The organism is Streptomyces sp. NPDC087844 (assembly GCF_044742785.1).
In the GTDB taxonomy this organism is placed as follows: Bacteria; Actinomycetota; Actinomycetes; order Streptomycetales; family Streptomycetaceae; genus Streptomyces.
Map to the genome: position 1 here is coordinate 1 of NZ_JBIUVD010000024.1, position 114,566 is coordinate 114,566.

Consider the following 114,566-nt stretch of genomic DNA (forward strand, 5'->3'; position numbering starts at 1 on the left):
ATGATCGAGATCCGCAAACAGAACCCCGCCTTCGGCCTCGGCTCCTACACCGAACTCCCCTCCACCAACCCCGCCGTCATCGCCTTCCTGCGGGAGTACAAGGACGACCTCGTCCTGTGCGTCCACAACTTCTCCCGCTTCGCCCAGCCCACCGAACTCGACCTCCAGGCCTTCGACGGACGCCACCCCGTCGAACTCATCGGCGGCGTCCGCTTCCCCGCCATCGGCGAACTCCCCTACCTCCTCACCCTCGCCGGCCACGGCTTCTACTGGTTCCGCCTCCGCAGGGACGCCATCTAGAACCCGTCCCGGACGGGCACGCACAAGGGACGGCGGGGCGGTTTCCCCCGCCCCGCCCTGGGCACGCAGTAGTAACACCCCGACTCCGGGGAAAGGACGCGACGCCATGTCCGAAGCCGTCACCCACTCAGTGCACTCCGCTTCGACAAGCCCCGGCCTTCTCGCGTCCCTCGATCCACTGCTTCGCGAGTGGCTTCCACGGCAGCGGTGGTTCGCGGGAAAAGGCCGTCCCGTCACCGGGTTCTCCCTGGTCTCGGCGACCGAGGTGCTGCCACTGAACTCCAGGCTGGGCCTGCTCCACCTGCTCGTACGGGCCCATCAGCCGCTCGTGCCCACGCAGAGCGCGCCCGCGCATCCGGCCGACTGCTACCAGCTGCTGCTCGGCGTGCGCGAGACACTGCCGCCACGGCTGGCGCCCGCGCTGATCGGCCGTCCCGCACAGGGACCGCTGGCCGGACTGACCGTGTACGAGGCCCTGCACGACCCGCGGCCCGCCGATGTCCTCCTGGAGGCCCTGCGGGCACGGGCGCACATCGGTGAGCTGCGCTTCGAGCGGGACATGGCGCGGGAGATCCGGGGCGATCTGGTGCCGCGCCTGGTCACCGCCGAGCAGTCCAACTCTTCTCTCGTCTACGGAGATACGTTCATCCTGAAGCTCCTGCGCAGGATCGTGCCCGGGATCAACCCCGATCTGGAGCTGCCGCTGGCGCTGGCCCGCGAGGGCTGCTCAAGGGTTCCGGCGCCCGTCGGCTGGATGCTCGCGGAGCTGGCCGACGACCCCGCGGTCCTGGGCGATCCCGGCGCACCGTACGTCCTGGGTGTCCTGCAGCCCTATCTCCAGGGCGCCTCGGACGGCTGGGACCTGGCACTGCGCGAGCTCGCCAAGGGTGAGGACTTCAGCGGTGCGGCGCGGGCGCTCGGCCGGGCCACGGCCGAGGTGCACACCGCGCTGGCCCGTGCGCTGCCCGAGGTGACCATGGGACGTGCGCAGATGGAGCTGCTGGTGGAGGGCATGACCGAGCGGCTGACGGCGGCCGTCCAGACAGTGCCGTCGCTGCTGCCGTACGCGCCCGCTCTGCGGTCCGCGTTCGACGCGCTCGCCGAGCTGGCGAGCGAGGGGCAGACGTGGACGGCCCAGCGCATTCACGGGGACCTGCATCTGGGCCAGTGTCTGCGGTCGCCGTCCGGAAGCTGGTCCCTGATCGACTTCGAGGGCGAGCCCTCCAAGCCGCTCGCCGAGCGGCGCCTGCCCCAGCCGACCGCGCGGGACGTGGCCGGCATGCTCCGCTCCTTCGACTACGCCGCGCACTCGCTCCGGGCGGAGGGAACCCACGTGCCCGGCTGGGCCGACGCGTGCCGGGCCGCGTACTGCTCCGGTTACGCCGAGGCCGGCGGGCGCGATCCGCGTACGGACCCGGTGCTGCTGCGCGCGTACGAGACCGACAAGGCGATCTACGAAGTCGTGTACGAGGCACGGCACCGGCCCGACTGGCTGCCCGTGCCGATGTCGGCAGTCCGCCGACTGGCCCTTCCCGAACCGTCATGACCGCCCTGAACCGCCCCACCCCACCTCTCACCGTGCCGAGGAGGCTCCGCCCGTGACGCCCCGCCCGAACCCGCCCGCCAAGAAGCCGAAGAGCTCGAAGGCCAAGGCCAAAGCCGCAGACAAGGCCGCAGACAAGGCCAAGGTCACCGGTGAGGCCGCCGGTAAGGCCGCAGACGAGGTGCAGGCCGAGCCGGCGAGGGACGACGTACGGGCCGACGTACGGGCCGACGTACAAGCCGAGGTCACGGAGCCCGTGTCCGTACCGGTTCCGGAGCCCGTCCAGGAGGTGCGGTCGTCGGCCGTGCTGGACCGGACCGACCGGGAACGGCTGCTCGGGGGCTCCCACCATGATCCGCACGCCGTGCTCGGGGCCCACACCGTGCCGGACGGTGTGGTCTTCCGGGCCCTGCGGCCGTACGCGCTCGCCGTGACCGTCGTCGCCGAAGGACTGCGGGCCGAACTGCGGGATGACGGGGACGGGTTCTTCTCCGCCGTGCTGCCGCTGCGGGAGGTGCCGGAGTACCGGCTGGTGGTGGAGTACGAGGGGGCGGTGCAGGAGGTCGAGGACGCGTACAGCTTCCTGCCCACGCTCGGCGACTTCGATCTGCACCTGTTCGGGGAGGGGCGCCACGAGCAGCTGTGGACGATCCTCGGCGCGGAGCCCATGGAGCACCAGGGCGTGCTGGGCACCCGCTTCTCGGTGTGGGCACCGAACGCCCGCGGTGTGCGGATCTCGGGGTCCTTCAACTTCTGGGACGGGACCGCGTTCCCGATGCGCTCGCTGGGCTCCTCCGGTGTGTGGGAGCTGTTCGCCCCCGGTGTGCGGGAGGGTGAGCTCTACAAGTTCGAGATCACCCGCCCCGACGGGACGAAGACGATGCGCGCCGACCCGATGGCGCGGCGCACGGAGCTGCCGCCCGCCACGTCGTCCGTGATCCACGCCTCGCGTCACGAGTGGCAGGACGAGGAGTGGATGGCGCGCCGGGCCGACCGCCCCGCGCACCAGGCCCCCTTCTCGGTCTACGAACTGCACCTGGCGTCCTGGCGACCGGGCCTGACGTACCGTCAACTGGCCGAGCAGCTGCCCGTCTACATCTCCGACCTCGGCTTCACGCACGTCGAGCTGATGCCGGTCGCCGAGCATCCCTTCGGCGGCTCCTGGGGCTACCAGGTCACCGGCTTCTACGCCCCCACCGCCCGGCTCGGCACCCCCGACGACTTCAAGTACCTGGTCGACGCGCTGCACCGGGCCGGCATCGGCGTGATCATGGACTGGGTGCCCGCGCACTTCCCGCGGGACGAGTGGGCGCTGGCCGAGTTCGACGGACGGCCGCTGTACGAGCACGAGGACCCGCTGCGGGCCGCGCACCCCGACTGGGGAACCCTCGAATTCGACTACGGGCGCCGCGAGGTGCGCAACTTCCTGGTCGCCAACGCCGTTTACTGGTGCGAGGAGTTCCACATCGACGGCCTGCGGGTCGACGCCGTCGCCTCCATGCTCTACCTCGACTACTCGCGCGAGGCCGGCCAGTGGACGCCCAACGTCCACGGCGGCCGGGAGAACCTCGACGCCGTCGCGTTCCTCCAGGAGATGAACGCCACCGTCTACCGGCGCGAGCCCGGGGTCGTCACGATCGCCGAGGAGTCGACCGCGTGGGACGGCGTCACCCGGGCCACCCACCACATCGGGCCCGGTGGCTTCGGCGGTCTCGGCTTCGGCCTGAAGTGGAACATGGGCTGGATGCACGACTCGCTGGACTACGTCTCGCACGAGCCGGTCCACCGCAGGTACCACCACCACGAGATGACGTTCTCGATGGTGTACGCGTACAGCGAGAACTACGTCCTGCCGATCTCGCACGACGAGGTCGTCCACGGCAAGCGGTCGTTGGTCTCGAAACTGCCGGGCGACTGGTGGCAGCAGCGTGCCACCCACCGCGCCTATCTGGGCTTCATGTGGGCCCACCCCGGCAAGCAGCTCCTCTTCATGGGCCAGGAGTTCGCGCAGGGCGCCGAGTGGTCCGAGGCGCACGGCCCCGACTGGTGGCTCCTCGACCCGTCGTACGGGGCGGAGGCCGACCACCGGGGTGTACGCGATCTCGTCCGCGACCTCAACTCCGTGTACCGGCATGTGCCGGCGCTCTGGGAGCTGGACACCGATCCCGCCGGGTTCGGTTGGGTCGCCGGGGACGCCGCCGAGGACAACGTCTTCGCTTTCCTGCGGTACGGCGCCGACGGGGCTCCGCTGCTCGCGGTCTCCAACTTCTCACCGGTGGTGCGGCAGGAGTACCGGCTCGGGGTACCGGATGACGTGACCGCGTGGCACGAGGTGCTCAACACCGATGCCGGGCGGTACGGCGGGGGTGACGTGCGGAACGCCGACCCCGTGAAGCCGGACGATCTGGCCTGGCACGGCCGCCCCGCCAGCATCCGCCTGACCCTGCCGCCTCTCTCGACGGTGTGGCTCCGCCCGGCGTAGGTCGCCTCGCCCCCGAACCCCCGGTCCTCAAACGCCGGACGGGCTGAATGATTCAGCCCGTCCGGCGTTTGAGGACGAGCGCGCAAGCGCGACAGGGGGGGTCTGGGGGCGCAGCCCCCAGGGACGGGACGGGAAGGGGCGGCGGGGGCGGAAAACCCCTAGGCCGTCCCCGGCAAGGCTGCTGCCAAAGGCTTCGGCAGGGGCTCCGCGTGCACGATGCCCAGCGACTGCGTGGCCCGCGTCAGGGCCACATACAGGTCGCTCGTCCCGAAACGCCCCGGCTCGGCGACCACCACCGCGTCGAACTCCAGCCCCTTCGCCTGACGCGGGTCCAGCAGCACGACCGCCCGGGTCAGATCCGGCTCCTCCCCCGCCACCGCGCCGTCGAGCCGTTCGGCCAGCGCACCGTGCAGGTCCCGCGGCGCGATCACCGCGAGCCGCCCCTCGGCGGGAGCCAGCTCCGCGACGGCCTTCTCCACGGCGCCGGGCAGGTCCGGGCTCTCCCGCACCAGCGGGCGTACGCCCGTCGACCGCACCGAACTCGGCGGCTCGAAGTCCGCGTGCTCGGCACGGAGAACCGCCGCGGCGACCTCCATGATCTCGGACGGCGTACGGTAGTTGACCGCGAGGCGGGTGTGCTCCCAGCGGTCCTCGACATAGGGGTGGAGGATGTCCGACCAGGAGCCGACGCCCGCCGCCTCGGCCGTCTGGGCCGGGTCCCCGACCAGCGTCATCGACCGCGTCGGAGTGCGCCGCATCAGCAGCCGCCAGGCCATCGGCGACAACTCCTGCGCCTCGTCGACGATGATGTGCCCGAACGCCCAGGTCCGGTCGGCGGCGGCCCGTTCCGCGGCACTGCGGTGATCGTCCTCCTCGTGGCGCTCGGCCATCCGTTCGGCGTCGATGATGTCGTGCGCCGACAAGACCTCCGCGTCCTCGACGTCCATGTCCTCGAATTCGTACGTCCTGGACGCGTAGGAGACGTCCAGGACTCCCTGCGCGTAGGCGACCTGCCGGTCCCGTTCCTGCTCGGCGGCGGCGCGCGTCATCCGGTCGTCCTCGCCGAGGAGTTCGGCGGCCTCGTCGAGGAGGGGGACGTCGGAGGTCGTCCAGGCCCGGGTCACCGGACGGCGGACGGCCGCCGCGTCCGCCGCGGTGAGGTACGCGTCGGGCTCGGCGAGGAAGTCCGCGACGAGGCGCCGCGGGGTGACGCGCGGCCACAACTGGTCGATGGCGGCCCAGACCTCGGGGTTCTCGGCGAGATCGTCGCGGATCTGGGTGATGTCACTGGGGTCGAGCAGGTTCGTGCCGTCGAAGGGGTCCGTACCGATCCGCTCGGCGAGCATGTCGGTGAGGGTGTTGAAGATGTGGCCCTCGAAGTGTTCGCGGGCCACGTTGTGCGGCAGCCGCGCCTCACGGGTGCGGTCGCGGGCGACGCCCACGAGGCCGGCGTCGAGCATCAGGATGTCCCGGTCGTGCTCGATGGCGATCACCGGGTCGGGCAGCGCCTGACGGTCGCGTACGACGGCGGCGAGGACGTCGGCCATGTCGGCGCGGCCCTTCACGGCGGCGGCCTCGGGGGTGTCGGAGGCGGTCGCCCGTACGCCGGGGAACAGCTCACCGACGGTCGCCAGCAGGACGCCCGTCTCGCCGAGCGAGGGCAGCACCTCTCCGATGTAGCCGAGGAAGGCGGGGTTCGGGCCGACGATCAGAACGGCCCGCTTGGCGAGCAGCTCCCGGTGTTCGTAGAGGAGGTACGCCGCCCGGTGCAGCGCGACGGCCGTCTTGCCGGTGCCGGGGCCGCCCTCCACCACCAGGATGCCGCGGTGCGGGGCGCGGATGATGCGGTCCTGCTCGGCCTGGATGGTCTGCACGATGTCGCTCATGCGGCCGGTGCGCGCGGAGTTGAGCGCGGAGAGCAGCACGGCGTCACCGGTCGGGTCCTCGTGGCCCGTGCGCAGCCGGTCCCCCAGGTCGAGGATCTCGTCGTGCAGAGCGGTGACGGTACGGCCTTCGGTGGTGATGTGCCGACGGCGGCGCAGGCCCATGGGGGTGTGGCCGGTGGCGAGGTAGAAGGGGCGGGCGACCGGGGCCCGCCAGTCGACCAGGATCGGGGTGTGCTCGGCGTCGTCGGCACGGATGCCGATACGGCCGATGTGGTGGGTGAGGCCGGAGGGGTCGGCGAGGTCGATTCGGCCGAAGCAGAGTGAGCCGTCCACCGCGTTCAGCGCGGCGAGCAGGCCGGAGCGTTCGGCGACCAGAACGTCCCTTTCGAGACGGGCCTGCATGGGGGTGCTGCCCTGCGCGAGGGCGTCGGTCACCGAGGCCTCGGTGCCGCCGCGCAACGCGTCGACGCGCGCATACAGGCCGTTGATGAATTCCTGCTCGCGGCGCAATTCATCGTCCGGCAATCCATTGGACGAGTTTGTGCCTGTGCCTGTCTCTGTTCCTGTCTCTGTCTCTGCGTCTGTGTTCGAGGCCCTGTTTGACAATTCCGCTCCCGGCCGGATATACTGTGCACAGTGAACTTCTCCGTGACTTGCTTTAGCCAAGTCGCGAACCATTCAATATACGCAAAGAAATCCCCCGCAAGCAATTGCTTGCGGGGGATTTCTTTATTCCGTCCGTAAGAGTCCGCCCGTGACCCTTAGAGCACGTCCGCCAGCTCCTCCAGGAGCCGCCGCTTGGGGCGGGCGCCCACCATCGACTTCACCGGCTGCCCGTCGCGGAACACGATGAGCGTGGGCATCGACAGCACCCCGTACGCGTTCGTGGTCTCCGGGTTCGTGTCCACGTCCAGCTGCACCACCTTGAGCCGGTCGCCCTCCTCGGCGGCGACGGCGCTCAGCACCGGCGCGATCTGCCGGCACGGCGGGCACCAGTCCGCGGTGAACTCCACCAGCACGGGCAGCTCCGCCCCGAGCACCTCCGCCTCGAAACTGCCGTCCGTCACCTCGGCCACACCCACTGCCTTGATCATCCCGTCCGCCCTCCCAGTTCGCATACGGGTTCCGGGCCGCCCGGAACCACCGCCTCGGACGCCAGCTCGTCCATCGCCCGCTCGGCGCGCGCCAACTGCCCGCCGACCTGGTCGCGTACCGACCGCAGCTCGTCGATCAGCGCGTCGAGCTCGCCCAGCTTGCGCCGGTACACGGCGAGCGAGGCCGGGCAGGCGTCGCCCTGCGGGTGGCCGGCCCGCAGACACTCCACGAAGGGCCGCGTCTCCTCCAGGTCGAACCCGAAGTCCTGCAGCGTTCTGATCTGCCGCAGCAGCTTCAGATCGTCCTCGTCGTACGTCCGGTACCCGTTGCTCCCGCGTCGCGCGGGCAGCAGCCCCCGCGACTCGTAGTACCTGAGCGTGCGCGTGGTGGTCTTGGCCCGCTCCGCCAGCTCGCCGATTCGCATGCCGTGACGGTAATGCTTGACGCCGACGTCAAGGCAAGAAGCCCAGGTCGGGGCGTGGGTCCGATGGGTACTTGTCACGCCGTTCCCCGCGCCCCTGAAAACAAAGGATTGCGCCGTTCCCCGCGCCCCTGAAAAGCGGGGCTGCGCCCCGTCGGGGCCCTCAGGGGCGCGGGGAACGGCGCGAGCAACCCCCACCGGGCGCACGATGCACACGGCCCGTAAAAACCGCCGGCGGCCGACCAGGCGGGTGAACCTGGTCGGCCGCCGGCGGCCGGGGGAGGAAATGGCTCGTTACGGAACGTGCGGCTACGCCTTCGCCAGCGCCTTGTCGCCGGACCCCGGCTGCTCCGGCACATCGGCCGACCCGGGCGACCCGGGCGACTCGTCACCGTCGGCACGACCTCCGTGGCCGTCGTCCAGCAACGTCGTCTCGTCGAAGGGGATCCGCCCCGCGAGCACCTCGTCGACCCGAGGCCGGTCGATCTCCTTGGTCCACGTACCGATCAGGACCGTCGCCACCGCGTTGCCCGCGAAGTTCGTCAGGGCGCGCGCCTCGCTCATGAAGCGGTCGATGCCGACGATCAGGCCGATGCCGTCCACCAGCGCCGGCTTGTGTGACGCGAGACCGCCCGCCAGGGTGGCCAGCCCCGCCCCGGTGACCCCCGCCGCGCCCTTGGAGGCGACGAGCAGGAAGAGGAGCAGCGGGATCTGCTCACCGATCGACATCGGCGTACCCATGGCGTCGGCGATGAACAGCGAGGCCATGGTCATGTAGATCATGGTGCCGTCGAGGTTGAAGGAGTAGCCGGTCGGGACGGTGATGCCGACCACCGGCTTGCTGACACCCAGGTGCTCCATCTTCGCGATGAGCCGCGGCAGCGCGGACTCGGAGGAAGAGGTGGAGAGGATGAGCAGGAACTCGCGGCCCAGATACTTGAACAGCGAGAAGATGTTCAGGCCCGCCACGATCCGCAGCATCGCGCCGAGCACGATGAAGACGAAGAGGAAACAGGTGACGTAGAAACCGAGCATCAGGACGGCGAGGCTCTTGAGCGCGTCCACACCCGCCGAGCCGGTGACCGCCGCCATCGCGCCGAACGCACCGATGGGCGCCGCCCACATCACCATGGCGAGGATGCGGAAGACGAGACGCTGGATGTGCTCGATGCCCCGCAGGACCGGCGTACCGGCAGAGCCCATGGCCTGCAGCGCGAACCCGGCGAGCAGCGCGACCAGCAGGGTCTGCAGGACCTCGCCGCCGGTGAACGCGGAGACGATCGTGGTGGGAATGATCCCGAGCAGGAACTCCTCGGTGTTCTTGGCCTCGACGACCTGCCCCTGGCCGGCGTCCTTGATGGCGTCGGTCACCGCGAGGCCCGTACCGGGCTCCAGGATGTTGCCGACGACCAGGCCGATGGCCAGCGCGACGAACGACATGACCACGAAGTAGCCGAGCGCGATGCCACCCACCGCGCCGACCTTGGCGGCCTTGCGTACCGAGCCGATGCCCAGGACGATCGTGCAGAAGATGATCGGCGAGATCATCATCTTGATCAGGTTCACGAAGCCGGTACCGATCGGCTTCAGCTCGACGGCGAAGTCGGGGGCGATCAGACCCACGGCGATACCGGCGGCCACCGCGGCGATCACCGCGATGTAGAGATAGTGCGTGCGGTCCCGCTTGGCTGCGGGAGCGGCAGGTGCCGTATCGGGTGTGCTGGTCACGGCTGCCCTCCTTGACGACGTCGTCGGCATCATCCGGCGTGCGGCTCACGTCCGGGGGTTGTCGGTGACTATCTCGTAGCGTGTGAGGGCGGTCACCCTTCCGTTCATTACGTTCACGCATTTCCGGCCAGGCAGACTGTTTCCATGCGCCTCCCCCGAGCCCCACGTCCTCGCAGCCTGGCCGGCCAGCTCTTCGCCATGCAGGCCGTGCTCGTCGCCGTCGTGGTCGCGGGCTGCGCGCTCTTCACGTACATCAGCGACCGCAGCCAGGCCGAGGACGCGGCGGGCCGCCAGGCCATGGGGGTGGCGCGCTCGGTCGCGGACTCTCCTTCCGTACGGGAGGCCATCCGCACGGCGAACCCGACGAGAACGCTCCAGCCGTACGCGCTGGCGGTGCAGCGCGGCGCACAGGTCGACTTCGTCACGATCATGAACCCCGAGGGCATCCGCTGGACCCACCCCAACGAGGAGCTCATCGGCAAGCACTTCCTGGGGCACACGGACCGTGCGCTGCTGGGCCAGTCCTTCACCGAGACGTACACCGGGACGCTCGGCGAGTCCGTGCGGGCGGTCACTCCGATCCATGACGGTGGCCGGATCGTCGGTCTTGTCAGTGCGGGGATAAAGGTCGACGAGATCAGTCAGCGGGTCGAGGGGCAGGTCAAGGCGCTGTTCGGGGTGGCCGCCGCCGCTCTGGCCCTGGGCGCGGTCGGTACGTACGTGATAAACGCCCGGCTGCGCCGCTCCACCCACGGGATGAACGCGGCCGAGCTGAGCCGCATGCACGACTACCACGAGGCCGCGCTGCACGCGGTGCGCGAGGGACTGCTGATGCTGGACGGGCAGTACCGGGTGGCGCTGATCAACGACGGCGGGCGCGAGCTGCTGGGGGTGGGCGGTGACGTCGTGGGTCATTCGGTGGCGGAGCTGGAACTGCCGGCTCCGCTGACGGGGGCGCTGCTGTCGGGTGAGCCCCGGGTGGACGAGGTGTATCTCACCGAGTCGCGGGTGCTCGTCATGAACACCTCGCCGGTGTCGGGCGGCGAACGCCGGGGCACGGTCGTGACCCTGCGCGATGTCACCGAGCTGCAGTCCCTGATGGGTGAGCTGGACTCCGAGCGGGGCTTCACGACGGCGTTGCGCTCACAGGCCCACGAGGCCGCGAACCGGCTCCACACGGTCGTCTCGCTGATCGAGCTGGGGCGGGCCGAGGAGGCGGTCGGCTTCGCCACGTCCGAGCTGGAACTGGCGCAGGCCCTGACCGACCAGGTCGTGGCGGCGGTCAGCGAGCCGGTCCTGGCCGCGCTGCTGCTGGGCAAGACGGCGCAGGCGAACGAGCGCGGTGTCGAGCTGGTGGTCTCCGAGGACAGCAGCATCGACGACGGCCTGCTCCCGGCCTCCCTCACCGCCCGTGACCTGGTGACGGTCCTGGGCAATCTGATCGACAACGCCGTGGACGCGGCGCAGGGCTCGGTGGGCGCCCGGGTCACCGTCACCGCGCTCGCGGACACGGAGGGCCTTGTCCTGCGGGTCACCGACACCGGGGCGGGGGTGGACCCGGCCCACACGGAGGAGGTCTTCCAGCGCGGCTGGTCCACGAAGCCGTCGGGTCCCGGTGGACGCGGGCTCGGCCTCGCCCTCGTACGGCAGGCGGTGACCCGGCACGACGGCACCCTGACCGTGACGGCGGCCCACGGAGGGGGAGCGTCCTTCGAGGTACGGCTGCCGCTGCCGCCCGCGATGCCGGAGATGGCTCCGAAAGGGACTAAGGTCCACGCCGAACCCGCACCCGACACCGAGCCGCCCCCGAGGGACACGGGGAACGGCACACTCCCTCGCCCCCCAGAAGCGCAAGGAACCGCGCGACCAACCCCCACCAACCCGCTACCGGAACCCGAACCCGAGCCATCCAGGGACGCGGGGAACGGCGCACTCCTCCGCCCCCCAGAGGCGCGAGGAACGACACACCCAACCCCCACCAACCCGCACCCGGAACCCGGACCCGAGCCCTCCAGGGGCGCGGGGAACGGCGCAGTCCTTCGCCCTTCAGGGGCGCGAGGAACCGCGCGACCAGCCCCCACCAACCCGCACCCCGAACCCGAGGCCGGGACCGGGACCGAGGCCGCACCCGAGCCCGGGACTGACCCCGTGTCAGGGGCAAGGATCCACCCCGCGCCGACGTCGCACGGAGGCACCGTATGAGCACGCCTTCCCCCGGGCAGGACATCCGCGTCCTGGTCGTCGAGGACGACCCCGTCGCGGCGGACGCGCATGTCCTGTACGTGGGGCGGGTGCCCGGATTCACCGCGGTCGGCAAGGCGCACACGGGTGCGGAGGCCAGACGCGCGCTGGACCGCACGCCCGTGGACCTCCTCCTCCTCGACCTCCACCTCCCGGACGTCCACGGTCTGCAGCTGGCCCGTTCGCTGCGGGCCGCCGGCTACCACGCGGACGTGATCGCGGTGACGTCCGCGCGCGACCTCACGGTCGTACGGGAGGGCGTGTCGCTCGGGGTCGTGCAGTACGTGCTCAAACCCTTCACCTTCGCCACCCTGCGGGACCGGCTCATCCGTTACGCCGAGTTCCACGCCGCGGCCGGCGAGGCCAGCGGCCAGGACGAGGTCGACCGGGCCCTCGCCACTCTCAGGGCGCCCGGACCGGCCGCCCTGCCGAAAGGCCTGAGCGCGCCCACCCTGGAGAAGGTCACCCGGGCGCTGCGCGACCGCGCCGAGGGACTGACCGCGACCGGCGTGGCGGAGGCGGTCGGCATCTCGCGGATCACGGCCCGGCGGTATCTGGAGCATCTGGTGGACGCGGGACGCGCCGGGCGGAGCCCTCAGTACGGACAGGTGGGCCGGCCGGAGCTGCAGTACCGGTGGGTGAAGGGGTAGGCGGCGGACCCGTACCCGCACCCGTACCCGCGGCCACGGCCGAACAATCAGGCCATATGCGGGACTACACGGCGCTACGGGACCACGACGGGCCGCGACAGGGCACGATGAGACACGACCGTAACGGAGCAGTCGCGCAAGGTCATTGACCTGGCATGACCACTGCTCTTACGTTCGGGCCATCGAACAACGGCCACAAAGACGTCGGCCGGCAGGAGGTCGTACCCGTGCGTCCCACCCCCACTCCGCTCCTTCTCGCGACCCTGCTCACCGCCACCGCGCTCACCGCCTGCGGCAGCGGTTCCGGCAGCGATCCGGACACCGTGGAGATCTCCTACAAACAGTCGACGGACAGCTCGGTCCGCGTCATGGACGAGTACCTCGCGGACATCAAGACGCAGTTCGAGAAGGCCAACCCGGGCAAGACGGTCAAGCTGGTCCCGATCAAGGCCCCGGACTCGGAGTACTACACCAAGCTCCAGCAGATGCTCCGCTCCCCCAAGACCGCGCCTGACCTGGTCTACGAGGACACGTTCCTCATCAACTCCGACATCACGAGCGGCTACCTCGAACCCCTGGACACGTACCTCGACCAGTGGGACGACTGGGGCCAGTTCATGGACACGGCGAAGTCGGCGGCGCAGGCGGAGGACGGGAAGACGTACGGCGTCCCGGACGGCACCGACACCCGGGGCCTCTGGTTCGACAAGGGCATCTTCGCGGAGGCCGGTCTGCCCGCCGACTGGCAGCCGAGGAACTGGGACGACATCCTCGACGCGGCCCGCACGATCAAGGAGAAGGTCCCCGACGTCACGCCCATGAACGTGTACACGGGCAAGCCCGCGGGCGAGGCGGCCACCATGCAGGGCTTCGAGATGCTCCTGTACGGGACGGCCACCGGCGCCACCGAGAGTCCGCTGTACGACACGGCGTCCAAGAAGTGGATCACGGGCAGTCAGGGGTTCAAGGACTCGCTTGAGTTCGTCGAGACGGTCTTCAAGGAGAAGCTCGGCCCGGACGTCTCGGACGCCCTCGACCCCAACTTCGCGACCAGCGTCCGCGGTGAGCTCCTCCCCGAAGGCAAGCTCGGCATCAACCTCGACGGCTCCTGGCTCCCGCAGGACTGGCTGAAGGGCAGCGGCCACGAGTGGCCCGAGTGGTCGAAGAAGCTGGGGCTCGCCTACATGCCCACGCAGGAAGGACAGTCACCCGGGAAGGTGAGCATGTCGGGCGGCTGGACCTGGGCCGTCCCGAGCAAGGCGGCCAACCCCGACCTGGCCTTCGAGTTCATCAAGACGATGCAGACGAAGGCGAACGCCCAGAAGTGGTACATCGCCAACTCCGGTATCGCGGTGCGCACGGACGTGGCCGAGGACCCGGCGTACGCGAAGGCGCAGCCCGGCATCGAGTTCTTCACCGGTCTGGTGGCGAACACGCACTACCGCCCGGCCTACCCCGCGTATCCGAAGGTCTCCACGGCCATCCAGGAGGCCATGGAGGGCGTGACGACGGGCGACAGCTCGGTCGCGGAGGCGGCCAGTGGGTACGACGAGGAACTGAAGTCGGTCACGGACAACCAGGTCATCAAGAAGTGAGCAGTGCGGACCGAACACCGCAGAACAAGACGCCGCAGAACAAGACACCGCAGAACAAGACGCCGCAAGACAAGAAGTGAGCACAGTGTGGTCGTAAGTCAGCGGGGAGCCGGTCCCGGTGAGCGCGCGGTGGTCCTGAAGGAGAGCGGGAACAACCGCGCTCCGCGCCTGCGCACCCTCACCCGGGCCCTCCCCGTCACCCCCGCCCTCGTCATCCTCGTCCTGTTCCTGGCCGGGCCGATCGCGTACTGCGCCTACATCGCCTTCACCGATCTGCAGCTCACCGGCCAGGCCGAGTCGTCCTTCACCGGTTTCGACAACTTCCGTACGGCCTTCAAGGACGACGCATTCCTCAACGCCGTATGGCTGACGCTCGTCTTCACGTTCCTCAGCTCGATCGTCGGCCAGAACACGCTGGGCCTGGCCCTGGCCGCGCTGATGCAGCGCGCGTCGAAGCCGGTCCGTACGGTCACCGGCGGGATCGTCGTCACGGCCTGGGTGCTCCCCGAGGTCGTGGCCGGCTTCCTCCTGTACGCCTTCTTCCGCCGCGAGGGCACGCTGAACGCGATCCTCGACTGGCTGCGTCTGCCGTCCCAGAACTGGCTGTTCACGCTGCCGATCCTGGCGGTGTCGTTCGCGAACATGTGGCGCGGCACGGCCTTCTCGATGCTGGTCTACTCGGCCGCCCTGAACGAGATCCCGAAGGAGATCACCGAGGCCGCGGAGGTGGACGGCGCGGGCGGCTGGCGCCGGATGTGGCACATCACGCTGCCGATGATCCGCCGGTCCATCGGCACGAATCTGATGCTCAACACCCTCCAGACCCTGTCGGTGTTCGGTCTGATCTGGGTGATGACGCGAGGCGGCCCGGGAAACCGCAGCCAGACCCTCCCGCTCTTCATGTACGAGCAGGCCTTCCAGAAGAGCATGATCGGCTACGGGACCGCCGTCGCCCTCCTCCTGCTGGTGGTCGGCTCCCTCTTCTCCCTGGTCTATCTGCGACTGCTGCGGACGGAGGTCTGAGATGGCCGCGCGTACGACCCTCAACACCCGCCGTGCCAACCGGCGTTACGCCGCCGACGCGAGCCTTCTGTTCGTCGCGGCCGCTTTCGTCCTGCCGCTGGCCTGGGTGATCCTGTCCTCCCTCGATGCGCACGCCGGGCTGAAGGTGAAACTGCCCGACGGGCTCACGCTCGACAACTTCGACGCGGTCCTGAAGCCTGACATCACGTTCACCCCGCTGCTCAACAGCCTGATCCTGTGCGGTGGCGCGACCCTGCTGACGGTGGTCTGCGCGGCGCTGGCCGCGTATCCGCTCTCGCGTTTCCGGTCCCGGCTGAACCGCCCGTTCCTCCTCACGATCATCTTCGCGACGAGCCTGCCGATCACGGCGATCATGGTTCCGGTGTACGCGCTGTTCGTCCAGGTGAACCTGATCGACACCATGCAGGGCACGATCTTCTTCTTCACCGCGTCCCAACTGCCGTTCGCCATCTGGCTGATGAAGAACTTCATGGACGGCGTACCGAAGGAGCTGGAGGAGGCGGCCTGGACGGACGGGGCGTCGTCGTTCCAGTCGCTGCTGCGCGTCGTGCTGCCGCTGATGGGTCCGGGGATCGCGGTGGTGACCGTCTTCTCGTTCGTGGCGATGTGGGGGAACTTCTTCGTCCCGTTCATGCTGCTGCTCTCGCCGGAGCAGATGCCGGCGTCGGTGAGCATCAACGACTTCTTCGGCAACCGCGGGACGGTGGTGTACGGACAGCTGGCCGCGTTCTCGATCATCTACTCGACACCGGTGATCCTGCTGTACGTGCTGGTGGCGCGGCGCCTGGGCGGCGGGTTCGCGCTGGGCGGGGCGGTCAAGGGCTGACCGCCCCGCCCAGACCCTGACCCGGGGGGGGTCAGCTGGTCGTCACGGCTGTGTCGTCGATGACGAAGCTGGTCTGCAGTGAGGTGTCCTCCACGCCGCTGAACTTCAGGGCGACGGTGGAGCCTGCGTACGAGGACAGGTCGAAGGTCTTCTGGACGTACCCCGTGGCCTTGTTGAGGTTGGAGTAGGTGGCCAGGGTGGTGGAGCCCGCGGTGACGGTGAGCTTGTCGTAGGCGGTGCTGGTGCTCGTCTCCGCGGTGTCGATGTGCAGCCAGAAGGTGAAGCTGGCCTTGCAGCCGCTGGGCACGGTCACCGACTGGGACAGCGTGTCGGTGTGCGTGGAGCCGTACCCGTCGAGCCAGGCCTTGTACGAGCCGCCGTGGGCCGCCTGGTCGGTGTCGTCGGTGATGACACCGCTGGTCGCGGTCCAGGTGGTGCTGCCGGACTCGAAGCCGGCGTTGCCGAGCAGTTGCGCCGAGGTGCAGGTACCGCCGCCGGTGGAACTGACGGTCCAGGTGAAGGACGCCGTGCCACTCGCGCCGGTGCTGTCGGTGACGGTGACCGTGGTGCTGTAGGTCCCGGCGGCGGTGGGTGTGCCGGTGATCGCTCCGGTGGAGCCGCTGATCGACAGGCCGGTGGGCAGCCCGGTGGCGGCGTAGGACAGTGAGCCGCTGTTGGTGCTGCCGGCCGAGATCTGGAGGCTGACCGCTGTGCCCACGGTGGAGGACTGGCTGCCCGGGTTGGTGACGGTGACGCCGCCGGTCGGCGGGGTGACGTGGCTGCCCACGTTGATCCCGGCGAAGGCGTTCGCGACGCCCGCGTACTGGGTCGAGCCGGCGCCGTACAGAGACGTCGCCGCGCTCAGGGCGGCGGTACGGGCGCCCGCGTAGTTCGTCGTCGACGTCATGTACGTCGTCAGCGCCTTGTACCAGATCTGCAGGGCGGCGGCGCGGCCGATGCCCGCGACGGCGACGCCGTCGGAGGTCGGGCTGTTGTAGCTGACGCCGTTGATGACCTTGCTGCCGCTGCCCTCGGAGAGCAGGTAGAACATGTGGTTCGCGGGGCCCGAGGAGTAGTGCACGTCGAGGTTGCCGATGCCGGAGTACCAGCTGTCGGAGGAGCCGCCGTCCTTGTCGGGCTCGTCCATGTAGCGCAGCGGGGTGCCGTCGCCGTTGATGTCGATCTCTTCGCCGATGAGGTAGTCGCCGACGTCGTTGGAGTTGGCGGCGTAGAACTCGACGCCGGTGCCGAAGACGTCGGAGGTCGCCTCGTTCAACCCGCCCGACTCGCCTGTGTAGTTGAGGTTCGCGGTGTTGGAGGTGACACCGTGGCTCATCTCATGGCCGGCCACGTCGAGCGAGGTCAGCGCGTGGGTGCCGCTGGTGCCGTCGCCGTACGTCATGCAGAAGCAGTCGTCGTCCCAGAAGGCGTTGACGTACGCCGAGCTGTAGTGGACCCGGGAGTAGGCGGCGACGCCGTCGTTCTTGATGCCGCTGCGCCCGAACGTGTTCTTGTAGAAGTCCCAGGTCGTCTGGGCGCCGTAGGCGGCGTCCACGCCGGCGGTCTGGGTGTTGGAGCCGGACCCGGTGCCCCACACGTCGTCGGCGTCGGTCATCAGGGTGCCGGTGCCGGAGGTGCCGTTGTTGAGCGAGTACGTCTTGTGGCCGCCGCGGGTGGTGTCGTACAGCTGGTACGTCGATCCGGACAGCGTGGTGCTCAGTGCGACCGTGCCGCTGTACTGGCTGTTGCCGGTGCCGGTCTTGACGTCCTGGAACTCGTGGAGCTTCGCCCCCGTGCCCGCGTCGGTGATGACGTGCAGTCTGCTGGGCGTGCCGTCGTCCTGGAGACCGCCGACGACCGTCTCCCAGGCGAGCTTGGGGGTGCCGTCGCCGGCCCAGATCACCTTGCGGGCGCTGTCGGCGGTGGGGTCCTGGGCGTCGAGCGCCTTGGCTGCCTTGAGGGCCTTGGTCTCGGCGGCCGACTTGGTGTAGGTCGCGGTGACGGAGGAGACCTTGAGGGTCCGCTTCCCGGCGAAGGTGGTGCTCACCGTTCCGGTGGCCACGGAGGCGGGCGGGGTGTGCACGACCAGGTCGCCGCCGAGGACCGGGAGCCCGGCCCAGGTGCGCTCGTAGCGGGTGTGGAGCGTGCCGTCGTTGTCCTTGACGACGTCCTTGACGAGCAGCTTCTCCTTGGCACCGAGGCCCAGGGAGTCGGCGGTCGCGCCGGTCTTCTTCGCCGCGCTCCTGATCAGCGCGGTGCGCTGGGCCGGGGTCAGCTCGGCCGTGAGGCCCCCGGCGCGTACGGGGCTCGGGTGGGGGGCGGTGGGCTCGGCGGACGCGGGGACTGTCTGTATACCGACGGCCAGGAGGGCGGCGGTGGCCACCAGGGCTCCGGCCGTGGCCGCCTGGCGGGGGATTCGTCTCACTCGTACTCCTACTGCGACGGCCGCGGATCGGCGGCCGGTGACAGCCCGGACAGACGGGATGTGCTGTCCGGGACGAGCTGAGCAGGGGGTGCGGGACCGTGACCGCGGGCAGGCTGTGGGGGAAAGCCGGGGGTCGCGGCTGGGGAAGAATGGCACCGTTGACCTATACATGTCAGTACTCGCCGGATGATCCGAGGGTTATCCCTCTGGGACCCTCAGCGGGCCTGTGCGGCCCCTGTGCTGACACTGTGCGGCCGGCGGCCGTCACCGTCCGCGGACACTCCCCTGTACCGAATGGTTCACGCCGCGCGTTTCCGGGGCCCCGTGCCGCCGCCGCCCACGCCAGGGCGTGCACGAGGGGGCGGGGCCCGCCATCACCCGCTTTCGACCCGCCCACCGGAAGCCCGCGCTCCGCCGTCGGCGCGCCCTTGTCGCATATGCCCGTCGACGCTGCTCATGGCGCATGCCGGAGCCACCCGGCGCCCACGCCCCACGAGCGCCCGCCCGCGCGCGCACCGCGGTCCGAGCACGTCGGTCCACGCCTGCGTTCCCTGGACAACTGTCCGAAACAGTAGGTTCGCACAATCCGTGAGCCTGGCCGAACAGACCGTAGTCACCGCAGCCCCGCGCCCATACGTTGTGCCCGTGCACCAACAGTCGGCCCCGCAGCCCACCCCGCCCTTCGACGCCCCGGCCGCCCGAGAACTGCGTATCGCCCTCGGCATGGGTCCCGAGCATGTCGCGTACGGGATACGGACCTCGTTCGGGCTGCCCCATGTGACGCCCGACCTGGTCGACGCCTGGGAACGGGACCTGATCACCCCCGGCAACAGTGAACTCATAGCCCTCGCGGGCGTGTTGTGGTGCTCACCCAGCGAACTCATCGGCGCGCCCCGGACGTTGCGCGAGCACCGGATCGCACGCGGTCTGCCGGCCGAGGACGTCGCGCGTGCCGTGGGGCTCGAACTCCTCGCGTACGTACGGATGGAGGAGGCGGACGAGTGGCGCGGCAGCGAGCGGCAGTCGACGGCGCTCGCCCGGGTGCTCGACCTCTCGCCGGCGGACCATGTCACGGTCACCGGACGCGAGCCGAAGCTGGCGATGATGCTGCGCGGCGCGGTGACGACACGCTGGCAGGCGTACGTCCGCCCGGTGGGCAAGCTGCTGACGCTGGAGCGGCGGATCGTGGGGCACGCGCTGCGGGCGATGCACACCGAGTACCAGGGGCGGATGGTGCCGACCCTGAGCTGGGGCGGCGGCACGGCGGCGGCCGAGGCCGACGACGCGGGCCGCGACTTCCTGGACCGGATCGTCGACCGCTTCTGGACGACGATCCGGCGCGACGCCGAAAGGTACAGCGACGGCTGAGGGCTCCCGGCGGCGGGCGGCCCTGGAAGGCGGCGGGCGGTCCTAGAAAACCGACTCCGCCTCGTCCATCCGGTCCTTCGGGACCGTCTTCAGCTCGGTGACCGCCTCGGCCAGCGGGACCATCACGACGTCCGTGCCGCGCAGCGCCGTCATCCGGCCGAACTCACCGCGGTGCGCCGCCTCCACCGCGTGCCAGCCGAAACGCGTCGCGAGCACCCGGTCGTACGCGGTCGGCGTGCCGCCGCGCTGGATGTGGCCGAGAATGACCGGCTTGGCCTCCTTGCCGAGGCGGCGCTCCAGCTCGTACGCCAGCGCCGTCCCGATGCCCTGGAAGCGCTCGTGGCCGAACTGGTCGATCTCGCCGTGGCCGTAGTCCATGCTGCCCTCGACGGGGTGCGCGCCCTCGGCCACACAGATGACCGCGAACTTCTTCCCGCGGGCGAAGCGCTCCTCGACCATCTTGATCAGGTCGGCCGGGTCGAACGGGCGCTCGGGCAGGCAGATGCCGTGGGCGCCGGCGGCCATGCCGGATTCCAGCGCGATCCAGCCGGCGTGGCGGCCCATGACCTCGACGACCATCACCCGCTGATGGGACTCGGCGGTCGTCTTGAGGCGGTCCATCGCCTCCGTGGCGACCCCGACGGCGGTGTCGAACCCGAAGGTGCGGTCCGTCGACGAGATGTCGTTGTCGATCGTCTTGGGGACCCCGACCACGGGCAGGCCCGCGTCCGACAGCATCCGCGCCGCCGTAAGGGTGCCCTCGCCGCCGATCGGGATCAGTACGTCGATACCGAACTCGCGCGCTGTGTCCTGAGCGTTCTCGCAGGCCTCGCGGAGGCGGTCGCGCTGGAGCCGGGAGGAGCCGAGGATGGTGCCGCCACGGGCGAGGATGCCGCTGACGGCGTCCAGGTCGAGGCTTCGGTAGCGCCCTTCCAGCAGTCCCGCGTAGCCGTCCTCGAACCCGACGACCTCGGCGTCGTAGTTGGTGACGGCCCGGTGCACGACCGACCGGATGACGGCGTTCAGTCCCGGACAGTCGCCGCCTGCGGTAAGAACTCCGATACGCATCGTGCTGTGTCTCCTGCTCGCTGTGGGGCCGTGTCTCCTGTGGTACCTGAGAGCCAGTCCGATTGTTTCACGGGCCACAGGGGGCCGCTGTCCGCACCCTTCGCGCCCCGGCGACCGCTGACGCGCCCCCCTCAAGCCCTCGCCAAGCCCTCAAGCCCCCGCCGAGCCCCCCGAGCCCTTCCTTCCGCCCCTCCGGAGCGCCCGTCCGCCCCAGGCCTGACGGGCGCCTTAGCCATGCCCGGAGGTATTGTCAAGAGGGCTCAGCCGACGACGTCGGCTGCGTTTGTACCGACATCGGAGGAAACGGAGAGCACGCGTGACGCGCAGCGTGTACGTGACCGGGATCGACCGAGGTGACGGCCGCCAGGTCATCGAGCTGGGAGTCATGGAGCTCCTGACCCGCCAGGTGGACCGGGTGGGGGTGTTCCGCCCCCTCGTCCACGACGGACCCGACCGGCTCTTCGAGCTGCTGCGCGCCCGCTACCGCCTCGCCCAGGACCCGGCGACGGTCTACGGCATGGACTACCACGAGGCCTCCGCGCTCCAGGCCGACCAGGGCACCGACGAACTGGTCTCGCAGCTCGTCGACCGCTTCCACCTGGTGGCCCGCGACTACGACGTCGTCCTCGTCCTCGGTACGGACTACGCCGACACCCAGTTCCCGGACGAGCTGGCGCTCAACGCCCGCCTGGCGAACGAGTTCGGCGCGTCCGTGATCCCCGTGGTGGGCGGCCGCAAGCAGACCGTGGAGTCGGTGCTCGCGGAGACCCGCAACGCGTTCCGCGCCTACGACGGCCTGGGCTGCGACGTCCTCGCGATGGTGGCGAACCGGGTCGCCCCCGCCGACCGCGGGGACATCCACGAGCTGCTCGACAACCGCCTCCCCGTGCCGTGTTACGTACTGCCGGACGAGCCCGCGCTCTCCGCGCCGACGGTCGCGCAGATCACCCACGCGCTCGGCGGCAAGGTGCTCCTCGGCGACGACGCGGGGCTCGCGCGCGACGCGCTGAACTTCGTCTTCGGCGGCGCGATGCTGCCGAACTTCCTGGGCGCGCTGACCCCGGGCTGTCTGGTCGTCACGCCCGGCGACCGCGCCGACCTCGTGGTGGGCGCCCTCGCCGCGCACAGCGCCGGCACCCCGCCGATAGCGGGCGTGGTGCTCACCCTGAACGAGCGCCCCAGCGACCTCGTCCTCACCCTGGCCGCCCGCCTCGCCCCCGGCACCCCGGTGGTCGCGGTCGAGACCGGGTCCTTCCTCACGGCGTCCGAACTCTTCGCCATGGAGGGCAAGTTGAATGCGGCCACGCCCCGCAAGGCGGAGACGGCGCTGGGCCTCTTCGAGCGGTACGTGGACACCGGCGGCCTCCTCAAGCGCGTCTCGGCGACCAGCAGCGGCCGCGTCACGCCGATGATGTTCGAGCACACGCTCCTGGAGCAGGCCCGCTCCAGCAAGCGGCGCGTCGTGCTGCCCGAGGGCACCGAGCCGCGCGTCCTGCACGCCGCCGAGGTGCTGCTGCGCCGCGGTGTCTGCGACCTCACCCTGCTGGGCCCCGTCGACCAGATCCGCAAGAAGGCCGCCGACCTCGGCATCGACCTCGGCGCCGCCCAGCTGATCGACCCGCAGACCTCCGAGCTGCGCGACCGGTTCGCCGAGCGGTACGCCCAGCTCCGGGCCCACAAGGGCGTCTCCGTCGAGCTGGCGTACGACGTCGTCTCGGACGTGAACTACTTCGGCACGCTGATGGTCCAGGAGGGCCTCGCCGACGGCATGGTCTCGGGGTCGGTGCACTCCACGGCGGCCACCATCCGGCCGGCCTTCGAGATCATCAAGACCAAGCCGGAGGCGTCCATCGTCTCCTCGGTCTTCTTCATGTGCCTCGCCGACAAGGTGCTCGTGTACGGCGACTGCGCGGTCAACCCCGACCCGAACGCCGAGCAGTTGGCCGACATCGCCATCCAGGCCGCCGCCACCGCCGAGCAGTTCGGGGTCGAGCCGCGGATCGCGATGCTCTCGTACTCGACCGGCACGTCCGGCTCGGGCGCGGACGTCGACAAGGTGCGCACGGCCACCGAGCTGGTCCGCTCGCGGCGCGCCGATCTGAGCGTCGAGGGGCCGATCCAGTACGACGCGGCCGTCGAGCCGTCCGTCGCGGCGACCAAGCTGCCGGGGTCGAAGGTCGCCGGGCAGGCGTCCGTGCTGATCTTCCCGGACCTCAACACCGGCAACAACACGTACAAGGCCGTGCAGCGGTCGGCCGGCGCGATCGCCGTCGGACCGGTCCTCCAGGGCCTGCGCAAGCCGGTCAACGACCTGTCCCGGGGCGCGCTCGTCGGGGACATCGTGAACACGGTCGCCATCACCGCGATCCAGGCCCAGGCACAGCCCCCGGCCGGCGCGGTGCACGGAGACCCCTCCCCCGACGCCACCCAGACCGCGACCTCGACCCCGACCCCGATCCCGAAGGCTTCCGCCCAGTGAGTGCCAACCGTGTCCGTGTCCTCGTCCTCAACTCCGGCTCCTCCTCGCTGAAGTACCAGCTGCTCGACATGAGCGACGGCAGCCGGCTGGCCGCGGGCCTCGTCGAGCGCATCGGCGAGGAGACCTCCAGGCTCAAGCACTCCCCGCTGGCCGCGGGCGGTGAGGCCCGCGAGAGCGACGGACGGATCGCCGACCACGAGGCCGCGCTGAAGGCCGTCGCCGAGGAGCTGTCCCGCGACGGGCTCGGTCTCGACTCCCCCGAACTGGCCGCGATCGGCCACCGGGTCGTGCACGGCGGCCGGAAGTTCACCCGGCCGACCGTCGTCGACGACGCGGCCCTCGCCGAGATCGAGCGCCTCATCCCGGTGGCACCGCTGCACAACCCGGCCAACCTCACCGGCATCCGTACCGCGCGGGCACTGCGCCCGGACCTCCCCCAGGTCGCCGTCTTCGACACGGCGTTCCACACGACGATGCCGGAGTCCGCGGCCCGCTACGCCATCGACGTGAAGACCGCCGACGAACACCGCATCCGCCGGTACGGCTTTCACGGCACCTCGCACGCGTACGTGTCCCGCGAGACGGCCCGGCTGCTGGGCCGGGCCCCGGAGGACGTGAACGTCATCGTGCTGCACCTGGGCAACGGCGCCTCGGCCTCCGCGGTCGAGAAGGGCCGGTGCGTGGACACCTCCATGGGGCTCACGCCCTTGGAGGGGCTCGTGATGGGTACGCGCTCCGGAGACGTGGATCCGGCGGTCATCTTCCATTTGACGCGTGTTGGCGAAATGTCCACGGACGAGATCGACACTCTGCTCAACAAGAAGAGCGGTCTGCTCGGACTGTGCGGTGACAACGACATGCGCGAGATCCGCCGCCGTATCGACGAGGGCGGCGAGGACGCCGCACCGGCACAGCTCGCCTTCGACATCTACATACACCGCCTCAAGAAGTACATCGGCGCCTATTACGCGGTACTGGGCCAAGTCGACGCGGTCGTCTTCACCGCCGGCGTCGGCGAGAACGCGGCCCCGGTGCGCGAGGCCGCGATCGCGGGCCTGGACTCGCTGGGCCTGGCCGTCGACGGCGACCTGAACTCCGTACGGTCCGACGCGGCGCGGCTGATCTCGCCCGAGGGCGCGCGGGTCGCGGTGGCCGTCGTGCCGACCGACGAGGAACTGGAGATCGCGAACCAGACGTACGCGCTCGTGGGGGACGGGCACGCCGGGGCCGCCTGAGAGAGCCTCTGAAACATTGGAAAGTCAGCCGGAAGAACAAGAGAACAACCGGAAGAACAACGGGAAAACAGCCACTCAGATTCACGCCTGAGCGCGCACCCGCCCATTTGTATCTTCCACCAGACGGAATATTCCGAAGCGAAACAAACCGATAGGATCGCCCTCATGCGCCGTTCCAAAATCGTCTGCACACTCGGTCCCGCCGTCGACTCCCACGAACAGCTCGTCTCGCTGATCGAGGCCGGCATGAACGTGGCCCGTTTCAACTTCAGCCACGGCTCCCACGCCGAGCACCAGGGCCGCTACGAGCGGGTCCGCTCCGCCGCTCGGGAGACCGGGCGCGCCATCGGCGTCCTGGCCGACCTCCAGGGCCCGAAGATCCGGCTGGAGACCTTCGCCGAGGGTCCCGTCGAGCTGGAGCGCGGTGACGAGTTCACCATCACGACCGAGGACGTCCCGGGCGACAAGTCGATCTGCGGCACCACCTACAAGGGTCTGCCGGGCGATGTCTCCAAGGGCGACCAGGTCCTGATCAACGACGGCAACGTCGAGCTGCGGGTCGTCGAGATCGACGGCCCGAACGTGAAGACGATCGTCATCGAGGGCGGCGTCATCTCGGACCACAAGGGCATCAACCTGCCCGGTACGGCCGTGAACGTGCCGGCGCTGTCCGAGAAGGACGTCGACGACCTGCGCTTCGCCCTGCAGATGGGCTGCGACCTGGTCGCCCTGTCCTTCGTGCGCGACGCCCACGACGTGAACGACGTCCACAAGATCATGGACGAGGAGGGCCGCCGGGTCCCCGTCATCGCCAAGGTGGAGAAGCCCCAGGCGGTGGAGAACATGGAGGCCGTCGTGGCGGCCTTCGACGGCGTCATGGTGGCCCGTGGCGACCTGGCCGTCGAGTACCCGCTGGAGCGGGTCCCGATGGTGCAGAAGCGCCTCGTGGAGCTGTGTCGGCGCAACGCCAAGCCGGTGATCGTCGCGACCCAGATGATGGAGTCGATGATCACCAACTCCCGCCCGACGCGCGCCGAGGCGTCCGACGTGGCCAACGCGATCCTGGACGGGGCGGACGCGGTCATGCTGTCGGCCGAGTCCAGCGTCGGCGCGTACCCGATCGAGACCGTGAAGACGATGTCGAAGATCGTCGTCGCGGCCGAGGAGGAACTGCTCTCCAAGGGCCTGCAGCCGCTCGTGCCGGGCAAGAAGCCGCGTACGCAGGGTGGCTCCGTCGCCCGTGCCGCGTGCGAGATCGCGGACTTCCTGGGCGGCAAGGGCCTGGTGGCCTTCACCAAGTCCGGGGACACCGCGCGCCGCCTCTCCCGCTATCGCGCCGCCCAGCCGATCCAGGCGTTCACCACGGACGAGGGCACCCGCAACCAGCTCGCGCTGAGCTGGGGCGTCGAGTCGCACGTCGTGCCGTTCGTGCACAGCACCGACGAGATGATCGAACTGGTCGACAGCGAGCTGCGCAAGCTCAACCGCTTCAGCGACGGCGACATCGTCGTGATGACCGCCGGCTCGCCTCCCGGCGTCACCGGCACCACGAACATGGTCCGCGTACACCACCTGGGCGGCTGACCGCCTCCCGTACGCAGCTGAGGGCGCTCCCTGCCGCGCAGGGGGCGCCCTCAGCCGTTCCTTGTGCCGAACACCGTCCTAGCCGAGCGGGGTGTTGTACTGCCTCATCCCGGGGATCGTCAGGTCTCCGCCGAACTGGGCGGCCTGGACGACCTTCACCTTCGTGAAGTAGATCAGCGGGATGTTCAGCGGCGGAGGGTTCTCCGGGTCGAACGTGATCGGGATCAGACCGAGCAGGTTGCCGGAGATGCTCTCCGTGTACATGACCGTCTTGCCGTTCTTGATGGTGGACGTCGTGCCGCTGCCCGCCTGGACGTGGTAGCGCACCCCGGCGTCCTTGTCGTCGACCGTCTGGTGCAGGTCGCCGATGTCGGTGCCGTTGGAGATCACGTACTTCAGGACCTTCTTGACCGAGCCGTTGGCGGTCTTCACCTTGACGATGCCCTGGTAGTCGGCGCCCTTGAGGGTCAGGGAACTGGCCTCCAGCATCCACGGGTCGTCGGCAAGGGCGGGGATGCCCTGCTCGACACCGCTCTCGTCGTCCGTGGCGGCCGGGCAGTCGTCCGGGTCCGTGGTGGAACTCGCGGACGGGCTGGGCGTCGGGGAGGCGGTGGCCTCGCCGGCCGCGTCCTCGGCCTTCTCCGTGGCGTCCTTCGCGGCCTCGGACGCCGTGCCGGTCACGTCCTCGACCGTGTCCTCGGCCTTGCCGGCCGTGTCCTTGACGGTGTCCTCGACATCGCCGACCGGGTCGGAGCCGCTCTTCGTGGCCGAGGGACTCGGCGTGGCGGACGGCTCCGCGGTGGGGGTCGCGGACTCCTTCCCGCCGGGCGTGAGGATGTCCTCAAGCGCGTCGCCGATCTCGTCCAGGACGTTGCCGCTGCTCTGCGAGGGGCTGGGCGTCGGCGTGGACGCCGCGCCCCCCGACTCGGCCGGCTTGCTCGTCGAGGCGGACGGCGTGGGGTCGGGCTTGTCCTCGGAACCTGAATCCGAGGAAGAGCCACCACCCGTCGAGCCGTCGCCCGCGGAGTCGTCGTCCGAGGCGGGAGCGCTCGCCGAGGCCGAGGCGGAGGCGGAGGGCGACGGGGTCGCCGTCGCGTCCTGCTCCTCGTCGTCCTTGGCGTCCTTGTCGTCCTTGGCGCTGTCGTCCAGCGCCTCGACGCAGTCCTTGTACTCGTCGATCGTGAGGTTCTTCGCCGACGGCTTGTCGTCGGCCTGGGCGAGGGTCGGTGTGAACCCCATGCCCATGAGGATCGCGGTCGGCATCGACGCTATGGCTATCGCCTTGCCCGCGGGCACGTGCAGCCTGGTGAACAGAGGTTTCCTGGGGGCTGCGTGCCGCGGCCCGGTTCTCTCACGGGACTCGCCCGCGGAGTCCGCGTATTGGACCTCGTCAGCCGGCACTGTGCCTCCCGTTCGCCCCGTTGGTGGGGCTCGTTCCTGACAGATCGTTCGGCTCGCTCGTCCCGTCGGCCGGCGCGGCCTGCGGAACGCCTCCCTTGTCCGTACGGTCCGTCCCGGTCCGGCGTGCGGCCGACTCGTCCCCCGGCACCCACGCGACCGCCATCCCGCCGCCGATCAGGGCCAGCAGGAAGCCGATCAGGAAGCCACCGAGGTTCGACACGGGGATGGAGACAAGCCCCAGCAGGATCGCCGCGACACCGGCGAAGACCCGCACGTGCTTCTGGTACCAGAGGCTGATTCCGAGAACACCCAGGAGCACTCCGATGATGAGCGAACCGGCACCCGCGGTCGTCGCCATGGCCAGCGTGAGATGCCCGATCTGAAGGTTCGCATACGGGAAGTAGGCGATCGGGAATCCCGCGAGCAGGATGAACAGGCCGGCCCAGAACGGACGGCCACCACGCCAGACACGGAACCGCAGCCGCCAGTAGGTGATTTGACCGCGCGCGGCAGGATTCCCTGCAGGAGTCTCGGCGCTCATGGAAAACAGCTCCCTGGAACGGCGTTGCTGTGAGAGGTTCACGTACTGCTCAGTAGGACCGAGCAGGGGGACGGGTGGGCGAGGCAGCACAGGCTCCCTCACCCACCCAGGGAGTGCTTAGTAGCACTCCTTGACACCCTTGGACAGCGACATCTTCAGACCGCTGAGCTTGAAGGTGCCGGCGGTGGTCGCCCACGCCGTCTGCTTCACGTCGGTCAGCACGGCCTTGTCGGCCTGCTGCGCGAAACCGTAGGGGTTCGCCTGGTCACCCTTGGCGATTCCCGGACCCTTGCTGGCGTCCTTGGCCGCAACACCGATGTCGATGTTGGTGAAGACCGCGTCGGCCTCAAGGTCCTCGACGTCGATGTAGAGCTTCTTGGCCTCGACCGGGTCGTGACCCTTGCCGCCCGCATTCAGCGTCAGGGACACGGACCCGAGGAACGGGACATCCGGGGTGACCACGGACTGGCACATGTTCGTGATCGTGGCGGACTCGAACGCCGACACCGCGACCGGGTGCGCCGTCTTGTCGCCCTTGAGCGTGTACCCCTGGTCGATGGCTCCGTACTGCGAGAAGCCGGTACCGACCAGCTTGTCCGCCGTCACCTTGAACGACTGACCCGACACGCTGAACGACGCGGCGAGAGCGCCTTGTGCAAGGGCGATGCCTATGCACGCCGTGGCGGCCACGCTGGGCACCATGACAACGGCGAACCGCTTCCATCTGGTCCCGCCACGCACCTGGGACTCCATATTTCCTCCTTCTCGGACGTACATCTCCGGCCCTGGCCGCCGCCAGACAGCGGCTCAGCCGGGCAGGGATGGGAGAAGTGCTACGTCCTCGGGAAGGAGAGCGCCCGAACCCGGAGGCGCGCAACGCACCCGGATCACCGGCGATCACCCCCGAGCGACAACCACTGGTCGCGCCTGAACACTTCACGCACAACCTGCCGGACAGGCTCCGCCAGAACGGCGAAGACCCCCCTGTCCAAGGACCGGCGCCACTGCCGCCGCCCCTACTCGGTGGGGACCCAAGAAAACCCGCTGACCCGAGTGGTTGTCGGGGGAGGGCAATGGACCGAGCGTCGCCGATCGTGGTGCATTCTGGCCGCCCGCACAAGGGGGTTCGTTACTGGCTAGTAACGGCCGGATAACCGAACAACGACCTGCCGGTATCGACCGAACACCGAGGGTGGTCCCGAAGGAGGTCACAAAATGATCGAAGATTGGACGGAATCCGACAGATCACCGCCGTGGACTTACTCCCAGTAACAGTGGCCGCGTTTACCAAGTTTTGGTAAAGCGCGGCCACTAAGTGACTGTGTCGGCAAATCCTTCACCCGGGTATCACCGGGTGCGGCGTTTAGCGACTGGTCAGAACAGAGCGCGCGCCAGCGCCCTGCGCGCGGCCGTCACACGGGGATCGTCGCCGCCCACGACCTCGAAGAGCTCCAGCAGCCGTACGCGCGCCGCCTCGCGGTCGTCGCCCGCCGTACGCGCCACGGTGTCGACGAGCCGCCCCAGGGCGTTCTCCACATGACCGCCCACCAGGTCCAGGTCGGCGGCGGCGATCTGCGCGGGCACGTCACCGGGCCGGTCCGCGGCCTCCTTGCGTACCTGCTGGGGGTCGACGCCCTGCACCCGCTGGAGCAACTCGGCCTGGGCGAGGCCCAGCTTGGCCTCCGTGTTCCCCGGGTCGTCGCTCAGCACGTTCTTGTACGCCTGGACCGCACCGCCCAGGTCACCCGCGTCCAGCGCCTGCACGGCGGCTTCGAGCAGCGCGTCGTACGGGCCGACCGGAACCTCGGGGGCCGTGGCGGCCTCGTCCCGCCCGGCGTCCTGCGCACTCTGGTCCACGGTCACGCCGGTGAGCCCGAACCGCTCCTCGGCGACCTGGACGAGCTGGTCCAGGGTGCCCCGGATCTGCGCCTCGGGAGCGGCGCCCTGGAAGAGCGGCAGGGCCTGGCCGGCCACCACCGCGAAGACGGCCGGGATCCCCTGGACCCCGAACTGCTGCATCAGCATCTGATTGGCGTCGACGTCGATCTTGGCGAGCACGAACCGGCCGTTGTACTCGGCGGTCAGCCGCTCCAGGAGCGGGCTGAGCTGCTTGCACGGCTCGCACCACTCGGCCCAGAAGTCGATGACGACCGGCACCTCGGTGGAGCGCTGCAGGACGTCCCGCTCAAAACCCGCCTCATCCACATCGATGACGAGACTCGACGCGGACACGGCGGGAACGGCCCCGCCCCCCTGCCGTACCGCTTCGGCGCGCGCCTGCTCCGCCTTCGCCTTGGCCTCCTGGGCCGCTTTCACCGCGGCGAGGTCGACGACTCCGCTCATGGACATGTTCCGTGGCTGCATGCGTCTATCCTCCCCCCTCCGCGGGCCTGAGTGAAAAGCACTGTGAAAGCCAGTCCGATACGTGTTTCTGACGCCGGGTCCCCACCTGGCGCCGCGTGGTCGTCGCTCACGTACGAGCCGGGTCGCGCGCTCTCGCGCAGCGCTCCAGCATCGCGCTTTCGCTACGAGCCGTAGCGTAACTGTCCCGGGACGACCGGGGGAAGCCCGATCCGGTGATCTCCCTCACCCGTCCACAGGATCCCCCTGAGCGGAACGCCCGGATATGGTCGCCGACATGCAGAGTCGCAGTTCCGCCCCCCGTACGGGACGTCCGCGCAGCGTCGAGGCCGACGAGGCGATCCTGGCGGCGACGCGTGCGGCTCTCGTGGAACTGGGCTGGTCGGGGCTGACACTGGGCGACGTGGCGACCCGCGCGGGTGTCGCGAAAACGACGCTCTACCGGCGCTGGGCGGGCAAGAACGAGCTGGTGGTCGACGCGGTGGCGGCGCTCTTCGACGAACTGGAGCTGCCCGACCGCGGGAGTCTCGCCGCGGACATCGAGATCGTGGTGCTCCAGTTCGCGGCGATCCTGAGCCGCCCGGAGGCCAAGACCGCGCTGATGGCGGTGGTCGCCGAGTCGACCGGCGACACCGCCCTGCGCGACCGCATCCGCTCGTCCATCGTCGACCGCCAGAAGCACCTCGTCACGGAGGGCCGCGCCCGCGCCCAGGCCCGCGGGGAGCTGCCCGTGGAGAACGACCCGGAGACGGCCGCCCGCGGCACGGACCTGATCTTCGACGTGATCGCCGGCGCGGTCGTGCATCGCTGCCTGGTGAGTTCCAAGCCGGTCGACACCGACTGGGCCGGCGACTTCACCAGGCTTCTGCTGAACGGCTTGACCGCGGCCTCGGCCACCTGACCCCCGTCGTCAACCGTTCAGCTCGCACCAGACGAGCTTGCCGCCGGCGCGGGACAGACCCATGGGGTAGTGGCCCCAGTGGTCGGCCAGCTCCGCCACGATCCCCAGCCCACGCCCGCCTTCGGCGCCCGCGGCCACGCCCGCGCTCGGCGTACTGATCCGAGGCGGCTCACCGCTGGTGTCCCACACCGAGAGCCGCAGCCACTTCCCCGAACGCTTCACCCGCAGGCAGGACGGGCCGGGGGCGTGCACATGCGCGTTGGTGACCAACTCGGAGACCAACAGCTCTGCCGTGGCGCTGAGTTCACCGAGCCCGTGCGCACGGAGCATCAGCCGCTGGGCGCCGCGGGCGACGCCGACGGCGAGGGGGTGGTGCGGGAGGTTGATGCTGTACTCCCAGTCGTCCCCGTTGTTCATAAGGCCTCCGCCATAGGGAAGTTGCGCAACTCGGATGCACACGGTGTGTGCTTGTTGCGATACTGAGAGTAGATAGAGGGGAGTAGTTTTTGCACCTAAATCCCCGAACGAGTGACGTCAATTTTCCAGCAAGGGGACGAACATTGGCACTACGGACGAGGATCAGCGCCCGGCAGCGGCGTTTGGGCGCCGAGCTGCGAAGAGCCCGCGAACGCAGCGGAGTCAGCACGAATGATGCGGCTGCGGCGACAGGGCTCAGAGCCCCGCTCCTGAGCAACATCGAGGCTGGTCGCACCGCCATCGCCGCCGAACGACTCCGCAGGCTGTGCGAGCACTACGGGCATATTTCTACCCCGCACATTGAAGCCTTGGTCGCCATGTCCGAGTCCAGTGGGAAGGGTTGGTGGAGCGCCTATCAGGGACGTATCACCCGGCACGCGCTCAACCTCGCCGAACTGGAAACCGGTGCGGTCGGCCTGCGGTCGTACGAGCCCCTGGTCATCCCGGGCCTGTTCCAGACCGAGGAGTACATCCGGGCCCTGTTCGGGGATGTGAAGCCCAAACACGCCACGACCGAGGACGCCATCGCCTTCAGGCTGGAGCGCCAGCGGATCCTCGTGCGCGACGACGCGCCCGCCGTACACGCCGTGATCCACGAGGCCGCCCTGCGCATGCACTACGGCGGCCCCAGCGTCATGCGCAGGCAGTTGTTGCATCTCATCGAACTGTCGAGCCTGCCGAACGTGACGATTCAGGTCTTCCCGTTCCGCGCACGGACCTTCCTGGGTGTCAGCACTCCGTTCCTGTACGTGCGACCGCCGGTCGTCGAGGAACTGGCCACGGTCGTACTGGAACATCCGAGCGAGCCGATCTACCGTGACACTCAGGAGCAGCTGTCCCAATACCGCACCCTCTTCGGCCGGTTGACGGAGTCCGCGCTCCCTCCGATCGCGCCCTCCGATACGGCCGAGGCCCAGGCGGCTCCAGGTTCCCTTCTGCTGATCCAGCATCTCCTGTACGACTTTTAGAAAGGCCCGCGGTGCCCCACCTCACCTGGCAGAAATCGTCGTTCAGCGGCGACGAGTCCGGCAACTGTCTCTACCTCGCCGCCACCCCCGACGGAGTCCTCCGCCTCCGCGAGAGCGACACCCCCGACGAGGTCATCGCCACCACGCCCGCCCGACTGGGCCACCTCATACGCTCGCTGAAAGCAGCCCGCTCACCACAATCACCACACGCAGCAGGTCGTGCGGACAGCGGTGCGGCATCCTGATGCACCAGCCGGAAGCCGCCCCGTCCTCTCAGAACCCCGGCGGCTCCGTGTACACCCCCCACTCGTCGCGCAGGACATCGCAGATCTCCCCGAGTGTGGCCTCCGCCCGCACCGCGTCCAGCATCGGGCCGATCATGTTCGACCCGTCCCGCGCGGCGGCCAGCATGGAGTCCAGGGACGACCGCACAGCGGCCTCGTCCCGCGCGGCCCGGCGCGCGCCCAGCTCCTGGACCTGGTCCCGCTCCACCTCATGGCTGACCCGCATGATCTCCAGGTCACCGGTCACCGACCCGTGGTGGACGTTCACCCCCACGACCCGCTTGTCGCCCTTCTCCAGCGCCCGCTGGTACTGGAACGCGGACTCGGCGATCTCCCCGGTGAACCACCCGTCCTCGATCCCGCGCAGGATCCCGGAGGTGATCGGCCCGATGGGGTGCCGCCCGTCGGGGTGAGCCCGCAGGCCTCGTTCCCTTATCTGCTCGAAGATCTTCTCCGCGTCCGCCTCGATACGGTCGGTGAGCTGTTCGACGTACCAGGAACCGCCCAGCGGATCGGCGACGTTGGCGACGCCGGTCTCCTCCATCAGGACCTGCTGGGTGCGCAGCGCGATCTCCGCCGCCTGCTCGGACGGCAGGGCCAGCGTCTCGTCCAGGGCGTTCGTGTGGAGCGAGTTGCTGCCGCCCAGCACCGCGGCCAGCGCCTCGACCGCCGTACGGACCACGTTGTTGTACGGCTGCTGGGCCGTCAGCGAGACACCGGCGGTCTGCGTGTGGAACCGCAGCCACTGCGCCTTGTCCGACCGGGCCCCGTACACGTCCCGCATCCACCGCGCCCAGATCCGCCGCGCCGCCCGGAACTTGGCGATCTCCTCGAAGAAGTCGAGGTGCGCGTCGAAGAAGAAGGAGAGGCCGGGCGCGAACACGTCGACCTCCATGCCACGGCTGAGCCCCAGCTCCACGTACCCGAAGCCGTCGGCAAGTGTGTACGCCAGCTCCTGCGCGGCCGTCGAACCGGCCTCGCGGATGTGGTAGCCGGAGACCGACAGCGGCTTGTACGCGGGGATCTTCGCCGCGCAGTGCTCCATCAGGTCGCCGATGAGCCGCAGATGCGGTTCGGGCTCGAAGAGCCACTCCTTCTGTGCGATGTACTCCTTGAAGATGTCGGTCTGGAGCGTGCCGTTGAGCAGGGCCGGGTCCACGCCCTGCCGTTCGGCGGCCACCAGGTACATGCAGAAGACCGGCACGGCCGGTCCGCTGATGGTCATCGACGTCGTCACGTCACCGAGCGGAATGTCCTTGAACAGGACCTCCATGTCGGCCGCGGAGTCGATCGCGACCCCGCAGTGGCCGACCTCGCCGAGCGCGCGTGGGTCGTCGGAGTCGCGCCCCATGAGCGTGGGCATGTCGAAGGCCACGGAGAGCCCGCCCCCGCCGTTGGAGAGGATCGTCTTGTAGCGCCCGTTGGTCTGCTCGGCGTTCCCGAAACCGGCGAACTGCCGGATGGTCCACGTCCGCCCCCGGTAGCCCGTGGCGTGGAGACCCCGCGTGTACGGGTACTCCCCGGGCCAGCCGATCCGCTCGAACCCCTCGTAGGCATCCCCGGGCCGCGGTCCGTAGACCGGTTCGACGGGGTCCCCGGAGAGCGTACTGAAGTCGGCGTCACGCTTGCGTGCAGCGTCGTAACGGGCCTGCCAGCGTCGGCGGCCCTCCTCGATGGCGTCAGCGTCCATACCCCGAATTTACTAGGACGTCCTAGTAAATGTCGATGGCAGACCGCCACGGATACGTCCGTGGCGGTGGTGGCACCCGGTTGACAGGACCCTGAGCAGGACCTTGCGCGGGGCCTCGGCAGGACCTTGCGCGGGGCCTCGGCAGGACCTTGCGCGGGGCCTCGGCAGGACCTTGAACGGGGCCGCCTAGGCCTTCGCGACCGCGCCCGGGTCCTCGGTGACCTTGGACTCCAGCTCGCGGCTGACCTTGCGCTCCACGAAGAAGGCGGCGGTGGGGACCGTACCCGCGAGCAGCACCCACAGGAGCTTCGGCACCGGCCACTTCGCCTTGGAGCCCAGGTCGAAGGCGAAGACCAGGTAGACGACGTACAGCCAGCCGTGCGCGACGCTGACGACACGCGTGAAGTCCGCGGCGCCGTCCAGGTCGAGCACGTACTTGCCGATCATCCCGAGGACCAGCAGGACCAGCAGGACACCGGTGACGTAGGCCATGACGCGGTAGCGGGTCAGCACGCTCTTTTTCATGGCTACGAGCGTAACCACCGGTTTCGCACGATCTTCCGGCGCCCCCGCGCGCCTAGTGCCGCGGCTCACTCCTCGTCGAAGTCGTGCGCCGCCACCCTCAGTGGTCTCAGCATCGCGAAGATCTCCCGGCACTCCTCGGCGTCGTACGCCCCGAGCCCGAAGTCCATCGCCATCAGGTCGCGGGTGGCCGCGTCGCAGACCTCGCGACCCTTGTCGGTGATCGAGGCGAGGGTGCCACGTCCGTCGTTGGGGTTGGGCCGCTTGTCGACGAGCCCGGACCGTACGAGCCGGTCAACCGTGTTCGTCACGGACGTCGGATGCACCATCAGCCGTTCGCCGATCTTGGACATCGTCAGCTCACCGGCCTTGGAGAAGGTGAGCAGCACCAGCGCCTCGTACCGGGCGAACGTCAGCCCGTACGGCTTGACGACCGCGTCGACCTCGGCGAGGAGGATCTGGTGCGCGCGCATGATCGAGGTGATCGCGCCCATGGACGGCACGGACCCCCAGCGCTGTTTCCAGAGTTCGTCGGCTCGGGCGATGGGATCGAAGGCAAGGCTGAGCGGCTTCGGCACGGCAAAGACCCTACCGGCCGGTCATATCGTGGTCAGCCCCGTCTCGCCTTTCGGTATTCGCCCCCTTCCTCACCCTTCTTCCCGGACCTTCTGCCCCGCCGCCCCGGGGGCCGCCCCCGCCCTCCTCCCGGTACGCCGCACCTCCGCCACCAGCAGCAGGCAGCACACCGTCCCGAGCGCACCGACCCCGCCCACCACCGCGCTGACCGGCCAGAATTCGGCCGCCGCCCCGGCCAGCGCCATGCCCACGCCCTGGATGGTCATAAGACCGGCCGTGTGCACGGTCATGGCCCGCCCGCGCAGCTCCTCCGGCACGGCGTCCACGAACCAGCGGTCGAGCCCCAGCGTGTACGCGCCCGTGGACCCGGCGACCAGCAGCGCGAGCAGGATCCAGCCGAGGCCCGGATGGAACGGGTAGGCGAGCAGCGGCAGCAGACCGCAGCCCGCGAGCGGCAGCACGATCCGGGAGCGGGCCGCCGGTGACAGGGCGGCACCCGCGTACAGCTCCCCCGCGATCGTCCCGACCGGCATCGCGCACATCAGCAGCCCGACCCAGACCGTGCCGACGCCGACCTCGTCCGCGTACGCGGCGGCCAGTGCCTCCGGCGCGACGACGAACATCGGCGGCACCCAGAGCAGGAGGAGCAACGCCCGGATGCGGCGGTCGCCCAGGACCTGCCGGGTACCGGCGAGCGAGTAGCGCATCAGCGATCCGCCGCCGGTCCGCGCGGGCCTGCGGCGGGTGCCGAGGCGCAGCAGCAGCGCCGAGGCGAGGAAGGTGCCGAAGGTGATGACCAGCGCGCCGCGCGGCGGTACGAAGGCCAGCAGGACACCGCCCAGGCCGAAGCCCACGAGCACCGCGCTCTGCGACACGATCCGCAGCAGGGAGCGGCCCAGCACGAAGAGGTCGCCGTCCCCGAGGATCTCCGTCAGCGTGGCCATCCGAGTGCCGCTGAACACCGGCGAGACGGCCGCGATGGCGCACCGCAGGGCGAGCAGGGCGGCGACGGGGGTGGCCGGCAGGGCCATCAGCGCCGCGCATCCGGCGCACACGAGGTCGCACCCGACGAGTACCCGCCGGGCCGGGAACCGGTCGGCCACTCCGGACAGCAGCGTCCCGCCCACGAGGTACGGCAGGAAGCCCAGCGCGAAGGCCAGTGCGCTGAGCAGCGGTGATCCCGTCAGCTCGTACACGAGCACGGTCAGGGCGATCTCGCTGACGACGACGCCCAGCAGGGACAGCGCGTGCGCGGCGAAGACGACCCGGAACTCCCTGACGGCGAAGGCCCGGCCGTACCCGCTCCCCCGCGCGTCGCGGGAGACCTGCTCGGTCCGCGCTGCTTCCGACCCGGCCTCCGGCCCGGCTTGTGGAGTGACCTGTGGAGTGGTCTGTGCAGTGGTGTCTGGGGTGGATTCCGGCATGGGCAGCAGCGTCGCGTGGCGGCGGCGGGGGTCATAGAGTTTCGGTCCAGGCCGAATCTTTCAGGCCGAATCTTTCTGGCCCCCGCCCGGGAGGCGTGATGCCGTACCACCTCCACTTCGGGGAGGACGACTTTCTCCACTGCCGTTTCGCGCTGTCGCCCCTGTGGGAGACCCACGAGGCGGTACGCACCCTGCGGCGCCCGGAGCGACAGGGCTATCACCCGGCCTGGCTGCGCCGCATCCGTTCGGCGGCGGCCGAGCTGGACCTGGAGCCCCTGTGGCTGCTGATGCCGCAGCGCGGGAACAGCCCGGACTGTCTGATGCCGCCTCCGATCGGGCCGGCGGCCACCTTCGAGGAGGAGATCGCCGCCGTGCGCGGCACGGGTCCGAAGGTCGCGCGGGCCGAGCTGGCGCTCTCCCTCGCGGACACCCCGGGCGCCACCGAGTCCCCGGCCGGCCGGGCGATGCTCGCCGACCCCGCCCGTGCGGTGCGGGAGCTGGCGGACACGATGGAGGCGGCCTGGCACACCCTGGTGGAACCCGCCTGGCCGAGGCTCCGGGCCCTCCTGGAGGCCGACATCGCCTTCCACTCCCGTCGTCTCGCCGAGGTGGGCCTCGCCGGACTGCTCCCCGAACTGGACCGGCGGGTCGCCTGGGACGCGGGCAGGCTCACGGTCGACTCACGCGGCGAGCACGTACGCGAACTGGGCGGCCGGGGGCTGGTGCTGATGCCCAGCGTCTTCACCTGGCCGGACGTGGTGAGCGGCTTCGACCCGCCCTGGCAGCCTGCGCTGGTCTACCCGGCGCGGGGCATCGGGGGCCTGTGGGCCGAACCGTCCGACCGCACCCCCGAAGCCCTGGTACGGCTGCTGGGCCGGGGCCGGGCAGCCGTGCTGGCCGCGCTGGCGGAACCCACCGCCACCACGGCCCTCGCGCACCGCCTCGGCCTCGCGCCCTCGTCCGTCTCCGCGCATCTGTCGGCGCTGCGTGACGCCGGCCTGCTCGTCTCGCACCGGTACGGACACCAGGTGCTGTATGAGAGGACGCCGCTCGGCATCGCGCTGGCCTCGGGCGGGGTCTGACGGACCGACAGGGGGCGAGGGCTCATGGGCTCGCGGTGTCGCACCAGTGCCCGATAGATCCGCTATGTCACGATGGCCGGAAAACCGTCACTGACGGTCACCTTCGCCCAAGGGGGCAGGATGTTCCGGCCGACCCGTACCCGCACCCGTACCCGCGCGGCGCTCGCCGTCTTCGCCGCGTCCGCCGCGTCCGCCGCGCTGGGACTCGTGACGGGCTGCTCGTCCCCGTCCGAGGGCGGCCCGGCCGCCCTCGCCCGGCAGACCGGCGCGCAGGCGAGCCCCGCCGCCGGTTCCCCGTTCTGGATCGACCCGCAGAGCCCCGCCGCCCGGCAGGCCCGGGCGTGGGAGCGGCAGGGCAGGGAGAACGACGCCCGGCTGCTCAAGCGCATCGCGGACCGCCCCGCGGCGCTGTGGCCGGCCGGTGACCACCCCGAGCCGAGGATCAGGGAGGCGACACGGGCGGCGGCCGGGGAAGGGCGTACGCCCGTGTTCGTCGCGTACGCCATCCCGCACCGCGACTGCGGTCAGCACTCGGCGGGCGGGGCGCACGACGGAGACGCCTACCGGGACTGGATCGACCGGTTCGCGCGGGCCCTGGGCGACAGTCCCGCGCTGGTCGTCCTTGAGCCCGACGCGGTCGCCCACATCGTGGACGGCTGCACACCGGGCGAGTACCACGCGCAGCGCGAGCAGTTGCTCTCCGAGGCGATCGTGCGGCTGAAGGAGCAGCCGAACACGAAGGTGTACCTGGACGCGGGCAACCCGGACTGGATCCAGGAGCCGCAGAAGCTCGTGGAACCCCTCGGGCGGGCCGGTGTCGCGAACGCCGACGGGTTCGCCCTGAACGTCTCCAACTTCCAGACGGACGCGATCACCAAGGAGTACGGCCGCCGTCTCTCGCAGGCCCTCGGCGGCAAGCACTTCGTGGTGGACACCAGCCGCAACGGCAACGGCCCGCTGCGGGGCGACCGCGCGCAGGCCTGGTGCAACCCGCCGGGCCGGGCGCTCGGCACCCCGCCCACCACCGACACCGGCGACCCGGTCGTGGACGCCTACCTGTGGATCAAGCGGCCCGGGGAGTCGGACGGGCAGTGCCGCGGGGGCCCCGCGGCCGGGCAGTGGTGGGCGGACTACGCCCTGGGACTGGCCCGCAACTCCAAGCCCCAGTAGGCCACTCGGTAGCAGCGGGCCGCCGGTCCACCCGTCGAACCGTCAGCACGACCGTACGACCGTACGACAGGACGTCAGCACGTCAGCCGTCACTTGACCTGGACCCACTTCGCCTCGGACGGTGTCCCTTCCGCGTCCGACACGAACAGCATGTACCAGCCGGGCGGCACCAGCGTCCGGTCCTTCGGTACGTCCACGGTCACCGAGTCCTTGCTCCTGGTGATCCCCAGCGCGATGGACCGCTGCTCGACGTCCGTGGTGTGCGTGACCGCGCTGGGCCGCATCAACCGGGCGTTCACGACCTTGTCCGGGTGCCGGGTCGCGAAGGTGGCGCGGCCCTCGCCGTCCACCTCCTGCGGTCCGTCGCCGAGGACGGGGCGGCTCTTGCCGTGTCTGTGCAGGGCGGGCGGGGTGAAGATCTCCATGCGCTGCTCGAAGTGGCCGAGCTTGGTGTTCTGCTGGTCGTCGAAGAGCGGGTCGGAGCCGAAGGTGGCGATCCGGCCGTCGGGCAGCAGGAGCGCCTCGGAGTGGTAGTTGCGGCCGACCTTCGGCGAGGCGGCCTGGCGGAACGAGTTGGACTTCGGGTCGTAGAACTGCGCCTTGTGGATGTTGCTGGCGCCGCGCCCGCGGTAGTCCCTGGCACCGTTGGACGTGAACACCGAGTCGTCCGGCATGATCACGCTGTTCAGATAGCGGGTGCCCTGCGGCAGGTCGGGGCCGTCCTCGAAGACGGGGTTCGCCTTCTTGAGGTCGACGACGGCCGTGCGCGAGGTCGACTTCTTGGACTCACCGACCCCTCCGCCGCCGAGGATCATCACCTTCTGGTCCTGGGCGGGAGGCAGCAGGAGCGAGGCCGAGGTCTCCGTGGTGTCCCGGTCGCTCAGGCCGGGCACCTTCTGGAACCTGTTGGTCCGCAGGTCCCACAGACCCGCGTCGCGGCCGAGTTCGGCGGGCCCGTAACCGGCGTTCGAGGCCGGGTAGAAGAGCTTGCCGCCCTTGGTGAGGAAGAGGGCCGGATAGGTGGGGAAGTAGCGCTTGGGGCCTGGCTTCCACTTCTTCGTCCTCGGGTCGTAGATCTCGTTGTCCCCGGGGTCGATGACGCCGACGTCGTCGAGTCCGGAGACCGCGAGCACCTTCCCGTCCTGGAGTCCGACGAGCGTCGGGTACCAGCGGGCCTTGTCCATCGGCTCGACGGGCACGTACTTCTCCGCCGTCGGGTCGAACTCGTAGGCGGCCCTGATCCCCTGGAAGTCCTGCTTCTCCATGGTGATCTTCTCGGAGAGGCCGTACGTGTTGTCGGCGTCCTTGCCCTTGAGACCGAGGATCTCGTACTGGGCGCGCTTGTCCGTGACGGGGACCGGGCCGTCCTCGGTGGCCTCGACGAAGACCCGGGCCTCGCTCGCCTTGACCTTCGTCTTCCAGGGCTGCATGACGCCGGCTTTGTTGTAGGTGATCTGCTGGGTGCGCTTGGCCTTGGGCACGGTGACGTCGAAACGGCTGACGTACTCGACGCCGGAGGGCGAGCGGAAACGGGTGCCCTTCTTGAGGGCGATGGTTCTGTCCGGGTTCTCGTTCTTCACGCGCATACCGCCGCCGGCCCGCTCGACCTCGCCGTCGAGCAGTTCGTAGCGGGCCGTGCCGCCGGCCACGAGCATGCGGCCGCTGGGCAGTTGGGCGTGTCCGGCGCAGAAGAAGTCGGCCGGTGTGGCGATCTTCTTGAAGGTGTCGGTCTTCGGGTCCCACAGGATCGTGTCGAAGGACCCCTTGTCGAACTTCTTCTGCTCGTTGCCGGAGCCCGCGACGATCAGCACCTTGCCGGTGTGCAGGAGCGCCGCGTGGATGGCGTTGGTGCGGAACTCCTCGGGGATGCCGAGCTGTTTCCACGAGCCGTACTTCGCCTGGTAGCCGGGCTGGGCGATCTTGTACTCGTAGTACTGCTCCGAGGCGAAGCCGATGGCGGCCGGCGCGTTGAGTCCGGCGAGCAGAGCGACGCCGCCGACGCCGAGCAGCCGCTTCTGGGTCTTCTTCGAAAGCGTCTTCCTCAGTGACGCGTTCGTCACTGACGCCTTCTTCAAGGGCCGGTGGGCCATGGCCTAGCTACCTCCTGTCGTACTGCTGGAGACCGTTCCGGCGGCGGCGCTGCCCGCGAGGGCAGGGGCGGGCTCGGCGGCCTCGGCGATCCGGACGGTGGGCACGAGATGCCTGCCCGCCCTGCGGGCCCTGGCACGGGTGGCGGTCCACACGGCTACCGGGGAGAGGGAGATGGCCAGCGCGAGGACCGCCCAGGTACGCATGGCCGCGTGGGTGTGGTCGAGCACGAACGACGCGACCAGTGACGACGTCAGGACCGCCGCCCAGAAGAGATGGATACGGAAGGTCGCGACACGGTCGGGGCTGGTGTCGCCGCCCTTGGGGGTGATGACGAACCTGCTGGGACGACGGATCAGGGCCGCGCCGAGGGACTTGAGGTAGATGGGCGCGGAAAGAGCCGACATCGCCATACCCGCCAGACCACCGGAACCCTCCGGTTCGTGCGGGGAGACGTTGTGCCGCCGGTTCCACAGATACAGACCGACCTGGAGTGCGGCCGCGTCGCTGTAGAGCATCAGCCACATGGAGGCCGAGACCTGAGTGCCGGACGCCCCGAAGCACAGGAACAGGACGCAGCTGAGGATGCCCAGCAGCCAGTTGACGGCCGTCATCGGGTAGTAGACGAGCATCAGCGTGTACGAGAAGAGCCGGCCGGGCGGCATCGAGAAGGGTGCCTTCCAGTACTGCTTGAACAGCGTCTCGTAGGTGCCTCGCGACCAGCGCATCTGCTGGGTGAAGAAGTCGGTCCAGGAGGCGGGGCCCTCACCGACGGCGAGTACGTCAGGGGTGTAGACGGACTCCCAGTGGTGGCCTGTCCTCGGGTTCTTGTGCCGGTGCATCTCGAAACCGGTGGCCATGTCCTCGGTGATGGAGTCGTACAGGCCGCCGACCTGCCTGACGGCCGCGATCCGTACGACGTTGTTGGTGCCGACGAACATGGGCGCGCGGTAGCGGTTGCCGGCGCGCTGGATCAGGGCGTGGAAGAGGAACTGCTGGGACTCGGCCGCCTTGGTGACGGGAGTGGTGTAGTTGCCGTACACCTGCGGGCCGACGACGAAGGCGACGTCCGGGTCGCGGAAGTAGCCCATCATCCGTTCCAGGAACTCCGGGAGCGGGACGTGGTCCGTGTCGACGGAGGCGAAGAAGTCGTACTCGCCGCCGTGCATCGCGATCCACGCGTTGTAGTTGCCGTGTTTGGTACGGGTCTTGTGGACACCCTTGGCCCTGTTCCACTCGGGAACACCGTGCCGCGTGAAGTGCCGCACGCCGAGCTCTTCGCACAGCGCCTTCGCCTGCTCGTCGTTCCCCTCGTCCAGGAGCCAGACGTCGAGCGGGCCGGGGTGGGTGACCTTGACGGCCCCTTCGAGGGTGGCGCGGACCATCGAGAGCGGTTCCTTGCCGGGGACGAAGGTGGTCAGGAAGGCGACCCGGGTTCCTTCGGCAGGGGTGACGGGAACGGGATCTCTGGCCACCATCGTCGCGTGGGCGATGGAGACCACGTTGACGACCATGAAGAGCTCGATGAGGCCGATCGCCACGAGCATCGTGATGTCGAGTCCTACCAGCCAGCGGGCGCCGCCCTCGCGCTCCACCCAGTGGGTGGGCCACACCAGGTAGACCAGGAGCAGTCCTGTGAGCACCGGGGCGAGCGTCATGAGCAGGACGGCTCGTATTCGGTGCGGCTCGCTCGACAGGAGCTTGGTGTACTGCACCCGGTAGGCCGAGCCGGACGGCTCCGTGAGCGGTCCGGCCAACCTGCTGTGGGTGTCGTAGTCGTAGCCCTCCGGCCGCACAGCGCCCTCCAGTGCCCAGTGATCGAACAAGCCGATACCCACACAAAAGTGGCATTACGTCGGCGTGTCGAACGGAGGGGGTCCAGGTGGGTGTTGCCTCCGGCGGTGGGGCGGGGGGCACTTGCCGGGTGCGGGCCGCGTGGGGCTGGGTGCGCAGTTCCCCGCGCCCCTCGGAACCGGGGTCGGGTGCCGGGGCGTGTGGGGCTGGGCGCTGGTGGCCGTTTTGGGGGCGCGGGGAACTGCGCGATCAGCCCCCACCGGGGCGCCAGTCAGAAATAGGGCCCGCAGCTCCGCGCGGCCTTTCAGGGGCGCGGGGAACTGCGCGGCCCACCCCCACGGCCGCGGGTGGGACTGGACCAGCAGCGCCGCGCGCCGTCCAGGGCGCGGGGAATCCCGCCGGCCCGCGGTCGGGACCGGCCCCCCGCGGGACGTGCCCGACGAGGGGCGCAGCCGGCCGGGTCATGCGGACAAGTGGCGCTCCACCGTCGACACCTTGGACGTGAGTCCGTCCGTCACGCCCGGCCGGATGTCCGCCTTCAGGACGAGCGACACCCGAGGCGCCCGCGCCTCGACCGCCGCCACCGCCCGCCGGACCACATCCATCACCTCGTCCCACTCACCCTCAAGCGACGTGAACATCGCGTCCGTCCGGTTCGGCAGCCCCGACTCACGAACGACCCGCACCGCGTCCGCCACGTACTCCCCCACGTCCTCCCCGACCCCCAGCGGCGTCACGGAAAAGGCGACGATCATGCGCCCACGATCCCCTCGTTGCGCGCGCGGGACGCGATGACCGCGGCCTCGGCCTCACCCTTGAGCTTGCGCTCGGCGAAGAAGCCACCCGTCGGCAGCACGGACAGGACGAAGTAGAGGGCCGCGGTCTTCGGACCCCACTTCGCCCGGTTCCAGGCATCGGCCCAGAAGATCACGTACAGGACGAAGAGGACTCCGTGGACCATGCCCATCACCGGCACCGCGTTGAAGTCCGTGGTCCGCTTCAGCACCGAACAGACGAGCAGCAGCAGGAACGAGACGGCCTCCGGGGCGGAGACCAGACGGAGGCGGCGGAGGGCGGAGGCGGTCTTGATGTCCACGGGTCACCTTCGGTGGGAGCTTTGTGAATGGGCGCACAAACGTCCGCCCATTGTGGCATTGGAGTGCCGGCGGGCCGCCTCAGGGGTCCTGGGGCGATCCCGGGGCAAGACCCCTAGGGGAACGCTCCGGGTCGTTCTCCACCCGTGGGACCTGTCGGCGAATACTTCCCGCCCGATACCTTCACCTCGTGGCGATGTTCCGACTACAAGGCAGCAAGGTGCTGGCCGTCGACATGACCGGCGACGCCGTGAAGGCGAAGAACGGCTCCATGGTCGCGTACGACGGTCAGATGGCCTTCAAGAAACTCAGCGGCGGCGGCGAAGGCATCCGCGGCATGGTGACGCGCCGGATCACCGGCGAGCAGATGACCCTCATGGAGGTGAAGGGCCAGGGCACGTGCTGGTTCGCCGACCGGGCCAGTGAGATCAATCTGGTGAACCTCCAGGGCGACAAGCTCTTCGTCGAGTCGAGCAACCTGCTCGCGACCGACGCGGGGCTGCGTACGGGCACGTCCTTCACGGGGCTCAGGGGCGCCTCGCAGGGCAACGGGCTCTTCACGACGACCGTCGAGGGCCACGGCCAGGCGGCGATCATGTCGGACGGCCCGGCGGTGGTGCTGCGGGTCAGCTCGCAGTACCCGCTCACCGTCGACCCGGGCGCGTACATCGCCCATCAGGGCAACCTGCGGCAGTCCTTCCAGTCCGGCGTGACGTTCCGCACGTATCTGGGCGAGGGCGGCGGCGAGGCCTTCCAGATCCGCTTCGAGGGCGACGGAGTCGTCTACGTGCAGCCCAGTGAGCGCAACTCGATCGCGGGAGACGTGTGACATGCCCTTCCGTGAGATCAACTCGAAGATGATCGAGGCCACCGTCGCGCCGGGCCAGAAGCTGTTCAGCCAGCGCGGCGCGATGCTCGCCTACAAGGGCGAGGTCTCCTTCACCCCCAACCTGCAGAGCGGCCAGGGCGGGGTCATGTCGATGATCGGCCGCCGGGCCGCCGGCGAGGCGGCGCCCCTGATGACCGTGGAGGGCTCCGGCACGGTCCTGTTCGGGCACGGCGGCCACCACATCCAGGTGATCGGCCTCACGGGCGACACCCTGTACGTGGAGGCGGACCGGCTCCTGGCCTTCGACGGCACCCTGACGCAGGGCACGATGTTCATGGGCTCGCAGGGCGGGGTGATGGGCATGGTGCGCGGCCAGGTGACGGGGCAGGGCCTGTTCACCACGACCCTCAAAGGGCACGGCTCCGTCGCCGTCATGGCGCACGGCGGGGTCATCGAGGTCCCGATCACCCCGCAGCGCCCGGTGCACGTCGACCCGCAGGCGTACGTCGCCCACCACGGGGACGTCCGCAACAAGCTGTCCAGCGCGCTCGGTCTGCGCGATCTGGTCGGCCGCGGTTCGGGCGAGGCCTTCCAGCTGGAGCTGAGCGGCAGTGGCGCGGTGTACGTGCAGGCGTCGGAGGAGAAGCTGTGACCACCCACCCGGGCACGGGCCCCGTGATCCACGACCCGGCGACCCTGCCGGTCGACGACAACGTGAACGCGTACACCTTCTGCGTGGAGCTCAAAGGGAGCGAGTGGTTCCTGCAGAAGGGCAAGATGATCGCCTACTACGGCTCGATGGAGTTCAACGGCATCGGGCACGGCCGCCTGGACCGTCTCGTGCGAACGTCGTTCCATTCGCCGCTGCACGCGAGCGACTGGGTGGTGGCGTCCGGCTCGGGCAAGATGCTGCTCGCCGACCGGGCCTTCGATGTGAATTCCTTCGATCTGGAGGAGGGCAACCTGACCATTCGCTCGGGCAACCTCCTCGCTTTTCAGCCAAGCCTCGCGCTCAAGCAGTCCATCGTGCCGGGCTTCCTGACACTCATCGGAACGGGCAAGTTCGTCGCCGCCTCGAACGGCCCCGTGGTGTTCATGGAACCCCCCATCCGGGTCGACCCGCAGGCCCTGGTCGGCTGGGCCGACTGCCCGTCCCCCTGCCACCACTACGACCACGGGTACATGACGGGCCTGATGGGCGGTCTACGTGCGATGACGGGGATCGGCGGGGCCTCCGGCGAGGAGCACCAGTTCGAGTTCATGGGGGCCGGCACGGTGCTGCTGCAGTCCAGCGAGGCACTGATGGCGGAGCAGGCGACGGGGGCGGTGCCGAACGAGCCGGGAGTACCCGGCGGCGGCGGGGTGCCGGGCCACCAGGGACAGCCGGGCGGCGCACCGCGTCTTCCCGGACAGCTGGGGGACCTCCAGCGTCGCTTCGGGCTGTGAGCGGTAGTCTGCAGAGTGTGACGTCGAACGTGTGCACGTCGTCACACCACCCTCACTAGTTCGCCTTTCAACCTTTTAGGTAGACTTATTTCATGGAGACCGAGACGGCCACCCGCTGGCTGACCGATGCGGAGCAGTGCGCCTGGCGCACCCACCTGGAGGTCAACAGGCTGTTGACGTACCAGCTCGAAAAGGACCTCCAGCCGTTCGGGCTGACGATAAACGACTACGAGATCCTGGTGAACCTCTCCGAGTCGGAGGGCGTACGCATGCGGATGAGCGACCTCGCGTCCGCCACCCTCCAGTCCAAGAGCCGCCTCTCGCACCAGATCACCCGCATGGAGAACGCGGACCTGGTCCGGCGCGAGAACTGCGAGTCCGACCGCCGCGGGCTGTACGCGGTGCTCACGGACCACGGCATGGAGACGATGCAGAAGGTCGCGCCGCATCACGTGGGGTCCGTACGGCGGCACTTCATCGACCTCCTCTCGCCGGAGGCCCTGGAGGAACTCCACAAGTCCCTGACCCCGATCGCGGACCACCTCCGGGGCCAGCGTGGTCGTCCGTGACGTTCGACAGGACCGACCGGACGGCCGGCTAGACCGGCTGGGTCGACCGGGCCAGGGGCAGGCGGAGTTCGAACAGGGCTCCGCCTGTCGGCGCGTCCCGGACCGTGAGTGATCCGCCGTGCCGCACGGCGACGTCACGGGCGATGGAGAGGCCGAGACCCGCTCCGCCGTCGTCCCGGGTGCGGGCCTCGTCAAGCCGTACGAAGCGCTCGAAGACCCGCTCGTGCTCGGCGGCGGGAACTCCCGTGCCGTCGTCGGCGACCCCGAGGACCGCCCACTCCCCCGCCCGCCGGACGGTCACGGCGACCGACGACCGCGTGTGCCGCTGCGCGTTGTCCAGCAGATTGCCGAGCACCCGCGTCAGCTGACCGCGGGATCCGCTCACTTCCGCGGCGTCCGCATCCACCGACACCTCGACCCGGTCCCCGACCCGCTGTCCGGCCTCCGCACGGACGAACGCGGCCAGGTCGAAGCGTGTGTCCGCCGGCCGTTCCCCCGCGTCCAGGCGGGCGAGCAGCAGAAGATCGGCGGCCAGCTTCTGCAGCCGTACGGTGTCCTCGACGGCCCCGGCCACATCGAGCAAGTCCGGGTGCGCGGCGCCCACTTCCAGCTGGGTGCGCAGCGAGGCGATGGGGCTGCGCAGTTCGTGCGAGGCGTCGGCGACGAACGCCCGCTGCCGCTCCACCGAGGCCTCCAGGGCGGCGAGTGTCTCGTTCGTCGTACGGGCGAGGCGGGCGATCTCGTCGTGGGTGGCGGGCTCGGGGACGCGCCGCGAGAGGTCCTCGGAGGCCGTGATGGCGGCCATCTCGGCACGGATCCCCTCCACGGGGCGCAGGGCCCGCCTGGTGACGGCGTACGTCACCCCGCTGACCGTCACCAGCAGCAGGGGCAGGCCGATCAGCATGGTCGTGAGCGCTGTGCCGACGGCGTCCTGTTCACCGGAGAGCGGAGCGCCCGCGTAGACGGTGAGCGGGACACCCCCCTTCGTGACCACGTCGACCCCGGCGAACCGGTAGTCGTCCGTCTCCCCCTCGACGGTCGCACTGCCCTCGCCGTACCAGGTCTCGTCGGCGATGTCGCCGGCGCCGAGGGGGTCCTCCTCGTCCGCCACCCCCTCGTCCTTGTCACCGGCGTCGTCGTTGGCGATGGAGTTCAGCCGGGCCGAGTCGCTGGCACTCACGCTCATGCTCTCGACGTCCTCGCCGACGGCGACGGCCTTCCCCTTCCGGTCCAGGACCTCAACGGGGTTCTCGTCGCCGTCCGGCAGGTCGAGATCGTTGTACGCGAACCCGTTCGACAGCGCCGAGGCGGCGTTGCGGGCCACGGAGTCGGCCTGGGTGTCCGCCTGGTCGACGAGGCTGGACCGCAGCGCGAGCAGCACGGCGGCGCCCGCGGCGACCAGTGCCACGGCGACGACGAGGGTCGCGGCGAGCGTGGCGCGGGCCCGTACCGACCTCATTCGCCGTCTCATGCCCTTGCCTCCAGTCTGTATCCGGCCCCGCGTACGGTCTTGATGAGCGTGGGGCCGAGTTTGCGGCGCAGGGTGCTGATGTAGACCTCGACGATGTTCGGGTCGCCCTCGTACGCGAAGTCCCAGACGTGCTCCAGGATGTCGGCCTTCGACACGACGTCCCCGGCCCGCACGACGAGCTGCTCCAGCACGGAGAACTCCTTGGTGGTCAGGGTGATCTCGTCGTCCGCGAGGAACACACGCCGGGCTGCGGTGTCGACCTTCAGGTTCCCGACCTCCAGTACGGGCGAGGCTCCGCCCGACGGCCCGCGCCGCCGCAGCAGCGCCTTCACCCGGGCGACGAGGACGACGTACGAGAACGGTTTGGTCAGATAGTCGTCGGCGCCCGTGTCGAGGCCCTCGGCCTCGTCGTACTCGCCGTCCTTGGCGGTGAGCATCAGGATCGGCACGTCGTGTCCCGCGGCGCGCAGGGCGCCGCACACGCGGTAGCCGTTCATCCCGGGCAGCATGATGTCGAGGATGACGAGGTCGTACGAGCCCTCGCCGACCATGTGCAGCCCCTCCAGGCCGTCGTGGACCACGTCCACGGCGTATCCCTCGGCCGTCAGGCCCTTGGCGAGCGACAGGGCGAGCCGCTTTTCGTCCTCCACGATCAACAGGCGCATGCGTCCAGCTTGGCAAACCGAACCTGAAGACACCTTCAGGAGGCTTCAGGTCGGCTTCAGCGTCGATCGGCCACATTGGTTCCTGTCGAACAGCAGACGAGGCACACGAGCCGGCTGCAACCGGCGACACCATTCGTTACTGGTTGCGACCAGTCGCACTCTGGAGGAATCCCATGAAGCGCAACATCGTCATCGCCACCATCGCGGCCGCAGCCCTGATCGGCGGCGGCACCGCGACCGCCCTCGCGGTCTCGGGTGACGAGGAGGCGCCGGCGAACAAGTCCAGCGTGCAGGTGTCGAACGACGACAACGGCCGTGACGACGACGTGAACGACACGGACGACAACGACGCGGACGACAAGGCGGACGCGGCCGAGGACAAGGCCGAGAACGCCGCCGACGCCAAGGTCGCGCAGGTCAACGCCGCCGACGCGATCAAGGCGGCGCTGAAGAACACGGACGGTACGGCGGTCTCGGCCGACCTGGACGACGAGGGCACGAAGCACGTGTGGGACGTGGACATCCTCACCAACGGCGGCACCTGGCACAGCGTCCAGGTCGACCCCGCCACCGGCAAGGTCGTCGGCTCCCACGTCGACCGGGACGACGACGGTGACGACGCCGCCGAGACCGCGCAGATCCGTGCCGCGCTGAAGGGCAGCTCCGTCACCGCCGCCGAGGCCGCGAAGGCCGGCGCCGCCAAGGGCACGGTGACCTCGGTCGACCTCGACGAGGAGAGCACGGACAAGGCCTGGGAGGTCGACACCACCGCCGCGAACGGCACCGGCAGCGACTGGAGGGTCGACCCCGACTCCGGCAAGATCACGGCGGACCGCTCGAACGACTGACGTCTCCACCACAGGTGAGGGCACCCGGCAGCGGGTGCCCTCACCGGCGTTTCATCGCCCCCGCCGCCCATGCCCGTCCCCGTCACTGACTCGGGGGCGCTGCCCCCGAACCCCCCGTGTCCTCAAACGCCGGACGGGCTGTCATGTCGCCGGACGAGCGAATGTTTTCAGCCCGTCCGGCGTTTGAGGACGAGCGCGAAGCGCGACAGGGGGTCTGGGGCGCAGCCTCAGGAACGGGTAGGGGCGGCGGGGGCGAGACCCGTATGGGCTCAGCCCTCTGCCAGGGCTTCCACCAGGGAGTCCGCCGCCCGGTACGGGTCCAGGTCGCCCGACACGATCCGGTCGGCGAGCGCGCTCAGGCGCCGGTCCCCGTGCAGATCACCGATCCGCGCCCGCAGCGCGGTGACGGCGATCGTCTCGACCTCGCGGGACGCGCGGGCGAGCCGCCTCGCGGCGAGCTCCCCCCGCTCCTCCATCCACGCCCGGTGCTTCTCCAGCGCCTCGACGACCTCGTCGATGCCCTCCCCGCGCGCGGCCACCGTCTTGACGATGGGCGGCCGCCAGTCCCCCGGGCCACGGGACTCACCGAGCCCCAGCATGTGGTTCAGCTCACGGGCCGTCGCGTCGGCCCCGTCCCGGTCGGCCTTGTTGACCACGTACACGTCGCCGATCTCCAGGATTCCGGCCTTGGCCGCCTGGATGCCGTCGCCCATGCCGGGGGCGAGGAGCACCACGGACGTGTCCGCCTGCGAGGCGATCTCCACCTCGGACTGGCCGACGCCCACCGTCTCGACGAGGACGATGTCGCAGCCGGCCGCGTCGAGTACCCGGACGGCCTGGGGCGCGGCCCACGCCAGTCCGCCGAGGTGGCCGCGGGTGGCCATCGAGCGGATGTAGACGCCGGGGTCCGAGGCGTGGTCGGACATGCGGACGCGGTCGCCGAGCAGCGCCCCGCCGGAGAACGGCGACGACGGGTCGACGGCGAGGACGCCGACCCGCTTGCCCTGCCGCCGGTAGGCGGACACGAGCGCCGATGTGGAGGTCGACTTGCCGACGCCGGGTGATCCGGTGAGGCCTACGACGTACGCGTTGCCCGCGAGCGGGGCCAGCGCGGCCATGACCTCGCGCAGTTGCGGGGACGCCCCCTCCACCAGGGAGATCAGCCGGGCCACGGCCCGCGGCCGGCCTTCCCTGGCCGCGGCCACCAGCGAGGGGACGTCCTGCATCACAGCTCCGTTCACCAGATCAGCCAGCCGGTCTCGTACGCGCGTCAGCTCTTGGGTACCCGCACGATCAGTGCGTCACCCTGGCCGCCGCCACCGCACAGCGCCGCCGCGCCCACGCCGCCGCCGCGCCGCTTCAGTTCGAGTGCGAGGTGCAGGACGAGCCGGGCGCCGGACATGCCGATCGGGTGGCCGAGCGCGATGGCGCCCCCGTTGACGTTCACCTTTTCCGTGGACACGCCGAGATCCTTCATCGACTGGACCGCGACGGCCGCGAAGGCCTCGTTGATCTCGATCAGGTCAAGATCCTCGACGCCGATGCCCTCCTTCTTCAGAGCGTGCTGGATGGCGTTCGACGGCTGCGACTGCAAAGAGTTGTCGGGTCCCGCGACGTTTCCGTGGGCGCCGATCTCGGCGATCCAGTCGAGGCCGAGCGCCTCGGCCCTGGCCTTGCTCATGACGACCACGGCGGCCGCGCCGTCGGAGATCTGCGAGGCCGAGCCCGCCGTGATCGTGCCCTCCTTGGTGAAGGCGGGGCGCAGTCTGCCGAGCGACTCGGAGGTCGTCTCGCCGCGGATGCCCTCGTCCTGGCTGAAGACGACGGGCTCGCCCTTGCGCTGCGGGATCTCCACCGGCGTGATCTCCGCCTCGAAGGTGCCGTTCTTCCGCGCGGCGGCGGCCCGCTGGTGGGACAGGGCGGCGATCTCGTCCTGCTCGGGCCGCAGGATGCCGAGGCGCGTGTTGTGCTTCTCGGTCGACTCGCCCATGGCGATGTTCTCGAAGGCGTCGGTCAGCCCGTCGTGCGCCATCGCGTCGAGCATCTCGATCGCGCCGTACTTGTAGCCCTCACGGGACTTCGGCAGCAGGTGGGGGGCGTTCGTCATCGACTCCTGGCCGCCCGCCACGATCACGTCGAACTCACCGGCGCGGATCAGCTGGTCGGCGAGCGCGATGGCGTCGAGGCCGGACAGACACACCTTGTTGATCGTGAGCGCCGGGACGCTCATCGGGATGCCCGCCTTGACGGCGGCCTGGCGTGCCGGGATCTGCCCTGCCCCGGCCTGGAGCACCTGTCCCATGATCACGTACTGCACCTGGTCGCCGCCGATGCCCGCACGGTCGAGGGCGGCCTTGATCGCGAATCCACCGAGGTCGGCTCCCGAGAAGGACTTCAGGGAGCCGAGCAGCCGTCCCATCGGGGTGCGTGCACCCGCAACGATGACGGAGGTGGTGTTGTTCGTTCCAGACATGAGGAGCGATCCCCTTCCAGCTTGCACAGCCGAGGAGTGAACGAGGGTTTACTGAAGAAGGTACTGAGCGGTAGGCCAGCCGTCATCCGGCCCGTCGTGTGATCGCGCGCACGTTGCGTAACCGGCGTCGGAGCGCTGCACTGACAGCATGCTGACGCGAATCGACCACATCGGGATCGCCTGTTTCGACCTCGACGCGACCGTCGAGTTCTACCGGGCCACGTACGGCTTCGAGGTGTACCACTCCGAGGTCAACGAGGAGCAGGGCGTGCGCGAGGCCATGCTCAAGATCAATGAGACGTCCGACGGCGGCGCCTCCTACCTGCAGCTCCTGGAACCCACCCGCGAGGACTCCGCGGTCGGAAAGTGGCTGGCCAAGAACGGTGAGGGCGTACATCACATCGCCTTCGGCACGGCGGACGTGGACGCGGACGCGGCCGGCATCCGGGACAAGGGCGTACGAGTGCTGTACGACGAGCCGCGCAGGGGTTCGATGGGCTCCAGGATCACCTTCCTGCACCCAAAGGATTGCCATGGCGTCCTGACAGAACTGGTCACTTCGGCGCCAGTTGAGTCACCTGAGCACTGACCTCCGTATATCTGGGCCGGTAGGGTTGGGCACGGCCGTCGCCTCTTCGGGGCGGTCCGGGTCCTCATCGTCAGGATCCGAGGGCCGGGGTCCAGGTTTCGGGGGATGAGCGTCGGGGGAGCAGCCCGTGCTCCGCCGTTGATCTGACACCATTCCCCGGGGGCCCTGTCCGGCGGATGGACGGTGCTCGTTTGGAGAGACTTGCGACCAGGGGACGGATGGGACCGCGCAGTGCGGGGCTACGAACGCCAGGAGCGAGAGCCGGCGGCTGACGTCGACCACCTCTCTCGGTTCGAGGCCGAGATGGAACGGCTGAAGACCGAGCGGGAGAAGGCCGTCCAGCACGCCGAGGACCTCGGCTATCAGGTCGAGGTGCTGCGCGCCAAGCTGCATGAGGCGCGCCGCAGTCTGGCGACCCGGCCTGCCTACGACAGCGCCGACATCGGCTATCAGGCCGAGCAGATGCTCCGTAATGCGCAGGTTCAGGCCGATCAGCTGCGCCAGGACGCCGAGCGGGAGCTGAGCCAGGCCCGCGCGCAGACGCAGCGGATCCTGCAGGAGCACGCGGAGCAGGCCGCCCGTCTCCAGGCGGAGCTGCATCAGGAGGCGGTCACCCGCCGCCAGCAGCTCGACCAGGAGCTGGCGGAGCGCCGGCAGAGCGTCGAGTCGCACGTCAACGAGAACGTGGCGTGGGCCGAGCAGCTGCGCGCCCGCAGCGAGCAGCAGGCCCGCCGGCTGGCCGACGAGTCGCGCAGCGAGGCCGAGCAGGCTCTGGCCGCCGCCCGCGCGGAGGCCGAGCGGATCACGGGAGAGGCCCGCCAGCGGCTGCAGAGCGACGCCGAGCGGGCGCGCTCGGAGGCCGAGGCGCTGCTGCGCCGGGCCCGCACCGACGCCGAGCGGCTGCTGAACGCGGCCTCGACGCAGGCCCAGGAAGCCACCGAGCACGCCGAGCAGCTGCGCAGTTCGACCGCGTCCGACTCGGACAACGCCCGCCGGCAGGCCGGTGAGCTGAGCCGCGCCGCCGAGCAGCGCATCAACGAGGCCGAGGCGGCCCTGCGCGAGGCGCGGGCCGAGGCGGAGAAGGTCCTCGCCGAGGCCAAGGAGGCCGCGGCCAAGACGCTCGCCGGCGCGGAGTCGGCGAACGAACAGCGCACGCGTACGGCCAAGGAGCAGGTCGCCCGGCTGGTCAGCGAGGCCACCAAGGAGGCCGAGTCCACCAAGGCCGAGGCCGAGCAGGTCGTCGCGGACGCCCGTACCAAGGCCGAGAAGATCACCGCGGAGGCCGAGGAGAACGCCCGCAGTCTCACGGCCGAGGAGACCGCGTCCCAGCTCGCCAAGGCGGCCCGTACCGCCGAGGAGGTCCTGAACAAGGCGTCCGAGGACGCCAAGGCGACCACCAGGGCCGCCTCCGAGGAGGCCGAGCGCATCCGCGCCGAGGCCGAGTCCGAGGCGGACCGGCTGCGCGCCGAGGCGCACGACATCGCCGAGCAGCTCAAGGGCACGGCGAAGGACGACACCAAGGAGTACCGCGCCAAGACGGTCGAGCTGCAGGAGGAGGCGCGTCGGCTGCGCGGCGACGCCGAGCAGTTGCGCGCGGACGCCAACGAAGAGGGCGAGCGGATCCGCTCCGAGGCCCGGCGCGAGGCCGTCCAGCAGATCGAGGAGGCGGCCAGGACCGCCGAGGAGCTGCTCTCCAAGGCGAAGGCCGACGCGGACGAGCTGCGGTCGAACGCCACGACGGAGAGCCAGCGGGTCCGCACCGAGGCCATCGAGCGCGCGACGACGCTGCGCCGCCAGGCCGAGGAGACCCTGGAGCGCACCCGCGCCGAGGCCGAGCGGCACCGCACGGAGGCCGTCGAGCAGTCCGAGGAGATCAAGGCGGAGGCCGAGCGGGCCGCCACCGAACTGCACGAGGACACCGAGCGGGCCATAGCGGCCCGGCAGGCCGAGGCGGCCGAGGGACTGACGCGGCTGCACACGGAGGCCGAGGAGCGCCTCGCCTCCGCCGAGCAGGCGCTGACCGACGCGCGCGCGGAGTCCGAGCGGATCCGCCGCGAGGCCGCCGAGGAGATCGACCGGCTGCGCGGCGAGGCCGCCGAGCGGATTCGTACGCTTCAGGCGCAGGCCGAGACGGAGGCCGAGCGGCTGCGCACGGAGGCCGCCTCGGACGCGTCCGTGTCCCGTGCCGAGGGCGAGGCCCTCGCCGTACGGCTGCGTTCGGACGCGGCGGTGGAGGCCGAGCGGCTGAAGTCGGAGGCACAGGACACCGCCGACCGCGTACGGGCGGAGGCGCAGGCCGCCGCCGAGCGGCTGGCCACGGAGGCCGCAGAGGCACTCTCCGCGGCCCAGGAGGAGGCGGCCAGGCGCCGCCGCGAGGCCGAGGAGCTGCTCGGCGCCGCGCGCCAGGAGGCCGACCAGGAGCGCGAGCGGGCCCGCGAGCAGAGCGAGGAGCTGCTGGCCTCGGCGCGCAACCGCGTGGAGGAGGCGCAGACCGAGGCCGTCCGGCTGGTCGAGGAAGCGGACCGCCGGGCCACCGAGATGGTGTCGGCCGCCGAGCAGACCGCGCAGCAGGTGCGCGACGCCGTGGCCGGACTGCACGAGCAGGCCCAGGAGGAGATCGCCGGCCTGCGCAGCGCCGCCGAGCACGTGGCGGAGCGCATGCGTAGCGAGGCGCAGCAGGAGGCCGACCGGGTCCGCGCCGACGCTCACGCGGAGCGGGAGCGGGCGACCGAGGACGGCAACCGGGTCCGGCGCGAGGCGCAGGAGGAGTCGGAGGCCGCGAGGTCCCTCGCGGAGCGCACGGTCGCGGAGGCGATCGCGGAGTCCGAGCGGCTGCGTTCGGACGCCTCGGAGTATGTGCAGCGGGTGCGTACGGAGGCTTCGGACGCCATCGCGTCGGCCGAGCAGGACGCCTCGCGTTCGAGGGCCGAGGCCCGGGAGGACGCCAACCGCATCCGGTCGGACGCGGCGACGCAGGCGGACACCCTCATCACCGAGACGACCGCCGAGGTCGAGCGGCTCACCGCGGAGACGAACCAGGAGGCGGAGCGGGTGCGCGCCGAGTCCGTGGCGAAGGCCGAGAAGCTGATCTCGGACGCGACGGGCGACGCGGAGCGGCTGCGCGCCGAGGCGGCCGACACGGTCGGCTCCGCGCAGCAGCACGCCGAGCGGATCCGGTCGGAGGCCCAGCGCTTCAAGGCCGAGGCCGCCCAGGAGGCCGACCGCCTCATGTCGAACGCCCGCGACGAGGCCGACGACACGCTGGACAAGGCGCGCAAGGAGGCCAACAAGCGGCGCTCCGAGGCGGCCGAGCAGGTCGACAAGCTGATCACGGAGACGACCGCCGAGGCCGACAAGCTCCTCTCGGAGTCGCAGGCGAGCGCGCACAAGACCACCGCGGACGCCGAGGCGCAGGCCGACACGATGGTGGGCGCCGCGCGCAACGAGGCGGAGCGGCTGCTGTCCGAGGCCACGGTCGAGGGCAACTCCCGGGTGGAGCGGGCCAGGGCGGACGCCGACGAGCTGCTGGTCGGCGCGCGCAGGGACGCGACGGCCATAAGAGAGCGTGCCGAGGAGCTGCGCGACCGGATCACCGGCGAGATCGAGGACCTGCACGACCGGGCCCGCCGGGAGTCCGCCGAGACGATGAAGGCGGCGGGCGATCGGTGCGACGCGCTGATCAGGGCCGCCGAGGACCAGCTGAAAGAGGCCGAGGCGAAGGCCAAGGACCTCGTGTCGGAGGCCGGTTCGGAGGCGAGCAAGGTCCGTATCGCCGCGGTGAGGAAGGCGGAGGGGCTCCTCAAGGAGGCCGAGCAGAAGAAGGCCGCGCTCATCGCCGAGGCCGAGGGGATCAGATCCGAGGCGGTGCGCGAGGCGCGGGCCGCGGTCGAGGAGGGCAGGCGGGAGCTGGAGGTGCTGGTCCGCCGTCGGCAGGACATCAATGCCGAGATCTCCCGTGTCCAGGACGTCCTGGAGGCGTTGGAATCCTTTGAGGCGCCGTCGAGTGGCAAGGACGGGGCCATCAAGGCGGGCGCGGCGGCCGGTTCGACCCGTTCGGGTGGCAAGCCGTCCGAGGGCTAGCCAGATGGCTAACTTCCGTGCATGCCGGGGGGCTTCGGTGAAGCTCTCCGGCAAGCGTTCCGGCCGTTAGCCACCAAAAAGGGTGTCATTCTCCATATCAATCGGGCTACTGCTCGATGACACACCGTTTTGGCCCCTAGGATTCCACCTATCACCTCACCGGTCTCATTCGACAGGAACCCCATGAGCGACACTTCCCCCTACGGCTTCGAGCTTGTGCGGCGTGGGTACGACCGCGCTCAGGTGGACGAACGCATCTCGAAGCTCGTCTCCGACCGTGACAGCGCTCTGGCCCGTATCACTGCTCTCGAAAAGCGCATCGAGGAACTCCATCTCGAAACGCAGAACGCCCAGGCCCAGGTAAGCGACGCCGAGCCGTCGTACGCCGGCCTCGGCGCCCGCGTCGAGAAGATCCTCCGCCTCGCCGAGGAGGAGGCCAAGGACCTGCGCGAGGAGGCCCGTCGCGCGGCGGAGCAGCACCGTGAGCTCGCCGAGTCGTCGGCTCAGCAGGTGCGCAACGACGCGGAAGCGTTCTCCGCGGACCGCAAGTCCAAGGCGGAGGACGAAGGCGTCCGGATCGTCGAGAAGGCGAAGACGGACGCCTCGCAGCTGCGTCAGGAGGCGACGAAGGACGCGCAGTCGAAGCGCGAGGAGGCGGACGCCCTCTTCGAGGAGACCCGCGCGAAGGCCGCGCAGGCCGCCGCCGACTTCGAGACGAACCTCGCCAAGCGCCGTGAGCAGTCCGAGCGTGACCTGGCCTCGCGTCAGGCCAAGGCCGAGAAGCGTCTCGCGGAGATCGAGCACCGTGCGGAGCAGCTTCGGCTTGAGGCCGAGAAGCTGCGTACGGACGCCGAGCGGCGTGCTCGTCAGACCGTCGAGACGGCTCAGCGGCAGGCCGAGGACATCGTGGCCGACGCGAACGCGAAGGCCGACCGAATTCGGTCGGAGTCCGAGCGGGAGCTCGCTGCGCTCACGAACCGGCGTGACTCGATCAACGCTCAGCTCACGAACGTGCGTGAGATGTTGGCGACGCTCACGGGGGCGGCTGTGGCCGCCGCGGGCGCTCCCGAGGACGAGCCGATCACTCGTGGGGTGCCTGCGCAGCAGACCCGCTAGGCGCTTGTCCCGGTACGTACGGGTTTGGGTTGTGGGAATCTGCGGGTCGGCCGTGGCTGGTCGCGCAGTTCCCCGCGCCCCTTTGGGGCACGACTTCGGAGCCCCCTGCCTTTGAGTGGCAGGGGGCTTTGTCGCGTTCTAGCGTGGGCGCATGATCGAGGTTGCGGGGCTGACCAAGCGGTACGGCGAGAAGATGGCTGTGAATCAGCTGACGTTCGCCGTGCGGCCCGGCATCGTCACCGGGTTTCTCGGGCCGAACGGCGCCGGGAAGTCCACGACGATGCGGATGATGCTCGGGCTCGACCGGCCGACCGCGGGTGACGTCCGGATCGACGGGCAGCACTACGACCGGCTCAAGGACCCGCTGACGTACATCGGCGCCCTGCTCGACGCCAAGGCCATGCACGGCGGTCGCAGCGCCTTCAACCACCTCCTGTGCCTCGCGCAGAGCAACGGCATCCCGAGGAGCCGGGTGCACGAGGTCCTGGACACCGTCGGGCTCACCGGGGTGGCGAAGAAGAAGGCCAAGGGCTTCTCGCTCGGCATGGGGCAGCGGCTCGGCATCGCGGGCGCGCTGCTCGGCGACCCCCGGATCCTGATGTTCGACGAGCCGGTCAACGGACTCGACCCCGAGGGCATCCACTGGATCCGGAATCTGATGAAGTCCCTCGCCGCCCAGGGACGTACCGTCTTCGTCTCCTCGCACCTCATGAGCGAGATGGCGCTGACCGCCGACCATCTCGTCGTGATCGGCCAGGGCCGGCTGCTCGCCGACACGTCCATGGCCGACTTCATCAGGGAGAACTCCCGGTCGTACGTACGCATCCGGTCGCCCCAGCGTGAGCTGCTGCTCGACGTGCTGCACCGGGCCGGGATCGTCGTCGTGGAGACCGGCGTCGGGACGCTTGAGGTGGACGGGCACCGGCCCGAGGACATCGGCGAGCTGGCCGCGCAGCACCGGATCGTGCTGCATGAGCTGAGCCCCCAGCAGGCCTCGCTGGAGGAGGCGTTCATGCAGCTCACGGCGGAGTCGGTGGAGTACCACGCGCACACCGACGCCCCTCTCGGCGCCGCGCCGCCTCCCCTTCCCGGCGAGCGGCCGGGACCGCAGGTGCCGGGACCCCCGTGGGGCAACGACTGGAAGAAGGGCTGAATCCATGGCCGCGACCCAGGTCCTGAGGTCCGAGTGGACCAAGATCCGGTCGGTGGCGTCCACGTTGTGGACGCTGAGCCTCGCCGCCGTGGTGACCGTCGTGCTCGGTGCGCTGATCTCGCTGTTGTCCAAGAACGAGTTCGACAAGATGGACGCGGAGGACCGGCTCTCCTTCGACCCCACCTACATCAGCTTCGCCGGGATGAGCCTCGGTCAGCTGGCGCTGATCGTGTTCGGCGTGCTCGTGGTGTCCAACGAGTACAGCACCGGCATGATCCGCACCTCGCTCTCCGCCGTCCCGCGGCGCGGCACGTTCCTGTTCAGCAAGATGGCGGTGGCGACCGGGCTCGCCCTCCTCGTGGGCGTCGTGACCAGTTTCGTCGCGTTCTTCCTCGGCCAGGCGATGCTCGGCTCGCACAAGGCGTCGATCGGCGACCCGGGCGTCCTGCGCGCGGTCATCGGCGGCGGCCTCTACATGACCCTCATCGCCGTCTTCTCGATGGGCGTCGCCACGATGCTCCGCAGCCCGATGCTGTCCCTGGGCATCCTGATGCCGTTCTTCTTCCTGATCTCCGCCGTCCTCGGCAACGTCTCCGCCACCAAGAAGATCGGTCGGTTCCTGCCCGACCAGGCCGGCAGGAAGATCATGCAGGTGGTCACCCCGCTCGACGACGACGTACCGTACGGACCCTGGGGAGGGCTGGGCATCATGGTGCTGTGGGTCGTCGTCGCGGTGATCGGCGGGTACGTACTGCTGAAGAGACGCGACGCGTGACGGGAGGTTTTTACCCGCTCTTGAAGGGAACCGTCAGCGCACCGATATCCTCCTAACCCTTACGGGGGCGTGTGCCCCGACGTCCTGAACCTTTCGATGGGTGCGGAGAATGATCGAGGCAGTCGGCCTGACGAAGCGCTACGGCGACAAGACGGCCGTGTACAACCTTTCCTTCCAGGTCAGGCCGGGCTCGGTCACCGGCTTCCTCGGCCCCAACGGGTCGGGCAAGTCCACGACCATGCGGATGATTCTCGGGCTGGACAACCCCAGCGCCGGGCAGGTGACGATCGGCGGCTACCCGTACCGCAGGCTGCCCAACGCCCCGCGCCAGGTCGGCGCGCTGCTCGACGCCAAGGCCGTGCACGGCGGCCGGCACGCCCGTAACCACCTGCTGTGCCTGGCGCAGCTGTCGGGCATCCCCGCCCGCCGGGTGGACGAGGTGCTCGGGGTCGTGGGGCTGCAGGACGTGGCGAAGAAGCGCTCCAAGGGCTTCTCGCTCGGCATGGGCCAGCGGCTCGGCATCGCGGCCGCGCTGCTCGGCGACCCGCAGGTGCTCCTCTTCGACGAGCCGATCAACGGACTCGACCCCGAGGGCATCCTCTGGGTGCGCAACCTGATGAAGTCGCTGGCCGCGGAGGGCCGGACCGTCTTCGTCTCCTCGCACCTGATGAGCGAGATGGCCGTCACGGCGGACCACCTCATCGTGATCGGCCGCGGCCAGCTGCTCGCCGACATGAGCGTCCGCGACTTCATCTCGCACAACTCGGCCGACTTCGCGCGGGTGCGCACTCCCGGCACCGACCCCGCCCAGCGCGAGAAGCTGACGGCCGCGCTCACGGAGGCGGGCGGTCAGGTGATGCCGGAGCAGGACGGCGGGCTGCGCGTCACCGGGCTGCCGCTCCCCCGCATCAGCGACCTCGCCCACGACGCCGACGTACGGCTGTGGGAGCTGTCGCCGCACCAGGCGTCGCTGGAGGAGGCGTACATGCGGATGACGCAGGGCGCGGTCGACTACCGCTCCACCACCGACCAGCGCGCGGGACTCCAGCAGCAGCTGCCGCCGGGCGCGATGCCGCCGCCGCAGATGCCGGTGCCGGGACAGGGCCAGCCGGGCTGGTACGCGCCGCCGCCGCCCCAGCAGGGCGGGCAGCCGTTCGCGATGCCCCAGGGACAGCCGCCCGCGGGCCCCTACGGCGCTCCGGGTGCTCCGGGCGCCGGAGAGCCCAACCCGTACGCCCAGCCCGCTCAGCCGGCCTCCGCGCAGCCCGCGCCCGCGCGGTCCGCGCCCGTGGAGTCTCCGGCCGCCCCCGCGCAGCCCTCCTCCGCCGCCCCCGACCTGACCAAGCCCGAGGACGCCCGATGAGCACGCCCCAGCCGCAGACGCACCAGCAGGCCGCCCCTGCCCCGAACTGGCAGTCGGCCCCCGGGACTTCGTACACCTCGCCGATTCCGGTCACGCGCACCCATCTCGGGCACGCGCTCACCTCGGAGTGGACGAAGATCAAGTCGGTGCGCTCCACCATGTGGACGCTCGGCGTCTTCCTGCTCCTGGTGGTGGGGATCGGCCTTCTCGTGGCCGCCCAGACGAACGACACCGACTACGCGGACGTCCCCTACACGATCCCCGCGTTCTTCGGGCTGATCCTCGGGCAGCTCTGCCTGATCACCCTGGGCGTGCTGGTGGTCTCGTCCGAGTACGGCACGGGCATGATCCGTACGACGTTCACGGCCTCGCCCCAGCGCCACCGGGTGCTCACCGCCAAGCTGCTGATCTTCTTCGTCGTCGCGTTCGTCGTGTCGGCGCTCGCCATCGGGTTCGTCGGCCTGGTCACCTCGGGCATGCACGGCGGCGCCTCGGACAACGCGTGGGGCGGGACCGTCCTGATCGGCGCGCTGTACGTGTCGCTGCTCGGCGTGCTCGCGCTCGCCGTGGGCTCGATGCTGCGGCACTCCGCCGGCGCGATCACCGCGATGCTCGGTCTGGTGCTGGTCCCGGCGATCCTGCCGGCGTTCCTGATGATGTCCGAGAGCATGCGCACGGTCGGCGAGAAGATGATGGAGTACAACGCCCCGAACGCGCTCGCCAAGATCTTCGAACTCGACTCCGCGGACAGCGGCGGGGGCTCGCAGCTCCTCCTGCTCGCCGGTGTGACCGCGGCGGCGATCGCGGGCGCGTACGTACTCCTTGAGCGGCGCGACGTGTAATCCGACGTGAACGCCGCGTAGAGACTTCGCGCCGATGTTCTAGAACCTCGGCGCGTTCCGGGACCGCTGCACCCTCGTGGTGCGGCGGTCCTTCGCGTTCCAGCACGACTTGTGCCAGTGCCGGCGCTCCTCCACCCCGGAGTGCTCGGGCCAGGCCACCACGTGCGGGACGCCGGAGGGAATCTGCTGGTCGCAGCCCGGACAGCGGTAGGTCTTGCCCTGCGCGCTCGCTCCTGCCACGTGCCGTACGCTCCAGGACTCGCCGCGCCAGCTCTCGGCCGACTGCCAGCCGCCGTACCGGTCGGACGGATCCTCGTCCGCGCTCCGGCCGGAGCCACCGACGTGGGGACGGTTGCGACGCGGGGACACAGGACACCTCACGGAGCTATACAGGGAGCAGGGGCTGTGCGCAGCCTACGCGGAGCTCCCAGGGGTACGCGTACGTCACCAATCCCCACAGACCTCCGCACGGTCGGCCCATTCTCCAGACAATCCGCCAATCTCCCCGCCAAGCCGTGTCTTTGGCACGTGTCAGACGGTTATGCGGGATGGGGGAGCCTCGTCGGCACAAGGAGGCAGGAGCGCGATGCGCGTAGGTAGTTTTGTTCTGGCAGCCCAGTTCCCCGGTCAGGGACAGGGCGAGGCGCTGCACCGCGCGGTGCGGTCGGCGGAGGTCGCCGAGGAGGCCGGGCTCGACACGGTGTGGCTGGCCGAGCACCACTTCGTGCCGTACGGGACCTGCCCGTCGGCCGTGACGCTGGCGGCGCTGCTGCTGGGCCGCACCCGCCGCATCCGCGTCGGCACGGCGGTCAGCGTGCTGCCCACCGTGCACCCGGTGGCACTCGGCGAACAGGCCGCGCTGCTGCACGTGACCTCGGGCGGACGTTTCTCGCTCGGGGTGGGACGCGGCGGGCCGTGGGTCGACCTGGAGGTCTTCGGGACGGGCCTCGAAGCGTACGAACAGGGGTTCCCGGAATCACTCGATCTGTTGATGAGCTGGCTGCGTCGGCCGTCCGTGGCGGGCGTCTCCGAGCGTTTCGGCTTCCGTGAAGTCCCCGTCGTACCGCGGCCGTCGGAGGCCCTGTCGGGCGGTGAGAGCCCCGAGGTCGTCGTCGCGTGCACCTCGCCGTCGAGCGTCAGGATGGCCGCCGAGCGCGGGCTCCCGATGCTTCTCGGCATGCATGTGGGGGACGAGGAGAAGGCCGAGATGGTCGCGCTGTGGCGTACGTACGCGCTCGCCGCGGGGCACTCCCCCGACGACATCGCGGTCGCCGGCGCGTCCCATGTGTCGGCCGGTGTGGCACAGATCGCGGACCGGCGGACGGACGCCGTCGAGACACTGCAGAAGGCCATGCCGGGGTGGCTGCGGCAAGGGCTGGAAGCCCATGTCACGGTGGACGACCGCAAGCGCTCGATGCGCGATCCGGCGGCCTACACCGAACTCCTCTGCGGGCTGCACCCGGTGGGCACGCCCCGTCTGTGCGCGGACCGCCTCGCGGCGACCTCCGAGCGCACGGGGATCACCCGCTTCGCGCTCCTCGTGGAGGGCTCCGGCGATCTGGCCGCCACGGAGGAGAACGTACGGCGGCTGGGGGACGAGGTACTGCCACGGCTCCGGTGAGCTGCGGACCCGCGCACCGGCCCGAGACCACGACACCCCCGCCTCCGCGGACCCGGGGCCCGGGCCGAACGGGCCCGAGCCGCGGGAAGCTTGCCGCTCCCGCACAGAACACCTCCCGCGTACGGAGCGGCAAGCTCTGCGGCATCACCGCATCACCGCATCAGCAGTCCCGGAACTCCGGCGACTGGTTCAGCAGCTGACTGCGCACCGACGTGAAGCGGGTCAGGGTGTCGTCCACCGAGCCGTCCAGCGGGAACACTGCCACCCTGTGGCAGTTCTGGAAGGCCAGCCTCACCCCGAAGTGCCGCTGCAGCGCACCTCGTATCGCGTCACTCGCGAGGGCACGCAGCAGCTGGCCCCGCGCCTGCTCGTCCGGCGGAGGCGTCTGGTTGTCGGCGAAGTTGCCGCCGTCCACCTTCAGCTGAGCCACCAGGGAGCTGATCATCTCCCATGCGTAGGGCAGGGAGGTCCGGACGCAGTCGACGAATTCCGCTTCGTCGACCTCGCCTCGCTCGGCCTTTTCGAGTAGGGCCGGTGAGACGTCCAGCGACATGGGTTCTCCTCTCGCACCCCCTCGGCAGAGGGGGTTGACGGACAGGTAAGGAGACCGCGACGTCGGACACGCTGGGTACACGCATCGCGACCTCCCGTTTATACGGTAGGCAACTGTTCGTGGCCGCACCAGGACATTGGGCACACAGCGAAGACCCCACGTGCACACAACCGGCCACTTTCGAACAGGGCTTATCCGGGGAAACAGGGGCGACAGGGAAGGTGACGGGAAAGGCTCCGGTCAACGAGCCTCCTGGCCGGATCGCGCCGACCCGTGCCCGTCGAGTAGCGTTGCCGACCATGCGTCTCGTCATTGCCCGCTGCTCCGTCGACTACGCGGGCCGGCTCACCGCCCATCTCCCGTCGGCCCCCCGTCTCATCCTCGTGAAAGCGGACGGCAGCGTCTCGATCCATGCGGACGACCGGGCCTACAAGCCCCTCAACTGGATGTCGCCGCCCTGCACCCTGAAGGAGGGTTCGGGGGAGGACGAGGGTGTGTGGACCGTCATCAACAAGGCGGGCGAGAAGCTCATCATCACCATGGAGGAAGTCCTCCACGACTCCGCGCACGAGCTCGGCGTCGACCCCGGCCTGATCAAGGACGGCGTGGAGGCGCACCTCCAGGAGCTGCTCGCCGACCGGATCGAGATCCTCGGCGAGGGCTACTCGCTGATCCGCCGCGAGTACATGACGGCCATCGGCCCGGTCGACATCCTGTGCCGCGACGCGGAAGGAAAGACCGTCGCCGTGGAGATCAAGCGGCGCGGCGAGATCGACGGCGTGGAGCAACTGACGCGCTACCTGGACCTGTTGAACCGCGACCCCCATCTCGCGCCGGTCCGCGGCATCTTCGCCGCACAGGAGATCAAGCCGCAGGCCCGCGTGCTCGCCACGGACCGGGGCATCGGCTGCACGGTCCTCGACTACAACGCGATGCGGGGCATCGAGGACGACAAGCTGCGGCTGTTCTGACGAGGACCGGAACAGTTCGTACGGCATGACGGTGGGCCGGGACCTTTCACAGGTTCCGGCCCACCGTCATGCCGTGACGGACTCGCCCAGGCCTTGTGCGCGCCTGTTACGCGCCTCAGATCACCGTCGGCGACCCGGGCGCGCCGCCGCTCGCGGAGCTGCTGCTCGTGGCCGGGCCGGACGCGGGGCCGCTGGCCGAGTCGGAGGTCGACGGTTCGGACGGCGGGCTCTCGCTGGGCTCCCCGGAGGGCTCGGACGCGGTCGGCGTCGGAGTGGGCGTGGAACTCGTCGGCGGCTTCGTGGTGTCCGACGGCTTCGGCGAGGGCGGCGGCTTCGGCGTGGACGACGGCGGTTTCGTCGTGGAGTTGGTCGGGCTCGGCTCCTTCGACCCGCTCGGCTCGTCCGACGGCTCGCCGGTCGACGTCGGTGTCGGATCGTCCGAGGTCCCGAGGACGCCGTCCTCGCCCGGGTCGGTCGGACGGGCCGTCGAGTCCGCGTCGCCGCTGCCCTTCTTCGGACGGTCGGCGCCGAGCCCTTCGCCGTCGTCGTCCGCGCTGGCCGACGGGGTGACGCCGACCTTCTCCGACGGGGTGTTGTCGTCGGGGTTGGAGGTCGCGCCGAGCGTCACCACCGTGCCGAGCACGGCGGCGAGCAGCGCGCCCGCTCCGGCGGCCACCACATTGCGCCGGGCGCCGTTGACCAGGCCCTTCACCCCGCCTGTCTTCGCCCCGCCTGCCTTGGCCCCGCCTGCCTTGGCCCCTCCGGTTCCGGCCGAGGAGGCGGGCCCGGTGCGGTGCGTGACCAGTGTGGCGGGCTCGCCCGGTCCCTGCAGTGAGGGGACCATCGCGAGCGCGGCCGGTACGCCGCCGGGCGGCGACGCCGACTCCTCGGACCGCGCGTCGGGCACCTCCTCGCCGGACGTCGAGCCGATCCCCGCGGGCAGTGCCGGAAGTCCCCCCTGCCCGAACGAGGCCGGCAGGCTGGAGAAGCCCGAGCGGTCCGCGACCAGGGCCAGGGCGCGCCGGCCCGCGACGGTGCCGCGCTTGTCGGCGAGGGCACCGCGCAGGCCGACGGAGGCCTCCAGTTCGGCGCGGGCCCGGTCGAGCTGTCCGCCGCAGAGCGCGAGGATGCCCAACTCGTGGTGGAAATAGGCTTGATCCGAGACCTCGCCGGCGAGCCGGGCGGCCTCGCTCCCGGAGCGCAGCGCGCGCTCCCAGGCGCTCCAGTGCAGTCCCGCGGCGAAGGCGGGCGCGGCCGTCCGGGCCAGCTCCACCGCCGTGGCGCTCTCCTCGTCCTCGGCCGGCGGCACGGTCAGCGGCACCAGGGCGGCCAGTGCGGCGAGCACGGCGTCCGCTTCGGCGCAGACCCGCTCCGGGGTGACGGACGGGTGCCCGGCCCACCAGGCGTAGTGCCGCGCGGCGGCGCGGGCCGTCTCCTCGGCGTCCGAGGCGTATCCCGCGCTCTCCAGCTGGGTCTGCACGCCGGCCGCGAGCCGGTAGTGCGATCCGACCGGGGTGACGAGCGCGCAGCCGACGAGTTCCGCGAGAGCGGCGTCCGCGTGCGTGTGTCCCACGATGGCAGGCAGATGCGCCTGGTGCGGCACCTCGCCCCCCAGGGCGACGGCGAAGCGCAGGGTGGCGCGGGCCGACTCGCTGAGCCGGGAGGCGAGCAGCGCGGCGGGCGCGGCACCCTCGGCGAGCGAGGGCAGCGGTACCCCGCGGCGGTCCTCGGTGCCGGACTCTTCGGTGGACACGTCGGTGGACGCGTCCATGGGTGCGTCCATGCGGGTGCCCGTGGGCGCGTCGTCGTACTCACCGGAGTAGCGGCCGAAGTCGTCGAAGGCCGCCGGGTCGCTGCTCAGCTGGTCGCGCTGCCGCAGCAGGGCTCCGGCCTGGACGAAGCGCAGCGGGAGACCCTCGGACTCGAACCAGAGGTCGCCCGCCCAGTTGGCCTCCTCCTCGGTGAGGACCCGGCCGACGGCACGCTCCAGCAGTTCGAGGCCGCCGGCGCGGCCGAGACCGCTGAGGAAGACCTCTTCGAGGAGCGAGTCCGCGACCGGCGCGGCGATCTCGGGCGTCGCCGAGACCAGGAAGGCGCACTCGGGTGTGGCGTCGAGCAGGTCTTCGAGCGCGTTGCCGCCGAACTCCACGTCGTCCAGGACGACGACCGCGCCGATCTCGTGGACGAGTGCGAGCAGTTCGTCCTGTTCCGGCCGGTACGACGGAGCGTCGTAGACGGCGGAGAAGAGGTCGTGCAGCAGATCGTCGGCCGTGCGGCGATGGCCGCTGAGGCGGATCACGCCGTCGGGCGCGAGGTCCGCGCAGTCGTCGGCCACGGCGTCCAGCAGAACGGTGCGGCCCGAGCCCGAGGGCCCGGTGAGCCGTACGGAACGTCCGCGCGCGAGCAGCCGTACGAGCCGCTCACGCTCCTCCTGGCGCTCCAGGAGCGGCAGTCCGGGCCCCGGCGCCCCGGGCGGCACGGGCGGCCGTGCGGAGCGGGTCTGTTCGGTCCGCTCGGCGGCGCTGAACTTCGTGGGCCGCGGTGGCCGCTCGCCCGGCGGGCGGAGCTCGATCTCGCTGCCGTCGACGGGATTGACGGTGAGCAGATGGTCGCCCGCGACCAGTTGGACGGTGCGGGCCGGTGCGGGCGTGTGCTGGACGCCACTCTGCCCCAGCGCGTGCGTCAAAGGCTCGCGCGGTGGGCGCTGTCGTGGCGCCGAATCGTCGTCATGACCGTGGTCTTCGGGTCCCCGGTTCATCGGGTCCATAGGTCCAAGCCCCCCAAAAGCGTCGTGTGCGAGCCCCCTCCGGCCTGCCGCACACCGCGCTGTCGCTTCTGGTCCGGTGCCCACTGACGGGTTCATCAACACGCGGGCACGCGAACCCTAAACCTTCGCACAGTATCCAGGAACACACGGGGTACCGTGCCGTCCGAGACGTCACAGCTTCGTGAGGATTGTTCGCGAGGTACGGGTTTCGTACGCCGCTTCCGATCCGGTCTTCGCCGTTTGCGGCAGTGACGCGGAGCCTCACACCCGCGGCAGTGATTCGACCCCGATGCCACCCTCGATCGCGAGGATGCGGTGAAGGCGGGTGGCCACCAGCAGGCGCTGCATCTGCGGCGGGACGCCGCGCAGCACAAGCCTCCGGCCGTACCGCCCCGCCCGTCGGTGGACTCCCATGATGACACCGAGGCCGGTGGCGTCCCAGGAGTCCAGCTCTGACAGGTCGAGCACCAGGTCGCCGACGCCGTCGTCGATGGCCGTGTGCAGGACCGTACGGGCGTCCGCCGCGCTGCGGACGTCGAGGCGGCCCCCGACGACCAGCTCGGCGTGGTCGCCCCTGATGTGCATATGCGCTCCCCGAGAGTGCGTTTTTCGTACTCGGCGTCTTCGTCGTGCCCTGTGGTGCCAGGTGGTGTCAGGCGTTGTCAGGACTGACTGCCGTACCGGGGCAGAAGTTGCCGTCCGTGAGCGAACCGATACCCAAACCACCCTGACGAGTGACGGTGTGACGGGCCGTGGATCACCGCGGAGTCGGTACGTGCGTCAGTAGGTGTAGAAGCCCTGCCCGCTCTTGCGTCCGATGTCACCGGCGTCAACCATCCGGCGCATCAGTTCCGGCGGCGCGAACTTCTCGTCCTGGGACTCGGTGTAGATGTTGCTCGCCGCGTGCAGCAGGATGTCGACACCCGTGAGGTCGGCGGTGGCGAGCGGTCCCATGGCGTGACCGAAGCCCAGCTTGCAGGCCAGGTCGATGTCCTCGGCGGTGGCCACGCCCGACTCGTACAGCTTGGCCGCCTCGACGACGAGTGCCGAGATGAGCCGGGTGGTGACGAAGCCGGCCACGTCGCGGTTGACGACGATGCAGGTCTTGCCGACCGACTCGGCGAACTCCCGGGCACTGGCGAGCGCTTCGTCACTGGTCTTGTATCCGCGGACCAGTTCGCAGAGCCGCATCATCGGCACCGGCGAGAAGAAGTGGACGCCGACGACCCGCTCCGGGCGCTCGGTGGCCGCCGCGATCTTGGTGATCGGGATGGCGGAGGTGTTGGAGGCGAGTACGGTCTCGTCCTTCACCAGCTTGTCGAGCGTACGGAAGATCTCGTGCTTGACTTCCAGCTTCTCGAACACGGCCTCGACGACGATGTCGACGTCGGCGACCGCGTCCAGGTCGGTGGTCGTGGTAATGCGGCCCAGCGCCTCTTCGGCCGCGCCCGCGTCCAGCTTCCCCTTGCTCACGAACTTGTCGTACGAGGCCTTGATGCCGTCGGTGCCACGGGTCAGCGCCGCGTCGGTGACATCCCGCAGGACGACGTCCCAGCCGGCCTGTGCGGCGACCTGGGCGATACCGGACCCCATGAGTCCGGCCCCGATGACGGCGAGCTTCCCTGCCACTGTCCGACTCCCCTGCTGCTTCTCCCCCGGGGTCGCGTCGATGTGCGGCGACCGCCGCGCGACCCCGGACTCCGGCCGGCGGGAGGCCGACCGGGACGACTGGCGTTGACATCGCGAGGCAGCCCCGAACAACACGCCTTCGAGTTGCCTCTCCGGCGGACCATAGCGCTCGTGAGGTGCCGTGTGACCGCTAAGTAACGCGCGTCACGTCTCATCTGACGGACATCACACCGGGAGGCTCATTCCGCCGCCCGTACGGCGTAGTTGAGGACCTTCTCGCTCAAAAGGTCCTCCATGCCGTCCAACAGCGTCAGCACCTCGCGGGAGACCTCGGCCGGATCGCGCCCGGCGACCATCTCGCGCCCGACGGTGCTCATGACCGTCTGCTGGAGCCAGCCGATCTGCCCCGCCATCAGTCCGGGCGTCGGATCGTCCGGCGCGGCGCCCGTCTCCTCGCGCAGGGTGTCCGCCAGGTGGTCGTGGACCTCCTGCTGGAGGCTCCACAGCCGGGAGCGGAGGGCGGGCGCGTCGTGGATGACGCGCATGAACCGGTCGTAGCCCTCCATCAGGCCGACCCGGGGTGAGACCATCTCGACCTCCTCGCGCAGCTCGCGCAGGACGGCGGCGGCCGCCGACTCGCCCGGGTCCCGGCCGCGCACCCAGCGCGAGAGCCGGTCGATCACCCCCCTGCTGCGGTCGAAGAAGAGGTCTTCCTTGGCCTGGAAGTAGTTGTACACGGTGTTCACGGACACATCGGCGGCTTCCGCGACGTCGACCATCGTCACGGTGACGAAGCCGTGCTCCAGGAACAGCCCCGTGGCGATGTCCGAGATCCGCTGCCTGGTCTCGCGCTTCTTCCGCTCCCTGAGCCCCTCTGCCATGGCCTCATCGTAGGCCGGGCCCGTTTCATTGGTCTCTCTTAAACTTTGGGGTCATTGCAAAATTTAAGTGACTCTGTTTTTCTTGGCGCATGCCCATCATCAGCACGGCCGGCCTGGCCCGGACCTTCCAGACGAAACGCGGCCCCGTCGAGGCGGTCCGCGGCATCGATCTCACCGTGACGCCGGGCGAGATCCTCGGCCTCCTCGGCCCGAACGGCGCCGGCAAGACGACCACGCTCCGGATGCTCACGACCCTGCTGGCCCCCACCGGTGGCGCCGCCACCGTCGCGGGCCACGACCTGGCCGGCGACCCGGCGGGCGTCCGCCGCGCGTGCGGGTACGTGGCGCAGTCGGGCGGGGTCGACCCCCAGGTCTCCGTGCGGGAGGAACTGGTCACGCAGGGCCGTCTCTACCGCCTGACGAAGCAGCAGGCGGTCGCGCGCGCCGACGAGTTGGCCCTCGACCTCGGCCTGACCGACCTCCTCGACCGCAAGACGTCGGCGCTCTCCGGCGGCCTGCGCCGCCGGCTCGACATCGCGCTCGGCCTCGTCCACCGCCCGAAGGTGCTGTTCCTCGACGAACCGACCACCGGCCTCGACCCGGCGAGCCGCGCCGACCTCTGGGACCTCGTCCGCCGCCTCCGTGACGAGCACGGCACCACGGTCTTCCTCACCACGCACCACCTCGACGAGGCGGACGCCCTCGCCGACCGGCTCGTGATCGTCGACGGCGGGGTCGTGGTCGCGGAAGGCACGCCGAGCGCGCTCAAGCTCCGGTACGGGGGTTCGATCGACGCGACGCTCCAGGACACGTTCCTGACGATCACCGGCCGCACCCCGGAGCCGGCGGCCCCCGCAACCGCCTAGCCGTCCAGCCGTCCAGCCGTCCAGCCGTCTGACTTACGAGGTCGTGACCGACATGCTTCTCCAGGACACCGCGCTGATCTTCGAGCGCTATCTCCGCCAAACCCTGCGCTCCAAGTTCGCACTGCTCTTCGGCGTACTGATGCCGCTGCTGTACCTGCTCTTCTTCGGCCCCCTGCTCACCGGTCTGCCGCTGGGCGGCGGCGGGAGTTCCTGGCAGGTCCTGGTACCAGGACTGCTGCTCCAGCTCGGCCTGTTCGGCGCCGCGTTCGCCGGATTCATGATCATCGTCGAGAAGAACCACGGGGTCGTGGAGCGGATGCGCGTCACCCCGGTCAGCCGGCTCGCGCTCCTGCTCGGCCGCGTGCTGCGCGACACGGCCGTCTTCGTCTTCCAGGCCGTCCTGCTGGTCCTGGCCGCCGTGGTGATGGGCCTGCGCGCACCCGTGGCGGGCATCCTGATCGGCTTCGCCTTCGTCGCCCTCCTCACGGTCTCGCTGGCCTCGCTCTCCTACGCGCTGGCCATGCGCATCAGCTCACCCCACGCGTTCGGCCCGACGATCAACGCCCTGACCATGCCCTCCATGCTCCTGTCCGGCCTCATGCTGCCCATGTCGCTGGCACCGGGCTGGCTGGACGGCCTCTCGCACGTCATGCCGTTCCGCTATCTGGTGGACGCGATGCGGGACGCGTACGTCGGCTCGTACGCCACCGCCTCCATGGCGTACGGGGTCCTCGTGGCCGTCGGCTTCGCGGGACTCGCCGTGACAGTGGGCACACGCGTGTTCCGAACGGCCGGGGCGTAACTACGCTGGCCGCATGGTCAATCTGACGCGCATCTACACCAGGACCGGCGACCAGGGCACCACCGCCCTCGGCGACATGAGCCGCACCGCCAAGACGGATCCGCGGATCTCGGCGTACGCCGACGCCAACGAGGCGAACGCGGCCCTCGGCACGGCGATCGCCCTCGGCGACCTCGACGAGGAGATCGTGAAGGTCCTCTCCCGCGTCCAGAACGACCTGTTCGACGTGGGGGCGGACCTGTCGACCCCGGTCGTGGAGAACCCCGAGTTCCCGCCCCTGCGCGTCGAGCAGTTCTACATCGACAGACTGGAGGCGGACTGCGACCGCTTCAACGAGCGGCTGGAGAAGCTCCGTTCCTTCATCCTCCCCGGCGGCACCCCCGGCGCGGCCCTCCTCCACCAGGCCTGCACGGTGGTCCGCCGGGCGGAACGCTCGACATGGACGGCCCTGGAGTCCCACGCCGAGGTGATGAACCCCCTCACAGCCACCTACCTCAACCGCCTCTCGGACCTCCTCTTCATCCTGGCCAGAACGGCGAACAAGGAGGTGGGGGACGTGCTGTGGATCCCGGGCGGCGACCGCTGACTCCCGCGTCCGGGGACGCGGCTTTCACCTCCCAGGGGCGCGAGGAACAACGCAACCTCTGCCCCCTAGGGGCGGCGCGAGGAACAACGCAACCTCTGGCCCCCCTAGGGGCGCGGGGAACGGCGCAGTCCTTTCGCCCTTGGCCTGTCAGAGGCGCGAGGAACAGCGCAACCTCTGGCCCCCCTAGGGGCGCGGGGAACGGCGCAGTCCTTTCGCCCTTGGCCTGTCAGGGGCGCGGGGAACAGCGCATTCTCCGGCCTTCAGGGGCGCGGGGAACTGCGCAGTTTTTCGCTTTTGGGCCAGACCAGATACGTCAACGCCACCACCCCATGGATCCCGGCCGCCCGCCAAGCCACATACCGCCAACTCTCCAGCGACCCGACCCGCCCAGGGTCATCGACGTACCAGATCGCGAGCTGAAGCAACCCGGTCGCGACGGCGGCCCCCACCACCGTGCCCAGCCACACCACCCCTTCGTGCCGCGCCCGACCCATCCCGTACCTCGGCGGCCCGGCCGGCCGAGGCCCCCCGCCGAGCCGGTGCGCCGCATGCCCGTCGAGCCACCTCACGGTCCGATGCCCGTGCCCGACGGTGTACCCGATGTACAGCGCGGCCAGCCCGTGCGTCCAGTTCGGCTCGGCCCCGGCCTTCAGATCCAGCGCGGTGACCACCAGCAGCACGACCTCAAGCAGCGGCTCGCACAGCAGCAGCGCCAGCCCCGTGCGGGGCATCTTCAGCAGATAGCGAAAGGCGAGCCCCCCGGCCAGCAGCACCCAGAAGCCGACCTCGCACACAACGATCAGCGTGACGATCACGACGAACTCCTCTCGGTCACCCTCCAAGGCTCGCGCGGGAGGCGTCGTCGATCGTCATCGGCAGTGACGAAGTCGTGCTGCATCCTTCGATGTACTCGCGGACCGTCCTGCGGCATCAGGCGACGAGCGGGCACGGCGTGTTGGATGGAGTCATGGCCCTCCGACAGCCCCGCCCGCACCGCGACGACGTGCGTATCGCACTCGCGGGCCTGCTCGGCGGACTCCTCCTCTGGGGCGCCGGTCTCGGCACCCGCCCGGCCACGGAGGACTTCGTGCTCTGGTCGGGCCGCTGGCCGATCCTGCTGCCGCTCGTCGTGATCGCGGGCTGCGAACTGCTGCGGCGCACCCACCCGCGCACCGGCCTGCTGGTGGGCGTCGCCGCACTGACCCTCGACACCGTCACGCAGGGCAACCTGGCGACCGTCGTGATGTTCACGGACCTCGTGTACGCGGCCGTCCTGTACGGCCCACCCGCCACCGCCCGCCGCGTCCTGTGGGGCAGCGGGGCGCTCACGGTACTCGGCACGGTGGTGCCGTTCGCCGTCTGGCGGGTCCCGGAGGCGCTGCTGGTCGGCGTGGTCATCGGTGTCGTGGCGTTCACGCCCGGCGCGACCGGCTGGGTGGTGCGCAACCACCGCGACGCCGCCGAGGCCGCCCGGCTGCGCGCCGAGCAGACCGCCCTGCTCGCCGAGATCGACCGCGTCCAGGCCGTCACCGCCGAACGCGCCCGGATGGCGCGGGAGTTGCACGACATGGTGGCCAACCACCTGTCGGCGATCGCCATCCACTCCACGGCCGCGCTCTCCCTCGACGACCCGGACACCTCGAAGCAGGCCCTCGGGGTGATCCGCGAGAACAGTGTCGAGGGGCTCGCCGAGATGCGCCGCCTCATCGGCATCCTGCGTGACAGCAGCGGGGACACCGAGCCGGCCGCCGCGCCCACCCTGGACGGACTCGCCTCCCTGGTGGAGCACGCCCGCGGCAACGGCCTGGACGTCACCCTCGACTGCGCCCACACCGCGCTCCCGGCCCCGGTCGAACTGGCCGCCTACCGCATCGTGCAGGAATCCCTGACCAACGCCCTCAAGCACGCCTCCCCCGGCCGGGTCACCGTCTCCCTCGTCCAGCGCGACCATGCCCTGGAGGTGTGGGTGACCAGCCCTTTCGGCGAGGTCCGCCGCGACGGCCCCCGCGCCCCCGGTTCGGGCGCGGGACTGATCGGCATGCGCGAACGGGTCGCCCTGCTGCAGGGCACGTTCGAGGCCGGACCCGAGACCGGTGGAGCGAAGGCCGGCCCGCAGAACACAGCGGGCGGCGGCACCTGGACGGTCCGCGCCACCCTCCCGATCACCGAAGGAGAAACCGCATGATCCGTGTGCTCGTCGCCGAGGACCAGTCCGCCGTACGCGCCGGCCTCGTCCTCATCCTGGGCAGCGCCCCCGACATCGAGGTGGTCGGCGAGGCCGCGGACGGCGAGCAGGCGGTGGCCCTGGCCAGGGAACTGCGCCCCGACCTGGTCCTGATGGACGTCCAGATGCCCCGCCTGGACGGCGTCGCCGCCACCCGCCAGGTCGTCGCCGAGGGCCTCGCCGACGTCCTCGTACTGACCACCTTCGACCTCGACGCGTACGTGTTCGGCGCGCTGCGCGCGGGCGCCGCCGGCTTTCTGCTGAAGAACACCGAGGCCCGCCAACTCATCGACGCGGTCCGCACGGTGGCGGGCGGCGAGGGCCTGATCTCGCCCGCGGTCACCCGCCGCCTGATCGCCGAGTTCGCCGCCCACCCCGTACGGGAGCCGACGGCCGACCCCTCGGTCCTGGACACGCTGACCCGGCGCGAACGGGAGGTCTTCTCCTGCCTGGGCGAGGGCCTGTCCAACGCGGAGATCGGGGTACGTCTCGACATGGCGGAGGCGACGGTGAAGACACACGTCAGCCGCCTCCTGGGCAAACTGGAGCTGCGCGGCCGGGTGCAGGCGGCGGTACTGGCCCGGGAGTTGGGCGTGTAACAAGTAGTCGCACCTCACCCTCACAGTGGTCTGGACCTATTGACCTATGGTCCAGACCTTTCTATTGTCCTGCGCACCTCATAAAACTCCCCCAAGGAGACGCGGATGCGCCTCAGACGCAGACTCGGACACAGAGCCATAGCGGGCTTCACCACCCTGCTGCTGCCGTTCGCCGCCCTGGTCGGGCTCGCGAGCCCCGCCTCCGCCGCCACGTCGGCGACCGCCACCTACGCCAAGACCCAGGACTGGGGCACCGGCTTCGAGGGCAAGTGGACCGTCAAGAACACCGGTACGACGGCCCTCAGCTCCTGGACCGTCGAGTGGGACTTCCCCTCGGGCACCTCGGTCACCTCCGCCTGGGACGCCGACGTCACCAGCTCCGGCACCCACTGGACCGCCAAGAACAAGTCCTGGAACGGCACCCTCGCACCGGGCGCCTCCCTCTCCTTCGGCTTCAACGGCGCCGGTACCGGCTCCCCCGCCAACTGCAAGCTCAACGGCGGCAGTTGTGACGGCGGACCCACGGTCCCCGGCGACAACGCGCCCTCCGCCCCCGGCAAGCCGACCGCCTCCGACATCACCAACACCTCGGTGAAGCTCGCCTGGAGCGCGGCCACCGACGACAAGGGCGTCAAGAACTACGACGTCCTGCGCGACGGCGCCAAGGTCGCCACGGTGACCGGCACCTCGTACAGCGACACCGGTCTGAGCGCCGGAACCGACTACTCGTACACCGTGCAGGCGCGTGACACGGCCGACCAGACCGGTCCGGTCAGCGGCGCGACCGCCGTGCACACCACGGGCGGCACCACCGACCCGCCGCCCACCGGCGACAAGGTCAAGCTCGGCTACTTCACCGAGTGGGGCGTCTACGGGCGCAACTACCACGTGAAGAACCTGGTCAGCTCCGGCTCCGCGTCGAAGATCACCCACATCAACTACGCGTTCGGCAACGTCAAGGGCGGCAAGTGCACCCTCGACGACGCCTACGCGGCCACCGACAAGGCGTACACCGCCGACCAGTCCGTCAGCGGCACCGCCGACACCTGGGACCAGCCCCTGCGCGGCAACTTCAACCAGCTGCGCCAGCTGAAGGCCAAGTACCCGCACATCAAGGTGCTGTGGTCGTTCGGCGGCTGGACCTACTCGGGCGGCTTCGGTGAGGCCGCCGCCAACCCGGCCGCCTTCGCCGCCTCCTGCAAGGCCCTCGTCGAGGACCCGCGCTGGGCCGACGTCTTCGACGGCATCGACATCGACTGGGAGTACCCGAACGCCTGCGGCCTGAGCTGCGACACGTCCGGCTTCAGCTCCTTCAAGACCCTCAGCCAGGCGCTGCGCACCGAGTTCGGCTCCAACTACCTGGTCACCGCGGCCATCACGGCGGACGGCTCCTCCGGCGGCAAGATCGACGCGGCCGACTACGGCGGCGCCAGTGCCAGCCTCGACTGGTACAACGTGATGACGTACGACTACTTCGGCGCCTTCGACGCGGACGGTCCGACCGCCCCGCACTCGCCGCTGACCTCGTACAGCGGCATCCCGGCGGCCGGCTTCAACTCGGCCGACGCCATCGCCAAGCTCAAGAGCAAGGGCGTACCCGCCAAGAAGCTGCTGCTCGGTATCGGCTTCTACGGGCGCGGCTGGACCGGCGTCACCCAGGCCGCCCCCGGCGGTTCGGCGACCGGCGCGGCACCCGGCACGTACGAGGCGGGCATCGAGGACTACAAGGTCCTCAAGAGCTCCTGCCCCGCCACCGGCACGATCGCGGGTACGGCCTACGCGTACTGCGGCAACAACTGGTGGAGCTACGACACCCCGGCCACCATCGGCTCCAAGATGACCTGGGCCAAGAACCAGGGCCTGGGCGGCGCCTTCTTCTGGGAGTTCAGCGGCGACACCGGCAACGGTGAACTGGTGACAGCCATCAACAACGGCCTGAACTAGCAGTATCCAAGGGGCGCGGGGAACTGCGCACCCTCGGGGACCACGACGGACCCGCAGGATCCTCACCGACCCCAGCGGCGCTGAGTCAGAACCGCCCGGGCGGCGAGTGAATGGTTAAGCCACATTCACTCGCTGCCCGGGCGGCGCAGCTTCCAGCCAGGCGAGGAAACCGGTCAGCGCGTCCTCGCTCATGGCGAGCTCAAGCCGCGTACCGCGATGGACGCAGGTGAGGATGATCGCGTCGGACAGCAACGCCAGCTCCTCCTCGCCCTCCGGCGCCCGCCGCCCCGCCACCTCGATCGCCGAGCGTTCAAGAACGCGCCGCGGCCTCAGCGCGTACGAGAAGACGCGGAACCACTCGATGCGGTCACCGCTGTAGCGGGCGATGCCGTACCCCCAGCCCTTGCCGCTGGTATCGGTCTTCTCCTGGACGTCCCAGCGCAGGCTGCAGTCGAAGGTGCCGCCCGAGCGCTGGATCACTCTGCGACGCAGGCCGAAGACGAAGAGTCCGAGGGCCACCAGCAGTACTACCGACCCGACCACAGTCAGAGCGAGGACCATCGACACCGACCTCCTCGTCTCCTAGGTAACGGAAAGGAAAAAAGCACCCGCATCGCCTCAGCCGCGACCCGGTCCGGAAAAGCTCCGGTCCTGGCCGCGGCTGAGTCACTTCCTTCTGCGCGCTGGTCTCAGTGCGCCGACACCGCCCGCAGTCGGACGTCCGCGCGACGCTCGGCGGACGCGTCCGCGTCCGACTTCGCGCGCTCCATCGCCCGCTCCGCGCGCTGGACGTCGATCTCGTCCGACAGCTCGGCGATCTCGGCAAGCAGCGACAGCTTGTTGTCCGCGAAAGAGATGAAACCGCCGTGCACCGCGGCGACGACCGTTCCACCATCACTCGTACGGATGGTCACCGGGCCCGACTCCAGCACACCGAGCAGCGGCTGGTGACCGGGCATGACGCCGATGTCGCCGGACGTGGTACGCGCGACGACCAGGGTCGCCTCGCCGGACCAGACACTGCGGTCCGCGGCGACGAGCTCGACATGCAGCTCAGCAGCCAAGGTGGGCTCCTCGGGTCACCACCCGGCGTTCGCCGCCGGGTGTTGGGTCAAAGTCTAATGGGCGTAGTGAGAAGGGCGGGACCCGCCCCGCGAGGCACGGCCCCGCCCTCTCACTCAGAACCACTCGGAACGCGAGGTTCAGGAGACGCCGAGCTCCTTGGCGTTGGCCTTGAGGTCCTCGATGCCACCGCACATGAAGAACGCCTGCTCCGGGAAGTGGTCGTACTCCCCGTCGATGATCGAGTTGAACGCCGCGATGGACTCCTCCAGCGGAACGTCCGACCCGTCCACACCGGTGAACTGCTTGGCGGCGTGGGTGTTCTGGGACAGGAAGCGCTCCACACGACGGGCACGGTGGACGACGAGCTTGTCCTCCTCGCCCAGTTCGTCGATACCGAGGATCGCGATGATGTCCTGGAGGTCCTTGTACTTCTGCAGGACCGTCTTGACGCGCATGGCGGCGTCGTAGTGCTCCTGCGCGATGTAGCGCGGGTCCAGGATGCGGGACGTGGAGTCCAGCGGGTCCACGGCCGGGTAGATGCCCTTCTCGGAGATCGGACGGGAGAGCACCGTCGTCGCGTCGAGGTGGGCGAACGTGGTGGCCGGGGCCGGGTCGGTCAGGTCGTCCGCGGGGACGTAGATCGCCTGCATCGACGTGATCGAGTGACCACGCGTCGAGGTGATGCGCTCCTGCAGCTGACCCATCTCGTCGGCCAGGGTCGGCTGGTAACCCACCGCGGACGGCATACGGCCGAGCAGGGTGGAGACCTCGGAACCGGCCTGGGTGAAGCGGAAAATGTTGTCGATGAAGAACAGCACGTCCTGCTTCTGCACATCGCGGAAGTACTCCGCCATGGTCAGACCGGCCAGGGCCACGCGCAGACGGGTGCCCGGGGGCTCGTCCATCTGACCGAAGACGAGAGCGGTCTTGTCGAGAACACCGCTCTCCTCCATTTCCGCGATGAGGTCGTTGCCCTCACGGGTGCGCTCACCGACGCCCGCGAAGACGGAGACGCCCTCGTGGAGGTTGGCGACACGCATGATCATTTCCTGGATCAGCACGGTCTTGCCGACACCGGCACCACCGAACAGACCGATCTTGCCGCCCTTGACGTACGGGGTGAGAAGGTCGACGACCTTCAGGCCCGTCTCGAACATCTCGGTCTTCGGCTCAAGCTGGTCGAACGAGGGGGCCTTGCGGTGGATGGTCCACCGGTCGCCCGTGTAGGCCTCGTCGGAGTTCAGCACCTCGCCGAGGGTGTTGAACACCTTGCCCTTGGTGAAGTCACCGACCGGGACGGAGATGCCCGTGCCCGTGTCGGTCACCGCGGCCTGGCGGACCAGACCGTCGGTGGGCTGCATGGAGATGGTGCGGACCAGACCGTCACCCAGGTGCTGGGCGACCTCAAGGGTCAGCGTCTTCTTCTCGCCGGCGTTGGCCGGGTCGGCCACCTCGACGTGAAGGGCGTTGTAGATCTCCGGCATGGCGTCGACGGGGAATTCCACGTCGACGACCGGGCCGATGACCCGGGCGACGCGGCCCGTGGCAACGGCCGTCTCAACTGTCGTCGTCATTACCTGTCACTCCCCGCGGTCGCGTCGGCCAGCGCTGCGGTGCCACCGACGATCTCGCTGATTTCCTGGGTGATTTCGGCCTGGCGGGCCGCGTTGGCAGATCGGGAGAGTGAAGTGATCAGGTCTCCCGCGTTGTCGGTCGCCGACTTCATCGCGCGGCGCGTGGCGGCATGCTTGGAGGCAGCCGACTGGAGCAGCGCGTTGTAGATACGGCTCTCGACGTACCGCGGCAGAAGGGCGTCCAGGACGTCCTCCGCCGACGGCTCGAAGTCGTACAGCGGCGGGATCTCGTCCTTGCCGGACGTCTCCTCCGCCACCTCGTCGAGGCTGAGCGGCAGCAGACGGCTGTCGATCGCCGTCTGCGTCATCATCGAGACGAACTCGGTGTAGACGATGTGGATCTCGTCCACGCCGCCCTCCGCCGTCTCCTTCTCGATGGCCTCGATCAGCGGAACGGCGACGGTCTTCGCGTCCGCGTACGAGGGCTGGTCGGTGAAGCCCGACCACGATTCCGCGACCTTGCGCTCACGGAAGTTGTAGTGGGCGAGACCACGGCGGCCGACGATGTACGTGTCGACCTCCTTGCCCTCTGCCACCAGACGGGCGGTCAGCTTCTCCGCCGCCTTGATGGCGTTGGAGTTGAAGGCGCCGGCCAGTCCGCGGTCGCTCGAAAGGAGCAGCACCGCGGAACGGGTCGCCGTCTCGGCCTCCGTGGTCAGCGGATGCCGGGTGTTCGAACCGGTCCCGACCGCCGTGACCGCGCGGGTGAGCTCGGTCGCGTACGGCGCGGAGGCCCGTACCTTGCGCTGCGCCTTGACGACACGCGAGGCGGCGATCATCTCCATCGCCTTGGTGATCTTCTTGGTCGCGGTGACGGATTTGATGCGACGCTTGTAGACCCGGAGCTGGGCTCCCATGAGTCAGGTCCCTTCCGTCGTCACTTGCCCGCAGCGGCAGGGGTGTCCTCGCCGAGCAGCTTGCCGTCCGACGTCTCGAACTGCTTCTTGAAGTCCGCGATCGCGTCGGCGATGGCCTGCAGGGTGTCGTCGGACATCTTGCCGCCCTCCTTGATGGAGGTCATGAGTCCCTGCTCCTTGCGGTGCAGGTACTCAAGCAGCTCCTTCTCGAAGCGGCGGATGTCGTTGACCGGAACCTCGTCCATCTTGCCGGTGGTACCGGCCCACACGGAGACGACCTGGTCCTCGGTGGCCATCGGCTGGTACTGAGCCTGCTTGAGCAGCTCGACCATCCGCTGACCGCGGTCCAGCTGCGACTTCGACGCGGCGTCCAGGTCGGAACCGAAGGCGGCGAACGCCTCCAGCTCACGGAACTGGGCGAGGTCGACGCGCAGTCGGCCGGAGACCTGCTTCATCGCCTTGTGCTGCGCGCTGCCGCCGACTCGGGAGACGGAGATACCGACGTTCAGCGCGGGGCGCTGACCGGCGTTGAAGAGGTCCGACTCCAGGAAGCACTGGCCGTCGGTGATGGAGATGACGTTGGTCGGGATGAACGCCGAGACGTCGTTGGCCTTCGTCTCGACGATCGGCAGACCGGTCATCGAGCCCGCGCCCAGCTCGTCCGAGAGCTTCGCGCAACGCTCAAGCAGACGGGAGTGCAGGTAGAAGACGTCACCGGGGTAGGCCTCGCGCCCCGGCGGACGGCGCAGCAGCAGGGACACGGCGCGGTAGGCGTCGGCCTGCTTCGAGAGGTCGTCGAAGATGATGAGGACGTGCTTGCCCTCGTACATCCACTGCTGGCCGATGGCCGAACCGGTGTACGGCGCCAGGTACTTGAAGCCGGCCGGGTCGGACGCGGGGGCGGCGACGATGGTCGTGTACTCCAGCGCGCCGGCCTCTTCGAGGGCGCCACGCACGGAGGCGATGGTCGAGCCCTTCTGGCCGATGGCGACGTAGACGCAGCGGACCTGCTTCTTCGGGTCGCCGGTGCGCCAGTTGTCACGCTGGTTGATGATCGTGTCGACGGCCAGCGCGGTCTTGCCGGTCTGACGGTCGCCGATGACCAGCTGACGCTGGCCACGGCCGATCGGGGTCATCGCGTCGACGGCCTTGTAGCCGGTCTCCATCGGCTCGTGCACCGACTTACGGGCCATGACGCCCGGTGCCTGCAGTTCGAGCGCGCGGCGTCCGGACGTCTCGATCTCGCCGAGACCGTCGATCGGGGTGCCGAGCGGGTCGACAACGCGGCCGAGGTAGCCCTCGCCGACGGCCACGGACAGGACCTCGCCGGTACGCGTGACCGGCTGTCCCTCCTCGATACCGCTGAACTCGCCGAGGACGACCGCACCGATCTCGCGCTCTTCCAGGTTCAGCGCGAGGCCGAGAGTGCCGTCCTCGAACTTCAGCAGTTCGTTGGCCATGGCCGAGGGCAGGCCCTCGATTTTCGCGATGCCGTCGCCGGCAAGGGTGACCGTACCGACCTCCTCGCGCGAGGCCGCGTCCGGCTTGTACGACTGGACAAAGTTCTCCAGCGCATCCCGGATCTCCTCCGGCCGGATCGTGAGCTCCGCCATCTGGGTTCCCTGCTCTCCTTGTTGGGCCCGAAGTTTTCTTGGGGGGTCTGGGGCTTTTTCCCTCAGCGGCTGCGCCGCGGGCCCCCAGGAATCCTCTGCACGGCCCAACGAGGGCCGTAGTACTACGTGGTTACGCGTATTCAGTTGCTGCTAGCTCGCCATGCGGCGGCTGACTGCTTCCAGCCGGTCCGCGATGGAGCCGTTGATGATCTCGTCTCCGACCTGCACCCGGATCCCGCCGAGGACCTCGGGGTCCACGTCGAGGTTGAGGTGCATCGGGTGGCCGTAGAGCTTCGCGAGGGCGGCGCCGAGGCGCTGCTTCTGCACGTCGCTCAGCGGAACCGCCGAGGTGACGACGGCGACCATGCGGTTTCGACGGTCGGCCGCGAGCTTGGACAGGGATTCGAGTCCCGACTCCAGGCTACGTCCCCGGGGCGCGGTCACAAGGCGCGTGACCAGCCGCTCGGTGACGGCGTCGGCCCGGCCGCCGAGCAGGTTGCGCAGCAGCTCGCTCTTGGCCGCGGCTGTGGCGCCGCGGTCGGTCAGCGCGGCGCGCAGCCCGGTGTCCGAGGCGACGATCCGGCCGAACCGGAACAGCTCGTCCTCGACGTCGTCGAGCCTGCCCAGCCGCTGCGCCGCCGTGAGGTCGGCGGTGTCGGCCAGCTCCTCGACGGAGTCGACCAGATCACGCGAACGCGACCAGCGGGAGCGCACCAGACCGGCCACCAGGTCGGCGGTGGTGCCGCTGACCTGGCCGGCCAGGAGGCGCCCGGCCAGTTCGGCCTTCGCCTCGCCGGCCTGCGCCGGGTCGGTGAGGACCCGACGCAGGGACACCTCACGGTCGAGCAGCGCGGTGACGGAGGCCAGCTCGCCGGCGAGCTGCGCCGCGTCGACGGACGTGGAGTCCGTCAGCGCGTCGAGACGCTCACGTGCGGTGGCCAGCGCGTCGCGGCTCGCTCCGTTCATCGCGTGGCCTCGGCCTTCGAAGCGGTCTCGTCGAGACCGTCGAGGAACCGGTCGATCGTGCGGCTCTGCCGGGCGTGGTCCGCAAGGGACTCGCCGACGAGCTTGCCGGCCAGTTCGGTGGCCAGTTGGCCCACGTCCTGGCGCAGCGCGGACGCGGCGGCCTTGCGGTCGGCGGCGAGCTGCGAGTGACCGGCGGCGATGATTTCCTCACGCTGCCGCTGGCCTTCCGCGCGCATCTCGGCGATGAGCGTGGCACCCTGCTCCTGCGCCTCCTGGCGCAGACGCGCGGCCTCGTGCCGGGCCTCGGCGAGCTGGGCCTTGTACTGCTCCAGCACGCTCTGGGCTTCGGTCTGAGCGGCCTCGGCCTTCTCGATACCGCCCTCGATGGCCTCGCGGCGCTGCTCCAGAACCTTGTTGATGTTCGGAAGCAGCTTCTTGGCGAGGAAGCCGAAGACGATGACGAAGGCGATCAGGCCGATGACGAGCTCCGGCCACGGCGGGATGAGGGGGTTTTCCTTCTCCCCCTCAGCCGCCATCAGAATCAGGGCGGAAGTCACATCAGTGCCTTTCGTCGAAACGGTCGGTCGTCAGTGGCTCGTCCTAGTAGACGAAGGGCATGACGAGACCGATAAGGGCCAGCGCCTCACAGAAAGCGAAGCCGAGGATCTGGTTGGCACGGATCAGACCGGCAGCCTCGGGCTGGCGGGCCAGAGCCTGGGTGCCGTTACCGAAGATGATGCCGACGCCGACGCCGGGACCGATGGCAGCGAGACCGTAACCGACGGAACCGAGGTCACCGGTGACAGCAGCAAGGGTAGACATGCCAGTTCTTCCTTCTCTTTACGGACCGGTGGGGGTTGGCCACCGGACGACTATGGGGTCGTGCTGGGCGGTGCTCAGTGGTGCTCGGCGAGCGCGCCCTGGATGAAGGTGCAGGTGAGGAGTACGAAGACGTACGCCTGAACTGCCTGGATGAAGAGCTCGAAGGCGGTCATCACGATGACCATCACGAAGGACACTGCCGAGTAGGCGATGCCGATGCCGTTCAGCATGTACCAAGCGGCGATCGTGAAGAGCAGCAGCAGCGTGTGACCGGCGAACATGTTCGCGAAGAGTCGCACAGCGTGCGTGAACGGGCGGACCAGCAGGTTCGAGAAGAACTCGATGGTCATGGCCAGCGGGAGCACCGGGCCCAGCGACTTGTCGTAGCCGGTGAAGTTCTTGAAGGCACCGACGAAGCCGTGCCGCTTGAACGTCAGTGAGACCCAGGTGATGTAGACGATGGCCGCGAGGACCATCGGGTAGGCGATGATCGACGTCACCGGGAACTGGGCGATCGGGACGATCGACCAGATGTTCATCATCCAGATGAAGAAGAACAGCGCTACGGCGAGCGGTACGTACTTCTCGCCTTCCTTCTTGCCGATCGTCTCGTAGACAATGCCGCGTCGTACGAAGTCGTAGCCGGCCTCGGCGACCATCTGAAGCTTGCCCGGAACGATCTGGGGCTTGCGGAAAGCCGCCCAGAAGAAGCCGACCACGATGATCGAGCCGAGCAGGGCGAGCAGCATGGGCTTGTTGAAGTACAGCCCCTCGGCGTCACCCGCGATCGGCTCGAAGAGGAACGAATGCAGGCCCGGGGCCGGAAAGCCACACCCATCGAAGAGGTGGCAGTCGGTCTCGAAGGCGAGCACCTGCGTCGGGTCAGCACTCACCGCGGGCTCCTTCAGCGTGGCGCATAGGTACGGCAACCTCGTTGTGTCGGCGCGGCGCACGGCCGCGGTTCGGCACTGGACTGGTGTTACGGGTGTGGGGGCGGCGGGAGGGCAACGAGCCTCGCGCTGGGACAGGCGTCAGCTCAGATGCCCACGCCCGCGATGCCGCAGTTGGCACCGGACGATAGCAGGATCCCCGACGTGCCCTTATCCCGGCCCTACCCCTCACGACGAGTGCCCCGTCTTTTCGGGCTTTTCGCCCTTCGAGGAGTCGGGTTCGACGTAAAGGATCTTGGCCTTCATGTGCGCACGCGCCTGGGCGCCGATCCACGCGAGCGTGGTGGCGACCAGGGTGATCGCAAATGCCTTGGGGTGGAACAACGTCGTGTTCTTGAAGGCCGCCATGAAGATGAACAGCAGAAGAATCTGTGCCGCGTAGAGCATCAGACCCATCGCCTGGAAAAGGTGCGGAAGCGATTTCGCGGTGCGCTGCAGAACGTACAACCCGATACCCATGAAGAGGATCACGACCAGCGTCGCCACGACCGCCCCGATCGCTCCCTTGCCACCGGCGACCACACCACTGACGACGGCGGCAATCGCGCCGACGGCAGCCGTGGGCACAGCGGCCTGGAGAAGGATCCGGACGTCATTGGAGGGCATGGCGGCAACTCCGCTTTGCTCAAGGGGGCAGGTGTCGTCATGGACGAGCGTAGTCCCGGACAGCGAGAGAACCTCACCGCCGGTGAACCGTCGCACTGCGGTCCTTCGGCTCTGTCCTGGGTTCTCGTGAACCGTATCACAAACTATTTGATGAGGTCTTTACCTGGTTGGTGTGCTCGGCGTCACACATGAGAGGGAACATGCACGTCTGTGCGCCCAGGCGACCGACTTGTCTGGTATTGAGGCGCTTTCGCAAGAGCCGCCCCGGGACGGCTCTTGCGAAACTCTTACCCGGCGTCAGCGCGACGTCCCGGCCCCTCGCTCATCCAGGAGGCGCGAACGGGCGCCGACAGCGCTCGCCCCGTTGACTCCTGAGACACCGACAGTCACCGGAGTACGGCGTTCCCCGTCCTGTTCCCCGGCCTCGGCACCACCGTCGCCGACCTCGCCGTCAGTGCCGTACGCGACCGCCGGGCCGCCCTCCGCGGGCACGTCCACGGCCCTGCGACGGCGGTAGCGCGGCGGCACGAAGTGCTGGGCCCAGCGCGGGGCACGCGGCGTGAAGCGCGGCAGCAGGAGCAGGAGCAGGCCCACCGCGCTGAGCGCCATGATGCCGAGCACGATCCACATGGCGCCCGAGTTCACCGAGTAGGCGAGGGCTCCGAAGGCGATCAGCGCCGACCAGAAGTACATGATGAGCACGGCCCTGCTGTGCGAGTGCCCGATCTCCAGGAGCCGGTGGTGCAGGTGTCCGCGGTCGGCGGCGAACGGGGACTGGCCCCGCCAGGTGCGCCGCACGATGGCGAGCACCAGGTCGGCCGCCGGGACGGCGATGATCGTCAGCGGCAGCAGCAGCGGGATGTAGACGGGCACCGTCTGGTGCACGGCCTCCTTCTCGGACCCGGCGAACAGGTTCATCGCGTCCGGGTCGACCTGCCCGGTGATGGAGATGGCGCCGGCCGCCAGCACGAGGCCGATGAGCATCGAGCCCGAGTCGCCCATGAAGATCCGCGCGGGGTGCATGTTGTGCGGCAGGAAGCCGAGGCACATCCCCATGAGGAGCGCGGAGAAGAGCGTGGCGGGGGCGGCGGACTCCAGCCCGTACCCGTACCAGATGCGGTAGCCGTACATGAAGAACGCGGCGGCCGCGATGCACACCATGCCCGCGGCGAGGCCGTCGAGGCCGTCGGCGAAGTTCACGGCGTTGATGGTGATCACGACGAGCGCGACGGTCAGCAGCGTGCCCTGCCACTGGGTCAGTGAGACCGAGCCGACGCCGGGGATGGGCAGCCACAGGATCGTCAGACCCTGCATGACCATGACGCCGGCGGCGATCATCTGGCCGCCGAGCTTGATGAGGGCGTCGATCTCGAACTTGTCGTCCAGAACGCCGATCAGCCAGATCAGGGCGGCGCCCGACAGCAGCGCTCGCGGCTCGTTCGAGTTCTCGAAGACCACACTGAGGTTCGTCAGATGGTCCGCGACCAGGAGGCCCGCGCACAGTCCGAAGAACATCGCGATGCCACCGAGGCGCGGTGTGGGTTCTCGGTGCACGTCACGTGCCCGGATCTCCGGCATCGCTCCGGCCACGATCGCGAACTTCCGCACCGGCCCGGTCAGCAGGTACGTCACCGCGGCCGTGATGCAGAGCGTCAGGAGGTATTCACGCACGGGCATTCCCCACAGGTCTCGCTGGCCATCTCAGCCCCACACCATAGCTTCGTGCGCTTACGGTTGAGGACTTCCGGGTAGAGCCGATGGTTGCACGAGTGGATGTGCTCCCATGATCGCCCACCCCCCGCTAGCCGGGATAGGGGGGAAATCTCCCGGTCAGGTGCCGCACTTCTTCACGTACGCGCCGGCCCGCGGACTCGTCCCGCACGGCCGCGCCGAACAGCACCGCGATCCGGGCCATCTCGGCCTCACCCATGCCCTGCGTGGTGACGGCGGCCGTGCCCAGCCGCAGTCCCCGCACGTCGGGATGGGGCAGCGCGCAGGTGTCGAGGACCAGTCCGGCGGCGGCGAGCCGGCCGCGGGCGGTCCGGCCGTCCACACCGAGCGGCGCCGGGTCGACGGTCAGCAGGTGGGTGTCGGTGCCGCCGGTGGTGACCGGGAGTCCCTCCGCGGCCAGTCCCTGTGCCAGCGCCCTCGCGTTCGCGACCACCTGATGGGCGTACGCCGTGAACGCCGGTGTTGCCGCCTCGCCGAACGCGACGGCCTTCGCGGCGACGGTGTGCATCTGCGCGCCGCCCTGGGTGAAGGGGAAGACGGCCCGGTCGACCCGGTCGGCCAGCTCGCTCCCGCACAGCAGCATGCCGCCGCGCGGCCCGCGCAGCACCTTGTGCGTGGTCGCGCACACGACATCGGCGTACGGGACCGGGCTGGGCGCCGCTCCCCCGGCGACGAGGCCGATGGGGTGGGCGGCGTCGGCGATGAGATACGCGCCGACCTCGTCCGCCACCGCACGGAACGCCTCGTAGTCGATGTGCCGGGGGTACGAGATGGAGCCGCACACGATGGCCTTCGGCCGGTGGGTGCGGGCCAGCGCCCGTACCTGCTCGTGGTCGATGAGCCCGCTCTCCGGATCGACGCCGTAGCCCACGAAGTCGAACCACCGGCCCGAGAAGTTCGCGGGCGACCCGTGCGTGAGGTGGCCGCCGTGCGGCAGGCCCATCGCCAGGACGGTGTCCCCGGGGCGCAGCAGGGCGGCGTACGCGGCCAGCACGGCCGAACTCCCGGAGTGGGACTGCACGTTGGCGTGTTCGGCGCCGAAAAGGCCCTTGGCGCGCTCGACGGCCACCCGCTCGGCCACATCGACGATCTCGCAGCCGCCGTGGTGCCGGGCGCCGGGGTATCCCTCGGCGTACTTGTTGGCGAGCGGCGAGCCCAGTGCGGCCAGCACGGCCGGCGAGGTGAAGTTCTCGGCGGCGATCAGCTGCAGGGTCGTGCTCTGCCGCGTCAGCTCCGCGAGGAGGATCTCGGCCAGCTCCGGATCCTGCCGGCCGAGCACGTCGACCGACAGCGGACCTTCAAGGGTGTGTGCGACCGGCATGGCGGACTCCGGACCTCGGCGGGGGATCGCTATGTCCAATGTAGGACCGAGTCCCCTACCGCGCCCGGTATTACGCCCGAGCACGTCACCCGAGCCCTGGACACTCCCCCGCCGGTCCCGCCCGGGGGCGCGCCCCTCAGCTCCGAGCCGACGCCCCCGTCAGCGCCGTCACCACCGGGTCCAGCGCCTGGTTGATCTCGTCGCCCACCGAGCGGAAGAACGGGAGGGGGGCGCCGTACGGGTCGTAGACCTCGTCGGCTTCCGCCGTCGGGGCCAGGAGCCACCCGCGTAGAGCCGCCGCGGCGCGGACCAGGGCCCGGGCGCGTTCGACCATGCCGTCGTCGAGCGGCGGCAGTGTCGTCGGGTCTATCGCGCGGACCAGGCGGGTGAACTCCTTCAGGGTGAAGGTGCGCAGGCCCGCCGAATGGCCCATCGAGATGACCTGGGCGCGGTGGTCACGGGTGGCGGTGAGGACCAGGTCCGCCCGGATGACGTGCTCGTCCAGCAGCTCGCGGCCCACGAACCCGGAGGCGTCCGCGCCGAAGTCCGCGAGGACCGCCTCCGCGTTGGCCTCCATGGGCGCGCCCTCGTGCCCCCAGGTACCGGCGCTCTCCACGATCAGGCCGCCCCACAGGGGGTCGCCGAGCCGGTCCGCCAGGGCATGGCGGGTCAGCCGCTCGGTGATCGGCGAGCGGCACACATTGCCGGTGCTGACGTGGAGGATGCGAAAAGAGGAGTCGCCCGAGGCCCCGTCGCCGTAAGCCCCCGTGTACCCCGTCCCCGTACCTATGCCACGCCCCGCGTCAGGGGCTGTCAATTCGCCACCTCAAGGTCGGGTACGACCTTCCGCAGCTCCTCGGCCGACAGCGCGCCGGCCCGCAGCAGCACCGGCACCTTGCCCGTCACGTCGACGATCGACGACGGGACGATGCCGGGGGTGGGACCGCCGTCCAGGTACACGGAGACGGAGTCGCCGAGCATCTCCTGCGCGGCGTCGCAGTCCTCGGGGGACGCGTGTCCGGTGAGGTTGGCGGACGAGACGGCCATCGGGCCGGTCTCGGTCAGCAGCTCGATGGCGACCGGGTGCAGCGGCATGCGCACGGCGACGGTGCCACGGGTGTCCCCGAGGTCCCACTGGAGGGACGGCTGGTGCTTGGCGACCAGGGTCAGCGCGCCCGGCCAGAAGGCGTCGACGAGCTCCCAGGCCATCTCGGAGAAGTCCGTGACCAGGCCGTGCAGCGTGTTCGGGGAGCCGATGAGGACGGGCGTGGGCATGTTCCGGCCACGGCCCTTGGCCTCCAGCAGATCGGACACGGCCTCCGAGCTGAACGCGTCGGCGCCGACCCCGTACACGGTGTCGGTCGGCAGCACGACCAGCTCGCCCCGGCGCACGGCGGACGCGGCCTCGCGCAGACCCGTCGAGCGGTCGGTCGCGTCGTTGGTGTCGTATCGCCGTGCCATCAGCAAGCCTCCTCGCACACGCGGACCCCGGTGGCCGCGCATCTAACGGTTTCCACGTCGTCCACAGGGGACATCGCCGTGGTCATGGCGTCGCCCTGCGGGCGGTCGCGAACCGCGGCCGGTTGTTGAGGTCGGGGTGGTCGGCGGCGTCGGCCCAGCCCCGCTCCTCGGTGAAGATCCACGGCACCTGCCCGCCCTGGGTGTCGGCGTGCTCGACGACGACGACACCGCCAGGACGCAGCAGCCGGTGCGCGGTGCGCTCCAGACCGCGGATCAGGTCGAGGCCGTCCTCCCCCGAGAACAGGGAGAGTTCGGGATCGTAGTCCCGGGCCTCCGGAGCGACGTACTCCCATTCCGTGAGCGGGATGTACGGCGGGTTGGTGATGACGAGGTCCACCTGGCCGTCGAGGTCCGGGAAGGCGTCCAGGGCGTTTCCCTGGCGCAGGTCGACCCGGGATCCCTCGACGTTCTTACGGGTCCACCGCAGGGCGTCCTCGGACAGCTCCACGGCATGCACGCGCGAGCGCGGGACCTCCTGTGCGAGGGCGAGCGCGATGGCGCCGGAACCGGTGCACAGGTCCACGATCAGCGGCTCCACGACGTCCATCGCGCGGACGGCGTCTATGGCCCAGCCGACCACGGACTCGGTCTCGGGCCGGGGCACGAACACGCCAGGTCCGACTCGGAGTTCCAGATAGCGGAAGTAGGCCCGCCCGGTGATGTGCTGGAGCGGCTCGCGTGCCTCGCGGCGCGCGATCACCTCCCAGTACCGGGCGTCGAAGTCCGTGTCCTTGACGGTGTGCAGCTCGCCCCGCTTCACACCGTGCACGAACGCGGCGAGCTCCTCGGCATCGTTGCGCGGCGAGGGCACGCCGGCGTCGGCCAGCCGCTGGGTGGCCTGGGCCACTTCCGCGAGCAGCAGGTTCACGCGTCCTCCGGGCTGGGCTGTTGTCCGTCGTGCGGATGTGTACTGCGACTGTCCACTGCGGCTGTGCTGGTACGCGTCCTAGGCCGCCGCGAGCTTGGCCGCCGAGTCGGCGTCCACGCAGGCCTGGATCATCGCGTCGAGGTCACCGTCGAGGACCTGGTCCAAGTTGTACGCCTTGAAGCCGACGCGGTGGTCCGAGATGCGGTTCTCCGGAAAGTTGTACGTACGGATCTTCTCGGAGCGGTCCACGGTGCGCACCTGGCTGCGGCGGGCGTCCGCGGCGTTGCGCTCCGCCTCCTCCTGTGCCGCGGCGAGGAGCCTGGAGCGCAGGATACGCATCGCCTGCTCCTTGTTCTGCAGCTGGCTCTTCTCGTTCTGGCAGGAGGCGACGACTCCGGTGGGCACGTGCGTGATACGCACCGCTGAGTCGGTGGTGTTGACGGACTGGCCGCCGGGTCCCGAGGAGCGGTAGACGTCGATCCGCAGGTCGTTCGCGTGGATCTCGACGTCGACCTCCTCGGCCTCGGGCGTGACCAGTACACCGGCGGCGGAGGTGTGGATACGGCCCTGCGACTCGGTCGACGGCACGCGCTGCACGCGGTGCACCCCGCCCTCGTACTTCATCCGCGCCCAGACGCCCTGGCCGGGCTCGGTGGCGCCGTTGCCGCCCTTGGTCTTCACGGCGACCTGGACGTCCTTGTAGCCGCCCAGCTCGGACTCCGTGGAGTCGATGATCTCGGTCTTCCAGCCGACGCGCTCCGCGTACCGCAGGTACATGCGCAGCAGGTCACCGGCGAACAGGGCCGACTCGTCGCCGCCCGCGCCCGCCTTGATCTCAAGGATGACGTCCTTGTCGTCGCTGGGGTCACGCGGCACCAGCAGCAGCCGGAGCTTCTCGGTGAGCTCCTCGCGCCGCTTCTCCAGGTCCTTGACCTCGGCGGCGAAGTCCGGGTCGTCGACGGCGAACTCCTTCGCCGTCCCGATGTCGTCCCCGGTCTGCTTCCAGGAGCGGTACGTCGCGATGATCGGGGTCAGCTCGGCGTAGCGCTTGTTGAGCTTGCGCGCGTTGGCCTGATCGGCGTGGACCGACGGGTCAGCGAGCTTCTTCTCAAGATCGGCGTGCTCGCCGATGAGTTCCTCGACCGCCTCGAACATCTCCGGCTCCAATGGACTGCCCCCGGCACCATCACGGATGCGGGGACGTAGGTACGGCATGGGGGGTACGGCATGGGGGTTCCCCTGCTCGATCGAACTGTTCCGTCGCGTTCGAGAGCGGGGGTGGGGGCTGCACCGCAAAGCGCCGGTCCCAGCGCCCCCGGACGGAGGCACCGAAGACCGGCGCTGTGAGCTCGCTACTTGGTGTCGGCCGCGGCCTTGGCCTTGCCGAAGCGGGCCTCGAAGCGGGCCACGCGGCCACCGGTGTCGAGGATCTTCTGCTTGCCCGTGTAGAACGGGTGGCACTCGGAGCAGACCTCGGCGCGGACGGCGCCGCCGGAGATCGTGCTGTGCGTGGTGAACGACGCGCCACAGGTGCAGCTGACCTGGGTCTCGACGTACTCGGGGTGGATGTCGCGCTTCAAGGTGTCTCCTAGTTTCGGGAGGGCGCCGGGTCGCTGCCGCGGATTGCGGGGGCGTGAACCGGGGCCGACTGTCCAGTCTGCCAGGACTGGTGCCATCTCCCCAAACCGGGGGACGGCGTGAGGTATTCCCGGCCCCGCGAGCCGAGCCCCCGTAAGGGGCGCGGGGAGCTGCGCGACCAGCCACGACGCACCCGCCACCCGCCCACCGGGCGCCCCACTCGCCCACCCCCGTCGCCCACCCCCGCGAGGGGCGATCATCACGAAGTGACTACGCCCTTGGCGTCACCGCTCGCCGTGCCCTCCGTCGCCGACTTCGGGATCGCGCGGTCGTTCTTCAACGCGTCCCAGACCAGCGCGGCCTTGTCCTTCTCGACAAGAACACGGTTGGCGTCGGCCGAGTCGTACTGGACGGGCAGCGTGACCATGTTCATCTTCGACGAGCCGATGCCCTTGAGCCCGTTGGCGAAGGACGCCAGACCCTTGACCGAGGCCAGGTCGGAGTCGGTGGTGACCGTCTTCGTCGCGGTGTCGGCGAGGTCGTACAGCTTCTTCGGGCTGGTCAGTACGCCGACGTCCTTGACCTGCTCGACCAGCGCCTTGATGAACGCCTGCTGGAGCTGGATGCGGCCGAGGTCGGAGCCGTCGCCGACCCCGTGCCGCGTACGGACCAGGGCGAGCGACTGCTTGCCGGTCAGCCGGTGGGTGCCGGCCTCCAGGTCGAGGTGGCTCTCCTTGTCGGTGATGTCCTCGGTCGTGGTGACCTCGACACCGCCGAGTTCGTCGATCAGCTTCTGGAAGCCGCTGAAGTCGACCTCGACGTAGTGGTCCATGCGGATACCGGTCATCGACTCGACGGTCTTGACCGCGCAGGCGGCGCCGCCCGTCGCGTACGCGGAGTTGAACATCGCCAGGGACGCGGCGTCGTGCCGCACGCCCTCGCTGTCGGTGCACTCGGGCCGGGGGACGAGCGTGTCGCGCGGTATGGAGACCACGCCGGCCTTCTTGTGGCCCTCGTAGACGTGCACGACCATCGCGGTGTCCGAGCGGGCGCTGCCGTCGTCGGTGCCGCCGCCCAGCTCCTTGTTGCTGCCGGAGCGGGTGTCGGAGCCGAGCACGAGGATGTCCTGCGAGCCGTTGTCGACGTCCAGGGGCCGGTCGGTGCCGAGTGCCTGGTCGATGTCGACGCTCTTGATGTTGTCGTTGAGGTTGAGGTACACGTACCCGAGACCCGTGCCGCCCAGGACGAAGACACCCGCCGCGGACCAGGCCGCGATGACGAGCGCCTTGTGACGCCCGCTCCGCGGTGTACGGCGGTGGCCGGGTTTGGGTGTGCTCTCGGCAGCCATGTGCTCCTCAGTTCTCGCCGGTCGGCTCGGTCAACCCCCTGCGGTCAGGGTCAGGCGTGGTCATGTGGCGTGACGTCTCTGTCAGGACCCGTCCGTTCAGACGGTGAAACCGGGAAAAGGGTTGCACGACACACTGTGACCGTCCTGTGCGATCCCGGACACAAAGGGTGACCGGCGTCAGGGGCCGTCGGCGGCTCACCTGCACGTACGAGGGCGGACGCCCTGCTTCCGCGCCACCGTGTCGACCTTCACATCTGTGGCGAAGGTCTCCCGTATCGCCCCGGCCCCCGCCCCCGCGAGGACAACACGAAGGGCACTGCGGGGACAACGCGGAGGGCCGCCCCCGGATGTGACGGGGACGGCCCTCCGCGGTACCGGCGGACTACGCCGGCTGAGATGTCAGTCGTTGCCGTTGCCCGGCGCCGGCGTCGTCTTCTGGATCTGCAGCAGGAACTCTGCGTTCGACTTCGTCTGCTTCATTTTGTCGAGCAGCAGCTCGATCGCCTGCTGCTGGTCGAGCGCGTGGAGCACGCGACGCAGCTTCCAGGTGATGGCGAGCTCGTCGCTGCCGAGCAGGATCTCTTCCTTGCGGGTGCTGGACGAGTCCACGTCCACCGCCGGGAAGATCCGCTTGTCGGAGAGCTTGCGGTCCAGCTTGAGCTCAAGGTTGCCGGTGCCCTTGAACTCCTCGAAGATCACCTCGTCCATGCGCGAGCCGGTGTCGACGAGCGCGGTGGCCATGATGGTCAGCGAGCCGCCGTCCTCGATGTTGCGCGCGGCACCGAAGAAGCGCTTCGGCGGGTACAGCGCGGTCGAGTCGACACCACCGGACAGGATGCGGCCGGAGGCCGGGGCGGCGAGGTTGTAGGCACGGCCCAGACGCGTGATCGAGTCGAGCAGCACGACGACGTCGTGGCCCAGCTCCACCAGCCGCTTGGCACGCTCGATGGCGAGCTCGGCGACCGTGGTGTGGTCCTCGGCGGGACGGTCGAAGGTCGAGGAGATGACCTCGCCCTTCACCGACCGCTGCATGTCGGTGACCTCTTCCGGACGCTCGTCGACCAGGACGACCATCAGGTGGCACTCGGGGTTGTTGACGGTGATCGCGTTGGCGATCGCCTGCAGGATCATGGTCTTGCCGGTCTTCGGCGGGGCCACGATCAGACCGCGCTGGCCCTTGCCGATGGGCGCGACGAGGTCGATGATGCGGGTCGTCAGCACACCCGGGTCGGTCTCCAGACGGAGCCGGTCCTGCGGGTAGAGCGGCGTCAGCTTGTTGAACTCCGGCCGTCCGCGCCCCGATTCGGGCGCCATGCCGTTCTGCGAGTCCAGGCGGACGAGCGCGTTGAACTTCTCGCGGCGCTCGCCGTCCTTGGGCTGACGGACGGCGCCGGTGACGTGGTCACCCTTGCGCAGACCGTTCTTGCGGACCTGGGCCAGGGAGACGTACACGTCGTTCGGACCGGGAAGGTAGCCCGACGTACGGATGAACGCGTAGTTGTCGAGGATGTCCAGGATGCCCGCGACGGGGATCAGGACGTCGTCGTCGGCGACCTGCGGCTCGTTCGGGCCGAACTCCTCGCGGCCACGGCGGCCACGGCGGTCGCGGTAACGACCGCGGCGGCCACGGCGGCCACCCTCGAAGTCGTCGTCGTCCTGCGGGCCGTTGTCGCGCTGACGGTCCTGCCGGTCCTGACGGTCCTGCCGGCCGCCGCCCTGCTGGCGGTCCTGCCGGTCCTGGCGCTGCTGGTTGCCGCCGCCCTGGCCCTGAGCGCCCTGAGCGCCCTGACTGCTCTGGCCACCCTGGCCGCTCTGCTGCTCGTCGCCCTTGCCGCCACGGCGGTCGCGGTCGCGGCCCCCGCGGTCACGGTCGCCGCGCTCACCGCGGTCGGCGCGGTCACGGCGGTCGCGGCGGCCCTGACGGCCGTCGGCCCCTCCGTCCGAGCCCTCGCCCTGGGACTGCGCGGACTCCTCGGTCCTGACCTCGGTCTTCACCTCGGCGGTGATCGTCTCGGGGCTGCCCGCCTCGGCGGTGGCACGACGGCGGCGGCGCTCGGCCGGAGCGTCGTCTCCGCCGCGCTCGCCGCCCTCGCTCGCCACGGCGGGGCCACCGGCCGGCTGGCCGGGGATCTCGATCTGCTGCTGTGCCACGGCCTTCTCGGCCTTGGCCTCCGCCTTCTTCTCGGCGGCAACGGCCTCGTCCCCTGTACGGGCCTTCGAGGTGGCCCGGCGCTTGGGCTTCGTCTCGGTGGCGTCCCCGGCGGAGGTCGCGGCCTTGGCAGAAGCACCCCCTCCCCCAGAGCCTGAAACGGCCTGGGAGGTGCCCCCGCCCTGCGCCTCCTTGATGACCTCGATCAGCTGGCTCTTGCGCATCCGCGCGGTGCCCCTGATGCCGAGGCCGGAGGCGACCTGCTGCAGCTCGGCCAGCACCATGCCGTCAAGGCCGGTACCGCGGCGCCGACGGGAGCCGGCACCGGTGGCAGGCGCGGAGGCGTCCGTGGCGGGCGCGGCAGCGGTCTCCTCGACACGTGCGCCCATCAGATCGGTGGTGTCGCTCACGAAGGGTCCTTCCCTGGAGCGGACGTCGGCCTGTCTGGCTCGGCGACCGGTTGTGCTGTCCGACAGTGGTCCGTCATGTGTGGACCGTGCCGGGGCGGTGGTCCGCCAAAAGGCGGAAGAATTTCTGGGATGACGTTTCCCGAGGCCGCGGACTTGAGGTTCTGTGTCCATCGGCTCGTTCACGCCGGTTCCGGAGCGTACTCAGCACCGCTCAGCGCCTAGCACCCAATGCATGGCACAAAGCGATTTGGGGGGCTCCCGGAAGAATGATTGTCCCGGACGGGGACGTGAAGCACCTCGCCATGGTGGGGTCGGGTGCAGACTTGAGGTTAACACTACCGGATCCAACAAACATTCCCCCTCTCCACATCCGGCAACCGAGTGTCACGGAGCAAGCGGCAGCACGCTCGCTCCGGTGGCGTCGAGGCCCAGCCGGTTGGCCGCCCAGCCCTCTCCCGCCAGTTGTGCGACCTTGTCGGCCGCGGCCTCGTCGGCGAGCGCGAGCACGGTGGGCCCGGCGCCGGAGATGACCGCGGGGATCCCGTCCGCCCGCAGCCGCTCCACCAGCGCCGCGCTCTCCGGCATGGCCGGGGCGCGGTACTCCTGGTGCAGTCGGTCCTCGGTGGCGGGCAGCAGCAGCTCGGGGCGCCTGGTGAGGGCCTCTACGAGCAGTGCGGCGCGGCCCGCGTTGGTGGCGGCGTCGACGTGCGGGACGGTACGGGGAAGGAGTCCGCGGGCGGTCTCCGTCAGCACCGCCTTGCCGGGTACGAAGACCACCGGAACGATGGAATCGGCGGGTTCCATCCTGATGGCGCGCGCCGCCCCGTTCTCCAGCCAGGACAACGTGAACCCGCCGAGCAGACAGGCCGCGACGTTGTCGGGGTGGCCCTCGATCTCGGTGGCGAGCTCAAGCAGCGCGGTGTCGTCGAGCCTGCTGTCGCCGCCTATGGTCACGGCGCGTGCGGCGACGATGCCGGCGCAGATCGCGGCGGACGAGGAGCCGAGCCCCCGGCCGTGCGGGATGCGGTTGGCGCAGACGATCTCCAGACCGCGGGGCTGTCCGCCCAGCAGGTCGAAGGCGGTGCGCAGGGACCGTACGAGGAGGTGGCGCTCGTCGCGCGGCAGCGTCTCACTTCCCTCGCCCGCGATGTCGATGTGCAGGCCGGAATCGGCCACGCGGACGACCACGTCGTCATACAGCCCCAGTGACAGGCCGAGGGCGTCGAAGCCCGGGCCGAGGTTGGCACTGGTGGCGGGGACGCGCACCCGGACGGCGGCGGCGCGGAACGCTGGACCGGCCATCGCTCGATGACTCTCCTTGAGCTTGAGCTGCGAGATTGTCGAAATCCTGCGAGACGTACGGAGAATGCGGAAGACCCGGAGGCCGCAGGGGCGGCGCGGCACCGCGGCATATGCGGCGGGCGGGTTCGGTACAGCTTATCGAAGGAAGGTTCAGTGGCGACATAGGGCGCACAGGAGGCGCACGATGCGTGTCGTAAGCCCCATGTGCAACCCCCCCTTTTCTTGCAGCTCGGTTCGCCTCCGGGGCGCTGAAGCCTGTGTCGAGTCACTCGCTGCGGGCAGTTGGGTGAGCAGCCCTTGTTACGCGAGACCCAGGCGCTCGGCGGCCGTGGCGGCGTCGACCGGGACCGTGACGGGCTGCGGGGCGCCCGCGACGGCCCAGTCGGGGTCCTTGAGGCCGTTTCCGGTCACCGTGCAGACGATGCGCTGCCCCGGGTCCACCTTGCCCTGCTCGGCGGCCTTGAGCAGACCGGCGACGGAAGCCGCGGAGGCCGGCTCGACGAAGACACCTTCCTGCGCGGCCAACAGCCGGTAGGCGCGCAGGATCTCACGGTCCGTCACCTCGTCGATGAAGCCGCCCGACTCGTCCCGCGCGGCGAGCGCGAACTGCCACGAGGCCGGGTTGCCGATACGGATCGCGGTGGCGATCGTCGAGGGGTCCTTGACGATCTCGCCGCGCACGATGGGCGCGGACCCGGACGCCTGGAAGCCCCACATGCGCGGAGTCCGTGCGGCGATCTTGTCGGCGGCGTACTCCGTGTACCCCTTCCAGTACGCGGTGATGTTGCCCGCGTTGCCCACCGGGAGGACATGGATGTCCGGGGCGTCGCCGAGCATGTCCACGATCTCGAACGCCGCGGTCTTCTGCCCCTCGATACGCACCGGGTTCACCGAATTGACCAGTGCCACCGGGTAGTTGTCGGAGAGGTTGCGCGCCAGGGTGAGGCAGTCGTCGAAGTTGCCGTCGACCTGGAGGATCTTCGCGCCGTGCACGAGGGCCTGGCCCATCTTGCCGAGCGCGATCTTGCCCTGCGGCACGAGGACGGCACAGACCATCCCGGCCCGTACGGCGTAGGCGGCGGCCGAGGCAGAGGTGTTGCCCGTGGAGGCACAGATGACGGCCTTCGCGCCTTCCTCCTTGGCCCGGGTGATGGCCATGGTCATACCGCGGTCCTTGAAGGACCCGGTGGGGTTGGCACCCTCGACCTTGAGGTGGACCTCGCAGCCCGTGCGCTCGGAGAGCACCTGCGCGGGCACGAGCGGCGTACCGCCCTCACGCAGCGAGACGACCTGCGTGGTGTCGGACACCGGCAGCCGGTCCCGGTACTCCTCGATGATTCCGCGCCACTGGTGGGTCATTGCTCGTTACTCTCCTTCAACCCGCATGATGCTGGCGACACCCCGGACGGTGTCGAGGTTGCGCAGCGCCTCGACGGTCCCCGTCAGGGACGCGTCGGACGCGCGATGGGTGACGACCACGAGGGAGGCATCGCCGCCTCCGTCCTGCCGCCCCTGCTGGCGAACCGTATCGATCGACACTCCGTGTTCGGCGAAGACGGTCGCCACCTGGGCGAGAACGCCCGGTTTGTCGGCCACATCGAGACTGATGTGGTAGCGGGTCACGACGTCACCCATGGGCGACACCGGCAGCTGGGTGTACGCCGAGTCGCCGGGGCCGGTCGCGCCGCTGAGCTTGTTGCGACAGACGGCGACCAGGTCCCCGAGGACGGCGGAGGCGGTCGGCGCACCACCGGCACCCGGTCCGTAGAACATGAGCTGCCCGGCGGCGTCGGACTCGACGAACACGGCGTTGTACGCGCCGCGCACGGAGGCCAGCGGGTGGCTCAGCGGGATCATCGCGGGATGCACCCGCGCGGTGACCGAACCCCCGTCGGCGGCCCGCTCACAGATGGCGAGCAGCTTGATGGTGCAGCCCATCGCCTTCGCGGAGGCGAAGTCGGCGGAGGTGACCTCGATCATGCCCTCGCGGTACACGTCGTCGAGGCGTACGCGCGTGTGGAAGGCGATCCCGGCGAGGATGGCGGCCTTGGCGGCGGCGTCGAACCCCTCGACGTCGGCGGTGGGGTCGGCTTCCGCGTACCCGAGGGCGGTGGCCTCGTCGAGGGCCTCCTGGTAGCCGGCGCCCGTCGAGTCCATCTTGTCGAGGATGAAGTTGGTGGTGCCGTTGACGATGCCCAGCACGCGGTTGACCTTGTCGCCGGCGAGGGACTCGCGCAGCGGCCGGATCAGCGGGATGGCACCGGCGACGGCGGCCTCGTAATAGAGGTCCCTGCCCTGCTCCTGGGCGAGGGCGTGCAGCGCGGCACCGTCCTGGGCGAGGAGCGCCTTGTTGGCGGAGACCACGGACGCGCCGTGCTCGAAGGCGGTGGTGATGAGGGAGCGGGCCGGTTCGATACCGCCGATGACCTCGACGACCACGTCGATGTCACCCCGTTTGACCAGGGCGGTCGCGTCGGTGGTGACCAGGGTGGGGTCGATTCCCTCACGCACCTTGGAGGGCCGCCGTACAGCCACGCCCGCCAGTTCGACGGGGGCCCCGATGCGCGCGGCGAGGTCGTCGGCGTGCGTCGTCATGATGCGCGCCACCTCTGAGCCGACAACCCCACAGCCCAGCAGCGCCACCTTCAGCGGACGCGTACGCATCATCCGACCTCGTTTCCTCATACCGTCACCGTGGGACCAGTCTCACTCACCGGACGGGGGTTTCTACCCTTCGTCCGGATCGTGAGATGTCGATTTCATCTGCGCGAGGCCGGAAAACAGGAGATCTTCCGTCCCGGCTCATTCGTCCATGTCAGCCGACATCGAGACGAAGAAGATCCTCCTCGGTCTCGCGGCGGACGATGACCCTGGCCTCGCCGTCGCGGACCGCGACGACGGGCGGGCGCAGGGCGTGGTTGTAGTTGCTCGCCATGGAGCGGCAGTACGCGCCGGTGGCCGGCACCGCGATGAGGTCACCGGGCGCGAGGTCGGACGGCAGAAAAGCGTCCTTCACCACGATGTCCCCGCTCTCGCAGTGCTTGCCGACCACGCGTACGAGCATGGGCTCGGCATCACTCGTACGAGAGACGAGGGCGACGCTGTACTCGGCGTCGTACAGCGCGGTACGGATGTTGTCGGACATGCCGCCGTCGACGGAGACGTACGTACGCAGTCCTTCGAGGGGCTTGACGGTGCCGACCTCGTAGAGGGTGAAGGCGGTGGGGCCCACGATGGCGCGCCCCGGCTCGACGGAGATACGGGGGGTTCGCAGTCGGGCGGCCTCGCACTCCCTCGTCACGATCTCGCGTAGCGCCTTGGCGATGTCGTGGGGCTCGCTGGGGTCGTCGTCGCTGGTGTAGGCGATACCGAGGCCACCACCGAGGTCGATCTCGGGCAGCTCGACACCGTGCTCGTCACGGATCGCGGCGAGCAGGGAGACCACCCGTCGCGCGGCGACCTCGAAACCGGCCATGTCGAAGATCTGCGACCCGATGTGGGAGTGGATGCCGATCAGTTCGAGCCCGTCGAGGGTGAGCGCACGCCGTACGGCCTCGGCGGCCTGTCCGTCCGCGAGCGCGATGCCGAACTTCTGGTCCTCGTGCGCGGTGGCGATGAACTCGTGCGTATGGGCCTCGACGCCGACGGTCACACGGATCTGCACGCGCTGCCGCCTGCCGAGGCTCTGCGCGATGTGCGCGACCCGCACGATCTCCTGGAACGAGTCGAGGACGATACGCCCGACGCCGGCCTCGATGGCCTCGGTGATCTCTTCCACGGACTTGTTGTTGCCGTGGAAGGCGATGCGGTCGGCGGGCATCCCTGCGGAGAGGGCGGTGGTCAGTTCACCCCCGGAACACACATCGAGGTTGAGTCCCTCCTCGTTCAGCCAGCGCACGACGGCGCGGGAGAGGAACGCCTTCCCTGCGTAGAACACGTCGGCGTCGTGCCCGAAGGCGGTACGCCAGGCGCGCGCCCGCGCCCTGAAGTCGGTCTCGTCGACGAAGTAGGCGGGGGTGCCGAAGTCCTCGGCGAGCGTCGCCACATCGATCCCGCCGACGCTGACGGAACCGCTCTCGGTACGCGTCACGGTCTGCGCCCAGACCTTCGGGTCGAGGACGTTGAGGTCGGCCGCCGGGGCGGTGTAGTGGCCCTCGGGCAGGACATCGGCGTGGCGGGGCCCGGCGGGGTGTGCGGATCGGCTCATGTCTGTGTGGGCTTTCTAGAAGATCTCAGATCGAATCAAATCAGACCGGATCGAATCAACAAGATCAGATCAGATCTGGTCAGCTCAGCTCAGAGATGCGTCGGTGCGTCGATGCCGAGCAGGGACAGGCCGCCGGCCAGCACTGTCCCGGCGGCTTCGGCGAGCGCGAGCCGGGAACGGTGGGCGGCCGAGGGTTTCTCGTCCCCCAGCGGGAGCACGGTGTGCTGGAAGGCGAGCAGCGCGTCGGCGACGGTGACGAGATGCCGCGCGACCCGGTCGGGCGCGCGGTGGCGCGCGGCGGCGGCGAGGGCGTGGGGGTAGGTGTCGAGGGCGTCGAGGAGGGGGCTGGGTCCGCCGGTGCAGTCGCTGGGGGCGGCGGCGAATCCGAGGGCGGCGGCGTTGCGGCCGAGGGCCTGGCAGCGGGCGTACGCGTACCGGACCCGGAAGAGGGGGTTGCCCTCCGTCTGGACGAGGTGCTCCTCGGTGATCCGCGGCCGGTCGTGGGGCGCGGGGTGAAGCAGCGCCCAGCGGCCGGCGTCACGGCCGAGATGACTGGGGTCCTGGCCGGCGGGCACGGGCCGGAGGCTGACTTCGAGAGGCGCGGGGGTGGGAGCTGCAGACCTGCCGGGCGTGCTGTGGGCTGCGACGGTGACGCCGAGGGGGCCGGGCACGGTCCGGAGATCGACTTCCAGGAGCGCGGGCGCTTCGGCCGTACCGTGGGCGTCGACGGTGACGCCGTGGGTGATGCCGTGGGTGATGCCGAGGGGGCCTGCCCAGGCGGGGTCGAGCGCGGTCTCGCAGGAGGTACGGACGAGGTCGCCCTGGGACCGCAGGACCCGGGCGAGGACCTGCCCGATGACGGCGGCGCGCACTTCGCTGGGGTAGTACAGCTGGACGACCTGGCCGGTCGGCCCCTCGGCGTACCCGTACCGCTCGCGGCGCCGCAGAATCTCCGCGACGAGGGCGGGCCCCCGGCCGCTGAGGGTGATGTTGAGAAACCCGGGCCCGGTGATGTCGACCCGCGCCACGCCCGCCACTCCGTTGAGGTGCGGCCGCAGAATCTCGGCGACTTCCTGAGGTGGCCGACCCGCGGGGCGGGCCAGCTGCAGGGCGACGTTGGTGGCGTAGTCGCCGCGCCCGCCGGGCCCGGGCGGCACGACCTGCGCCCGCTCGGGCACGGAGACGGCGAGCTCACCATGGTCCACCGCACGGCGCACGGCGCGCAGAACGGTGCTGGAGAGCTCGACGGGGGTCACGGGACAAGCGTAGGGGAGGAGGGGGGTGGGTAGGCGAATGGGTTGGGGCAAGGGTCCGGTATATGGACGGCCCTGGTGCCGTCTTCTCCTACCTTCCTTCTACTTCCTTCGCGTCCGGCTCAGTTTCCGGCACGGCCGGCGCGCTCGGGCCCGGCGGGCCCGCCGGGCCCGTAAAGGCTCTCGGCACTGTCGAACGACGAACCGGCCCCGCTGCCGGAGGCACTGCCCACACCGGTGTCGGCACTTTCCCGCCGCTCAAGCAACTGGCGTACGAGCCGGACCAGATCCGCGGGCTCGAAGGGCTTGGAGAGGAAGGCGTCGACGCCGACGTCGAGGCCGCTCTCGACCTCGTACTGGGTACAGGCGCTGATGATGGCGAGGGGGAGGTTGCGGGTGCGCGGATCGGCCCGGAGCCGGGCGGCGGTACGCAGCCCGTCGAGCCGGGGCATGACCACGTCGAGGGTGACCACATCGGGGCGCACCTGGTGGATGACGTCCAGGCACTCGACACCGTCGGCCGCGGTCACGACCTCGAAACCCTCCAGTTCGAGGTTGACCCTGATCAGTTGCCGGATGACCTTGTTGTCGTCCACAACAAGCACCCGACCCGACGCGCCTGGCACAACTTGAGAGTAGGTCGGCGCGCGGGTTCGCGTCCGGCTTTTCCCTACTTCCACCCCACGCGGGGGATCCCGACCTGTCCACCGGCCCAAGATCCAACCGCCCTCCGGGCAACCTCCGACACCCTCTCCCCCACCCCCGAAATCCGTTCATGAACACCCGGAGAGAGCTGATAGGGTTCAACCCGTCGCCGCAACCACAGCGGCCGACACGCCCCCGTAGCTCAGGGGATAGAGCAACGGCCTCCGGAGCCGTGTGCGCAGGTTCGAATCCTGCCGGGGGCACCTTGTAGTAGGTGCCCAGAGACCCCGCCATCAGCGCGTTCGCTGAGGACGGGGTCTTGGCGTATGTGCAGCCGGGCGCCGTTGAAAGCGGCTGTTCGCCAGCGATCACGTTGCGGGCTGGAAGATGAGCAGCATGACCGAGACCGTCCGCAAGTATTCGACCACGATGCCGCGCGACGTCGCGGAAGCAGCCAGGGCCCGCAGCGGCCTCTCTGGCCCGTCCGCCTGTGTAGCCGCCGCCGCGGCCCGCCAGATCGAACGTGACGACCTCAGCGACATCATCCAGGCTGCGGAGGCCGAGCACGGGCCCGTCACCGACGAGGAAATCCACGCTCTGCGCGGCCAGCTTCACCACGCCTGTCGGGGGTAGACGCCAGGCGTGGGGGCCTCGCGTGGCCCGCTCCCCGCCGTGCAGGGCCACGCCCTGATCCTTGCTGGTGCAGGCTGTTTCGCGTGGCCACGCCGTCATTCACCGGCGCTCCCTCACCCCCGGTGGGACGCGGCACTCCTGCCTTGCAGTCCCTGTCAGGGCTGCGGCTCGTCCTGGTCCGGGCGCACCATCGCCGCCGCGACCTCCCGTTCGGCCGGCTCGGCAACGATGTCCGGTGCCTTCAGCTCGGCCCATACCGTTTTTCCGGTACCGCCCTCGCGTTCCTCGACCCCCCAGCGGTGAGCCAGTGCCTCCACCAGCAGTAGCCCACGGCCGCCGGTCTCGTCGTCGCTGGGCGTCCGCACTTCGGGCCGGCCCGGGGCCTCGTCGCTGACCTCCAGTCTCAGCAGACCGTCCGCCGTTGATCTTGCGATCCTGACGCCGACCTGTTGGCTACTCGGTGCGTGCGCGCGCAGCGCGTTTGTCACCAGCTCGGAGAGCAACAACTCCGCGACTTCCAGTACGTCTTGGGCAACGCCCCATGCGCCGAGCACGGCGTGTGCCAGCGCTCGCGTTCTCGGCACGCTGCGATGGCAGTTGCTTAGCTGAAAGGTGACTTCGTTCTGTGTAGCCATGGCTGCCCCCAGAGGGTCGACGCACGTTCGGAGCCCCGGAAGGACGGCCCGTTGGGCCATGGGACGCCAATGTCCATGACCAGCAGGATGTATGCGCATCAACCCAATCTGCAACGTTGCTAATTAGAATGGTGGCAATCTTCCACCTTTTGAGTTAACCCAGCCCTGCTGCATCCACGACTCTGCTAGAGGTGTTGGCGTGTTTACCAAAAGCACCACCCCGCTCCCCTCGACCGTGCTGGGACGCCAACTTGGCGACGAGCTACGCAGGTTGCGAGAGGCGGCCAAGCTGACCACCACTCAGGCAGCTGAAGCCCTCGACTGCACCAAGGGCAAGATCAGTCGGATCGAGAACGGTCGCGTGGCGGTCCGGCTTCCGGACCTGACAGCGATGTTGCACGCGTACGAGGCGGCACATCCCGCCCTTCTGGAGCGGCTGAGCGCATTGGCACGCAACGCCAACCGCCGCCGCCGGCAGGGTTGGTGGAACCAGTACGGGCCCGTTCTCGCCGACACATACCGCGACTACATCGCGCTGGAAGCCATGGCGGGGGAGATCCGCACGTTCCAGGCACAGCTTGTTCCCGGCCTGCTGCAAACCCCGGAGTACGTCCGTGCCGTGACGGTCGCCTCGCGGCAGTGGCAGACAGCAGACGAGATCGAGAAGTTCGTCCAGGTGCGCCTCGCCCGTCAGAAACGGCTCACCGGCGACTCTCCTCTGCATCTTTGGGCCGTGCTGTCAGAGGCCGTCCTCCTGCAACAGGTCGGGGGTCCTCAGGTCATGCAGGCGCAGTTGGAGCACCTGCTGAGCACTGCCGAACGCCCCAACGTGACCGTCCAGGTCCTGCCGTTCGTACGAGGAGCACACGCGAGTATGTTCGGTCCATACGTGGTGCTGGGCTTCCCGGAGGAAGCAGCGCTGGACGTGGTGCTGGCGGACAACCCGACCGGCTCCATCTGGTTGGAGCGGGAATCGGAAGTCGCCCGATACCAAGCTCTGTTCGATGCCGCTCGCACGTCCGCGCTCTCGCCGATGGAATCCCGCGCCGTCATCCGACGCAGATCCGAGGAGCACAGAGCATGAATCACCTACGCCACAGCACGCCGGACCTGTCGGGTGCGAGGTGGCGCAGTAGCACCTTCAGTGGCGGCAACAACGAGTGCGTCGAGGTCGCCGGCAACCTCACGCCCCTCATACCCGTCCGCGACAGCAAACGCCCCACCGGCCCCACGCTCGCCTTCTCTCTCGGCGCATGGAGCGTCTTCGTCGATCATCTGCGCTGAGCGACACCCCTTGCCACAGTCGCGGCCCGCGCCGGACCGACGGTGGCTGATTGTTCGCGGCGGCCGACGAACGTCTGTTGTCCGGCCGATCCATCGACACGCGACGGCCGCGCTCGTACATTGCCTCGGAGAAGCGCTAGCTCGGGAAAGTGCGATCTCCGTGGCGAGGTGAGGGATGTCGACGGCCGACGCGATGTTGCTCTTCGCGATCGTCTTTATCGTCGTCGGCTGGGTTCTGCTCAGCATCCTCGCCGCCGTCCTCGTGCTGATCTTCCGTGGCGTGCGCTCATTCGTCGACCGGGTCCGGGGGCGGCCGTTCGGCTGGTGGCATTCAGTGCCTGCCGGCCGTTCAGCCCGTCCGGCATGTCCAGCACATCCAGCACGTCCGGAGGGCGAACTCGCTGCACCCCAGGACGTTGCACCCCAGGACGCCGTACCGCCGGGCTACGGGGACACCCGCCCCGGCGGGACAGGTCCACGCGAGTGCAAAATTTACCCTGAGCAATGATTGCCTTGTGCTTCTCGTACGTACCTCCTGTGGACCGGGTCGTTCAGTTCAGGAGGCAGCATGCGTGTCACGCAACGCACGGCAGGGACCGTATTCGTGATCGGTGGGCTGGTCGTGACGCTTGCCGCGCTCACGTATCCGGCTCTCGTCGGTGTGGAGAAGACAACGACCAGCCAGGACCGCATCATCGCCAACACCCGGTACGGGCCCCTGACCGAGGCCGATCGCGATTTCGTCGTCAAGGTTCGGGCCGCCGGGCTCTGGGAGCATCCGCTGGGGCTCATGGCCATGGAGCGTGGGACCACTCCCGCCATGAAAGAGGCCGGGAGGCATCTCGTCGCCGGGCACTCCGGGCTCGACGAGATGTGCCGGAAGATCGCACCCGAGCTGGGCGTCACCCTGCCCAATCAGGCCAGCCCGCAGCAACAGCAGTTCGTGGCCACCGTGGACGGGAGCACCGGGCAGCAGTTCGACACGACCGCCGTCAACATCATGCGCGTCACGCACGGGCAGATCTTCCCCGTCATCGCGAAGATCCGCGCCAACACCAAGAACACCATGATCCGTGAACTCGCCGACCTGGCCAACGACACCGTCCTCGACCACATCACCGTGCTGGAGAAGACCGACCTCGTCAACTACGACCAGGTCAACTTCCAGCAGACCACCCCGCCCAAGCTCCCCAAGGCCGAACTGACCCCGCCCGCCCCGCAGCCCGGCTCGCCCGTCCTCGTCCTCAACGAGCCCGAAGGGTTGGATGTCAATACGACCTCTCCGACCCCGACCCCGACTCCGACCCCCACCCCTGCCGTCGGGTGACGGGGAGAAGGAGGGGCGCGTCCGCCCTACGCGTCGTGGCCCGTCGGCGGGTCCACCCAGCCCAGCGGGTGCGGCACCCCGTCCTCCGCGTCGTCCAGGTCCGGGACCGGTGGCTCGCCGCCCGCCTCGTTGAAGGCGGTCAGGGCCTCCACTATCGCCGTCCGTTGGCCAGGAGTGAGGCGTTCCACGATCGTGGCGATCTCCGCCCGTCGGCGGGCCGTGACGTCCTCGACCGTGCGCCGCCCCTCCTCCGTGAGCTGGAGCAGGGTCTCGCGGCGGTTGCCGGGGTTGGTCTGCCGGTCGGCGAGGCCCGCGGTGATGAGCCGGTCGACCATGCGCATGGCCGTGGAGGGCGCGACCTGGAGCAGCTCCGCGAGCGTGACCAGCTTGGTGGCGCCGCGCGTGGAGAGCACGACCAGCATCCGGACCTGCGGCAGTGTCACCCGTTCCTCGACCTCGGCGAGCGAACGGGCCGAGACCGCGACCAGCACGCGCGAGGCGGTGAGCACCGCCCGGGTCACCGCGTCGACGTCGTCGACGCCCGTGTCGGCGGCTCCCGTGCCGGCAACGGCCGCGTCAGCAACGGCCGTGTCGGCAACGGCCGTTTTTCCCACCGCCACTTCACTTACGTCCTTCATGACGTCCAGGTTCTCGGTGACGTCCAGGGCCTCGGTGACGTCCAGGTTCTCGGTGACATCGACGTCATCTGTGGCTCCGACAGGGGTCTCGTGCTCCGGCATGTGTCCTTTCTATCTCGCCGAAGTGCCTGCCCACTCACCTGATCCACACAGATTTTCCTCGTCCGTGACCCGTGTAAGCACGCAATCGCTCACCGGGTCGGCGCCGGGCCCGTACTTCTGCGCACGATCAGTTCGACCGGCACCACCCTGCCCAGTTCCGGTTCCGGCGGGCCGCCCAGTTGGGACAGGAGCAGCCGCAGGGAACGCGTACCGATCTCGGGGAAGTCGGTACGGACCGTGGTCAGCGGGGGAAGCAGGTGCGCGGCCTCGGGGATGTCGTCGTAGCCGACCACGCTGACGTCGTCCGGGACACGGCGGCCCGACTCGTACAGGGCACGGAGCACGCCGAGCGCCATCTGGTCGTTGGAGGCGAAGATCGCGGTGACGCCGGGGTCGTCCGCCAGTCCGCGGCCCAGTTCGTAGCCCGAGTCGGCACTCCAGTCACCGACGAAGGGCTCGTGGACCACGGCACCCGCCGCCTTCAGCGTGGCCCGCCAGGCTTCCACCCTGCGGTCCGCCGACAGCCAACCCGTGGGGCCCGCGATGTGATGGACCGTCGCGTGGCCGAAGTCCAGCAGGTGCTCGGTCGCCTTGCGGGCGCCCGCCCAGTTGTCCGCCGTGACGAACGACGCGTCCTTGCCGAGGTCGTTCTCCAGGACCATCAGCGGGGTGTCGAGCCGCGCCTCCGCCAGCGCCTTGCCCACCCAGCGCTGCGGGGCGATGGCGATCACACCGTCCGCTCCCTCGGCCGACAGGGTGTCCACGGCCCGTACGACGGTGGCCCGGTCCGCCGTGTCGAGCGCGATGGAGCTGACCAGGTAACCCGCGTCCTGAGCAGCGGTGTTGATCGCGGTCAGGATGGAGGCGGGACCGAAACGGGCCGCGTCGAAGGAGATCACGCCCAGCATGCGGGTCCGGCCGCTGGCCAGGGAACGTGCGCTGCGGCTCGGGCGGTAGCCGAGGGTGCGCATGGCGGTCAGGACCACCTCGCGGGTCTCGGGGCGGACGGCCGGGTTGTCGTTCAGTACCCGGGACACCGTCTGCTTGGAGACACCGGCCAGCCGCGCCACGTCGTCCATCACCGGCCGCGCCCCCGCGAAGTTGCGCCGGCTGCGCCCCTTGGGGGGACCCTCGGAGGGTCCGGGACCGGATACTGGCCCGGGTTCGGATACTGGCTCGGGTTCGGAGACTGGCCCGGGTCCGGTTCCAGGTCCGGTTCCAGGTCCGTGGAGCGGCACGCCGTCACCGGCACTTCGGGTCATGGCGAGTGGTGTCCTTCAGGCAGATTCACGGTTCGTCCCGGCGGTCGTACTCCCGCTCTCCCGCCCGGCTGGCCCAGAATAGGCCGCCGGGCGGTAGAGCGGGAAAAGGTGCGACGGGTTCAGCCCTCCCCGATCACCCACGTACGGGTCCTCACCCACTCGACCCGCCCGATCGTCGCCACAGCCCCATCGGCGGCAGCCGCGTCCGCCACGTACACCCGCGCGTCCGCCGCCCTCGGCAGCACCCTCAGCCGCAGCCCCTCCCCGCGCAGGGCGAACGCCGGGAGCCGGTCCAGGGCGATGTCCCAGACCCGTCCCGAGTGGAACTGGTCCGCCACCAGCCTGTCGCCCACATACGCGCGTGCCACGTCCCCCGTCCAGTGGACGCGCAGGAGGGTTCCGGTGAGCGGCAGCCCGTCCGGGACGGTGAGGGCGTACTCGGCGGCGGTGGTGTCGTAGTGCTCGTCGGCGGGGGCGCTCGCCCGGCCCAGCACGCCCGTCACGGGCTCGGGCGCCGGCCCGGCGGCACGGATCACATCCGCTTCTCCCTCTCCCCCTCCTTCTCCCCCTCCCCCGAACCGCGGGTCCCGGCCGTCCCCGGTCAGGTGGTACCGCGTGAACACCCCGTCTCCCGACTCCCGGACGCTCGCACCTGTCACCACCGGAGGCCGTCGCGGCGCGGGCAGTACGGCCAGCGAAGTCTCACCGGCCGGGCTGTGCACCCGTATCTCACCCTGCCCGCCCCGTGCGTGCGCGTGCGGGTGGACGTGCGCGTGCGCGTCGAAGACGACACCGGCGCCGGGCTCGCAGAGCACCAGCCGCTCCGCTCCCCAGGCGACACCCTTGTAGGCGGTACGGGCCGTCTTCGCGTCCAGGACCAGGAGGCCGACCCGTTCGCCGTCCGCCGTGTCCACCTCCACCAGGGCGTCGGTGCCGGGACGCAGCCCCGTGATCAGGACGCGGCCGTCGAGTGTGGCGCTCTGCCCGGAAGGGACGCTCACAGAAGTCAATGTTCCTTCGTCCAGGGCCAGTTCGACCGGAATGCCGTCCGTCGCGGCCAGTACCAGGGCCGTACGGCCGTCGGCGTCGACCGTGCAGACGGGCTGGGCCGTGGCCCAGTCCAGGCGCAGGCCCCCCACATCCAGGCGCAGCGGCCAGCAGAAGTACGCGCCCGTCGGGACCGTGACCGGCGTGCTGGGAAAGGTGAGCGCGGGCCCCGCCGGGAACTCGACCGTGAACGAGGTGTCCGGGTGGTCCGGCAACGCCTCGTGCGGCTGGTGGTTGTTGACGAAGAGGAAGCCGGAGTCCGCCGAGGCCCGGACCGCCCAGCGCAGGGTGTCCCGGTCGTCCTGCCCCACCGGCTGCTGTGCGGGGAGGAAGGACTCCATCGGTGCGACCAGATGACCGAAGTCCGCCAACAGCGCGTGCTGCAGCCGCAGTTCGTCGTACGAGCTGCGGTACTGGCCGTACTCGCCCAGCGGGGCCTGGAAGTCGTACGTGCGGACGGGGAGGTCGTTGGGGTAGCCCGTCGCGTGGGACTCCTGGAGGGTCGTCCGCTCGCCCACCGGATTCGTACCGCCGTGGAACATGTAGTAGCCCTGCCACACGGAACCGCAGCCGATCTTCGTCAGGCCGAGCGCGCCGACGTCGGCCGCGTCGACCCGGGGGCGGCGGTGGTACGAGACCGCCATACCGCCGCCCAACTCGCAGGTGGCCCAGGGGAATCGCCTCGTCCGGGTCGCGAGGTCCGCCGGGTCGGCGCCGCGTACGGCTGTCGGGCGCAGATCGGCGCCGATGCCCTCGTCGTCGCGCTGGTGGGTGAAGAAGAAGTGCTTGCGGCAGGTGTCGGGCCAGCCGCCGTCTGCCTCGGTCCAGAAGGTCTCGGGGTAGCCGCCGTACAGCGGAAGCAGTTCGTCGGGCGGGAGTCGCACACCTCCCCACGCCGTCGACGTCCACAGCGGGGCGCTCAGGCCCGCCGCCTGGGCCATGCGCTTCAGCGTCAGCAGGTGACCGGGCTGGTCGTACAGCTCGTTCTCGATCTGGATGGCGATGATGGGGCCGCCGTGCGCGCGGTCTAGCCCACTCAGCTGTCCCGCGATGGCCTCGTACCAGGTGCGTACGGGTTCCAGGTACGCCGGATCGTCGGTCCGCGGGGTGCGGGCGCGGGCCAGGAGCCAGTCGGGTAAGCCGCCGTTGCGGACCTCCGCGTGGGACCAGGGGCCGATGCGCGGGATGAAGTCCAGGCCGTGGCGGGCGCAGAGTCCGGCGAAGCGCCGCAGATCCCGGTCGCCGTCGAAGCGGATCCGGCCCTCGACCTCCTCGTGGTGGATCCAGATGAGGTAACTCGCGACGGCCGTCACCCCGCCCGCCTTCATCTTCAGCAGCTCCTCCTCCCACTCCCCCGCCGGGTAGCGGGTGTAGTGGAACTCGCCGGAGACCGGGAACCAGGGCCGGCCGCCGCGGGTGAGGTAGCGGCTGGTCACCTCGATCGGGTCGGGGACTCCGGGGGCGTCGGAGAAGGGGAGATGGCCGGTGAGGGGTGACTCGGCCGGTGTGGACACCTTCAGGCGGAGTGGTGGCATCAGGGCTTCACCGGGCCGAGGTCGGGCGTGTCGGTGAGGTGGACGCGCGGCTCGGTCGTGGCCTGCAGTTCCAGCAGGACGAGTTCGTTGGTGCCGGGGCGCAGGACGGGCGCGGGCACGTACAGCGTGCGCTGCGGGCCGCGGTTCCAGTAGCGGCCGAGGTGGAAGCCGTTGATCCAGGCCTGGCCCTTGGTCCAGCCGGGCAGGGAGAGAAAGGTGTCGGCGGGCGTGCGGACCTCGAAGGTGCCGCGGTGGAAGGCGGGCCCGGCGTCGGACGGCGAGTCGGCGGCCGGAGCGAAGGGCACCTGATCCACGGTGTCCAGGGCCAGGGGGTGACAGTCCCAGCCGTGCAGGGCGGTGCCGTCGAAGGTGACCGGGCCGAGCAGGCCCTTCGGGGCACCGATGCGCGGGCCGTAGTTGACCCCGCCCATGTTCTCTACGAGCACGTCGAGCGTGGCACCGGCTCGCGGAACACGCACGGACAGAGCCTCTTCATGGTGTTCGCGCGCGAGTACGCCGACGGGGGCGCCGTCCACGAAGACCTGGGCCCGGTCGCCGACCCCGCCCGCGAAGTGCAGGACACCGTCGCCGGATACGGGGACCGTGGTGCGGTAGAGGGCGTAGCCGGCCCGCAGGCCCAGCTCCTCCATCGTCACCGGGCCGGCGTCGAGGCGTACCGGTTCGGCCAGGACGCTCGTGTGCGGGAGCAGCGGTGCGCGGTCGCCCAACTCCACCATCGTGGGCGGCAGTTTGGGACTCGGCGCCGGGGCCGTCTCATCAGGGACCGGGGCGTGGCGGGCGATGACCTCCCGGAAGGCGTGGTACTTCGGACCCGGGTCGCCGGACTCGGTGAGGGCCGCGTCGTAGTCGTACGAGGTCACGATCGGCTCGTACGTGTGGTCGTGGTTGGCGCCGTTCGTGAAACCGAAGTTGGTGCCGCCGTGGAACATGTAGATGTTGACCGAGGCGCCAGCGGACAGCAGCCGGTCGAGGTCGGCGGCGGCGTCGGCCGCGTCGCGCACGTGGTGCGGTTCGCCCCAGTGGTCGAACCAGCCGATCCAGAACTCCGCGCACATCAGCGGCCCTTCGGGCTGATGGGCACGCAACTGCTCAAGCGATTCGGTGATCCTGCTGCCGAAGGTGCCGGTGCTGAGGACACCGGGGAGGCTCCCGGCCGCCAGGTGCGCCGGGTCGGCCTGGTCGCAGGTGAACAGAAGCTCCTGCACGCCCCGGGTGCGCAGGGACTCGGCGA

Annotated in this window: 100 protein-coding genes, 1 tRNA gene and 2 pseudogenes (1 of these 103 running past the window's edge); 43 read left to right on the plus strand and 60 right to left on the minus strand. The window is 69.9% G+C overall.

Annotated elements, in window-relative coordinates; translation table 11 throughout:
* The 3 genes from ACIOKD_RS34245 to glgB all read left to right on the plus strand — a co-directional run.
* On the plus strand, positions 1-300 hold a 300-nt coding region (locus tag ACIOKD_RS34245; protein ID WP_402091768.1), incomplete at its 5' end, for an alpha-glucosidase C-terminal domain-containing protein.
* Between the two features lie 106 nt (positions 301-406).
* Positions 407-1,846 carry a maltokinase gene (locus ACIOKD_RS34250; protein ID WP_402091769.1) on the plus strand — a complete coding sequence of 480 codons (1,440 nt, stop codon included), beginning with the start codon at positions 407-409 and terminating at the stop codon, positions 1,844-1,846.
* Between the two features lie 52 nt (positions 1,847-1,898).
* Positions 1,899-4,325 (plus strand): 1,4-alpha-glucan branching enzyme, encoded by a 2,427-nt coding sequence (gene glgB, locus ACIOKD_RS34255; protein ID WP_402091770.1) that lies wholly within the window; start codon positions 1,899-1,901, stop codon positions 4,323-4,325.
* A gap of 158 nt (positions 4,326-4,483) precedes the next feature.
* Here the strand turns inward: glgB and ACIOKD_RS34260 are convergent, their stop codons facing one another.
* The 4 genes from ACIOKD_RS34260 to ACIOKD_RS34275 all read right to left on the minus strand — a co-directional run bounded on the left by ACIOKD_RS34260 (position 4,484) and on the right by ACIOKD_RS34275 (position 9,455).
* Positions 4,484-6,721, minus strand: coding sequence for a HelD family protein (locus tag ACIOKD_RS34260; RefSeq protein WP_402091917.1), 2,238 nt, complete (start codon positions 6,719-6,721; stop codon positions 4,484-4,486).
* 251 nt (positions 6,722-6,972) lie between these two features.
* On the minus strand, positions 6,973-7,305 hold the full coding sequence (gene trxA, locus ACIOKD_RS34265; RefSeq protein WP_402091772.1) for a thioredoxin: 333 nt from the start codon (positions 7,303-7,305) through the stop codon (positions 6,973-6,975).
* Positions 7,302-7,730: a MerR family transcriptional regulator gene (locus ACIOKD_RS34270; RefSeq protein ID WP_402091774.1), complete on the minus strand. Its 429-nt coding sequence runs from the start codon at positions 7,728-7,730 to the stop codon at positions 7,302-7,304. Before ACIOKD_RS34270 ends, trxA begins: the two co-directional genes overlap by 4 nt.
* A 306-nt stretch (positions 7,731-8,036) precedes the next feature.
* Positions 8,037-9,455 carry a cation:dicarboxylate symporter family transporter gene (locus tag ACIOKD_RS34275; RefSeq protein ID WP_402091775.1) on the minus strand — a complete coding sequence of 473 codons (1,419 nt, stop codon included), beginning with the start codon at positions 9,453-9,455 and terminating at the stop codon, positions 8,037-8,039.
* 144 nt (positions 9,456-9,599) lie between these two features.
* On the opposite strand from ACIOKD_RS34275, the pseudogene ACIOKD_RS34280 reads away from it, so the two are divergent.
* The 5 genes and pseudogenes from ACIOKD_RS34280 to ACIOKD_RS34300 all read left to right on the plus strand — a co-directional run.
* Positions 9,600-11,186: pseudogene (locus tag ACIOKD_RS34280) on the plus strand (ATP-binding protein); the annotation flags it as partial.
* A 467-nt stretch (positions 11,187-11,653) separates the two neighbouring features.
* Positions 11,654-12,346 carry a response regulator gene (locus ACIOKD_RS34285; RefSeq protein ID WP_402091776.1) on the plus strand — a complete coding sequence of 231 codons (693 nt, stop codon included), beginning with the start codon at positions 11,654-11,656 and terminating at the stop codon, positions 12,344-12,346.
* 227 nt (positions 12,347-12,573) lie between these two features.
* Positions 12,574-13,941, plus strand: coding sequence for an extracellular solute-binding protein (locus tag ACIOKD_RS34290; protein WP_402091918.1), 1,368 nt, complete (start codon positions 12,574-12,576; stop codon positions 13,939-13,941).
* 129 nt (positions 13,942-14,070) lie between these two features.
* Positions 14,071-14,964: a carbohydrate ABC transporter permease gene (locus ACIOKD_RS34295; protein ID WP_402091920.1), complete on the plus strand. Its 894-nt coding sequence runs from the start codon at positions 14,071-14,073 to the stop codon at positions 14,962-14,964.
* A 1-nt stretch (position 14,965) separates the two neighbouring features.
* Positions 14,966-15,811, plus strand: a complete 846-nt coding sequence (locus ACIOKD_RS34300; protein ID WP_402091778.1) for a carbohydrate ABC transporter permease — start codon at positions 14,966-14,968, stop codon at positions 15,809-15,811.
* A 31-nt stretch (positions 15,812-15,842) separates the two neighbouring features.
* Here the strand turns inward: ACIOKD_RS34300 and ACIOKD_RS34305 are convergent, their stop codons facing one another.
* Complete coding sequence (locus ACIOKD_RS34305; protein ID WP_402091780.1) at positions 15,843-18,236, minus strand: M4 family metallopeptidase; 2,394 nt, start codon at positions 18,234-18,236, stop codon at positions 15,843-15,845.
* Positions 18,237-18,875: 639 nt separating this feature from the next.
* Between ACIOKD_RS34305 and ACIOKD_RS34310 the strand changes: the two genes are divergently transcribed.
* Positions 18,876-19,604: a helix-turn-helix transcriptional regulator gene (locus ACIOKD_RS34310; protein WP_402091781.1), complete on the plus strand. Its 729-nt coding sequence runs from the start codon at positions 18,876-18,878 to the stop codon at positions 19,602-19,604.
* A gap of 42 nt (positions 19,605-19,646) precedes the next feature.
* Here the strand turns inward: ACIOKD_RS34310 and ACIOKD_RS34315 are convergent, their stop codons facing one another.
* Complete coding sequence (locus ACIOKD_RS34315) at positions 19,647-20,672, minus strand: ATP-dependent 6-phosphofructokinase (protein WP_402091783.1); 1,026 nt, start codon at positions 20,670-20,672, stop codon at positions 19,647-19,649.
* A 316-nt stretch (positions 20,673-20,988) separates the two neighbouring features.
* Here ACIOKD_RS34315 and pta point away from each other — a divergent pair, with 316 nt between their 5' ends.
* From pta to pyk, 3 genes are all read left to right on the plus strand, one after another.
* Positions 20,989-23,151, plus strand: coding sequence for a phosphate acetyltransferase (pta, locus tag ACIOKD_RS34320; RefSeq protein WP_402091785.1), 2,163 nt, complete (start codon positions 20,989-20,991; stop codon positions 23,149-23,151).
* Positions 23,148-24,386 carry an acetate kinase gene (locus ACIOKD_RS34325; RefSeq protein ID WP_402091787.1) on the plus strand — a complete coding sequence of 413 codons (1,239 nt, stop codon included), beginning with the start codon at positions 23,148-23,150 and terminating at the stop codon, positions 24,384-24,386. The genes pta and ACIOKD_RS34325 overlap by 4 nt, the downstream gene beginning before the upstream one ends.
* A gap of 165 nt (positions 24,387-24,551) precedes the next feature.
* On the plus strand, positions 24,552-25,970 hold the full coding sequence (gene pyk / locus ACIOKD_RS34330; protein WP_402091788.1) for a pyruvate kinase: 1,419 nt from the start codon (positions 24,552-24,554) through the stop codon (positions 25,968-25,970).
* A gap of 78 nt (positions 25,971-26,048) precedes the next feature.
* Here the strand turns inward: pyk and ACIOKD_RS34335 are convergent, their stop codons facing one another.
* The 4 genes from ACIOKD_RS34335 to ACIOKD_RS34350 all read right to left on the minus strand — a co-directional run bounded on the left by ACIOKD_RS34335 (position 26,049) and on the right by ACIOKD_RS34350 (position 30,276).
* Positions 26,049-27,371 carry a hypothetical protein gene (locus ACIOKD_RS34335; RefSeq protein ID WP_402091790.1) on the minus strand — a complete coding sequence of 441 codons (1,323 nt, stop codon included), beginning with the start codon at positions 27,369-27,371 and terminating at the stop codon, positions 26,049-26,051.
* Positions 27,361-27,912, minus strand: a complete 552-nt coding sequence (locus ACIOKD_RS34340) for a DUF6114 domain-containing protein (protein WP_402091791.1) — start codon at positions 27,910-27,912, stop codon at positions 27,361-27,363. Before ACIOKD_RS34340 ends, ACIOKD_RS34335 begins: the two co-directional genes overlap by 11 nt.
* Before the next feature lie 117 nt (positions 27,913-28,029).
* Positions 28,030-28,665, minus strand: coding sequence for a DUF6230 family protein (locus ACIOKD_RS34345; protein WP_402091793.1), 636 nt, complete (start codon positions 28,663-28,665; stop codon positions 28,030-28,032).
* Positions 28,666-29,286: 621 nt separating this feature from the next.
* Positions 29,287-30,276 carry a tetratricopeptide repeat protein gene (locus tag ACIOKD_RS34350; RefSeq protein WP_402091795.1) on the minus strand — a complete coding sequence of 330 codons (990 nt, stop codon included), beginning with the start codon at positions 30,274-30,276 and terminating at the stop codon, positions 29,287-29,289.
* Positions 30,277-30,550: 274 nt separating this feature from the next.
* Here ACIOKD_RS34350 and ACIOKD_RS34355 point away from each other — a divergent pair, with 274 nt between their 5' ends.
* Positions 30,551-31,174, plus strand: a complete 624-nt coding sequence (locus tag ACIOKD_RS34355; protein ID WP_402091796.1) for a TetR/AcrR family transcriptional regulator — start codon at positions 30,551-30,553, stop codon at positions 31,172-31,174.
* 9 nt (positions 31,175-31,183) lie between these two features.
* Here the strand turns inward: ACIOKD_RS34355 and ACIOKD_RS34360 are convergent, their stop codons facing one another.
* Positions 31,184-31,591 carry an ATP-binding protein gene (locus ACIOKD_RS34360; RefSeq protein ID WP_402091798.1) on the minus strand — a complete coding sequence of 136 codons (408 nt, stop codon included), beginning with the start codon at positions 31,589-31,591 and terminating at the stop codon, positions 31,184-31,186.
* A gap of 182 nt (positions 31,592-31,773) precedes the next feature.
* Between ACIOKD_RS34360 and ACIOKD_RS34365 the strand changes: the two are divergent.
* The 3 genes and pseudogenes from ACIOKD_RS34365 to ACIOKD_RS34375 all read left to right on the plus strand — a co-directional run.
* Positions 31,774-31,929: pseudogene (locus tag ACIOKD_RS34365) on the plus strand (helix-turn-helix domain-containing protein); the annotation flags it as partial.
* A gap of 39 nt (positions 31,930-31,968) precedes the next feature.
* Positions 31,969-32,619, plus strand: a complete 651-nt coding sequence (locus ACIOKD_RS34370) for a DUF5753 domain-containing protein (RefSeq protein ID WP_402091921.1) — start codon at positions 31,969-31,971, stop codon at positions 32,617-32,619.
* An 11-nt stretch (positions 32,620-32,630) separates the two neighbouring features.
* Positions 32,631-32,864 carry a DUF397 domain-containing protein gene (locus ACIOKD_RS34375; RefSeq protein ID WP_402091799.1) on the plus strand — a complete coding sequence of 78 codons (234 nt, stop codon included), beginning with the start codon at positions 32,631-32,633 and terminating at the stop codon, positions 32,862-32,864.
* A gap of 28 nt (positions 32,865-32,892) precedes the next feature.
* Here the strand turns inward: ACIOKD_RS34375 and ACIOKD_RS34380 are convergent, their stop codons facing one another.
* The 4 genes from ACIOKD_RS34380 to ACIOKD_RS34395 form a co-directional block, all read right to left on the minus strand.
* Positions 32,893-34,593 carry a methylmalonyl-CoA mutase gene (locus ACIOKD_RS34380; RefSeq protein ID WP_402091800.1) on the minus strand — a complete coding sequence of 567 codons (1,701 nt, stop codon included), beginning with the start codon at positions 34,591-34,593 and terminating at the stop codon, positions 32,893-32,895.
* A 186-nt stretch (positions 34,594-34,779) separates the two neighbouring features.
* Complete coding sequence (locus tag ACIOKD_RS34385) at positions 34,780-35,118, minus strand: DUF3817 domain-containing protein (protein ID WP_189773405.1); 339 nt, start codon at positions 35,116-35,118, stop codon at positions 34,780-34,782.
* A 65-nt stretch (positions 35,119-35,183) separates the two neighbouring features.
* The gene (locus ACIOKD_RS34390) at positions 35,184-35,693 is read right to left on the minus strand and encodes a MarR family winged helix-turn-helix transcriptional regulator (RefSeq protein WP_402091801.1); all 510 of its coding nucleotides are present in this window, start codon (positions 35,691-35,693) and stop codon (positions 35,184-35,186) included.
* A 69-nt stretch (positions 35,694-35,762) separates the two neighbouring features.
* Positions 35,763-37,115 (minus strand): MFS transporter, encoded by a 1,353-nt coding sequence (locus ACIOKD_RS34395; RefSeq protein WP_402091802.1) that lies wholly within the window; start codon positions 37,113-37,115, stop codon positions 35,763-35,765.
* 98 nt (positions 37,116-37,213) lie between these two features.
* Here ACIOKD_RS34395 and ACIOKD_RS34400 point away from each other — a divergent pair, with 98 nt between their 5' ends.
* Positions 37,214-38,197 (plus strand): DUF5937 family protein, encoded by a 984-nt coding sequence (locus ACIOKD_RS34400; protein WP_402091803.1) that lies wholly within the window; start codon positions 37,214-37,216, stop codon positions 38,195-38,197.
* A 120-nt stretch (positions 38,198-38,317) separates the two neighbouring features.
* The gene (locus ACIOKD_RS34405) at positions 38,318-39,367 is read left to right on the plus strand and encodes a glycoside hydrolase family 6 protein (protein WP_402091804.1); all 1,050 of its coding nucleotides are present in this window, start codon (positions 38,318-38,320) and stop codon (positions 39,365-39,367) included.
* A gap of 89 nt (positions 39,368-39,456) precedes the next feature.
* On the opposite strand, the gene ACIOKD_RS34410 is transcribed toward ACIOKD_RS34405, so the two are convergent.
* The 4 genes from ACIOKD_RS34410 to ACIOKD_RS34425 form a co-directional block, all read right to left on the minus strand.
* Complete coding sequence (locus tag ACIOKD_RS34410; protein ID WP_402091806.1) at positions 39,457-41,457, minus strand: galactose oxidase-like domain-containing protein; 2,001 nt, start codon at positions 41,455-41,457, stop codon at positions 39,457-39,459.
* A gap of 3 nt (positions 41,458-41,460) precedes the next feature.
* Positions 41,461-43,251, minus strand: a complete 1,791-nt coding sequence (locus ACIOKD_RS34415; protein WP_402091922.1) for a glycosyltransferase family 2 protein — start codon at positions 43,249-43,251, stop codon at positions 41,461-41,463.
* Positions 43,252-43,710: 459 nt separating this feature from the next.
* Positions 43,711-44,004, minus strand: coding sequence for an MTH1187 family thiamine-binding protein (locus ACIOKD_RS34420; RefSeq protein ID WP_314414260.1), 294 nt, complete (start codon positions 44,002-44,004; stop codon positions 43,711-43,713).
* Positions 44,001-44,345: a DUF3817 domain-containing protein gene (locus ACIOKD_RS34425; protein WP_398287010.1), complete on the minus strand. Its 345-nt coding sequence runs from the start codon at positions 44,343-44,345 to the stop codon at positions 44,001-44,003. The genes ACIOKD_RS34420 and ACIOKD_RS34425 overlap by 4 nt, the downstream gene beginning before the upstream one ends.
* 194 nt (positions 44,346-44,539) lie before the next feature.
* Between ACIOKD_RS34425 and ACIOKD_RS34430 the strand changes: the two genes are divergently transcribed.
* The 4 genes from ACIOKD_RS34430 (at position 44,540) to ACIOKD_RS34445 (ending at position 47,187) form a co-directional block, all read left to right on the plus strand.
* Positions 44,540-45,172, plus strand: coding sequence for an AIM24 family protein (locus ACIOKD_RS34430; RefSeq protein WP_402091923.1), 633 nt, complete (start codon positions 44,540-44,542; stop codon positions 45,170-45,172).
* A 1-nt stretch (position 45,173) separates the two neighbouring features.
* Entirely contained in the window at positions 45,174-45,824 is a 651-nt protein-coding gene (locus tag ACIOKD_RS34435; RefSeq protein WP_189773422.1) for an AIM24 family protein, read from the plus strand.
* Positions 45,821-46,618, plus strand: a complete 798-nt coding sequence (locus tag ACIOKD_RS34440; protein WP_402091809.1) for an AIM24 family protein — start codon at positions 45,821-45,823, stop codon at positions 46,616-46,618. The genes ACIOKD_RS34435 and ACIOKD_RS34440 overlap by 4 nt, the downstream gene beginning before the upstream one ends.
* Before the next feature lie 92 nt (positions 46,619-46,710).
* Entirely contained in the window at positions 46,711-47,187 is a 477-nt protein-coding gene (locus ACIOKD_RS34445; RefSeq protein ID WP_402091810.1) for a MarR family winged helix-turn-helix transcriptional regulator, read from the plus strand.
* Positions 47,188-47,215: 28 nt separating this feature from the next.
* On the opposite strand, the gene ACIOKD_RS34450 is transcribed toward ACIOKD_RS34445, so the two are convergent.
* Together ACIOKD_RS34450 and ACIOKD_RS34455 are read right to left on the minus strand one after the other, a co-directional pair.
* The gene (locus tag ACIOKD_RS34450) at positions 47,216-48,658 is read right to left on the minus strand and encodes an ATP-binding protein (RefSeq protein ID WP_402091811.1); all 1,443 of its coding nucleotides are present in this window, start codon (positions 48,656-48,658) and stop codon (positions 47,216-47,218) included.
* A complete protein-coding gene (locus ACIOKD_RS34455; protein ID WP_402091812.1) occupies positions 48,655-49,323 on the minus strand; it encodes a response regulator transcription factor in 669 nt (222 codons plus the stop codon). Before ACIOKD_RS34455 ends, ACIOKD_RS34450 begins: the two co-directional genes overlap by 4 nt.
* Before the next feature lie 173 nt (positions 49,324-49,496).
* Between ACIOKD_RS34455 and ACIOKD_RS34460 the strand changes: the two genes are divergently transcribed.
* Complete coding sequence (locus tag ACIOKD_RS34460) at positions 49,497-50,171, plus strand: PepSY domain-containing protein (RefSeq protein ID WP_402091814.1); 675 nt, start codon at positions 49,497-49,499, stop codon at positions 50,169-50,171.
* A 269-nt stretch (positions 50,172-50,440) separates the two neighbouring features.
* On the opposite strand, the gene meaB is transcribed toward ACIOKD_RS34460, so the two are convergent.
* Entirely contained in the window at positions 50,441-51,397 is a 957-nt protein-coding gene (gene meaB / locus ACIOKD_RS34465) for a methylmalonyl Co-A mutase-associated GTPase MeaB (RefSeq protein ID WP_402091816.1), read from the minus strand.
* Positions 51,398-51,441: 44 nt separating this feature from the next.
* Positions 51,442-52,644, minus strand: a complete 1,203-nt coding sequence (locus ACIOKD_RS34470; RefSeq protein ID WP_402091817.1) for an acetyl-CoA C-acetyltransferase — start codon at positions 52,642-52,644, stop codon at positions 51,442-51,444.
* 148 nt (positions 52,645-52,792) lie between these two features.
* Between ACIOKD_RS34470 and mce the strand changes: the two genes are divergently transcribed.
* The 7 genes from mce (at position 52,793) to ACIOKD_RS34505 (ending at position 62,562) form a co-directional block, all read left to right on the plus strand.
* Positions 52,793-53,233 carry a methylmalonyl-CoA epimerase gene (gene mce / locus ACIOKD_RS34475; RefSeq protein ID WP_107021276.1) on the plus strand — a complete coding sequence of 147 codons (441 nt, stop codon included), beginning with the start codon at positions 52,793-52,795 and terminating at the stop codon, positions 53,231-53,233.
* 231 nt (positions 53,234-53,464) lie between these two features.
* Positions 53,465-57,313, plus strand: a complete 3,849-nt coding sequence (gene scy, locus ACIOKD_RS34480; RefSeq protein WP_402091819.1) for a polarized growth protein Scy — start codon at positions 53,465-53,467, stop codon at positions 57,311-57,313.
* A 183-nt stretch (positions 57,314-57,496) separates the two neighbouring features.
* On the plus strand, positions 57,497-58,429 hold the full coding sequence (locus tag ACIOKD_RS34485) for a cellulose-binding protein (RefSeq protein ID WP_402091820.1): 933 nt from the start codon (positions 57,497-57,499) through the stop codon (positions 58,427-58,429).
* A 151-nt stretch (positions 58,430-58,580) separates the two neighbouring features.
* Positions 58,581-59,582, plus strand: a complete 1,002-nt coding sequence (locus ACIOKD_RS34490; RefSeq protein WP_402091822.1) for an ABC transporter ATP-binding protein — start codon at positions 58,581-58,583, stop codon at positions 59,580-59,582.
* A gap of 4 nt (positions 59,583-59,586) precedes the next feature.
* Positions 59,587-60,357: an ABC transporter permease gene (locus tag ACIOKD_RS34495; protein WP_402091823.1), complete on the plus strand. Its 771-nt coding sequence runs from the start codon at positions 59,587-59,589 to the stop codon at positions 60,355-60,357.
* A gap of 109 nt (positions 60,358-60,466) precedes the next feature.
* On the plus strand, positions 60,467-61,720 hold the full coding sequence (locus ACIOKD_RS34500) for an ATP-binding cassette domain-containing protein (protein ID WP_402091826.1): 1,254 nt from the start codon (positions 60,467-60,469) through the stop codon (positions 61,718-61,720).
* On the plus strand, positions 61,717-62,562 hold the full coding sequence (locus ACIOKD_RS34505) for an ABC transporter permease (protein WP_402091828.1): 846 nt from the start codon (positions 61,717-61,719) through the stop codon (positions 62,560-62,562). Before ACIOKD_RS34500 ends, ACIOKD_RS34505 begins: the two co-directional genes overlap by 4 nt.
* A gap of 39 nt (positions 62,563-62,601) precedes the next feature.
* On the opposite strand, the gene ACIOKD_RS34510 is transcribed toward ACIOKD_RS34505, so the two are convergent.
* A complete protein-coding gene (locus ACIOKD_RS34510) occupies positions 62,602-62,931 on the minus strand; it encodes an ATP/GTP-binding protein (RefSeq protein ID WP_402091830.1) in 330 nt (109 codons plus the stop codon).
* Positions 62,932-63,148: 217 nt separating this feature from the next.
* On the opposite strand from ACIOKD_RS34510, the gene ACIOKD_RS34515 reads away from it, so the two are divergent.
* The gene (locus ACIOKD_RS34515) at positions 63,149-64,183 is read left to right on the plus strand and encodes an LLM class flavin-dependent oxidoreductase (RefSeq protein ID WP_402091831.1); all 1,035 of its coding nucleotides are present in this window, start codon (positions 63,149-63,151) and stop codon (positions 64,181-64,183) included.
* 160 nt (positions 64,184-64,343) lie between these two features.
* On the opposite strand, the gene ACIOKD_RS34520 is transcribed toward ACIOKD_RS34515, so the two are convergent.
* A complete protein-coding gene (locus ACIOKD_RS34520; protein WP_107021284.1) occupies positions 64,344-64,736 on the minus strand; it encodes an SCO5389 family protein in 393 nt (130 codons plus the stop codon).
* Positions 64,737-65,035: 299 nt separating this feature from the next.
* Here ACIOKD_RS34520 and nucS point away from each other — a divergent pair, with 299 nt between their 5' ends.
* A complete protein-coding gene (nucS, locus tag ACIOKD_RS34525; RefSeq protein ID WP_402091833.1) occupies positions 65,036-65,707 on the plus strand; it encodes an endonuclease NucS in 672 nt (223 codons plus the stop codon).
* A 115-nt stretch (positions 65,708-65,822) separates the two neighbouring features.
* Here nucS and ACIOKD_RS34530 read toward each other — a convergent pair whose 3' ends face one another.
* The 4 genes from ACIOKD_RS34530 to ACIOKD_RS34545 all read right to left on the minus strand — a co-directional run bounded on the left by ACIOKD_RS34530 (position 65,823) and on the right by ACIOKD_RS34545 (position 70,984).
* Complete coding sequence (locus tag ACIOKD_RS34530; protein WP_402091835.1) at positions 65,823-68,474, minus strand: ATP-binding protein; 2,652 nt, start codon at positions 68,472-68,474, stop codon at positions 65,823-65,825.
* 261 nt (positions 68,475-68,735) lie between these two features.
* Positions 68,736-69,059: an STAS domain-containing protein gene (locus tag ACIOKD_RS34535; RefSeq protein WP_402091837.1), complete on the minus strand. Its 324-nt coding sequence runs from the start codon at positions 69,057-69,059 to the stop codon at positions 68,736-68,738.
* Positions 69,060-69,254: 195 nt separating this feature from the next.
* On the minus strand, positions 69,255-70,103 hold the full coding sequence (locus tag ACIOKD_RS34540) for a 3-hydroxyacyl-CoA dehydrogenase family protein (protein ID WP_402091839.1): 849 nt from the start codon (positions 70,101-70,103) through the stop codon (positions 69,255-69,257).
* Positions 70,104-70,342: 239 nt separating this feature from the next.
* Complete coding sequence (locus ACIOKD_RS34545) at positions 70,343-70,984, minus strand: TetR/AcrR family transcriptional regulator (RefSeq protein WP_402091841.1); 642 nt, start codon at positions 70,982-70,984, stop codon at positions 70,343-70,345.
* A gap of 89 nt (positions 70,985-71,073) precedes the next feature.
* Here ACIOKD_RS34545 and ACIOKD_RS34550 point away from each other — a divergent pair, with 89 nt between their 5' ends.
* From ACIOKD_RS34550 to ACIOKD_RS34560, 3 genes are read left to right on the plus strand one after another with little or no spacing between them, the layout of a single operon-like run.
* Positions 71,074-71,850 carry an ABC transporter ATP-binding protein gene (locus ACIOKD_RS34550; protein WP_402091843.1) on the plus strand — a complete coding sequence of 259 codons (777 nt, stop codon included), beginning with the start codon at positions 71,074-71,076 and terminating at the stop codon, positions 71,848-71,850.
* A 52-nt stretch (positions 71,851-71,902) separates the two neighbouring features.
* Positions 71,903-72,652 carry an ABC transporter permease gene (locus ACIOKD_RS34555; RefSeq protein ID WP_402091924.1) on the plus strand — a complete coding sequence of 250 codons (750 nt, stop codon included), beginning with the start codon at positions 71,903-71,905 and terminating at the stop codon, positions 72,650-72,652.
* Between the two features lie 13 nt (positions 72,653-72,665).
* Positions 72,666-73,238, plus strand: coding sequence for a cob(I)yrinic acid a,c-diamide adenosyltransferase (locus ACIOKD_RS34560; protein WP_402091845.1), 573 nt, complete (start codon positions 72,666-72,668; stop codon positions 73,236-73,238).
* A 260-nt stretch (positions 73,239-73,498) separates the two neighbouring features.
* Here ACIOKD_RS34560 and ACIOKD_RS34565 read toward each other — a convergent pair whose 3' ends face one another.
* Positions 73,499-74,053 carry a hypothetical protein gene (locus ACIOKD_RS34565; protein WP_402091846.1) on the minus strand — a complete coding sequence of 185 codons (555 nt, stop codon included), beginning with the start codon at positions 74,051-74,053 and terminating at the stop codon, positions 73,499-73,501.
* A gap of 152 nt (positions 74,054-74,205) precedes the next feature.
* Here ACIOKD_RS34565 and ACIOKD_RS34570 point away from each other — a divergent pair, with 152 nt between their 5' ends.
* The 3 genes from ACIOKD_RS34570 (at position 74,206) to ACIOKD_RS34580 (ending at position 78,005) form a co-directional block, all read left to right on the plus strand.
* Positions 74,206-75,423 carry a sensor histidine kinase gene (locus ACIOKD_RS34570; protein WP_402091847.1) on the plus strand — a complete coding sequence of 406 codons (1,218 nt, stop codon included), beginning with the start codon at positions 74,206-74,208 and terminating at the stop codon, positions 75,421-75,423.
* Positions 75,420-76,061: a response regulator gene (locus ACIOKD_RS34575; protein ID WP_402091848.1), complete on the plus strand. Its 642-nt coding sequence runs from the start codon at positions 75,420-75,422 to the stop codon at positions 76,059-76,061. Before ACIOKD_RS34570 ends, ACIOKD_RS34575 begins: the two co-directional genes overlap by 4 nt.
* Positions 76,062-76,166: 105 nt before the next feature.
* Entirely contained in the window at positions 76,167-78,005 is a 1,839-nt protein-coding gene (locus ACIOKD_RS34580; RefSeq protein ID WP_402091849.1) for a glycosyl hydrolase family 18 protein, read from the plus strand.
* Positions 78,006-78,119: 114 nt separating this feature from the next.
* Here the strand turns inward: ACIOKD_RS34580 and ACIOKD_RS34585 are convergent, their stop codons facing one another.
* The 25 genes from ACIOKD_RS34585 to ACIOKD_RS34705 all read right to left on the minus strand — a co-directional run bounded on the left by ACIOKD_RS34585 (position 78,120) and on the right by ACIOKD_RS34705 (position 104,832).
* A complete protein-coding gene (locus tag ACIOKD_RS34585; protein WP_402091851.1) occupies positions 78,120-78,566 on the minus strand; it encodes a DUF2550 domain-containing protein in 447 nt (148 codons plus the stop codon).
* Positions 78,567-78,694: 128 nt separating this feature from the next.
* Complete coding sequence (locus ACIOKD_RS34590) at positions 78,695-79,069, minus strand: F0F1 ATP synthase subunit epsilon (RefSeq protein ID WP_402091853.1); 375 nt, start codon at positions 79,067-79,069, stop codon at positions 78,695-78,697.
* Positions 79,070-79,207: 138 nt separating this feature from the next.
* Positions 79,208-80,644, minus strand: a complete 1,437-nt coding sequence (gene atpD, locus ACIOKD_RS34595) for a F0F1 ATP synthase subunit beta (RefSeq protein ID WP_398286979.1) — start codon at positions 80,642-80,644, stop codon at positions 79,208-79,210.
* Complete coding sequence (locus ACIOKD_RS34600; protein WP_402091855.1) at positions 80,644-81,561, minus strand: F0F1 ATP synthase subunit gamma; 918 nt, start codon at positions 81,559-81,561, stop codon at positions 80,644-80,646. The genes atpD and ACIOKD_RS34600 overlap by 1 nt, the downstream gene beginning before the upstream one ends.
* Positions 81,562-81,581: 20 nt before the next feature.
* Positions 81,582-83,174 carry a F0F1 ATP synthase subunit alpha gene (gene atpA, locus ACIOKD_RS34605; RefSeq protein ID WP_402091856.1) on the minus strand — a complete coding sequence of 531 codons (1,593 nt, stop codon included), beginning with the start codon at positions 83,172-83,174 and terminating at the stop codon, positions 81,582-81,584.
* Between the two features lie 150 nt (positions 83,175-83,324).
* Complete coding sequence (locus ACIOKD_RS34610; RefSeq protein WP_402091857.1) at positions 83,325-84,140, minus strand: F0F1 ATP synthase subunit delta; 816 nt, start codon at positions 84,138-84,140, stop codon at positions 83,325-83,327.
* On the minus strand, positions 84,137-84,676 hold the full coding sequence (locus tag ACIOKD_RS34615) for a F0F1 ATP synthase subunit B (RefSeq protein WP_402091925.1): 540 nt from the start codon (positions 84,674-84,676) through the stop codon (positions 84,137-84,139). Before ACIOKD_RS34615 ends, ACIOKD_RS34610 begins: the two co-directional genes overlap by 4 nt.
* Before the next feature lie 64 nt (positions 84,677-84,740).
* Entirely contained in the window at positions 84,741-84,962 is a 222-nt protein-coding gene (gene atpE, locus ACIOKD_RS34620; protein WP_030929126.1) for an ATP synthase F0 subunit C, read from the minus strand.
* Positions 84,963-85,036: 74 nt separating this feature from the next.
* Positions 85,037-85,855, minus strand: coding sequence for a F0F1 ATP synthase subunit A (gene atpB, locus ACIOKD_RS34625; RefSeq protein WP_402091859.1), 819 nt, complete (start codon positions 85,853-85,855; stop codon positions 85,037-85,039).
* A gap of 225 nt (positions 85,856-86,080) precedes the next feature.
* Positions 86,081-86,518 (minus strand): hypothetical protein, encoded by a 438-nt coding sequence (locus tag ACIOKD_RS34630; protein WP_402091926.1) that lies wholly within the window; start codon positions 86,516-86,518, stop codon positions 86,081-86,083.
* A 297-nt stretch (positions 86,519-86,815) separates the two neighbouring features.
* Positions 86,816-88,189, minus strand: a complete 1,374-nt coding sequence (locus ACIOKD_RS34635; protein WP_402091860.1) for an MraY family glycosyltransferase — start codon at positions 88,187-88,189, stop codon at positions 86,816-86,818.
* Between the two features lie 130 nt (positions 88,190-88,319).
* Positions 88,320-89,570 (minus strand): serine hydroxymethyltransferase, encoded by a 1,251-nt coding sequence (gene glyA, locus ACIOKD_RS34640; RefSeq protein WP_402091861.1) that lies wholly within the window; start codon positions 89,568-89,570, stop codon positions 88,320-88,322.
* Positions 89,571-89,706: 136 nt separating this feature from the next.
* Positions 89,707-90,387: a protein-tyrosine-phosphatase gene (locus tag ACIOKD_RS34645; protein ID WP_402091863.1), complete on the minus strand. Its 681-nt coding sequence runs from the start codon at positions 90,385-90,387 to the stop codon at positions 89,707-89,709.
* On the minus strand, positions 90,384-91,031 hold the full coding sequence (locus ACIOKD_RS34650; RefSeq protein WP_328493918.1) for an L-threonylcarbamoyladenylate synthase: 648 nt from the start codon (positions 91,029-91,031) through the stop codon (positions 90,384-90,386). The genes ACIOKD_RS34645 and ACIOKD_RS34650 overlap by 4 nt, the downstream gene beginning before the upstream one ends.
* Positions 91,032-91,113: 82 nt before the next feature.
* The gene (prmC, locus tag ACIOKD_RS34655; protein ID WP_402091865.1) at positions 91,114-91,959 is read right to left on the minus strand and encodes a peptide chain release factor N(5)-glutamine methyltransferase; all 846 of its coding nucleotides are present in this window, start codon (positions 91,957-91,959) and stop codon (positions 91,114-91,116) included.
* Positions 91,960-92,037: 78 nt separating this feature from the next.
* The gene (prfA, locus tag ACIOKD_RS34660) at positions 92,038-93,114 is read right to left on the minus strand and encodes a peptide chain release factor 1 (protein WP_402091927.1); all 1,077 of its coding nucleotides are present in this window, start codon (positions 93,112-93,114) and stop codon (positions 92,038-92,040) included.
* 197 nt (positions 93,115-93,311) lie between these two features.
* Entirely contained in the window at positions 93,312-93,539 is a 228-nt protein-coding gene (rpmE, locus tag ACIOKD_RS34665; RefSeq protein WP_402091867.1) for a 50S ribosomal protein L31, read from the minus strand.
* Positions 93,540-93,796: 257 nt separating this feature from the next.
* Positions 93,797-94,885 carry an LCP family protein gene (locus ACIOKD_RS34670; protein WP_402091868.1) on the minus strand — a complete coding sequence of 363 codons (1,089 nt, stop codon included), beginning with the start codon at positions 94,883-94,885 and terminating at the stop codon, positions 93,797-93,799.
* Positions 94,886-95,284: 399 nt separating this feature from the next.
* Positions 95,285-97,444: a transcription termination factor Rho gene (gene rho / locus ACIOKD_RS34675; RefSeq protein WP_402091870.1), complete on the minus strand. Its 2,160-nt coding sequence runs from the start codon at positions 97,442-97,444 to the stop codon at positions 95,285-95,287.
* A gap of 384 nt (positions 97,445-97,828) precedes the next feature.
* Positions 97,829-98,746: a homoserine kinase gene (gene thrB, locus ACIOKD_RS34680; protein ID WP_402091871.1), complete on the minus strand. Its 918-nt coding sequence runs from the start codon at positions 98,744-98,746 to the stop codon at positions 97,829-97,831.
* 300 nt (positions 98,747-99,046) lie between these two features.
* Entirely contained in the window at positions 99,047-100,105 is a 1,059-nt protein-coding gene (gene thrC, locus ACIOKD_RS34685; protein WP_402091872.1) for a threonine synthase, read from the minus strand.
* A gap of 6 nt (positions 100,106-100,111) precedes the next feature.
* Positions 100,112-101,410 carry a homoserine dehydrogenase gene (locus tag ACIOKD_RS34690; protein WP_402091928.1) on the minus strand — a complete coding sequence of 433 codons (1,299 nt, stop codon included), beginning with the start codon at positions 101,408-101,410 and terminating at the stop codon, positions 100,112-100,114.
* A 151-nt stretch (positions 101,411-101,561) separates the two neighbouring features.
* The gene (lysA, locus tag ACIOKD_RS34695) at positions 101,562-102,953 is read right to left on the minus strand and encodes a diaminopimelate decarboxylase (protein ID WP_402091873.1); all 1,392 of its coding nucleotides are present in this window, start codon (positions 102,951-102,953) and stop codon (positions 101,562-101,564) included.
* Between the two features lie 89 nt (positions 102,954-103,042).
* Positions 103,043-104,209 carry an ArgS-related anticodon-binding protein NrtL gene (nrtL, locus tag ACIOKD_RS34700; protein WP_402091874.1) on the minus strand — a complete coding sequence of 389 codons (1,167 nt, stop codon included), beginning with the start codon at positions 104,207-104,209 and terminating at the stop codon, positions 103,043-103,045.
* A 119-nt stretch (positions 104,210-104,328) separates the two neighbouring features.
* The gene (locus tag ACIOKD_RS34705; protein ID WP_402091875.1) at positions 104,329-104,832 is read right to left on the minus strand and encodes a response regulator; all 504 of its coding nucleotides are present in this window, start codon (positions 104,830-104,832) and stop codon (positions 104,329-104,331) included.
* A gap of 210 nt (positions 104,833-105,042) precedes the next feature.
* Here ACIOKD_RS34705 and ACIOKD_RS34710 point away from each other — a divergent pair.
* Positions 105,043-105,114: transfer RNA gene (locus ACIOKD_RS34710), tRNA-Arg, on the plus strand.
* Between the two features lie 133 nt (positions 105,115-105,247).
* Positions 105,248-105,484, plus strand: a complete 237-nt coding sequence (locus tag ACIOKD_RS34715) for a CopG family transcriptional regulator (protein WP_402091876.1) — start codon at positions 105,248-105,250, stop codon at positions 105,482-105,484.
* Between the two features lie 155 nt (positions 105,485-105,639).
* Here ACIOKD_RS34715 and ACIOKD_RS34720 read toward each other — a convergent pair whose 3' ends face one another.
* The gene (locus ACIOKD_RS34720) at positions 105,640-106,068 is read right to left on the minus strand and encodes an ATP-binding protein (RefSeq protein WP_402091878.1); all 429 of its coding nucleotides are present in this window, start codon (positions 106,066-106,068) and stop codon (positions 105,640-105,642) included.
* A gap of 250 nt (positions 106,069-106,318) precedes the next feature.
* Here ACIOKD_RS34720 and ACIOKD_RS34725 point away from each other — a divergent pair, with 250 nt between their 5' ends.
* The 3 genes from ACIOKD_RS34725 (at position 106,319) to ACIOKD_RS34735 (ending at position 108,730) form a co-directional block, all read left to right on the plus strand.
* Positions 106,319-107,203: a helix-turn-helix domain-containing protein gene (locus tag ACIOKD_RS34725; protein WP_402091879.1), complete on the plus strand. Its 885-nt coding sequence runs from the start codon at positions 106,319-106,321 to the stop codon at positions 107,201-107,203.
* Complete coding sequence (locus tag ACIOKD_RS34730; RefSeq protein WP_402091881.1) at positions 107,200-107,403, plus strand: DUF397 domain-containing protein; 204 nt, start codon at positions 107,200-107,202, stop codon at positions 107,401-107,403. Before ACIOKD_RS34725 ends, ACIOKD_RS34730 begins: the two co-directional genes overlap by 4 nt.
* A gap of 568 nt (positions 107,404-107,971) precedes the next feature.
* Positions 107,972-108,730 carry a DUF4142 domain-containing protein gene (locus ACIOKD_RS34735; protein ID WP_402091882.1) on the plus strand — a complete coding sequence of 253 codons (759 nt, stop codon included), beginning with the start codon at positions 107,972-107,974 and terminating at the stop codon, positions 108,728-108,730.
* Positions 108,731-108,756: 26 nt separating this feature from the next.
* Here the strand turns inward: ACIOKD_RS34735 and ACIOKD_RS34740 are convergent, their stop codons facing one another.
* From ACIOKD_RS34740 to ACIOKD_RS34755, 4 genes are all read right to left on the minus strand, one after another.
* A complete protein-coding gene (locus ACIOKD_RS34740; RefSeq protein ID WP_402091929.1) occupies positions 108,757-109,251 on the minus strand; it encodes a MarR family winged helix-turn-helix transcriptional regulator in 495 nt (164 codons plus the stop codon).
* A 308-nt stretch (positions 109,252-109,559) separates the two neighbouring features.
* Positions 109,560-110,549 carry a LacI family DNA-binding transcriptional regulator gene (locus ACIOKD_RS34745; RefSeq protein WP_402091930.1) on the minus strand — a complete coding sequence of 330 codons (990 nt, stop codon included), beginning with the start codon at positions 110,547-110,549 and terminating at the stop codon, positions 109,560-109,562.
* A 302-nt stretch (positions 110,550-110,851) separates the two neighbouring features.
* Complete coding sequence (locus ACIOKD_RS34750; RefSeq protein WP_402091883.1) at positions 110,852-113,314, minus strand: beta-galactosidase; 2,463 nt, start codon at positions 113,312-113,314, stop codon at positions 110,852-110,854.
* Positions 113,314-114,566, minus strand: partial view of a beta-galactosidase gene (locus tag ACIOKD_RS34755; RefSeq protein ID WP_402091885.1) — the 3' portion only. The gene runs 514 nt beyond the window's last position; only the last 1,253 of its 1,767 coding nucleotides appear in the window; the start codon falls outside the window, past its right edge; it ends in the stop codon at positions 113,314-113,316. Before ACIOKD_RS34755 ends, ACIOKD_RS34750 begins: the two co-directional genes overlap by 1 nt.

Excerpts from the sequence above, each read along its gene's own strand:
- ACIOKD_RS34560 (WP_402091845.1), top strand. The coding sequence starts at position 72,666 with ATGGTCAATCTGACGCGCATCTACACCAGGACCGGCGACCAGGGCACC.
- ACIOKD_RS34360 (WP_402091798.1), bottom strand. The coding sequence starts at position 31,591 with ATGAACAACGGGGACGACTGGGAGTACAGCATCAACCTCCCGCACCAC.
- glyA (WP_402091861.1), bottom strand. The coding sequence starts at position 89,570 with ATGCCGGTCGCACACACCCTTGAAGGTCCGCTGTCGGTCGACGTGCTC.
- ACIOKD_RS34580 (WP_402091849.1), top strand. The coding sequence starts at position 76,167 with ATGCGCCTCAGACGCAGACTCGGACACAGAGCCATAGCGGGCTTCACC.
- ACIOKD_RS34370 (WP_402091921.1), top strand. The coding sequence starts at position 31,969 with ATGTCCGAGTCCAGTGGGAAGGGTTGGTGGAGCGCCTATCAGGGACGT.
- pyk (WP_402091788.1), top strand. The coding sequence starts at position 24,552 with ATGCGCCGTTCCAAAATCGTCTGCACACTCGGTCCCGCCGTCGACTCC.
- ACIOKD_RS34430 (WP_402091923.1), top strand. The coding sequence starts at position 44,540 with ATGTTCCGACTACAAGGCAGCAAGGTGCTGGCCGTCGACATGACCGGC.
- ACIOKD_RS34515 (WP_402091831.1), top strand. The coding sequence starts at position 63,149 with ATGCGCGTAGGTAGTTTTGTTCTGGCAGCCCAGTTCCCCGGTCAGGGA.
- ACIOKD_RS34405 (WP_402091804.1), top strand. The coding sequence starts at position 38,318 with ATGTTCCGGCCGACCCGTACCCGCACCCGTACCCGCGCGGCGCTCGCC.
- ACIOKD_RS34485 (WP_402091820.1), top strand. The coding sequence starts at position 57,497 with ATGAGCGACACTTCCCCCTACGGCTTCGAGCTTGTGCGGCGTGGGTAC.
- ACIOKD_RS34505 (WP_402091828.1), top strand. The coding sequence starts at position 61,717 with ATGAGCACGCCCCAGCCGCAGACGCACCAGCAGGCCGCCCCTGCCCCG.
- prfA (WP_402091927.1), bottom strand. The coding sequence starts at position 93,114 with ATGTTCGAGGCGGTCGAGGAACTCATCGGCGAGCACGCCGATCTTGAG.
- thrB (WP_402091871.1), bottom strand. The coding sequence starts at position 98,746 with ATGGCCGGTCCAGCGTTCCGCGCCGCCGCCGTCCGGGTGCGCGTCCCC.
- ACIOKD_RS34670 (WP_402091868.1), bottom strand. The coding sequence starts at position 94,885 with ATGGCTGCCGAGAGCACACCCAAACCCGGCCACCGCCGTACACCGCGG.
- mce (WP_107021276.1), top strand. The coding sequence starts at position 52,793 with ATGCTGACGCGAATCGACCACATCGGGATCGCCTGTTTCGACCTCGAC.
- ACIOKD_RS34460 (WP_402091814.1), top strand. The coding sequence starts at position 49,497 with ATGAAGCGCAACATCGTCATCGCCACCATCGCGGCCGCAGCCCTGATC.
- ACIOKD_RS34715 (WP_402091876.1), top strand. The coding sequence starts at position 105,248 with ATGACCGAGACCGTCCGCAAGTATTCGACCACGATGCCGCGCGACGTC.
- thrC (WP_402091872.1), bottom strand. The coding sequence starts at position 100,105 with ATGACCCACCAGTGGCGCGGAATCATCGAGGAGTACCGGGACCGGCTG.
- ACIOKD_RS34450 (WP_402091811.1), bottom strand. The coding sequence starts at position 48,658 with ATGAGACGGCGAATGAGGTCGGTACGGGCCCGCGCCACGCTCGCCGCG.
- ACIOKD_RS34355 (WP_402091796.1), top strand. The coding sequence starts at position 30,551 with ATGCAGAGTCGCAGTTCCGCCCCCCGTACGGGACGTCCGCGCAGCGTC.
- ACIOKD_RS34300 (WP_402091778.1), top strand. The coding sequence starts at position 14,966 with ATGGCCGCGCGTACGACCCTCAACACCCGCCGTGCCAACCGGCGTTAC.
- atpA (WP_402091856.1), bottom strand. The coding sequence starts at position 83,174 with ATGGCGGAGCTCACGATCCGGCCGGAGGAGATCCGGGATGCGCTGGAG.
- ACIOKD_RS34750 (WP_402091883.1), bottom strand. The coding sequence starts at position 113,314 with ATGCCACCACTCCGCCTGAAGGTGTCCACACCGGCCGAGTCACCCCTC.
- ACIOKD_RS34470 (WP_402091817.1), bottom strand. The coding sequence starts at position 52,644 with ATGTCTGGAACGAACAACACCACCTCCGTCATCGTTGCGGGTGCACGC.
- ACIOKD_RS34410 (WP_402091806.1), bottom strand. The coding sequence starts at position 41,457 with ATGGCCCACCGGCCCTTGAAGAAGGCGTCAGTGACGAACGCGTCACTG.
- ACIOKD_RS34500 (WP_402091826.1), top strand. The coding sequence starts at position 60,467 with ATGATCGAGGCAGTCGGCCTGACGAAGCGCTACGGCGACAAGACGGCC.
- ACIOKD_RS34385 (WP_189773405.1), bottom strand. The coding sequence starts at position 35,118 with ATGAAAAAGAGCGTGCTGACCCGCTACCGCGTCATGGCCTACGTCACC.
- ACIOKD_RS34535 (WP_402091837.1), bottom strand. The coding sequence starts at position 69,059 with ATGCACATCAGGGGCGACCACGCCGAGCTGGTCGTCGGGGGCCGCCTC.
- ACIOKD_RS34600 (WP_402091855.1), bottom strand. The coding sequence starts at position 81,561 with ATGGGAGCCCAGCTCCGGGTCTACAAGCGTCGCATCAAATCCGTCACC.
- trxA (WP_402091772.1), bottom strand. The coding sequence starts at position 7,305 with ATGATCAAGGCAGTGGGTGTGGCCGAGGTGACGGACGGCAGTTTCGAG.
- lysA (WP_402091873.1), bottom strand. The coding sequence starts at position 102,953 with ATGAGCCGATCCGCACACCCCGCCGGGCCCCGCCACGCCGATGTCCTG.
- ACIOKD_RS34285 (WP_402091776.1), top strand. The coding sequence starts at position 11,654 with ATGAGCACGCCTTCCCCCGGGCAGGACATCCGCGTCCTGGTCGTCGAG.
- ACIOKD_RS34315 (WP_402091783.1), bottom strand. The coding sequence starts at position 20,672 with ATGCGTATCGGAGTTCTTACCGCAGGCGGCGACTGTCCGGGACTGAAC.
- ACIOKD_RS34545 (WP_402091841.1), bottom strand. The coding sequence starts at position 70,984 with ATGGCAGAGGGGCTCAGGGAGCGGAAGAAGCGCGAGACCAGGCAGCGG.
- ACIOKD_RS34585 (WP_402091851.1), bottom strand. The coding sequence starts at position 78,566 with ATGGTCCTCGCTCTGACTGTGGTCGGGTCGGTAGTACTGCTGGTGGCC.
- ACIOKD_RS34340 (WP_402091791.1), bottom strand. The coding sequence starts at position 27,912 with ATGAGCGCCGAGACTCCTGCAGGGAATCCTGCCGCGCGCGGTCAAATC.
- ACIOKD_RS34615 (WP_402091925.1), bottom strand. The coding sequence starts at position 84,676 with ATGGCGGCTGAGGGGGAGAAGGAAAACCCCCTCATCCCGCCGTGGCCG.
- ACIOKD_RS34395 (WP_402091802.1), bottom strand. The coding sequence starts at position 37,115 with ATGCCGGAATCCACCCCAGACACCACTGCACAGACCACTCCACAGGTC.
- ACIOKD_RS34610 (WP_402091857.1), bottom strand. The coding sequence starts at position 84,140 with ATGAACGGAGCGAGCCGCGACGCGCTGGCCACCGCACGTGAGCGTCTC.
- ACIOKD_RS34270 (WP_402091774.1), bottom strand. The coding sequence starts at position 7,730 with ATGCGAATCGGCGAGCTGGCGGAGCGGGCCAAGACCACCACGCGCACG.
- ACIOKD_RS34550 (WP_402091843.1), top strand. The coding sequence starts at position 71,074 with ATGCCCATCATCAGCACGGCCGGCCTGGCCCGGACCTTCCAGACGAAA.
- ACIOKD_RS34650 (WP_328493918.1), bottom strand. The coding sequence starts at position 91,031 with ATGGCACGGCGATACGACACCAACGACGCGACCGACCGCTCGACGGGT.
- ACIOKD_RS34690 (WP_402091928.1), bottom strand. The coding sequence starts at position 101,410 with ATGCGTACGCGTCCGCTGAAGGTGGCGCTGCTGGGCTGTGGGGTTGTC.
- nucS (WP_402091833.1), top strand. The coding sequence starts at position 65,036 with ATGCGTCTCGTCATTGCCCGCTGCTCCGTCGACTACGCGGGCCGGCTC.
- ACIOKD_RS34420 (WP_314414260.1), bottom strand. The coding sequence starts at position 44,004 with ATGATCGTCGCCTTTTCCGTGACGCCGCTGGGGGTCGGGGAGGACGTG.
- atpD (WP_398286979.1), bottom strand. The coding sequence starts at position 80,644 with ATGACGACGACAGTTGAGACGGCCGTTGCCACGGGCCGCGTCGCCCGG.
- ACIOKD_RS34570 (WP_402091847.1), top strand. The coding sequence starts at position 74,206 with ATGGCCCTCCGACAGCCCCGCCCGCACCGCGACGACGTGCGTATCGCA.
- ACIOKD_RS34530 (WP_402091835.1), bottom strand. The coding sequence starts at position 68,474 with ATGGACCCGATGAACCGGGGACCCGAAGACCACGGTCATGACGACGAT.
- meaB (WP_402091816.1), bottom strand. The coding sequence starts at position 51,397 with ATGCAGGACGTCCCCTCGCTGGTGGCCGCGGCCAGGGAAGGCCGGCCG.
- ACIOKD_RS34745 (WP_402091930.1), bottom strand. The coding sequence starts at position 110,549 with ATGGACGACGTGGCGCGGCTGGCCGGTGTCTCCAAGCAGACGGTGTCC.
- ACIOKD_RS34400 (WP_402091803.1), top strand. The coding sequence starts at position 37,214 with ATGCCGTACCACCTCCACTTCGGGGAGGACGACTTTCTCCACTGCCGT.
- ACIOKD_RS34250 (WP_402091769.1), top strand. The coding sequence starts at position 407 with ATGTCCGAAGCCGTCACCCACTCAGTGCACTCCGCTTCGACAAGCCCC.
- ACIOKD_RS34555 (WP_402091924.1), top strand. The coding sequence starts at position 71,903 with ATGCTTCTCCAGGACACCGCGCTGATCTTCGAGCGCTATCTCCGCCAA.
- ACIOKD_RS34495 (WP_402091823.1), top strand. The coding sequence starts at position 59,587 with ATGGCCGCGACCCAGGTCCTGAGGTCCGAGTGGACCAAGATCCGGTCG.
- ACIOKD_RS34380 (WP_402091800.1), bottom strand. The coding sequence starts at position 34,593 with ATGGACGCTGACGCCATCGAGGAGGGCCGCCGACGCTGGCAGGCCCGT.
- ACIOKD_RS34435 (WP_189773422.1), top strand. The coding sequence starts at position 45,174 with ATGCCCTTCCGTGAGATCAACTCGAAGATGATCGAGGCCACCGTCGCG.
- ACIOKD_RS34350 (WP_402091795.1), bottom strand. The coding sequence starts at position 30,276 with ATGCAGCCACGGAACATGTCCATGAGCGGAGTCGTCGACCTCGCCGCG.
- ACIOKD_RS34730 (WP_402091881.1), top strand. The coding sequence starts at position 107,200 with ATGAATCACCTACGCCACAGCACGCCGGACCTGTCGGGTGCGAGGTGG.
- ACIOKD_RS34345 (WP_402091793.1), bottom strand. The coding sequence starts at position 28,665 with ATGGAGTCCCAGGTGCGTGGCGGGACCAGATGGAAGCGGTTCGCCGTT.
- ACIOKD_RS34445 (WP_402091810.1), top strand. The coding sequence starts at position 46,711 with ATGGAGACCGAGACGGCCACCCGCTGGCTGACCGATGCGGAGCAGTGC.
- ACIOKD_RS34735 (WP_402091882.1), top strand. The coding sequence starts at position 107,972 with ATGCGTGTCACGCAACGCACGGCAGGGACCGTATTCGTGATCGGTGGG.
- ACIOKD_RS34575 (WP_402091848.1), top strand. The coding sequence starts at position 75,420 with ATGATCCGTGTGCTCGTCGCCGAGGACCAGTCCGCCGTACGCGCCGGC.
- ACIOKD_RS34490 (WP_402091822.1), top strand. The coding sequence starts at position 58,581 with ATGATCGAGGTTGCGGGGCTGACCAAGCGGTACGGCGAGAAGATGGCT.
- ACIOKD_RS34630 (WP_402091926.1), bottom strand. The coding sequence starts at position 86,518 with ATGCCCTCCAATGACGTCCGGATCCTTCTCCAGGCCGCTGTGCCCACG.
- atpE (WP_030929126.1), bottom strand. The coding sequence starts at position 84,962 with ATGTCTACCCTTGCTGCTGTCACCGGTGACCTCGGTTCCGTCGGTTAC.
- ACIOKD_RS34520 (WP_107021284.1), bottom strand. The coding sequence starts at position 64,736 with ATGTCGCTGGACGTCTCACCGGCCCTACTCGAAAAGGCCGAGCGAGGC.
- ACIOKD_RS34455 (WP_402091812.1), bottom strand. The coding sequence starts at position 49,323 with ATGCGCCTGTTGATCGTGGAGGACGAAAAGCGGCTCGCCCTGTCGCTC.